117 protein-coding genes and 5 pseudogenes (1 of these 122 running past the window's edge) are annotated in these 114,883 nt (G+C 38.0%); 63 read left to right on the top strand and 59 right to left on the bottom strand.

What is annotated here, in order from left to right; translation table 11 throughout:
• From sufB to sufD, 4 genes are all read left to right on the top strand, one after another.
• Nucleotides 1-895, top strand: the 3' portion of a protein-coding gene (sufB, locus tag MUW56_RS11105; protein ID WP_292013258.1) for a Fe-S cluster assembly protein SufB. Its footprint begins 554 nt before the window's first position; only the last 895 of its 1,449 coding nucleotides appear in the window; the start codon falls outside the window, past its left edge; it ends in the stop codon at nt 893-895.
• A 6-nt stretch (nt 896-901) separates the two neighbouring features.
• Nucleotides 902-1,408, top strand: a complete 507-nt coding sequence (locus MUW56_RS11100; RefSeq protein ID WP_292013257.1) for a GNAT family N-acetyltransferase — start codon at nt 902-904, stop codon at nt 1,406-1,408.
• Nucleotides 1,409-1,426: 18 nt separating this feature from the next.
• Nucleotides 1,427-2,170 carry a Fe-S cluster assembly ATPase SufC gene (sufC, locus tag MUW56_RS11095; RefSeq protein ID WP_292013256.1) on the top strand — a complete coding sequence of 248 codons (744 nt, stop codon included), beginning with the start codon at nt 1,427-1,429 and terminating at the stop codon, nt 2,168-2,170.
• Nucleotides 2,171-2,273: 103 nt separating this feature from the next.
• Nucleotides 2,274-3,581 carry a Fe-S cluster assembly protein SufD gene (sufD, locus tag MUW56_RS11090; protein ID WP_292013255.1) on the top strand — a complete coding sequence of 436 codons (1,308 nt, stop codon included), beginning with the start codon at nt 2,274-2,276 and terminating at the stop codon, nt 3,579-3,581.
• 69 nt (nt 3,582-3,650) lie between these two features.
• Here sufD and MUW56_RS11085 read toward each other — a convergent pair whose 3' ends face one another.
• Both MUW56_RS11085 and MUW56_RS11080 read right to left on the bottom strand, forming a co-directional pair.
• On the bottom strand, nt 3,651-4,574 hold the full coding sequence (locus tag MUW56_RS11085) for a DUF3078 domain-containing protein (RefSeq protein ID WP_292013254.1): 924 nt from the start codon (nt 4,572-4,574) through the stop codon (nt 3,651-3,653).
• A gap of 240 nt (nt 4,575-4,814) precedes the next feature.
• Nucleotides 4,815-5,741 (bottom strand): DUF3078 domain-containing protein, encoded by a 927-nt coding sequence (locus tag MUW56_RS11080; RefSeq protein ID WP_292013253.1) that lies wholly within the window; start codon nt 5,739-5,741, stop codon nt 4,815-4,817.
• Between the two features lie 248 nt (nt 5,742-5,989).
• On the opposite strand from MUW56_RS11080, the gene MUW56_RS11075 reads away from it, so the two are divergent.
• The 4 genes from MUW56_RS11075 (at nt 5,990) to MUW56_RS11060 (ending at nt 10,143) form a co-directional block, all read left to right on the top strand.
• Nucleotides 5,990-6,757, top strand: coding sequence for a rhomboid family intramembrane serine protease (locus tag MUW56_RS11075; protein WP_292013252.1), 768 nt, complete (start codon nt 5,990-5,992; stop codon nt 6,755-6,757).
• 231 nt (nt 6,758-6,988) lie between these two features.
• The gene (dprA, locus tag MUW56_RS11070; protein ID WP_292013251.1) at nt 6,989-8,098 is read left to right on the top strand and encodes a DNA-processing protein DprA; all 1,110 of its coding nucleotides are present in this window, start codon (nt 6,989-6,991) and stop codon (nt 8,096-8,098) included.
• Between the two features lie 190 nt (nt 8,099-8,288).
• Complete coding sequence (gene gdhA / locus MUW56_RS11065; RefSeq protein ID WP_292013250.1) at nt 8,289-9,647, top strand: NADP-specific glutamate dehydrogenase; 1,359 nt, start codon at nt 8,289-8,291, stop codon at nt 9,645-9,647.
• 100 nt (nt 9,648-9,747) lie between these two features.
• Entirely contained in the window at nt 9,748-10,143 is a 396-nt protein-coding gene (locus MUW56_RS11060) for an iron chaperone (RefSeq protein WP_367118510.1), read from the top strand.
• A gap of 50 nt (nt 10,144-10,193) precedes the next feature.
• On the opposite strand, the gene MUW56_RS11055 is transcribed toward MUW56_RS11060, so the two are convergent.
• The 3 genes from MUW56_RS11055 to MUW56_RS11045 all read right to left on the bottom strand — a co-directional run bounded on the left by MUW56_RS11055 (nt 10,194) and on the right by MUW56_RS11045 (nt 12,307).
• The gene (locus tag MUW56_RS11055; RefSeq protein WP_292013249.1) at nt 10,194-10,505 is read right to left on the bottom strand and encodes a hypothetical protein; all 312 of its coding nucleotides are present in this window, start codon (nt 10,503-10,505) and stop codon (nt 10,194-10,196) included.
• 245 nt (nt 10,506-10,750) lie between these two features.
• Nucleotides 10,751-11,239 (bottom strand): YkgJ family cysteine cluster protein, encoded by a 489-nt coding sequence (locus MUW56_RS11050; protein ID WP_292013248.1) that lies wholly within the window; start codon nt 11,237-11,239, stop codon nt 10,751-10,753.
• Nucleotides 11,240-12,307 (bottom strand): ion channel, encoded by a 1,068-nt coding sequence (locus MUW56_RS11045; protein ID WP_367118509.1) that lies wholly within the window; start codon nt 12,305-12,307, stop codon nt 11,240-11,242.
• 57 nt (nt 12,308-12,364) lie between these two features.
• Here MUW56_RS11045 and MUW56_RS11040 point away from each other — a divergent pair, with 57 nt between their 5' ends.
• Nucleotides 12,365-12,745 carry a group III truncated hemoglobin gene (locus tag MUW56_RS11040; protein ID WP_292013247.1) on the top strand — a complete coding sequence of 127 codons (381 nt, stop codon included), beginning with the start codon at nt 12,365-12,367 and terminating at the stop codon, nt 12,743-12,745.
• Nucleotides 12,746-13,221: 476 nt separating this feature from the next.
• Nucleotides 13,222-13,635 carry a hypothetical protein gene (locus MUW56_RS11035; protein WP_292013246.1) on the top strand — a complete coding sequence of 138 codons (414 nt, stop codon included), beginning with the start codon at nt 13,222-13,224 and terminating at the stop codon, nt 13,633-13,635.
• Between the two features lie 134 nt (nt 13,636-13,769).
• On the opposite strand, the gene MUW56_RS11030 is transcribed toward MUW56_RS11035, so the two are convergent.
• From MUW56_RS11030 to hflX, 9 genes are all read right to left on the bottom strand, one after another.
• On the bottom strand, nt 13,770-14,840 hold the full coding sequence (locus MUW56_RS11030) for an ionic transporter y4hA (RefSeq protein WP_292013245.1): 1,071 nt from the start codon (nt 14,838-14,840) through the stop codon (nt 13,770-13,772).
• A gap of 66 nt (nt 14,841-14,906) precedes the next feature.
• On the bottom strand, nt 14,907-15,245 hold the full coding sequence (locus tag MUW56_RS11025) for a DUF6122 family protein (protein ID WP_292013244.1): 339 nt from the start codon (nt 15,243-15,245) through the stop codon (nt 14,907-14,909).
• Nucleotides 15,246-15,277: 32 nt separating this feature from the next.
• Nucleotides 15,278-16,516 (bottom strand): hypothetical protein, encoded by a 1,239-nt coding sequence (locus MUW56_RS11020; protein ID WP_292013243.1) that lies wholly within the window; start codon nt 16,514-16,516, stop codon nt 15,278-15,280.
• On the bottom strand, nt 16,517-18,526 hold the full coding sequence (locus MUW56_RS11015) for a hypothetical protein (protein ID WP_292013242.1): 2,010 nt from the start codon (nt 18,524-18,526) through the stop codon (nt 16,517-16,519).
• A 17-nt stretch (nt 18,527-18,543) separates the two neighbouring features.
• The gene (locus tag MUW56_RS11010) at nt 18,544-19,212 is read right to left on the bottom strand and encodes a hypothetical protein (RefSeq protein ID WP_292013241.1); all 669 of its coding nucleotides are present in this window, start codon (nt 19,210-19,212) and stop codon (nt 18,544-18,546) included.
• Between the two features lie 99 nt (nt 19,213-19,311).
• The gene (locus MUW56_RS11005) at nt 19,312-20,031 is read right to left on the bottom strand and encodes a DNA alkylation repair protein (RefSeq protein WP_292013240.1); all 720 of its coding nucleotides are present in this window, start codon (nt 20,029-20,031) and stop codon (nt 19,312-19,314) included.
• 47 nt (nt 20,032-20,078) lie between these two features.
• Complete coding sequence (locus MUW56_RS11000; protein WP_292013239.1) at nt 20,079-21,365, bottom strand: sodium:proton antiporter; 1,287 nt, start codon at nt 21,363-21,365, stop codon at nt 20,079-20,081.
• Nucleotides 21,366-21,384: 19 nt separating this feature from the next.
• Complete coding sequence (locus tag MUW56_RS10995; protein ID WP_292013238.1) at nt 21,385-22,014, bottom strand: DUF4919 domain-containing protein; 630 nt, start codon at nt 22,012-22,014, stop codon at nt 21,385-21,387.
• A complete protein-coding gene (gene hflX / locus MUW56_RS10990) occupies nt 22,014-23,237 on the bottom strand; it encodes a GTPase HflX (RefSeq protein WP_292013237.1) in 1,224 nt (407 codons plus the stop codon). The genes MUW56_RS10995 and hflX overlap by 1 nt, the downstream gene beginning before the upstream one ends.
• Before the next feature lie 190 nt (nt 23,238-23,427).
• Here hflX and MUW56_RS10985 point away from each other — a divergent pair, with 190 nt between their 5' ends.
• From MUW56_RS10985 to MUW56_RS10970, 4 genes are all read left to right on the top strand, one after another.
• The gene (locus tag MUW56_RS10985; RefSeq protein ID WP_292013236.1) at nt 23,428-24,135 is read left to right on the top strand and encodes a LytTR family DNA-binding domain-containing protein; all 708 of its coding nucleotides are present in this window, start codon (nt 23,428-23,430) and stop codon (nt 24,133-24,135) included.
• A gap of 149 nt (nt 24,136-24,284) precedes the next feature.
• A complete protein-coding gene (locus MUW56_RS10980; protein WP_292013235.1) occupies nt 24,285-24,761 on the top strand; it encodes a T9SS type A sorting domain-containing protein in 477 nt (158 codons plus the stop codon).
• A gap of 5 nt (nt 24,762-24,766) precedes the next feature.
• Nucleotides 24,767-27,289, top strand: coding sequence for a collagen-like protein (locus tag MUW56_RS10975; RefSeq protein ID WP_292013234.1), 2,523 nt, complete (start codon nt 24,767-24,769; stop codon nt 27,287-27,289).
• A 6-nt stretch (nt 27,290-27,295) separates the two neighbouring features.
• On the top strand, nt 27,296-27,712 hold the full coding sequence (locus MUW56_RS10970; protein WP_292013233.1) for a hypothetical protein: 417 nt from the start codon (nt 27,296-27,298) through the stop codon (nt 27,710-27,712).
• Nucleotides 27,713-27,802: 90 nt separating this feature from the next.
• On the opposite strand, the gene MUW56_RS10965 is transcribed toward MUW56_RS10970, so the two are convergent.
• On the bottom strand, nt 27,803-28,237 hold the full coding sequence (locus tag MUW56_RS10965) for an META domain-containing protein (protein ID WP_292013232.1): 435 nt from the start codon (nt 28,235-28,237) through the stop codon (nt 27,803-27,805).
• A gap of 85 nt (nt 28,238-28,322) precedes the next feature.
• Between MUW56_RS10965 and MUW56_RS10960 the strand changes: the two genes are divergently transcribed.
• The 3 genes and pseudogenes from MUW56_RS10960 to MUW56_RS22820 all read left to right on the top strand — a co-directional run bounded on the left by MUW56_RS10960 (nt 28,323) and on the right by MUW56_RS22820 (nt 31,082).
• Nucleotides 28,323-30,530 (top strand): S46 family peptidase, encoded by a 2,208-nt coding sequence (locus tag MUW56_RS10960; RefSeq protein ID WP_292013231.1) that lies wholly within the window; start codon nt 28,323-28,325, stop codon nt 30,528-30,530.
• A gap of 77 nt (nt 30,531-30,607) precedes the next feature.
• A pseudogene (locus MUW56_RS22825) lies at nt 30,608-30,808 on the top strand (DUF1905 domain-containing protein); the annotation flags it as partial.
• 160 nt (nt 30,809-30,968) lie between these two features.
• Entirely contained in the window at nt 30,969-31,082 is a 114-nt protein-coding gene (locus MUW56_RS22820; protein ID WP_367118564.1) for a YdeI/OmpD-associated family protein, read from the top strand.
• Nucleotides 31,083-31,100: 18 nt separating this feature from the next.
• On the opposite strand, the gene MUW56_RS10950 is transcribed toward MUW56_RS22820, so the two are convergent.
• Together MUW56_RS10950 and MUW56_RS10945 are read right to left on the bottom strand one after the other, a co-directional pair.
• Nucleotides 31,101-31,394, bottom strand: coding sequence for a hypothetical protein (locus MUW56_RS10950; protein ID WP_292013229.1), 294 nt, complete (start codon nt 31,392-31,394; stop codon nt 31,101-31,103).
• Nucleotides 31,395-31,733: 339 nt separating this feature from the next.
• Nucleotides 31,734-32,567 carry an AMP-binding protein gene (locus MUW56_RS10945; protein ID WP_292013228.1) on the bottom strand — a complete coding sequence of 278 codons (834 nt, stop codon included), beginning with the start codon at nt 32,565-32,567 and terminating at the stop codon, nt 31,734-31,736.
• A 509-nt stretch (nt 32,568-33,076) separates the two neighbouring features.
• Between MUW56_RS10945 and MUW56_RS10940 the strand changes: the two genes are divergently transcribed.
• Nucleotides 33,077-34,039 (top strand): MBL fold metallo-hydrolase, encoded by a 963-nt coding sequence (locus MUW56_RS10940; RefSeq protein WP_292013227.1) that lies wholly within the window; start codon nt 33,077-33,079, stop codon nt 34,037-34,039.
• Between the two features lie 31 nt (nt 34,040-34,070).
• Here MUW56_RS10940 and MUW56_RS10935 read toward each other — a convergent pair whose 3' ends face one another.
• Nucleotides 34,071-35,606, bottom strand: coding sequence for a YifB family Mg chelatase-like AAA ATPase (locus MUW56_RS10935; protein WP_292013226.1), 1,536 nt, complete (start codon nt 35,604-35,606; stop codon nt 34,071-34,073).
• Between the two features lie 413 nt (nt 35,607-36,019).
• On the opposite strand from MUW56_RS10935, the gene MUW56_RS10930 reads away from it, so the two are divergent.
• Genes MUW56_RS10930 through MUW56_RS10915 form a run of 4 tightly spaced genes read left to right on the top strand, consistent with a single transcriptional unit; the run spans nt 36,020 to nt 38,668 of the window.
• On the top strand, nt 36,020-36,817 hold the full coding sequence (locus MUW56_RS10930; RefSeq protein WP_292013225.1) for a hypothetical protein: 798 nt from the start codon (nt 36,020-36,022) through the stop codon (nt 36,815-36,817).
• 8 nt (nt 36,818-36,825) lie between these two features.
• Entirely contained in the window at nt 36,826-37,356 is a 531-nt protein-coding gene (locus MUW56_RS10925; protein ID WP_292013224.1) for an SdpA family antimicrobial peptide system protein, read from the top strand.
• On the top strand, nt 37,356-38,243 hold the full coding sequence (locus MUW56_RS10920; protein ID WP_292013223.1) for a sporulation-delaying protein SdpB family protein: 888 nt from the start codon (nt 37,356-37,358) through the stop codon (nt 38,241-38,243). Before MUW56_RS10925 ends, MUW56_RS10920 begins: the two co-directional genes overlap by 1 nt.
• Nucleotides 38,192-38,668: a hypothetical protein gene (locus tag MUW56_RS10915; protein ID WP_292013222.1), complete on the top strand. Its 477-nt coding sequence runs from the start codon at nt 38,192-38,194 to the stop codon at nt 38,666-38,668. The genes MUW56_RS10920 and MUW56_RS10915 overlap by 52 nt, the downstream gene beginning before the upstream one ends.
• Before the next feature lie 77 nt (nt 38,669-38,745).
• On the opposite strand, the gene MUW56_RS10910 is transcribed toward MUW56_RS10915, so the two are convergent.
• The 9 genes from MUW56_RS10910 to MUW56_RS10870 all read right to left on the bottom strand — a co-directional run bounded on the left by MUW56_RS10910 (nt 38,746) and on the right by MUW56_RS10870 (nt 50,498).
• A complete protein-coding gene (locus MUW56_RS10910; protein WP_292013221.1) occupies nt 38,746-39,708 on the bottom strand; it encodes a T9SS type A sorting domain-containing protein in 963 nt (320 codons plus the stop codon).
• A 42-nt stretch (nt 39,709-39,750) separates the two neighbouring features.
• On the bottom strand, nt 39,751-41,106 hold the full coding sequence (locus MUW56_RS10905; protein WP_292013220.1) for an outer membrane beta-barrel protein: 1,356 nt from the start codon (nt 41,104-41,106) through the stop codon (nt 39,751-39,753).
• Nucleotides 41,099-41,665 carry a sigma-70 family RNA polymerase sigma factor gene (locus MUW56_RS10900; RefSeq protein ID WP_292013219.1) on the bottom strand — a complete coding sequence of 189 codons (567 nt, stop codon included), beginning with the start codon at nt 41,663-41,665 and terminating at the stop codon, nt 41,099-41,101. The genes MUW56_RS10905 and MUW56_RS10900 overlap by 8 nt, the downstream gene beginning before the upstream one ends.
• A gap of 95 nt (nt 41,666-41,760) precedes the next feature.
• A complete protein-coding gene (locus tag MUW56_RS10895) occupies nt 41,761-42,342 on the bottom strand; it encodes a DUF4840 domain-containing protein (protein ID WP_292013218.1) in 582 nt (193 codons plus the stop codon).
• A 232-nt stretch (nt 42,343-42,574) separates the two neighbouring features.
• The gene (locus MUW56_RS10890) at nt 42,575-43,990 is read right to left on the bottom strand and encodes an efflux transporter outer membrane subunit (RefSeq protein WP_292013217.1); all 1,416 of its coding nucleotides are present in this window, start codon (nt 43,988-43,990) and stop codon (nt 42,575-42,577) included.
• Between the two features lie 77 nt (nt 43,991-44,067).
• Nucleotides 44,068-47,220, bottom strand: coding sequence for an efflux RND transporter permease subunit (locus MUW56_RS10885; protein WP_292013216.1), 3,153 nt, complete (start codon nt 47,218-47,220; stop codon nt 44,068-44,070).
• Nucleotides 47,221-47,248: 28 nt separating this feature from the next.
• Nucleotides 47,249-48,367 carry an efflux RND transporter periplasmic adaptor subunit gene (locus MUW56_RS10880; RefSeq protein ID WP_292013215.1) on the bottom strand — a complete coding sequence of 373 codons (1,119 nt, stop codon included), beginning with the start codon at nt 48,365-48,367 and terminating at the stop codon, nt 47,249-47,251.
• A 311-nt stretch (nt 48,368-48,678) separates the two neighbouring features.
• Complete coding sequence (locus MUW56_RS10875; RefSeq protein ID WP_292013214.1) at nt 48,679-49,443, bottom strand: LytTR family DNA-binding domain-containing protein; 765 nt, start codon at nt 49,441-49,443, stop codon at nt 48,679-48,681.
• Entirely contained in the window at nt 49,440-50,498 is a 1,059-nt protein-coding gene (locus MUW56_RS10870; protein ID WP_292013213.1) for a sensor histidine kinase, read from the bottom strand. Before MUW56_RS10870 ends, MUW56_RS10875 begins: the two co-directional genes overlap by 4 nt.
• A 289-nt stretch (nt 50,499-50,787) precedes the next feature.
• Here MUW56_RS10870 and MUW56_RS10865 point away from each other — a divergent pair, with 289 nt between their 5' ends.
• A complete protein-coding gene (locus tag MUW56_RS10865) occupies nt 50,788-51,612 on the top strand; it encodes a universal stress protein (protein ID WP_292013212.1) in 825 nt (274 codons plus the stop codon).
• Nucleotides 51,613-51,721: 109 nt separating this feature from the next.
• Here the strand turns inward: MUW56_RS10865 and MUW56_RS10860 are convergent, their stop codons facing one another.
• Nucleotides 51,722-52,669, bottom strand: a complete 948-nt coding sequence (locus MUW56_RS10860; RefSeq protein ID WP_292013211.1) for an NADP-dependent oxidoreductase — start codon at nt 52,667-52,669, stop codon at nt 51,722-51,724.
• A gap of 129 nt (nt 52,670-52,798) precedes the next feature.
• Here MUW56_RS10860 and MUW56_RS10855 point away from each other — a divergent pair, with 129 nt between their 5' ends.
• Complete coding sequence (locus MUW56_RS10855; RefSeq protein WP_292013210.1) at nt 52,799-53,140, top strand: helix-turn-helix domain-containing protein; 342 nt, start codon at nt 52,799-52,801, stop codon at nt 53,138-53,140.
• Nucleotides 53,141-53,181: 41 nt separating this feature from the next.
• Here the strand turns inward: MUW56_RS10855 and MUW56_RS10850 are convergent, their stop codons facing one another.
• On the bottom strand, nt 53,182-53,655 hold the full coding sequence (locus MUW56_RS10850) for a hypothetical protein (RefSeq protein WP_292015404.1): 474 nt from the start codon (nt 53,653-53,655) through the stop codon (nt 53,182-53,184).
• A gap of 71 nt (nt 53,656-53,726) precedes the next feature.
• Nucleotides 53,727-54,056, bottom strand: coding sequence for a hypothetical protein (locus MUW56_RS10845; RefSeq protein WP_292013209.1), 330 nt, complete (start codon nt 54,054-54,056; stop codon nt 53,727-53,729).
• 252 nt (nt 54,057-54,308) lie between these two features.
• On the opposite strand from MUW56_RS10845, the gene MUW56_RS10840 reads away from it, so the two are divergent.
• The 7 genes and pseudogenes from MUW56_RS10840 to MUW56_RS10810 all read left to right on the top strand — a co-directional run bounded on the left by MUW56_RS10840 (nt 54,309) and on the right by MUW56_RS10810 (nt 59,970).
• Nucleotides 54,309-54,851, top strand: coding sequence for a hypothetical protein (locus MUW56_RS10840; RefSeq protein WP_292013208.1), 543 nt, complete (start codon nt 54,309-54,311; stop codon nt 54,849-54,851).
• A gap of 11 nt (nt 54,852-54,862) precedes the next feature.
• Nucleotides 54,863-55,507: a hypothetical protein gene (locus tag MUW56_RS10835; RefSeq protein ID WP_292013207.1), complete on the top strand. Its 645-nt coding sequence runs from the start codon at nt 54,863-54,865 to the stop codon at nt 55,505-55,507.
• Nucleotides 55,508-55,519: 12 nt separating this feature from the next.
• Entirely contained in the window at nt 55,520-56,290 is a 771-nt protein-coding gene (locus tag MUW56_RS10830; RefSeq protein WP_292013206.1) for an ATP-binding protein, read from the top strand.
• Nucleotides 56,287-56,931, top strand: coding sequence for a response regulator transcription factor (locus MUW56_RS10825; RefSeq protein ID WP_292013205.1), 645 nt, complete (start codon nt 56,287-56,289; stop codon nt 56,929-56,931). The genes MUW56_RS10830 and MUW56_RS10825 overlap by 4 nt, the downstream gene beginning before the upstream one ends.
• A 270-nt stretch (nt 56,932-57,201) precedes the next feature.
• Nucleotides 57,202-58,047, top strand: a complete 846-nt coding sequence (locus tag MUW56_RS10820; protein ID WP_292013204.1) for a caspase family protein — start codon at nt 57,202-57,204, stop codon at nt 58,045-58,047.
• A 73-nt stretch (nt 58,048-58,120) separates the two neighbouring features.
• A complete protein-coding gene (locus MUW56_RS10815; protein WP_292013203.1) occupies nt 58,121-59,131 on the top strand; it encodes a trypsin-like peptidase domain-containing protein in 1,011 nt (336 codons plus the stop codon).
• Nucleotides 59,132-59,287: 156 nt separating this feature from the next.
• A pseudogene (locus MUW56_RS10810) lies at nt 59,288-59,970 on the top strand (recombinase family protein).
• 277 nt (nt 59,971-60,247) lie between these two features.
• Here the strand turns inward: MUW56_RS10810 and MUW56_RS10805 are convergent.
• The 9 genes and pseudogenes from MUW56_RS10805 to MUW56_RS10765 form a co-directional block, all read right to left on the bottom strand.
• Nucleotides 60,248-60,394 carry a hypothetical protein gene (locus tag MUW56_RS10805; RefSeq protein ID WP_292015471.1) on the bottom strand — a complete coding sequence of 49 codons (147 nt, stop codon included), beginning with the start codon at nt 60,392-60,394 and terminating at the stop codon, nt 60,248-60,250.
• Nucleotides 60,378-60,527, bottom strand: a pseudogene (locus tag MUW56_RS10800) (helix-turn-helix domain-containing protein); the annotation flags it as partial. The gene MUW56_RS10805 and the pseudogene MUW56_RS10800, both read right to left, overlap by 17 nt.
• Before the next feature lie 59 nt (nt 60,528-60,586).
• Nucleotides 60,587-60,826, bottom strand: coding sequence for a hypothetical protein (locus MUW56_RS10795; RefSeq protein WP_292013202.1), 240 nt, complete (start codon nt 60,824-60,826; stop codon nt 60,587-60,589).
• 94 nt (nt 60,827-60,920) lie between these two features.
• Nucleotides 60,921-61,235 carry a hypothetical protein gene (locus tag MUW56_RS10790; protein WP_292013201.1) on the bottom strand — a complete coding sequence of 105 codons (315 nt, stop codon included), beginning with the start codon at nt 61,233-61,235 and terminating at the stop codon, nt 60,921-60,923.
• Nucleotides 61,219-64,665, bottom strand: coding sequence for a DUF6443 domain-containing protein (locus MUW56_RS10785; RefSeq protein ID WP_292013200.1), 3,447 nt, complete (start codon nt 64,663-64,665; stop codon nt 61,219-61,221). Before MUW56_RS10785 ends, MUW56_RS10790 begins: the two co-directional genes overlap by 17 nt.
• Nucleotides 64,666-64,676: 11 nt before the next feature.
• Complete coding sequence (locus tag MUW56_RS10780) at nt 64,677-66,881, bottom strand: DUF5977 domain-containing protein (RefSeq protein WP_292013199.1); 2,205 nt, start codon at nt 66,879-66,881, stop codon at nt 64,677-64,679.
• A 20-nt stretch (nt 66,882-66,901) separates the two neighbouring features.
• The gene (locus MUW56_RS10775; protein WP_292013198.1) at nt 66,902-67,465 is read right to left on the bottom strand and encodes a hypothetical protein; all 564 of its coding nucleotides are present in this window, start codon (nt 67,463-67,465) and stop codon (nt 66,902-66,904) included.
• A 9-nt stretch (nt 67,466-67,474) separates the two neighbouring features.
• Nucleotides 67,475-68,626, bottom strand: coding sequence for a hypothetical protein (locus MUW56_RS10770; RefSeq protein WP_292013197.1), 1,152 nt, complete (start codon nt 68,624-68,626; stop codon nt 67,475-67,477).
• The gene (locus MUW56_RS10765; protein WP_292013196.1) at nt 68,626-70,227 is read right to left on the bottom strand and encodes a T9SS type A sorting domain-containing protein; all 1,602 of its coding nucleotides are present in this window, start codon (nt 70,225-70,227) and stop codon (nt 68,626-68,628) included. Before MUW56_RS10765 ends, MUW56_RS10770 begins: the two co-directional genes overlap by 1 nt.
• A gap of 613 nt (nt 70,228-70,840) precedes the next feature.
• Here MUW56_RS10765 and MUW56_RS10760 point away from each other — a divergent pair.
• Together MUW56_RS10760 and MUW56_RS10755 are read left to right on the top strand one after the other, a co-directional pair.
• Entirely contained in the window at nt 70,841-71,350 is a 510-nt protein-coding gene (locus MUW56_RS10760) for a hypothetical protein (protein ID WP_292013195.1), read from the top strand.
• Entirely contained in the window at nt 71,347-71,694 is a 348-nt protein-coding gene (locus MUW56_RS10755) for a tRNA-binding protein (RefSeq protein WP_292013194.1), read from the top strand. Before MUW56_RS10760 ends, MUW56_RS10755 begins: the two co-directional genes overlap by 4 nt.
• A gap of 70 nt (nt 71,695-71,764) precedes the next feature.
• On the opposite strand, the gene MUW56_RS10750 is transcribed toward MUW56_RS10755, so the two are convergent.
• On the bottom strand, nt 71,765-72,541 hold the full coding sequence (locus MUW56_RS10750; protein ID WP_292013193.1) for a DUF4382 domain-containing protein: 777 nt from the start codon (nt 72,539-72,541) through the stop codon (nt 71,765-71,767).
• A gap of 83 nt (nt 72,542-72,624) precedes the next feature.
• On the opposite strand from MUW56_RS10750, the gene MUW56_RS10745 reads away from it, so the two are divergent.
• Both MUW56_RS10745 and MUW56_RS10740 read left to right on the top strand, forming a co-directional pair.
• Nucleotides 72,625-73,326: a 3'-5' exonuclease gene (locus MUW56_RS10745; protein ID WP_292013192.1), complete on the top strand. Its 702-nt coding sequence runs from the start codon at nt 72,625-72,627 to the stop codon at nt 73,324-73,326.
• 3 nt (nt 73,327-73,329) lie between these two features.
• Nucleotides 73,330-73,656 (top strand): SUF system Fe-S cluster assembly protein, encoded by a 327-nt coding sequence (locus MUW56_RS10740; RefSeq protein WP_292013191.1) that lies wholly within the window; start codon nt 73,330-73,332, stop codon nt 73,654-73,656.
• A gap of 204 nt (nt 73,657-73,860) precedes the next feature.
• Here MUW56_RS10740 and MUW56_RS10735 read toward each other — a convergent pair whose 3' ends face one another.
• The 3 genes and pseudogenes from MUW56_RS10735 to MUW56_RS10725 all read right to left on the bottom strand — a co-directional run bounded on the left by MUW56_RS10735 (nt 73,861) and on the right by MUW56_RS10725 (nt 76,580).
• The gene (locus tag MUW56_RS10735) at nt 73,861-74,703 is read right to left on the bottom strand and encodes a sulfurtransferase (RefSeq protein ID WP_292013190.1); all 843 of its coding nucleotides are present in this window, start codon (nt 74,701-74,703) and stop codon (nt 73,861-73,863) included.
• A gap of 42 nt (nt 74,704-74,745) precedes the next feature.
• Entirely contained in the window at nt 74,746-75,729 is a 984-nt protein-coding gene (locus tag MUW56_RS10730; RefSeq protein ID WP_292013189.1) for a tetratricopeptide repeat protein, read from the bottom strand.
• 3 nt (nt 75,730-75,732) lie between these two features.
• Nucleotides 75,733-76,580: pseudogene (locus tag MUW56_RS10725) on the bottom strand (hydroxymethylglutaryl-CoA lyase).
• Between the two features lie 189 nt (nt 76,581-76,769).
• Here MUW56_RS10725 and pepT point away from each other — a divergent pair.
• From pepT to MUW56_RS10695, 6 genes are all read left to right on the top strand, one after another.
• Complete coding sequence (gene pepT, locus MUW56_RS10720) at nt 76,770-78,017, top strand: peptidase T (RefSeq protein WP_292013188.1); 1,248 nt, start codon at nt 76,770-76,772, stop codon at nt 78,015-78,017.
• A gap of 6 nt (nt 78,018-78,023) precedes the next feature.
• The gene (locus MUW56_RS10715; protein WP_292013187.1) at nt 78,024-78,590 is read left to right on the top strand and encodes an energy transducer TonB; all 567 of its coding nucleotides are present in this window, start codon (nt 78,024-78,026) and stop codon (nt 78,588-78,590) included.
• A 198-nt stretch (nt 78,591-78,788) separates the two neighbouring features.
• Nucleotides 78,789-79,019, top strand: a complete 231-nt coding sequence (locus MUW56_RS10710; RefSeq protein WP_292013186.1) for a hypothetical protein — start codon at nt 78,789-78,791, stop codon at nt 79,017-79,019.
• Nucleotides 79,020-79,194: 175 nt separating this feature from the next.
• Nucleotides 79,195-79,791 carry a porin family protein gene (locus MUW56_RS10705; RefSeq protein ID WP_292013185.1) on the top strand — a complete coding sequence of 199 codons (597 nt, stop codon included), beginning with the start codon at nt 79,195-79,197 and terminating at the stop codon, nt 79,789-79,791.
• Between the two features lie 77 nt (nt 79,792-79,868).
• Nucleotides 79,869-80,924, top strand: a complete 1,056-nt coding sequence (locus MUW56_RS10700; RefSeq protein WP_292013184.1) for a sensor histidine kinase — start codon at nt 79,869-79,871, stop codon at nt 80,922-80,924.
• Nucleotides 80,917-81,651 (top strand): LytTR family DNA-binding domain-containing protein, encoded by a 735-nt coding sequence (locus MUW56_RS10695; protein WP_292013183.1) that lies wholly within the window; start codon nt 80,917-80,919, stop codon nt 81,649-81,651. Before MUW56_RS10700 ends, MUW56_RS10695 begins: the two co-directional genes overlap by 8 nt.
• A gap of 137 nt (nt 81,652-81,788) precedes the next feature.
• Here the strand turns inward: MUW56_RS10695 and MUW56_RS10690 are convergent, their stop codons facing one another.
• Together MUW56_RS10690 and MUW56_RS10685 are read right to left on the bottom strand one after the other, a co-directional pair.
• Nucleotides 81,789-82,697, bottom strand: a complete 909-nt coding sequence (locus MUW56_RS10690; RefSeq protein ID WP_292013182.1) for a DUF6268 family outer membrane beta-barrel protein — start codon at nt 82,695-82,697, stop codon at nt 81,789-81,791.
• A 112-nt stretch (nt 82,698-82,809) separates the two neighbouring features.
• Nucleotides 82,810-83,226, bottom strand: a complete 417-nt coding sequence (locus MUW56_RS10685) for a hypothetical protein (protein ID WP_292013181.1) — start codon at nt 83,224-83,226, stop codon at nt 82,810-82,812.
• Between the two features lie 157 nt (nt 83,227-83,383).
• Here MUW56_RS10685 and MUW56_RS10680 point away from each other — a divergent pair, with 157 nt between their 5' ends.
• Entirely contained in the window at nt 83,384-85,210 is a 1,827-nt protein-coding gene (locus MUW56_RS10680) for an acyltransferase family protein (RefSeq protein WP_292013180.1), read from the top strand.
• Between the two features lie 17 nt (nt 85,211-85,227).
• Here MUW56_RS10680 and MUW56_RS10675 read toward each other — a convergent pair whose 3' ends face one another.
• The 4 genes from MUW56_RS10675 to MUW56_RS10660 form a co-directional block, all read right to left on the bottom strand.
• Nucleotides 85,228-86,418: a multidrug effflux MFS transporter gene (locus MUW56_RS10675; RefSeq protein WP_292013179.1), complete on the bottom strand. Its 1,191-nt coding sequence runs from the start codon at nt 86,416-86,418 to the stop codon at nt 85,228-85,230.
• A gap of 171 nt (nt 86,419-86,589) precedes the next feature.
• Complete coding sequence (locus tag MUW56_RS10670; protein ID WP_292013178.1) at nt 86,590-87,408, bottom strand: AraC family transcriptional regulator; 819 nt, start codon at nt 87,406-87,408, stop codon at nt 86,590-86,592.
• A gap of 86 nt (nt 87,409-87,494) precedes the next feature.
• On the bottom strand, nt 87,495-88,559 hold the full coding sequence (gene thiL / locus MUW56_RS10665) for a thiamine-phosphate kinase (RefSeq protein WP_292013177.1): 1,065 nt from the start codon (nt 88,557-88,559) through the stop codon (nt 87,495-87,497).
• A gap of 71 nt (nt 88,560-88,630) precedes the next feature.
• Nucleotides 88,631-89,125, bottom strand: a complete 495-nt coding sequence (locus tag MUW56_RS10660) for a thioesterase family protein (RefSeq protein WP_292015403.1) — start codon at nt 89,123-89,125, stop codon at nt 88,631-88,633.
• A 123-nt stretch (nt 89,126-89,248) separates the two neighbouring features.
• Here MUW56_RS10660 and MUW56_RS10655 point away from each other — a divergent pair.
• From MUW56_RS10655 to MUW56_RS10640, 4 genes and pseudogenes are all read left to right on the top strand, one after another.
• A pseudogene (locus MUW56_RS10655) lies at nt 89,249-90,450 on the top strand (NAD(P)/FAD-dependent oxidoreductase).
• 21 nt (nt 90,451-90,471) lie between these two features.
• The gene (locus MUW56_RS10650) at nt 90,472-90,882 is read left to right on the top strand and encodes a hypothetical protein (RefSeq protein WP_292013176.1); all 411 of its coding nucleotides are present in this window, start codon (nt 90,472-90,474) and stop codon (nt 90,880-90,882) included.
• An 84-nt stretch (nt 90,883-90,966) separates the two neighbouring features.
• Complete coding sequence (locus tag MUW56_RS10645) at nt 90,967-91,527, top strand: DUF2306 domain-containing protein (protein WP_292013175.1); 561 nt, start codon at nt 90,967-90,969, stop codon at nt 91,525-91,527.
• Nucleotides 91,524-92,444, top strand: a complete 921-nt coding sequence (locus MUW56_RS10640) for a YARHG domain-containing protein (protein ID WP_292013174.1) — start codon at nt 91,524-91,526, stop codon at nt 92,442-92,444. Before MUW56_RS10645 ends, MUW56_RS10640 begins: the two co-directional genes overlap by 4 nt.
• Nucleotides 92,445-92,453: 9 nt before the next feature.
• Here the strand turns inward: MUW56_RS10640 and MUW56_RS10635 are convergent, their stop codons facing one another.
• From MUW56_RS10635 to MUW56_RS10625, 3 genes are all read right to left on the bottom strand, one after another.
• Nucleotides 92,454-92,855: a DUF2809 domain-containing protein gene (locus MUW56_RS10635; protein ID WP_292013173.1), complete on the bottom strand. Its 402-nt coding sequence runs from the start codon at nt 92,853-92,855 to the stop codon at nt 92,454-92,456.
• Nucleotides 92,856-92,926: 71 nt separating this feature from the next.
• Entirely contained in the window at nt 92,927-93,583 is a 657-nt protein-coding gene (locus tag MUW56_RS10630; protein ID WP_292013172.1) for a thioredoxin family protein, read from the bottom strand.
• 11 nt (nt 93,584-93,594) lie between these two features.
• On the bottom strand, nt 93,595-94,083 hold the full coding sequence (locus MUW56_RS10625; RefSeq protein ID WP_292013171.1) for a TlpA disulfide reductase family protein: 489 nt from the start codon (nt 94,081-94,083) through the stop codon (nt 93,595-93,597).
• A gap of 148 nt (nt 94,084-94,231) precedes the next feature.
• On the opposite strand from MUW56_RS10625, the gene MUW56_RS10620 reads away from it, so the two are divergent.
• Both MUW56_RS10620 and MUW56_RS10615 read left to right on the top strand, forming a co-directional pair.
• On the top strand, nt 94,232-94,393 hold the full coding sequence (locus tag MUW56_RS10620; RefSeq protein ID WP_292013170.1) for a hypothetical protein: 162 nt from the start codon (nt 94,232-94,234) through the stop codon (nt 94,391-94,393).
• Nucleotides 94,394-94,432: 39 nt separating this feature from the next.
• Nucleotides 94,433-94,591 carry a hypothetical protein gene (locus MUW56_RS10615; RefSeq protein ID WP_292013169.1) on the top strand — a complete coding sequence of 53 codons (159 nt, stop codon included), beginning with the start codon at nt 94,433-94,435 and terminating at the stop codon, nt 94,589-94,591.
• A 37-nt stretch (nt 94,592-94,628) separates the two neighbouring features.
• Here MUW56_RS10615 and mutS read toward each other — a convergent pair whose 3' ends face one another.
• Nucleotides 94,629-97,217 carry a DNA mismatch repair protein MutS gene (mutS, locus tag MUW56_RS10610; protein ID WP_292013168.1) on the bottom strand — a complete coding sequence of 863 codons (2,589 nt, stop codon included), beginning with the start codon at nt 97,215-97,217 and terminating at the stop codon, nt 94,629-94,631.
• A 124-nt stretch (nt 97,218-97,341) separates the two neighbouring features.
• On the opposite strand from mutS, the gene MUW56_RS10605 reads away from it, so the two are divergent.
• Entirely contained in the window at nt 97,342-97,872 is a 531-nt protein-coding gene (locus MUW56_RS10605) for a GNAT family protein (RefSeq protein ID WP_292013167.1), read from the top strand.
• 135 nt (nt 97,873-98,007) lie between these two features.
• Here the strand turns inward: MUW56_RS10605 and MUW56_RS10600 are convergent, their stop codons facing one another.
• On the bottom strand, nt 98,008-98,886 hold the full coding sequence (locus MUW56_RS10600) for a cupin-like domain-containing protein (protein WP_292013166.1): 879 nt from the start codon (nt 98,884-98,886) through the stop codon (nt 98,008-98,010).
• A gap of 246 nt (nt 98,887-99,132) precedes the next feature.
• Between MUW56_RS10600 and MUW56_RS10595 the strand changes: the two genes are divergently transcribed.
• From MUW56_RS10595 to MUW56_RS10545, 11 genes are all read left to right on the top strand, one after another.
• Entirely contained in the window at nt 99,133-100,029 is an 897-nt protein-coding gene (locus MUW56_RS10595) for a bestrophin family protein (protein ID WP_292013165.1), read from the top strand.
• Nucleotides 100,030-100,436: 407 nt separating this feature from the next.
• Nucleotides 100,437-100,607 carry a hypothetical protein gene (locus MUW56_RS10590; protein ID WP_292013164.1) on the top strand — a complete coding sequence of 57 codons (171 nt, stop codon included), beginning with the start codon at nt 100,437-100,439 and terminating at the stop codon, nt 100,605-100,607.
• Complete coding sequence (locus MUW56_RS10585; RefSeq protein WP_292013163.1) at nt 100,588-100,821, top strand: hypothetical protein; 234 nt, start codon at nt 100,588-100,590, stop codon at nt 100,819-100,821. The genes MUW56_RS10590 and MUW56_RS10585 overlap by 20 nt, the downstream gene beginning before the upstream one ends.
• 80 nt (nt 100,822-100,901) lie before the next feature.
• Nucleotides 100,902-101,432, top strand: coding sequence for an RNA methyltransferase (locus tag MUW56_RS10580; protein WP_292013162.1), 531 nt, complete (start codon nt 100,902-100,904; stop codon nt 101,430-101,432).
• Between the two features lie 187 nt (nt 101,433-101,619).
• Nucleotides 101,620-102,273 carry a CBS domain-containing protein gene (locus MUW56_RS10575; protein ID WP_292013161.1) on the top strand — a complete coding sequence of 218 codons (654 nt, stop codon included), beginning with the start codon at nt 101,620-101,622 and terminating at the stop codon, nt 102,271-102,273.
• Between the two features lies 1 nt (nt 102,274).
• On the top strand, nt 102,275-103,141 hold the full coding sequence (locus tag MUW56_RS10570; RefSeq protein ID WP_292013160.1) for an NAD kinase: 867 nt from the start codon (nt 102,275-102,277) through the stop codon (nt 103,139-103,141).
• Nucleotides 103,142-103,212: 71 nt separating this feature from the next.
• Complete coding sequence (gene fbaA / locus MUW56_RS10565; protein ID WP_292013159.1) at nt 103,213-104,283, top strand: class II fructose-bisphosphate aldolase; 1,071 nt, start codon at nt 103,213-103,215, stop codon at nt 104,281-104,283.
• 97 nt (nt 104,284-104,380) lie between these two features.
• Nucleotides 104,381-105,235 carry an acetyl-CoA carboxylase, carboxyltransferase subunit beta gene (accD, locus tag MUW56_RS10560; RefSeq protein ID WP_292013158.1) on the top strand — a complete coding sequence of 285 codons (855 nt, stop codon included), beginning with the start codon at nt 104,381-104,383 and terminating at the stop codon, nt 105,233-105,235.
• A 54-nt stretch (nt 105,236-105,289) separates the two neighbouring features.
• A complete protein-coding gene (locus tag MUW56_RS10555; RefSeq protein ID WP_292013157.1) occupies nt 105,290-105,799 on the top strand; it encodes a hypothetical protein in 510 nt (169 codons plus the stop codon).
• A gap of 239 nt (nt 105,800-106,038) precedes the next feature.
• Nucleotides 106,039-107,442, top strand: a complete 1,404-nt coding sequence (locus MUW56_RS10550; protein ID WP_292013156.1) for a nucleoside recognition domain-containing protein — start codon at nt 106,039-106,041, stop codon at nt 107,440-107,442.
• Nucleotides 107,443-107,875: 433 nt separating this feature from the next.
• Nucleotides 107,876-108,268: a hypothetical protein gene (locus tag MUW56_RS10545; protein ID WP_292013155.1), complete on the top strand. Its 393-nt coding sequence runs from the start codon at nt 107,876-107,878 to the stop codon at nt 108,266-108,268.
• Between the two features lie 15 nt (nt 108,269-108,283).
• On the opposite strand, the gene MUW56_RS10540 is transcribed toward MUW56_RS10545, so the two are convergent.
• The 4 genes from MUW56_RS10540 to MUW56_RS10525 all read right to left on the bottom strand — a co-directional run bounded on the left by MUW56_RS10540 (nt 108,284) and on the right by MUW56_RS10525 (nt 111,034).
• On the bottom strand, nt 108,284-109,165 hold the full coding sequence (locus MUW56_RS10540; RefSeq protein WP_292013154.1) for a ferric siderophore ABC transporter substrate-binding protein: 882 nt from the start codon (nt 109,163-109,165) through the stop codon (nt 108,284-108,286).
• A gap of 34 nt (nt 109,166-109,199) precedes the next feature.
• Entirely contained in the window at nt 109,200-109,598 is a 399-nt protein-coding gene (locus MUW56_RS10535; RefSeq protein WP_292013153.1) for a biopolymer transporter ExbD, read from the bottom strand.
• 95 nt (nt 109,599-109,693) lie between these two features.
• Nucleotides 109,694-110,398, bottom strand: a complete 705-nt coding sequence (locus MUW56_RS10530; RefSeq protein ID WP_292013152.1) for a MotA/TolQ/ExbB proton channel family protein — start codon at nt 110,396-110,398, stop codon at nt 109,694-109,696.
• Between the two features lie 174 nt (nt 110,399-110,572).
• Complete coding sequence (locus MUW56_RS10525; RefSeq protein WP_292013151.1) at nt 110,573-111,034, bottom strand: hypothetical protein; 462 nt, start codon at nt 111,032-111,034, stop codon at nt 110,573-110,575.
• A 168-nt stretch (nt 111,035-111,202) separates the two neighbouring features.
• Between MUW56_RS10525 and MUW56_RS10520 the strand changes: the two genes are divergently transcribed.
• The gene (locus MUW56_RS10520) at nt 111,203-112,999 is read left to right on the top strand and encodes a DUF885 family protein (RefSeq protein WP_292013150.1); all 1,797 of its coding nucleotides are present in this window, start codon (nt 111,203-111,205) and stop codon (nt 112,997-112,999) included.
• Between the two features lie 102 nt (nt 113,000-113,101).
• Nucleotides 113,102-113,548: a DUF1572 family protein gene (locus MUW56_RS10515; RefSeq protein ID WP_292013149.1), complete on the top strand. Its 447-nt coding sequence runs from the start codon at nt 113,102-113,104 to the stop codon at nt 113,546-113,548.
• Between the two features lie 206 nt (nt 113,549-113,754).
• On the opposite strand, the gene nth is transcribed toward MUW56_RS10515, so the two are convergent.
• Nucleotides 113,755-114,375, bottom strand: coding sequence for an endonuclease III (gene nth, locus MUW56_RS10510; protein ID WP_292013148.1), 621 nt, complete (start codon nt 114,373-114,375; stop codon nt 113,755-113,757).
• A gap of 33 nt (nt 114,376-114,408) precedes the next feature.
• On the opposite strand from nth, the gene bcp reads away from it, so the two are divergent.
• Nucleotides 114,409-114,858, top strand: coding sequence for a thioredoxin-dependent thiol peroxidase (gene bcp, locus MUW56_RS10505; protein WP_292013147.1), 450 nt, complete (start codon nt 114,409-114,411; stop codon nt 114,856-114,858).
• The last annotated feature ends 25 nt before the right edge of the window (nt 114,859-114,883 follow it).

Genomic DNA, 114,883 nt, shown 5'->3' with positions numbered 1-114,883 from the left:
GAATTCCGCAGTATTCTCTGACGGAAGTTTCTGCTATATTCCCAAGGGAGTAAGATGTCCAATGGAGCTTTCTACGTATTTCCGTATCAACCAGGCAGGAACAGGACAGTTTGAAAGAACTCTTGTTATTGCCGATGAAGGAAGTTATGTATCTTATCTTGAGGGATGTACAGCACCTTCAAGAGATGAAAACCAGCTTCACGCTGCAGTAGTGGAACTGATTGCATTAGACCATGCAGAAATTAAATATTCAACCGTTCAAAACTGGTATCCCGGTAATGAAGAAGGAAAAGGAGGGGTTTTCAATTTTGTAACCAAAAGAGGTCTTTGCGAGAAAAACGCAAAAATTTCCTGGACACAGGTTGAAACAGGATCTGCGGTAACGTGGAAATATCCTTCCTGTATTTTGAAAGGTGACGGAGCCATCGGAGAATTCTACTCTATCGCGGTTACCAATAATCACCAGTATGCAGATACCGGTACAAAAATGATCCACATTGGCAAGAATACCAAGTCAACGATTATTTCAAAAGGTATTTCAGCAGGAAAATCTCAAAATTCTTACAGAGGATTAGTAAAAGTAATGCCTTCTGCAAAAGGAGCCAGAAACTTCTCCCAGTGTGACTCTCTTTTGATGGGTAATGAATGTGGAGCTCATACTTTCCCTTATATTGAAATTAAAGATCCTACGGCACAGTTAGAGCACGAGGCCACCACTTCAAAAATCGGTGAAGATCAGATTTTCTACTGTAACCAGAGAGGTATTGATACTGAAAGAGCAATTGCTCTGATTGTGAATGGTTTCAGTAAAGAAGTTTTGAACAAGCTTCCAATGGAATTTGCTATTGAAGCACAAAAACTATTGGAAATTTCATTAGAAGGTTCAGTAGGATAAGAAAATATGATAGCTACAGAAAGATTAATTTTAAGAAAACCTACAAAAGAAGATTTTGAAAGATTCTTTGAAATTAATCATGATCCTCAAACCAATATTCATAATCCAAGCGGACCAATGAGTTTTGAAAAAGCAGAAAGCACATTTACAAGAATGCTTGATCATTGGGAAAAATATAGTTTTGGAGGCTGGGTGATTGTTGAAAAGGATGATCCAGAAAATATAATAGGTTTTGGAGGACTGAGCTATAAACTCTACGGAGAAGAAGAAAAATTGAATTTAGGCTATCGTTTTGCTTCCGAGGCATGGGGGAAAGGATACGCCACAGAATTCACAAGGAAAGCTATAGATTTTGGGTTAAACGAAGACAATAAAGAAGAAATATTCGCCATTGTCCGTCCCAGTAATATAGCTTCTGTTAAAGTATTGGAAAAGGCAGGTATGATACAAATTGGGACGCTGAATGATGTCCCTGGTCAACCTGAAAGTTTAGTATATAAAATTCAAAAATAATTTGTTTAAGCAAATAAAATGTTAGAAATTAAAAACCTTCACGCCAAAATTGAAGATGGCGCAGAAATATTAAAGGGTATTAATCTTGAAATAAAGCCGGGTGAAGTTCACGCTATCATGGGGCCGAACGGAGCTGGTAAATCCACTCTTTCTTCTGTAATCGCTGGTAAAGAAGATTACGAAGTGACCAGTGGAGAGATTCTTTTCCAGGGAGAAGATATCGTTGAAGACGCTCCTGAAGATAGAGCCCACAAAGGAATTTTCCTTTCTTTCCAGTATCCAGTGGAAATCCCGGGAGTTTCTGTAACGAACTTTATCAAAGCTGCTTTGAACGAAACAAGAAAAGCCAACGGACTGGAAGAAATGCCGGCAAAAGAAATGCTTGCCTTGATTCGTGAAAAATCTGAAAAATTGGGAATTAAAAAAGATTTCCTTTCAAGATCATTAAATGAAGGATTCTCCGGAGGTGAAAAGAAAAGAAACGAGATCTTCCAGATGATGATGCTTAATCCTAAATTGGCGATCCTTGATGAAACCGATTCAGGATTAGATATTGATGCATTAAGAATCGTAGCAGACGGGGTAAATCATTTTAAAAATGAAGGAAATGCAGTTCTTTTGATTACGCACTATCAGAGATTGCTTAATTATATTCAACCTGACTTCGTTCACGTTTTAGCAGATGGAAAAATCATCAAAACCGGTGATAAATCCTTAGCTTTAGAATTGGAAGAAAAAGGGTACGATTGGCTTTTAAATTAATTGAAAGATTAAAAGCATTTAAAAATTAAAAAAATCAACGCAATCTTTGTCATTCCGTAAGAATCTACAGTTCTTATATCATGGCAGAATAAACGTTCAAAAAATGAGTTTAAACGAACAAATTTTAAATAATCATAACGAATTTCTAAGCACACTTCGTCACCGTTTTTTGGATGAAAGGAGAGTTCAGGCTTTAGGAAAGTTTGCAGAAACAGGTTTTCCAACAAAAAAAGACGAAGAATATAAATATACCAATCTAAAGGAGATCACGGAGAAAGATTACAACTTCTTTCCGAAAGAACACCATAACATCACTAAAGAGCAGTTTGACCAACTGCATTTGGGAGAGGAAAATTTTGACTGGATCGTATTTGTAAACGGCATACTTCATAAGGAGCTTTCAAAAGTTTCTATTGAAAATGTAGAATTCCTTTCATTCAATTATGCATTAAATGATGATAAGCATAAAGAAATCTTTGATCAGTACTTTAACGGTATTGCTTCTCAGGATTCAGCTTTTACCAACTTAAACCTTGCGTACTGCAAGTATGGATTCTTTTTAAAAGTGCCTAAAAATGTAGTCATTGAAAAGCCGATCCACGTTTTCTATATTTCTCAAAATCAGGATGAAAATACATTTTACAACACAAGAAACTTACTGATTGTAGAAGAGGGCGCAAAAGTAGAGGTTATTGAAAGTCACCATAACTTTGACAGCACGTATGTGCTGACCAACTCTGTGACAGAGATTTTCACTTATCCAAATGCAAAAGCGGATTGGCATAAGCTTCAGAACGATAACAATACCTCTTACCTGATTGACAGTACTTTTGCAAAGCAGGAGAAAGATAGTTTAACCACTGTAAATACATTCTCTTTCGGAGGTAAACTGGTAAGAAATAACCTGGATTTTATTCATAATGGGCAAAATATCAATTCATTTATGAACGGGATCACCATTATCGGAAAAGATCAGCTGGTAGACCACCATACGGCAGTTCACCACAACTATCCGAATTGTGAAAGCTACCAGAATTACAAAGGTATTTTCGACGGTAATGCACACGGTGTTTTCAATGGGAAAGTTTTTGTTGATAAAATTGCTCAGAAAACGAATGCATACCAGCAGAACAACAATGTCCTGCTAAGTGAAGGGGCAAGCATCGATACAAAACCTCAATTGGAGATCTTTGCAGACGATGTAAAATGCTCTCACGGTTGTACGGTAGGCCAGCTGAATGAGGATGCCCTATTCTATCTGAGAGCAAGAGGAATCTCTAAAAAAGAGGCACAGGCACTTCTTTTATATGCTTTCGCTAATGATGCAATGCAGAATGTCGATATTGAACCGCTGAAAGAAAAAATTTCGAAGCTATTGGCTGAAAAATTAGAAGTAGATATAGAATTTTAAAAGTTATATATATTGATACATAAAAAGCACTTCAGATTGAAGTGCCTTTTATTTTTACATGCGTAAGAATTACTTCTTGAGCCAACTCTGGTTATCTTTGTTTTCAGAACGTTTCTTCCCGTTATCAATATTATAAGCAAAACCTACCCCTAAAGTCTGTTTCAGCTGGGTTTTCTGTATCTGGTTGTGATCATATAACAGATCCAGGGTAACATTGGTAGAAATATACTTATTGATCTTCATATTTAAGACTCCGCTATATCCCAGAACCAGTCTTTCGGGATGGTCCAAATAGTTTGAAAAAACAGTCCCGGTATTCACCAGGCTGATATTTTCCATGATTTTTACTTTATAAATAGCTGTTCCTAGAAACCCGAACTGGAAAAGAGAGGAATCCCCGTCATTTTTAAGTCCGTAGGTTCCTGCCTTCTGAAGATCTTTATCCAGGACAAAAGTCCATCTGGCATTGGCCGGACGTAGTGTCATGGTAAAATTATCATTAGGCCGGTAAGTGACTCCCGCTCCTAAATTTAAATATCCTGGAGCAAAGAAATTTGAGATTTTTTTGGCATCAGGATTATTACCGTCTTCATATCCCGGAGCAAACTGAGTCTGAAGGCTTACCCCCATCGAATAATACCAGTTTTTAGCAAACTCTCTCCCATAATTTGTAGAAAGGTTGATAACGTCCTGGGTCTTTCTTACTCCGGTACCTTGGGTATTGTTCTGCCCATATCCCAGGATAATAATATTTTCCCAAAGATCTTTCCCTTTTTCATACGTAAGGTTGTAATTGACACCGGCAAGCCATCCTACATTGTTGGCTCCTCCACCTACCCAATTTGAAAAGGCTGCCTGGTTAAGCATTAATGTATTTTGTCCCTGGATAGACCATGCTTTAACGGTATCTGTCGCAGGAACTTCAGCTTTTTTTTCCTGAGCTGTGGCAATAGCTCCCAGAGAAACGGAAGCGATCAATAAAAGTTTTTTCATAATTAACGATTTTCCTTACAAATGTATAAATAATAATTTACGCCCCGTTAAAATTCACTTTAACTTGAATTTTATGACTCTACAACTCTCTCTCCAACAGACTACAAATAAGACATTTAAATCTGTCCTATTTTATAAAAATCCTATCTCAACTTAAAAAAACTTAAATCTGTCTTCTGGTCATTAAAAACAAAAGGCACCTCAAAATTGAAGTGCCTTTTTACCTATTTTTATTTTAACTTATTTCTTAATCCACCATTGGCTGTCTTTACGTTCGGAGCGCTTTACCCCATTATCCAGTGTATAGGCAAAACCGATACCGAGAGTTTGTTTTAACTGTGTTTTCTCTATCTGGTTATGATCATACAGCAGATCTATAGTGATATTGGACGAAATGTACTTGTTAACTTTTAGATTCAAAATGGCTCCATACGCAAGAACCAACCTGTCAGGACGGTCAAGATAATTCGAAAAGACAGACGCCGTGTTCGTTAAATTGACATCTTCCATGATTTTCAGTTTGTACGCTGCCGTTCCCAGAAAACCGAACTGTAGTAATGAAGAATCACCATCACTTTTCAAACCATATGTCCCTGCCACCTGGAGATCTTTATCAAAAACAAAAGTCCATCTGGCGTTGGTAGGCCGTAAAGTGACGGTCAGGTCATCATTTGGTCTGTAGGTGATACCCATACCGACATTCAGGTAACCTGGTGCCATAAAATTTGAAATTTTCTTTGCTTCAGGATTATTGCCGTCTTCATACCCCGCAGCAAACTGAGACTGCAGCCCTGCCCCTAAAGAGAAATACCAGCTTTTCGAAAACTTACGTCCATAATTTGTAGAAACATTGATAACATCCTGGGTTTTTCTTATCCCCAGTCCTTTGGTGTCATTCTGCCCGTATCCCAGAACAATAATATTTTCCCAAAGATCTTTATCTTTTTCATACGTCATATTATAATTGATGCCGGCAAGCCATCCTACGTTGTTTCCTCCGCCACCTACCCAATTTGAAAAGGCAGCCTGATTAATCATTAACGTATTTTTTCCTAAAACCGACCAGTATTTGACCGTGTCAACGACTGCGGAATCTTTTTTTAATTCTTCTTGTGCACTTGCAGAAACCCCTACAAAAAAGGAAAGAATCAATAAAAACTTCTTCATTGCTCTAAATAATTTTCATTGCAAAAATATTAATATAATTTTTTTTAAAGGTAAATTAAGCCTTAAAGAATCTCTTTTCATCAGATTTTAGTTTTAATAATAAAGTATATTAATAAATTCAATGCCAAAATAAATAAGTATAAAATTAAATTTAATACCTTTTGTCTTAAAACCAGCTCAATAGCAACGGATTCATCGACAAATTTTCCGAAATTTATCCTTGGCTTTTGATTTGACGTAAAATCCTCATGTTAAAAAATGTAATTTCCAAAAGAGCAATTATATACCCTTTGCTGATGCTTTCCGCAATGTGGTTCGGGTACTTTTTACAAATGCATGGCTTTTTTGAAAGTTGCTTTGGAGCGATTATCCCTTTATTACCGGAAGGCCTTTTAGGAGTGATCACTTCTCCTCTTTTGCATGGAAATATAGATCATATTATAGGAAATTCCATTCCGATAGCCGTTCTGATGTTTCTGCTGTACCAGTTCTACCCGCTGGTTGCCAATAAAGTTTTTATTACAGGCTGGCTGGCTACAGGGTTATTGGTCTGGCTGCTCCCGCCTATTGACATTCTTACAGGAGAATATATGTACACCTGTACCATTGGGGCTAGTGGTGTAGTATATGTTCTGGCTTTTTTCCTGTTTTTCAGCGGGGTATTCAAGTGGAATACCAAGCTGCTTACCATTTCAATGCTGGTGGTATTGTATTATGGAAGTTTGGTGTGGGGAATGCTTCCGGAAGAACTGTTTTATAATATGCAGGAGCCAAGCAAAATTTCCTGGCAGGCCCACCTTTCAGGCGCTGTAGTAGGAAGTATTATAGCTTTTGCATTTAAAAATGTAGGTGAAAAAAAGAAAAAATACATTTGGGAATTTCCTAATTATTATAATGAAAAGGATGATAAATTATGGCAGGAATATAAAGAAAATCACCCTGAAGACTTTTTAGAACTCCCTTATAAAAAAAGAGACGATATCTGGGATCATCTGGAAGAATTAAGAAGGAAGTAAAACTTAAGATAAAGGGGCTGAAAGATAGAAGAAAGAGGTTGGAAGTGACTATCAATCTTTGATTTCTGAAAGTTATCAAAAGTTCTGATGAGTCATCTTAAAAGTAATAAAACCCTGCCTATAGCTATTTATTAAGGGATCTGTAACTTCCCTCTTCCGGCTTCAGGCTTCCTGACAATATTGTGTTATTCCGGACTCGGGTTATTTTATTACATTTGAAAAAAAACACATATGATCTCCGAAGAATACTTTTATGCCGTTGCACTGCGCGAATGCAGCCAGATTGGCGATATTAATTTCCATAAACTTATCAGGACTTTTGGCAGTGCAGCAGAAACCTGGAAGAGAGCCGGAAAGGAATATAAAAAGCTGGAAGGAATAGGACAGAAAACAGTTGCCGACATTGGAAATGAAGAGCATTTGAAATTTGCAGAAAAAGAACTGAAATTTTGCGAAAAGAATAATATCCGGATCCGGTTGAAACATCGGAATGAAACACCCCGGCTTCTTGCTGAATGTCCCGACTCCCCTGCAATACTCTATCAAAAGGGATGCATTGATGATGCTTTGCCAAAAGTAAGCATTGTAGGAACCCGGAATATGACCACTTATGGCCGCCAGTTTATTCATGATTTCTTTGAAGCTACACAATCCTCTTCCTATGTATCCGTAAGCGGGTTAGCATTAGGAGCTGACAAAGAAGTCCACGAGCAGTCCATTCAGCATCAAAAGCCTACAGTAGCTGTTCTAGCTCATGGTTTTGAATTCCTGTATCCTTCCAAAAACAAAAAACTTTCAGAGAGAATTCTTCAGGAAGGAGGAGCCCTATTGACCGAGTTTGGCTCATCAAGAAAACCGGACCGGGAAAATTTCATCCAAAGAAATAGGGTCGTTGCAGGAATTTCCCCTTCTACGATCGTCGTGGAGACTGGATTCGGAGGCGGATCTGTTAGCACCGCTACTTTTGCCAACGACTATAACAGGGAAGTTTTTGCACTCCCGGGAAAAATTACTGATGTATACAGCCAGGGATGTAATCAGTTGATTTTCCATAATAAAGCAACAGCTATTTCTACCCTAAAAGACCTTATCATTCTCCTGGGATTTAACAATCCTCAGGAGAAAACCGAAGAGCTGTTCCCCTACAGCGAATCCGCCATACAACTCACTGATAATCAAAACACAATATATCAATTCATAAAACAGAATCCGCAGATATCTTTAGATGATATGGTACAGGAAATTGCAATTTCTTCGCATAAAATCTTACCTGTAATTTTAGAATTGGAGCTTTTGGGGAAAGTAAAATCATTTTCCGGGAGGCAATTTATTGCAATTTAAGAATTAACGATTTCTTAATATTGCATTATTTCACAAATAACATTTCATTATTAATAATATTCAATCATAAATTATCAATTTAATAATATTACAGAACATTATTATTTAATTTTTAGCAATTTTAAAATATGGTGTTGTGAATCTTGAAAAAAAAATTAAATTTGTTGACAATAATATTCAACCTTAATATATGGAACAATATAATATTGACCAGAAAATCCAAGAGTTTATTGCAAAAATTGAAGCAAAAAATCCTAACGAACCGGAATTTTTACAGGCTGTAAAAGAAGTTGCCGTAACCGTAATTCCATTCATTGCTACTAAAAAAGAATATACCGGAATGAAGCTGCTTGAAAGAATGGCTGAAGCTGAAAGAATTATTATTTTCAGAGTTCCATGGGTTGATGATAAAGGAGAGATTCAGGTTAACAGAGGGTTCAGAATTCAGATGAACTCTGCTATTGGCCCATACAAAGGAGGAATCCGTTTCCACCCTACTGTAAATTTATCAGTTCTTAAGTTCCTTGCATTTGAACAGGTATTCAAAAACTCTTTAACAACCCTTCCAATGGGCGGTGGTAAAGGAGGTTCTGATTTCGATCCACAAGGAAAATCCGATATGGAAGTAATGCGTTTCTGCCAGGCTTTCATGACAGAATTATGCAAGCACATCGGTCCTGAGACAGATGTCCCTGCAGGAGATATCGGTGTGGGAGCAAGAGAAATCGGATACCTATTCGGACAATACAAGAAAATCAGAAACGAATTCACAGGAGTTCTTACAGGAAAAGGTCTTGCTTACGGAGGTTCATTGATCCGTCCTGAAGCTACAGGATATGGTGTTGTATACTTTGCAGAGCAGATGCTTAAAACCATCGGACAAGATTTCAAAGGTAAGACAGTAAGTGTTTCAGGGTTCGGAAACGTAGCCTGGGGAGTGATCAAAAAAGCGACTGAGCTGGGTGCTAAGGTAGTAACCATCTCTGGTCCTGACGGATATATCTATGACAAAGACGGTATCAGCGGAGAAAAGATCGATTATTTATTAGAATTAAGATCTTCCGGAAACAACAGAGCTGAGGATTATGCTAAAAAGTATCCTTCTGCTGAATTCCACGCAGGAAAACGTCCTTGGGAAGTAAAATGTGATGTAGCATTCCCATCTGCTACCCAAAACGAACTGGATCTGGATGATGCAAAAAGATTAGTTGAGAACGGATGTATTTGTGTAACTGAAGCGGCTAACATGCCTTCTACACTGGATGCAATCAACTATTTCTTAGACAGTAAGGTATTATTCTCTCCTGGTAAGGCATCCAACGCCGGAGGTGTAGCCACATCAGGATTAGAAATGACCCAGAACTCTATCCGTCTTAACTGGACTTCTGAAGAAGTTGACGCAAGATTAAAGGAAATCATGATCGGTATCCACAAAGCTTGTAGAGATTACGGAAAAGACGAAGACGGCTATGTAAACTACGTAAAAGGGGCCAATATTGCAGGCTTCGTAAAAGTTGCAGAAGCTATGCTGGCTCAAGGAGTTGTGTAAATAAAACAAAGGTTGGGAAAAATTCCCGACCTTTTTTGATATAGCCTGTTCCCGGGAAAATGGGAAAAAAGTAAAAAGTGAAAGGAGAAAGCGCTGCTATATGCAGTGCTTTTTTTATTTTTATATGATGAAAAACACCTTCAAAAATATTGATGAATACCTCCTTTTGTTTCCAGAAGAAATTCGGAAAAAGCTTGAGCAGCTCAGAAAGGCTGTACATATGCAGATACCCGATCTGGAAGAGTATATCGGCTATCAAATGCCTGCTTTCAAATATAAAGGTAAACCATTGGTCTATTTCGCAGCGTATAAGAATCATATTGGTTTTTATCCCGGCGCTGAAGGAATAAAGTCCTTTGAGGAGGATTTTAAAGAAGGAAATTATAAGTTTTCGAAAGGAGCAGTGCAGTTTCCCGTTGCAAAGGATTTACCCCTTGATTTAGTCCAAAGGATAGTAGCATCCAGAATCAGAGAAATTGATCAAAAAAAATCCTGAAATACTAGATTTCAGGATTCTTTCTGGTGTTTACTAAAATGTTTTTACTTTTACTTTTTCTTTTTACTTTTCTTCTCTTCTTTAGTGGCTTCTGCAGGCTTGGTGGCTTCTGCCGTGCTTCCTGTACTTACTGTTGCATCAGCGGCAGGAGTAGCAGTCGAAGCATCTGCTGTTGTATTTTGTTTTTGCCCGCTGGTTGTTGAGGAAGTACTCCAGTCAGTGGTAGTCTGTGAGCTCTGCTGTGTCTGAGTGGTTGCTGGATTATTAGTAGAATTTTCGGCCGGTTTCTGAGTTTGCGTTTGGGCCGATACTGCGATTACTCCGACAAATGTAAGCGCTGCCGTTAAAAATAACTTTTTCATAATGTAATATTTTAAATGGTTGTTTAACTTAAACGACACATTCATTACAAAATTATCTGTAATTATCTTATTTAACGTACTTTATAATTATTTAAGAGGATTTTACGAAAAAATATCCTACTTACAATAAAACCCTAAATGCCTAAAAAATGGAACTTATGCTGAGGTTAAAAAGCTAATAAATTACAATCCGGCATTTAACGTTACTGAAGCTTCGGTGTCTTTGCGATACAGCAGTTCAATGTTTATTTTGTCACATTCTTCATCATTTTTTCTACAAATTCAAAGGCTGCGGGGCAGATCACTGTGTTTTTAAGCATCAGATGATTGATCTGATAAATTTTTTTCCGGTCAGTATGCGGATATTCACGGCATGCTTTCGGCCTTACTTCATAGATGGAACAGGTATTATCACTATTGAGGAAAAAACAGGGAAGATGCTGTAATACTTTATCATGGTCCTCGTCTACCCTCAAAAACTTTGATTCGAAATCTGCCGATTTCATACGAAGGTGTTTCGCAATACGCTCAATATCTTTTTCGGTGTACAAAGGTCCTGTTGTTTTACAGCAGTTCGCGCACTGTAAGCAATCTATCTCTTCAAAAACTTCGTCATGGGTTTCCTGCACAATATAATCGAGATTCTTAGGCGGTTTCTTCTTTAATCCGTCTAAAAACTTTTTATGTTCCTTCTGTTTTTGTAAAGCCTGTTTTTTATAAAAATCTAAATCCATTTATTCTTTGTTTCTTGCCGAAGACGGAAGCTCTTCCTTTTGGTATTCATTGATCTTATCCAGATCCAGGACCGTCGCAAGATGATCTTTATTCGGATAATACATCGGAACAAATCGGGCTCCGTAAACAATTTCTCCTGTTACATAAGAAGACCTTTGAACGACCGTATTTGAGAAAACTTCATCAAATGCACGTACCTGAACAATCAGTTCAATATCCGTTGTTTTAAAATCCTCTTCTGAGAAGCCATAAAATGGCGAATTTTCATCTATTTTATGAACCACGGTCCAGTTGAGCGCCAATGTATTGATTTTACTCAATTGTGTCTCTAATCTATAAAAATTGCTTTTGGGTATCCCGTCTTCAATCACTTCTATTGCTGCCGATAGAATGACATCGGCATCCGTCAGCGCATTATTTTTATAAGGAGCTAGTCTGAACATCAGTGCCGCCGCATCCTGAAAAGCAGCAATCACCGCAATATCAGAAAATCTCAGATAAGCTCTCGGCCTTGAGAATCTTCCGTAAAAAAGCCCGGTTGCAATGGCAAAGGTAAGCAATCCCAAAAAAGCTTCAAAAGTAGCCACCAGGCTCGCTAAAAAACCCACAGGAGCAATTCTTCCGTACCCTACCGTAGTAAATGTCTGTGAGCTGAAAAAGAAAACATCAATAAACTCATTGAGCGGATCGCTTTTATCAATTCCCGTAAGGTGCTCTACTCCAATCATATAATAAATCATTGCAAACACCAGATTAATAAGAATATAAGCAACTACCAGATAGGAAATAAAACGAAAAGAGGATAGATTCAGCATCGTATGATACCAACTCAATCTATTGAATACATTCACTCCCGTTCTCCGAACATTCGGAAGACCATCTTTATTGATAAACCTTCCCGATGCATTGCTTCCGAAACCACTGTTTTCAGTATTTTTCTGCCGGATTATTTTTCTGAACCCTCTGGTCATTGATCTTATTTTTTGATTAAAGAACAACAGGAATTGATGAAACACCCATTTTCTATTCCTTTTTTCTTCGATACAAAGATAAAAGATTGTTTTCATGAAATTTATCAATCCTGCAATGAGATTTTTAATTTGATTTTGATGTACATTTGAAAGATGAAAAAGCTTGAATCAAGAGAAGATATTGAACATCTTGTTAACTCATTTTACAGCAAAGTCATTAAGGATGAAACCATTGGATTCTTTTTCAGTGATATTGCAAAAGTGAACTGGGACCTGCATCTTCCGAAAATGTATTCTTTTTGGGAATCAATTCTTTTTGGGCAAATGACTTACAAAGGAAATCCTATGGGAGTCCATTTTCCAATCAACGAGATCCAGGCTATGGAGCAGCAACACTTCGACCGATGGCTGGAACTCTGGCGAACGACAATAGAGGAAAATTTTGTAGGAGAAAATGCAGATATGGCGGTCTACAAATCAGAAAACATTGCCAGACTGATGGCATTCAAAATGGAACTGGCCCGAAGACTGTAACAGGTTTCAAGGTTCGCTATCCGGGAGTGAAGATTAGAAAATGTATTTTACGCCGGTTTGCAGATGCTCCTTTTACTTTTAAGGAGCAGTACCGTAACGATATTATTCCTAAATTCATCAGCTTCCCCATTCTGCAAAAAAATTTCCCTTCCTAAATTTACCTGGAATCAAATTCATCTATCCCATTATTTTTACTTTTCCAACTACCGATCTAACCCTGTTTTTTGATGACCAAACACAGGCTCACCTTGATTACCAAGGTATACCAGCATATGAGGAATAAGAAAAATAAAATATTTCACAATTGCGTCACTTTTGTAAATATCTGATTTTTAAGTATTTCTACTGATTCGAAATGTTTTTTTTATCTCTAGCTTTACTCTATCAAAATTACTACAGACGTCTTAAAAATTAAATTTTGACTGCGGTATCCGAAAAGCAACTAGAGTAGGAAATCAAAAAAAAACTTAGAAATCATGGAATTAACTCAAGAAAACGTAAAAATAGCTAAAGTAATATTATTACAAGCTCAAGGAAAAGAAAAAGGAAAATTCTTAAGCCACGGAAATGCAGATGTTTTTCTTCAAAATGGCATTAAAGGATTAGGTGAAGTCTTCATTCTTGAAGAATTATCCCATAATAGAGTTGCATTAAAATGCATTAGTAGAGAAAACGGATTATACTTAAGCCATGCCTTCGATAAATTATGGTTACAGAAAGGCATCCAAGGAGAAGGAGAAGAGTGGGAAATGAAAGTACACAGTCCCAATAAAGTTTCTTTCAATTGTTATGGCAAAGAAGCCGGTAAGACCCTTAGCCATGCTTTTGATAAAATGTGGTTACAAAATGGCTATCAAGGAGAAGGAGAGCTATGGGAAATGCAAGATTAATCGATATAAACATTAATAAAATGGCAACAATCTTCGGAGATTGTTGTCATTTTTTATAAGCTGTTTAATGTTCAAAGGTCGAAAGACATCACCGGTTAATCCTGCGAAGACAGTAGATAAGAAAACGTTAGTGGTTAAGGAACAATCACCGTAAATATATATGCTGCAAGATTCACTAAAAGAACTGTTCCGTAAAGGACATTGGTCTTTCCCCGGCTCAGTGAAAGCATAACAATAAATACGGATAAAGAAAGCAGAATAACATCTTTTTTATCCAATCCCAACACCAGTGGAATATCGTACATGATACATACTGCTGAAACGGCCGGAATTGTCAATCCTATACTGGCCAGCGCTGAACCCAATGCCAGATTCAGACTGGACTGGATCTGATTGGCCCTTGCCGCACGAATGGCCGCTACCCCTTCCGGAAGAAGAACTACAGCAGCAATAATCACTCCGACCAACGACTTGGGAGCTCCTAAACTTTGTACCATATTTTCAATGGTATCGGATAATCCTTTTGCCATGAGCACAACAATCGCCAGACAAACGACCAGAAAGACAAAACTTATCACTGTTTTCGTCAGTGAAGGAATATAATGTTCTTCAGGATGCTCATCAGGTACTATAAAATAACTCCTGTGCCGTACGGTCTGCACCATGAGAAAAACGCCATATATGGCCAGGCAGGCAATGGAAATAAAGATAAGCTGAGCTTCATTATAGAAAGGTCCGTTGACACTTGAAGTAAAATTTGGAAGAACAAGGGTAAGCACCAAAATTGAAACGATACTTACCAGGTAAGTTGTGGCAGAAGTTCTTGCAAAGAACTGTTCGTGGTATTTAACGCCACCTACCAGAATACAGATTCCCAAAATTCCATTAAGAATAAGCATTACGGCAGCAAAAACGGTATCTCTGGCCAGCGTGATCGCCTGATCTCCGCCGGCAACCATCAGTGAGATGATCAACGCCACTTCAATAATTGTGATACAGAGGGCCAGGATAATGGTTCCAAAAGGCTCGCCTACTTTATGGGCTACCACTTCAGCATGGTGTACCGCCGACAGCACACTCCCGATCAATAAAATTCCGGCAATAATATCATAGATAACCCCTTCTCCTATCATTCCGGAAAAGTAGTACCCTACCGCAAGAACAGGAAAAATATAAGTATAATGTAAAAGTTCTTTAAGTCTCATAAAGTGACTACAAAATACAAAAAATCTATAACTTTTGAAATATTAAAAGGAAATATTAATGATATTTTAATGAGACCACAGGGTAAAGTCCTGAAAATCTGTCAGCATATGAAACAACAGCCCGACTGCAATAATTCTGATATTCCCTTTAAAAAACAGCATCAGAAAATACACCGCAATCGCATAATAGGAATGTAAAAAATGAAACCCAATACTATTTCTTGAAGGATCAAAAACAGGATTGGCAAAAAGGTGATCCACATCTACAAGCATTGTAGCCAGCATAATAAGGTAAGCCTTTTTCCAGTTTTTGCGAAAAAAAATCAAGGCAATAAACACCGGGAAAACCAGATGCAAAAAATAATGCGTAATTGATTTGAGCAGTAAAATTTCTGTTGAGGCCATTACTTGAGAGTCTTTTTTAGGGATGGAATGATTTACCTCCTCAAAATTAAGGGTAATTTTCCATTCCTGGTCTTTACTTTGACCCAATAATTCTGAGCTTTATTTCCATACAATATATACTCTATATCAGAAATGAGTCTTTTCTCTGTTTCACTTAAAGCGCTTAAAGAAGAAGATAACATAGGAATATTCCTTATGAAAATATAGTTTTCGTTTTGTTTAGCAGATAAAGGTATTGGTTTTCTGATTGACTTTATCACAATTCCACCGGCACTTAGGCTGATCGTATTGGGCTGGAACGGAATCGCGGTGAACTGATTCCGGGTATTAATCCATTTCTTAGCCTGAAAATAATCCCAGGTTTTTCCGGGGGCCCGGCTTTGAAGATCAATGATATAGTTGGGCTGAATAATTTTTTGAACGGTCTTTTTTTCAATTTCATTAAAATCATCGTCATAACCGTAGCTGACAATGGTATCACTCACCTGCTCAAGATCAGCTGTGGCCCGGAAATAATTGATTTGTGATAAGTCTGCCCTGCTTTTGCTAAAAAAAAGACCCGCGTTCTTTATATTTTCAGCATCTAATTCCATTTCTAAAAAATGACTCCCCTGCTGCAGCTTTAAGGCCAGGGAATTCAAGTTTTCTGATTTTGAATGGTTGCTGATCTCGATGCCGTCATCTTTCAGTTCAACAGAAAAATTTTGAATTTTCTGCCCGGAAATAAAGGAAATACTTCCGTCCGTCCCCTGAATGAACCGGTCTGCATGAAAGGTGTTTTTTTCTGAAGCCTGAAGAAGCTGCTGACGGATTGTTGTAAAGGCCGAATTTGAAGTTCCGAAAATACAGTGCCCGTCTTCTATGATAAGATAAACCTGGTCCTTTTGAAAGAGATTTTTCCCTTTGCTGATAAATTGGTGCTTCTTTAAAAAAGTAATCAGCTTTTTTTGATCCTTCAGCTCCAAAACCGTATACCACTCTGAGAATTTGCTGCCTTTAAGATGAAAAACCTGTAAGAAATCCGGAATTTTAATCCCGGAATCTTTTAGGGAAGCAGAGCCTTTCCTTTTTGTTTTGTAGAAAGTCCATGCTGAAGGATGAACAGCCAAAGTATAGAGATACTTCCCCGTTAATTTCTTTACATCGACCAAAACAACTGCATCTGCATTTTTAGGAACAAACTTCAGTGTCTTGTCCTTATAAAAAAATACAAAATAAATTGTTGCAGCCAGTAATACAATGAACGGAGCACTATATTTCTTTTTAATCATCTATAATATTTGCGGCTTTTTTTCTGAATCTTTACTCTTAAAAAAATCATCAAACAGATCAAAGAAATACATTAAGCTGTTTTCAGAAGAATCTTTGATGTTATAATCCATTTCAGTCTGTATACTTTCTCCTTTTACCTCTGTTTTATAATACATTTCCCCTACATTTTTTCTGAAAAGATCAAATATTTTCCTTTCTGAAGAACTTTTGAATTCTTTATCCAGCCCAATTAACAATCTCTTCAGATCCAATCTTCCGGATAAAGGATATTTGTATGAATCTTTTGCCCACTTTTTGGAAACTTCAGATTGAGTATTTGAAATAATATTCTCTTTTGAGCTTACCAGGTAAACAATCCCGTCTTTTACCGTAAAGAACATCTGGTCGAGATATCCTCCGTTTTTATCATCTTTAAACGTATAAAAATTGCCACTTTTCGAGAAATTCTTAGCCAGCTTTTTGTTCGTTGCCAATACATTAAAAATACGGTTCCAATAGCCTTCATTCTCTGTAGCAAAGGCAAAAGTAAAATTAGGAACAGCCACCTCTTTGGTTTTCTTTACTTCTTTTTCATTGTAATCATTATCATATTCATAATCGGTATACTCTACTTGTTTGGATTTCAGTTCGTTTAAAACAAAAATTCCGTTTCCCGGGGCAATTTTAGTGATTGCCTCTTCATCCAACACAATTTTCATGGTTTCCATCATCAGCTCCATTTCCTTTTTATATTCACCGTCTCCTGTTTCCTGAAGAAGGCTGTACATGAGATCAAAGCACTTTCCGCCGTTTACATTGATCATATAATAACCAATACTTTTTTCATTGATAAGTGCTGACAGCTTTTTATTTTTCTTCCCTTTATAAATGGAGGCAAAGTTTTTCTGGATTTCAGCATTTTTATGCTGATAATTATTAACCAGTCTTACTTTGTCTTTGTCAAAATAAAGATTGTAGGCATAATCTGAATTGTACATATTTTGAAAGGCTCTGGCAAAATCGTAGCTTTTCATTATTTTCCCATAAATTCCTTCATTCACGATTCTTCCATAATCGGTGTAGACAAAAACATCCGAATGGGGATCTTTGAAAGTAAGCATTTCCCTGGGCGCTTCAACCTCCATATTTGAATTGAAATATTGATCAAATCGCCCTTCAGCCAATTTTTTTACAATTTTGAAATTTTCTCTGTTGATAGAGTCAAGTTCTTTTTGATACGCCTTATCAGCTTCATCATCTTCTTTAGGAAGAGCTTCTTCTTCATTTTCAGAATGCTCAGCTTCTTCTTTATCCGGAGGATATTGATGATGTTTTTCCAGGTATTTAATATCTTTTTGAATCCGGGCAATTTCCAGGTTATTTTCCTTGATATTGTCTTTCAGGTATTTAATATCGTCCTTCAGATACTTTATTTCTTCTTTATAATCAAAAGGTTTTTCCGGTTCTTCAGCATAGATGCTGTCAGTCATAGCCTCAGTACTGTCAACAGCAACGGCTGTACTGTCTGCTACAGCAGCATCTTCCCAAAGATCTTTAGAAGGTTTCGTATAGCTTACCATACTAAGAACCGCATGTCCCCCATTCCATGCCACAAAGATATCATCATCGATATCGACATAAGAATAGTTCGTTTTCTTATATACTTCCAATCCCTTTTTCTTGATGGAATTGATAAATTCCTGGAATTTCTCTTTGTTATCTATGATAAAGTGGGTATTGTAAGTCTTTATAGAGTCATTAAAACCCGCATAATGATATTGAATTCCGTCGTATTTAATCCCGGTTTTGGAATAATCATTCCATGAAGGTTTTTCCTTGCTCTTTTTACTTAATTCGTGTAACAAAGGGTTTAGCTTATTCCAATTGATTTTATTGTTAAGCTGTTTTCCGTTGATCTCCATATAAAATACGGCATCACCGGGAATTTTCATACTGTTTTGTGCAAAAGCAGCCGCAAAGCCAAAAAGTAAAAAAATAATTTTTTGTGTTTTTAATAATATGGATTTCATGGCTAAATATTAGAAATTTATTGAAATAGAATCGTATTGTGTATTTGTTTTTTTTGAAGAATTAAATCCAGAATATATGCCTCGAGTTTTATGGCTTTCTTATTGGGTGAAAGCAGATAGGAGCTGTTTGTCTGAGATTTTACGGTATTTTCAAACTGCATGACGGAAGTATATCGGGCATCGTTAAAGACCTCTTTGTCTGCCTTACTCATCTTATCGTAGTCTGCTTTGAATGTATTTACTTTGTTTCTTACCAATGATTTTTTCTCAAGATTCTGACTGTAAATCTGGGTCGGAATCATTTTTCCCACTATATTCTGAGCTTTAAGTTTTTCTAATCCCGCATTGATATTTTCAATCTTTTTGAAGCTGCAGCTCAGTTTGATGATATAGTTATCAAAATCCATCGATGTTTTTACATTGGTGATTCCCGGTGTACCCTTGAAAATTTTAGCGGCTTCATTGATTTTATTTTCAATTTCTTGTTTTTTGGGAACTTTTTTTCCATTAATGCTTTCCATTTTAGAAATTGAAGCCAGCCTTGTTTTGCTTTTACTGGCATTAAGAATAATCGTATATTCTCCTGTTCCGTCAGCTTTTACATGAACCTTGTCTAAAATATCAAAACAACTGGTCAGAAAAAATACAGGTAAAAACAGAATATATAATTTGAGATTTTTTTTCATGATTGAGTTTAAAAACACAAAATTACTCAATTCTACATTAAATCTCTTACCTCCTTGTTTTTATTTTGGAGGTCTTCTGTCCGGATAAGGCCAATTGCTTTATATCCTTCCTTTCAGATAATCCTGTCGAAGGTCTTCATCCAGTTTTTCAATGGCATATCTGAGGCAGGTTCTGGGCATTTCTTTGTAGTATTGGTTCAGATAGCTTATTAACTCCGTTTCATTTTTCTGTCCCATTTCCCGGAGCAGCCATCCGTTGGCCTTATGCATCAGGTCATGCGGATGTTTTAAGTTTCTTGTTACCAATTCTCTGGTAAGTTCAAATACTCCTTTTTTCACATAATGCATGGTACCTACTACAGCAATTCTTTTATGCCACATCTCTTCAGACTCCGAAAGGTCTCTGAGCAGATTTTCTTTCTGGTTTTCAAAAGCATATCTGCCCAATATTTTGTAGCAGCTTGAATCTACCAGGTCCCAATTATTGACATACGGTAAATGATTAAGATAAAAGGCTACCACCTCCTCTTTTACGGCCTGATCTTTTGTTTTTTCAAATTTTGAGATCAGCATGAAAAGAGCCGTCAGCCTATGTTCGTGGTATTTTGAAGAAAGCAGTTCACTCAGTTCTTTTACATTAATTTTTGAATAGTATTCTTTGGCTACAGACCTCTGGTCCGGAACTTTTACACCCAAAAACAAATCTCCTTCCCCATATTCTCCTTTTCCTGTCTTGAAAAACCTTGGAAAAAATTCTGCTTTTTCGGGAATGGATAAAAGAGCCAATGCTTCTTGTATTTCTTTAACCATACTACTCATAGTAAACCGGCAGCTAATTTTTGATTTATATTTCCCACCCCATTACATCAGGGATTTTCATCCAGGACCACATTCTCCTGCTCTTCATCTTCTTCAGCAATTTGCTTGGGATTGGCCACTTTTGCAATAGTAAGCCCCTGTACAATAATAGAGAACACAACTACACAATAGGTAATACTTAAAATAATTTCACTGTATTCACTTTTTGGGATAGACATTGCCAATGCAATGGAAACTCCCCCGCGGATTCCTCCCCAGACAAGAACTTTTACGGTTTGCGGGCTAAAACTCCTTCTCAGAGAGGTAAACTTGGTAGGACCCCAGATGGAAATAAATCTGGCCAACAGAACCACAACAATTGCCAGTAATCCCGGAATCATAAAGTGCTTCAGATCTTTAATCATCAAAAGTTCAAATCCGATAAACAGGAATAATACAGCATTCAGAATTTCATCGATCAGTTCCCAGAATTTGATCAGATAATCCTGAGTGATGGACTTCATTTTGAAACTCCTATTAAAGTTCCCCATAAATAATCCGGCCGCCACCATTGTCAGCGGACCCGATATATGCATCTGTCGTGCAATAAGATATCCTCCCATCACTACTGAAAGTGTTACCAGCACAGAGATAATATAATCATCCACTTCACGCATCAATCTGGAAGTAATCCATCCTAACAGTCCGCCCAGCAAGATTCCTCCTCCGGCTTCTCTCAATAATAGCAATCCGATACTTTCAACCCCAAGATCTACTTCTTTTCCGACAGCAAGCTGTAAGACCACTGTAAAGACCACAACCGCCATACCATCATTGAAAAGGGATTCTCCCGCTACTTTTGTCTCCAGTGATTTTGAAACATTGGCCTGCTTCAGGACACTTAAAACGGCTACCGGATCAGTAGGCGAAATCAAAGCACCAAAAACAAGGCAGTAAATAAAAGGAAGCTGAACTCCCACTAAAGGCAACAGATAAAACATTCCGAAACCTACCACAAAAGTGGAAATAACCACTCCTACGGTGGAAAATATCAGTACAGGTCTGAACTGTTCCTTAAGATCGTTAATGTTAATATGAATTCCTCCTGCAAAAAGAAGGAAATTAAGCATAGCCCCCATCAAAACTTCTGTAAAATCAATACTGTTCATCAGGTTATTAAGATGTCCGAAAGTCCTTGGAAGTATCGTTTCTCCAAACATTACCAGGAAAATAGACACCACTATGGCGATCACCATGATTCCGATGGTACTTGGAAGTTTTAAAAACCTGTAGTTAAGGTATGCAAATATAGATGCTAATACGATTAATGCTGAAAATGAATAATATAATTCCACTAAGTGTTTTTTTAATTAATTATGAGTCAAAATAAAGTACTTTGATATAGGTTTTACTCCCATCTTTTTCCCAGATATCAAACATTCCGTCTTTCGCGGGTTTTGAACCTCTTGTATAATCCTGTCCAATATTCAGAATGTTCAGCAGAATGTATTCATCCCCTACAGAGTTGACCAGATAAGCGGTCTTTTCAGACTTTCCATCTCCGGAGCTCTTTATTCCGTCTGCCAATGAACGGAACTGGCTGAGGTGGTACATAAAATTGTTCCCGTCTTTTAAAGAGTCAAATGCTCTGAGAAGGATCAGAAGGATATCCAAATTGGTAGGATCCTTATCATATAAGGCTTTTCCCTGTTTTATACATGCTTCGAAATTATTTTGCTTAAAAGCTTCTGCCAGACTTTTAAAGCGGTTATCCGTAGTATTGATCCTATCATTCCTAAAATTTCTTCCGTAGTAAAGATATTGTGACTCTATGCTGTCTAAAGATCTGGGAAACCCTTTATATTTGAAAACAAGTTTGTCATAATTATACGGAGAATCAGTGCTTTTGAGACCTTTCTCAATAGCTCTGAAATCTATTTTTGATTTCTGGCTGAATCCAAAAACCGAAAACAGAAGGAACAGGAGGAAAAAGTAATATTTCATTAATTGGTATTTTCTTCGTCTTCGTCATCGAAATATTCGAAAAGGAAATCATTATAAGGGAATCTGGAAATATGGATCTTCATGACCTCGTCATAAATGAGCCTTTTCATTTCCGGGAAATTTTCCTTAGTCAAAGCTGAGATGAAAACTGTCGGATACTTGGATTTTGCCATCCATGTTTTTTTCCATTCGTCCAAAGACACATTCTTTCGTGTTGACGGGGTCAGGTCATCTTCATCCTTTTTCTCATAGCTGAAATCATCAATCTTGTTGAAAACCATGATCATAGGTTTCTGATGAGCGTTGATTTCCATTAAAATATGATTCACAGATTCTATATGATCTTCAAAACTTTCATGGGAAATATCAACCACGTGAATCAAAAGATCTGCTTCACGCACCTCATCCAAAGTAGATTTAAACGATTCTACCAATTGAGTAGGCAACTTCCTGATGAATCCTACCGTATCGGTAAGCAAAAACGGCAGATTTCCAATCACTACCTTTCTTACTGTCGTATCCAGTGTGGCAAACAATTTGTTTTCCGCAAAAACTTCAGATTTTGAAAGGGAGTTCATCAAGGTAGACTTTCCTACATTGGTATATCCTACCAAAGCGGCACGAACAACTTTTCCACGATTGTTACGCTGCGTTGCCATCTGCTTGTCTATTGTCTTTAACTTATCTTTCAACAAAGTGATCCTGTCACGAATAATACGGCGGTCAGTTTCAATTTCTGTTTCACCGGGACCTCTCATCCCAATACCCCCTTTCTGGCGTTCCAAGTGAGTCCACATTCTTGTTAGTCGTGGCAAAAGATATTGATATTGTGCCAATTCCACCTGAGTTCTTGCATAGGAAGTTTGAGCCCTCTGAGCAAAAATATCGAGAATAAGATTGGTTCTGTCTAAAATTTTAACTTCCATTTCTCTTTCCAGGTTTTTAAGCTGTGAAGGAGAAAGTTCATCATCAAAAATTACAGTTCCTATCTCGTTTTCTTTTACATATTCTTTTATCTCAAGTGCTTTTCCACTTCCGATAAACGTTTTGGAATCAGGCTGCGTTAATTTTTGAGTGAAACGTTTTTGTACGGTTGCTCCTGCTGTGAAAGCCAAAAACTCCAACTCATCCATATACTCCATCAGTTTTTCTTCATCTTGATTTTGAGTAATAATCCCCACCAAGACCGCTTTCTCATAGTTATGTTCTTTCTTTTCTAACATTAAGTTCTGTCTATGTTTATGATTTTTACAAGTTAATATTTTTCAGAAAAAAAACAAAATCAAATTGTACTTAAGGATAATTTTTAATATAATTTTAAGTTCAATATCCTTTTTTTGATAAAAATCAATAACTTTATAATAATTTTTTGATTTAAATCATTATATATTAAAAACTAACATCCAGAGGATCATGATTACACCTATCACGTGTATGATTATTGATGCTGATGAACTGGACAGGCTGGTTCTTCAGCATTACATAAGACAGTATGAAAACATAGAAATAATCGCTGCTCTGGATTCGGCAGAGAAAGCGATTCCTTATCTTGAACGCCCTGTAGACCTTCTGCTCACTGAAACCAGTTTAAAAGGAATGAACGGACTGGAATTCAGAAAAATAGCCCATAAAATTCCCGCCTGTATCTTTGTAAGCTCCCGTCCGGAACTAGCCGCTTCCGTTTTTGAAATCGACACTTTAGACTTTATTACAAAACCTCTGACTTCGGAACGGTTTCATTATTCTATGCAGAAACTTTTTGATTTTTTTAAAGTAAGAGAAAAATGTGATTGCTATGATGCCCTTTTTGGGGAAAATTTTATTAAAATAAAAGAAGGCGGCAGTATTTTTCAGATCAGGAAAACCGATATTCTGTATCTCGAAGCTTTAAAGGATTATACCCGGATCATCACTCTTGAAAAAAACCATTGTATCCTGGATTCTTTAGGAAACCTCCTTCATAAAGACTTTTTTGATTCTTTTGTAAGGATACACCGGAGCTATGCGATACCCCGTCATCTCATCCGTGGAAAAAGCTGTCATGAAATAGAATTAACCCATCAGATCAAGCTTCCTATAGGCAGAACCTACAAAGATAACCTCTCCTTTTTTGAGCCTTAAAAATACGTTCCAATTTCAATAATAATTTGCAAAATGCCATTGGTCGATTATTTCTTCCGTTGGTCTATTTTTCTGTCATCAGATTCTGATAGGCAGTAATTTAGTCTTCCCAAATTTCCTTTCTGTTTATTAACCTAAAACTGTTATTTATGAAAAAAAAAATTATTTATTGCCTCCCCTTGTCTGTATTTTCAATAGTTATCTTTCATGCCCAGTCAGCAGTTCTGGCTACGGGAACGGATGCATCAGCAGGCAATGGATCTGTTTCTTACAGCATAGGCCAGACGGCTTACCTAAATAAAGGTACTCCTGCTCAACTATTGGAAGGAGTGCAGCTGGGTTATGAAATCACGACCCTGTCAACCCACGAAATTTCATCAGATCAGAAGGATATCTTACTCTACCCCAATCCTTTTAAAGATTATTTGTATTTAGATTTTACAACCAACACTTATAAGGGTTCGGAGTACCAATTATTTGATGCACAAGGCAAACTGATCAAAAAAGACAAAATTTTACAATCAAAATCCGAACTGAACTTCTCCTCCTTACCCTCTGCCCTGTATATCATCAGAATCAGCCAAAACGGAACCCCTGTTAAAACGTTTAAAATCCTCAAAAAATAAATACCATGAAAAGAATATTATTATTGTCCTGGATTCTGCTGGGTCTCTTTATGGGGCTCTCGCAGGCACCGGAAAAAATGAGCTACCAGGCTGTTATAAGAAACGGATCTGGACAACTTTTAAGCAATCAAAGTATTGGAGTAAGGGCAAGCATATTACAGGGATCCCCTGCCGGAGCTGCCGTCTACTCTGAAAGACTTACAGGAAGTACCAATTCCAATGGGCTTATCAGTTTGGAAATAGGAACAGGAACTGTTCTTTCGGGAACGTTCGCTACGATAGACTGGCCTTCAGGAAACTATTATTTAAAAACAGAAACTGACCCTACCGGAGGAACGACTTATACCATAACAGGAACCAGCCAGCTGCTCAGTGTACCTTACGCTATGTATGCCAAATCTGCAGGAGGCACCGGCGGCAGCTTTGCTATTCCTTATACCAGCACCGTCAACAACGCTTCTACATTGTTTTCATTAACGAATGATGGAGATGGAACTTCGCTAGAAGGCATTAACAGCACGGTTACCTCCAGTATTGCCGCAGTGAGAGGAATTGTGAGCAACACGGCCCCGGGAGGATTTTCTTCAGCAGTACGGGGGATCAATAACGGGACCGGCGGATTGGGTGTAGGAGTGTACGGAAGCCAGAATGGAAGCGGATGGGGAGTATATGGCGTTACCCCCAATGGCTTAGGTGTATATGGAAATGCCAGCGGAAACGGATACGGGGTATATGCCAACAGTAATACAGGAACGGGTCTGAATGCGACCAGCAATAACGGAATTGCAGCCAATATCGCAATTTTTAATAATTCCAATAACAATAATGTCCTTAATGCCTCCACTGTAGGTAACGGTACCGTCGTAAATATCACCACTTCAGGTAGCGGAGCCGGGATATTAAGTTCTACAGGCAGCGGATTTGGAGTACATGGTATTACCTCCGCCCAGACTTCTGCAGGTATCGTGGGAGATAACAATGGAAATGGGGAGGCTATAGTAGGAAGAACCACCAGTGACATTGCCGGTGCTGTGGTAGGCAGGAATGATGGCGGAGGATATGGAGTGAGAGGATTTGTTTCTACCAACACTTCAGGAACCGGTATTGGTGTATACGGACAGGTAGGGTTAAATAACAGTACGGGACGCGCAGGAAGATTTGAAAATTTTAACCAAACCAATACTGCCAAAAATACTTTTGAAGTAGAAACTAATGGAAACGGGAATATTCCTGACAACACCCAGGGGAATGCTTCTTCTTTTCTTGTCAACAACACCAATAGTGTAGGTGCTGCCGTAAGAGGGGAAGTGAAAACAATTTTTGGAAACTTTGGAGCGGCAGGTATTTTTGGAGTTTCTTCGGGAACCGGCGGCTTCGCCGGACTATTCCACGCGTCCAATCCTTCAGGTAACGGCCCTGCCTTGGTAGCCATCACCGATGGAAATGGAAATGCAATCACAGCCAATGCAAGCAAAAACGGCAATGGTGTAGAGACTAATATTGATGGTGCAGGAAATGCTCTTTATGCCTGGGTTCCCACCTTCGCCACCGGGCGTGCCGGACGATTTAACATCTTTAATGAATCCAATACCAGCGATGTAATAACAGTAACTACTGTAGGGAATGGTACCGCGGGAAACTTTAAAGTAGACCGGGTAACAGGAACTTCTGCAGCGGTAAGAGGAGAAGTAAACTCTCAGTTTTCTAATTTCGGAACAGCAGGTATTTATGGCATATCTTCGGGAACCGGAGGTTTTGCAGGATTGTTCCATGCCAGCAATCCTGCCGGAAACAGCCCTGCACTGATCGCTATTGCAGACGGAAACGGAAACGGTATCACGGCTAATGCATCGAATACCGGAGATGGTGTTGAAACAACAGCAGACGGCTCTGGAAGCGCCATCTATGCGTGGGTTCCTAACTTCGGGACAGGACGCGCAGCAAGATTCGTCAATTATAATACCGCCAATACCAACCCTCCGCTGACAGCAGAAACCCGTAGTACCGGTTCTATCGCTATATTCAGATCTGGAAATCCAACAGCAGTAAATGTAGCCCGTATAGACAATACCGGAAAAGGATTTTTTAATGGAGGCACGCAAAACAGCGGTGCTGACGTTGCCGAAGCATTTGATGTGGAAGGAAATATTTCAGAATATGAAAGCGGTGACATCCTGGTTATTTCAACACATTCAGACAGAACAGTAGAAAAATCTTCAAAACCCTATTCTAACCTTGTTGCCGGCGTATATGCTACCAAACCGGGGGTACTTCTCACCGAAGAGCATATTGATACAGATATTTCAGGTAAAGTTCCCATGGGGGTCATTGGGGTTATCCCCACCAAAGTATGCCTCGAAAACGGAAAAATAAAAAGAGGGGATCTTCTTGTTACCTCTTCAATCCCGGGAGTAGCCATGAAAGCTAATCTTAAAAAGGTTAAAATAGGCCAGGTCATCGGAAAATCGCTTCAGGATTATGATCAAAAGGAGACCGGAAAAATTCAAGTATTAGTCAACATAAAATAAATCATCATGAAAACAGTATTTATTGCCTCATTCTTATTTTTAAGCTCCATGATCTATGCTCAGGAAAATAAACAGGTAACTCCAGTGGATGATCAGACCCAAGTTGTAAAACAGGCCAAAGAACAGGAAGCAAAACTGCTGAAAGAAGCCCGGGAAAACGCGGAGAAGAAAAAAGCACAAACAGGGCTGGTTTCTGATCAGGGGCTGGAAGTTAAAAAACAGGAAACAAAACCCAAAATATCCACTGATAATACAGGAAAGCTGCTCCCCAACACGGCGAGTCTTGAAGAAATAAAGAAAACAATCCCTAACAGACAGGCATCTCGTAATACAGATAATTCTAGGAACACAAATCATATGACTGCCGGATTGCCCAATACGGCTACACTGGAAGAAATAAAAAAAACAATCCCAAAAAACTGATAACCCAAAAAACTAATAGCCAATCTAGATTTTTCAAACAAAAGAAGTCCGCTGAACAGCGGACTTTTGTATTTGGTAAATATATTTTTATTAATCCCAATCAGCAGCAACAAACTTCATTGAATTTCCATGCTCATCAGACAGCGTAAGAAAATGTCCTTCCACTGAATATTTCGTCATCGAGTCAAAATTCTTCTGAAAAGCCGCTTCCAGCTCCATATTCTCGCAGGCTTTTGCTGTACTTGCCCCATTTGAAATTTTTACCTTTCCTCCTTTTTTAAACTCAGAAGTAAAAGACATTCTGTTGCAGCCCATGTAGGCACTTCCCTGTATTTTGCCGTTTTCTAACCTGGATTTCAGATCGATTTCAGCTTTATGATCAATCAATTGATCTTTGGTGAACCCGTTAAAAGAGACCAGCATCCACTGTCTCTGCAGAGACGGATTTTTATCCGGTACAGCGGAACAATTGAAGACTGCTCCTAAAAGCAAAACTGTAAAAAGTGATAATAGTATTTTTTTCATGCGCATTATCATCCCATTTTCATACCAATCCGGGACTGAATCTCGTAAAAATTAGTAAATTAGCGACACAAAAATTTTTTATAAAATGAAAAGACTATTTCTACTATTCACTTTCTTATTGAGCTTTGCTCAAATGAGGGCGGATGAGGGGATGTGGCTGCTAATGCTCATCAAAAGACTCAACGGCGTTGACATGCAAAAAGAGGGTCTACACCTTACGCCTGAAGAAATTTATTCAGTAAACAATTCAAGTTTAAAAGATGCGATCGTAAGCTTTGGAGGTTTCTGTACTGGTGAAATTGTTTCTGACAAAGGACTGATATTTACCAACCACCACTGCGGTTACGGCGCTGTTGCGGCTGCCTCTACACCAGAAAAAGACTATCTGAAGAATGGTTTCTGGGCAATGAAACAAAAAGACGAATTCAACGCAAAAGATCTGTATGTAAGATTTTTAGTGAGAATGGATGATGCTACCCAAAGAATCACGTCTAAGCTAAACAACAATATGACCGGAGCGGAGAGAAAAGCGGTTATCGATGCTGAAACCAAAGCCATCCAAACTGAAAACTCTGAAAACGGAAAATATACTGTAATGGTAAAAGATTTCTTCAATGGAAATGAATTTTACTATTTTGTATACCAGGATTATAAAGATATCAGATTAGTAGGAGCTCCACCTTCTTCATTAGGAAAATTTGGAGGTGATACCGATAACTGGGAGTGGCCGAGACATACTGCAGACTTCACGGTTTTCAGAGTTTATGCTGATGCTGCAGGAAACCCTGCTGAATATTCTCCAAGCAACACTCCTTTGAAGCCTAAGCACTTTCTTCCGGTTTCTCTTAAAGGAATTAAGCCTGGTGATTTCTCTATGATCTTAGGATATCCTGGTAGAACAAACCGTTACCTGACTTCTTACGGAATTCAGCAAATGGTAAACAAAGATTACCCGGCATGGGTAGAAGCTTCTAAAGTGGCGATGGATGTTATGAAAAAGTATATGGATAAGGATAAAGCAACTCAGCTTAACTATGCTTCTCAATATGCTTCTGTAGCCAACTACTGGAAAAACAGACAGGGAACAATTGATGCGGTAAATAAAAACGGAACGATTTCCGACAAGCAGAAAATTGAGGATACTTACAGAAAATGGTCTGCAATGCCAGGAAATGATGCTTATGATGGCATTTTGGAAGATATTGATGCTTACTACAGACAGGTTTCAGACAGAAATGTTGAAAGAAACTATGCTTCCCAGTTTTCAAGAAATGTAAAATATATGACCCTTGCTCTACAGGTAGGATCTGCCCTTAAAGCTTATGCTGCTCAGGATATGCAGGGAAGACTGGCCATGAAAGCTAAAACAGAAGCAGCTATTAAAGCGGCTTATGAAAACTTCAATCCGTCTTTGGAAGGAGAAATGCTTGCTGCGATGACAAGCCTTTACCAGGCAAGAGTGAAAAACACGGAAGTGGCTTCTGCTACCATTCTGGGATTAGATGCTAAAACCGTTTCAAACCTTGCTTATTCTTCAATTTTTGCGAACAAAACTTCTGCAACCAACTTCTTATTGAATCCTGATGCATTAAAACTGGATGCTGATCCACTTTGGAAAACAGCAAACGGAATTGTTGCTGATATCAAGATGAGCAATGAAAGATATGTGAAGGTAGATGACAATTTTGCGAAAAACAACCGTCTGTTCTTGGCAGGACTAGTAAAGGCTATGCCTGAGAAAAAATTCTATCCGGATGCTAACTCTACAATGAGGTTAACTTATGGTACTGTAGACAAACTTCCTATCAGAAATGACAGAAACTATTTTGGAATTACAGATAATTACTATACTGATATGACTGGTCTTGTAGGCAAGTACAAGAAAGGTGATGAAGAGTTCGATCTTCCTCAAAGAGTGATCGACCTTTATAACCTTAAAGATTTCGGACAGTATGCTGATGCTGCCGGTTATATGCCAGTCAACTTCCTTTCTAACAATGATATTACCGGTGGGAACTCTGGTTCTCCTGTAATTGATGGGGACGGAAACCTTATTGGGATTGCTTTTGACGGAAACAGCGAAGCATTAAGCGGTGATATCGTATTTGAACCTGAATGGCAAAAAACCATCAACGTAGACGTTCGTTTTGTTCTTTGGACTATTGATAAGTTTGCGGGTGCAAGAAGATTAGTTGATGAATTAAAGCTTGTAAGAAGTGAAAACACTCCGGCTGATACAAAAACTAAAAACTCAGGAACTACAACAACTCCTAAGAAAACAAAGAAAAAATAATCTTTTTTGATCAATTTTTGAAACCGTGGAATTTACTTTCACGGTTTTTTTATTTTTGAATATTGAAATATCCCATCATGAGCCTTTCCCCTATAGAATTTACAGCCATTATAAAACAGCATGGAGCAATGAATGCCGCTTTCATAGAATTTCCTTTTTCTACGGGAGACCTTTTCAATACTAAAGGAAGGGTAAAGATCAAAGCCGTTTTTGACAATAAGGCGGAATACCGGGGAAGTCTTGTCAAAATGAAAACCGACTGTCATATTCTAGGCTTGACCCAGGAGATTAGAAGACAGCTAGGCAAAACTTTTGGAGATGAGGTTTCAGTTTCCCTTACTGAAGATAAAGAAGAAAGAACTGTAGAAATTGCAGATGATATTGCCTTAGTCTTTAAGGAAAATCCAAATGCCAAATGCCTATTTGACAAAATGAGCTATACTCATAAAAGAATATATACGCTGGATCGAAGAGGCCAAAAAGCCGGAAACACGGGAAAACAGAAAGACTAAAATGATTCAGGTGATCCTGGACGGTAAAAAGGGAATTTAAAATCCTCTTTTTATACTTTTAAATCTTTACTTCTCCTTTCAGATATTGCACTCCTCCCCCATTGGTAACCGTGATGAAACCATCATAATGAGCTATTTTTACCCCTAATTCATTGGCGACTTCTTTGAAATATCCTGCTTTCTCCGTACTATCAGGGATCGGGTTTTTCTGCCATAAAAATGTTGCGGACTGCCCGGATTTATTTTGAAATACCAATGACCCCAACGTACTTCCAAATCCGAACGGCTTAATATCTACTACTGCGCTTTCATTAGCTACAAAATGTTTAGCCAATACAATAAAATTATTCATTTACTATTCTTTATCGTTTATTTTAAACAAAATACGGTATGGATTTCTCCCTTTTGTCTCAGGCAAAGATCTTTGGGCGTTGCGACAAAACTCGACGTATTATTTACCCGGTACAATTACTTTTTATTTGAAACAAAGCTGAGATACTCTTATCAGTCCGCAAAAATCCTCCAAATAAAGCAGGGCTTTTCCTGCCATCTGGAAACTTCCTCTTTCTTGAATCCGGACAAAAAATAAAATGATTACCGGATGCTTTCATATTAATTCTTTATTATCAGAATATTGTCTTAAAAAATCCGGACAGCTCCGCTGTCCGGATTTTAGATTCAAACAAAATAGTTATGAAATCGGTATTCCCAGATACTTCAAATAGGAATCCAGCATGTTTTTATCAAATACAGGTTCCTTGATCCCTGATCCTTCCAGGAACTGAATAACATTGGAACAGTCCCACACATAGGTATTCTGGTGAAGCTCCACGGTAGACAATCCTTCATGCATATTATCTTTGAAAAGGCTGGTCAGCGGATACAGGCGGTTTTTGCTGTCATCCTCCCATTGTTTTCTCCATTCTTTGTAAGGAAGCCCTTTCAAGGTGAACGGATAGTATTTTTTCATGAGTCCAAAGAATGCTTCAAGGGTAAGATTGGTTTCCGGGCGGGCAATCAAGTTGAATTTTTTACCTATTGCTTCTTTATTTTTTGTGATATGAGCCATGGCTTTGGTCATATAGTCTACTGTGATAAGACCCTCTCTGAGCTCTGTTAATGCAGGGTAAGATTTGAATTCCACACAATTTTTTACCAGTCCGGACCACCACTGATAAGGCGCGCTTGCCCCTGTGAGAATTGCCACTGCCCATTCTAACGAACGGTCCAGCCATACCGGAATATACATTCCTTCTTTTATCCCTTTCTCCAATAGCTGGTTGGCCAGCTGATTGCTTCTTTTATCAAGTTCTTTATACGTTACTGACTGCCCCCGGCATACCACTGCGGTATGTTCAGGATGAAGGTCAGCCTGTTTCCGGAAAAGAGACACCAGCGTTTCCTCTTCCAGGTAATCCCATCCGGTTTTATTAAATCTATGTAAAAGTTTTTCCCTGTCCTCGGCAGACAGCAAAACGGCAGAACCTACTGAAGATCCTTCCAGTGTGGGTGTTGTGTTTGACATTATAATACAGTAAATTGGTTAAAAGTTTTTGGCATTTGCCCTTTCATCCGTAATGTCATATTTAAAGCTACAGAAATGGCTTTACCAAACAGATTCAAACGGGCATGGAAAATAGACACAGTTTATAGACTAAATGTGTTTCCTGATAATTTATATCAGAGACTTGGCATTCCTGACTCAGGGTCTTACAGGCGTTTGGAGTAATTATTATTAAAATACAGCAAACACCTTTTAACCGCTAATATTTTATTTTATAGACAATAAAAATCAAGAACTATCCGAAGATGTTATTTTCATAATGTTATATTTTTGATAATATGGTAATCAAACTTAACATAATAATTTAAACCATGCGTTACATAATTACTATCATGTACCCCATTCCGGAATTGATATTCTAAAAGATGCAACAATAAAAAGTGAATGACAACATATTGCACATTTAAAAAGCAAAATTCTTCTGCACACCCCTGTAATGACATCAATGTATTGAAATATTCTCTAAATTTGTGAAAAACAAAACACCCTTCATTATTAATATGGATCAAAAACTGAAGAGAGACCATGGATTCATACATATTCCATGCAATGAACTGGATATTTTTATACTTTCTGACGGATATTTTGGCATTGGATATCACCAGCCTATTTTAGCCCCCGGCATCCCTCAAAACCTTGTAAAAAATGAACTTCGCAGTCTTTATTTATCCGAGGCTTATTATGAAGCTCCTATCAATGTGATGATTGTTAAAACGGATGATCGTACTATTTTAGTAGACACCGGAGAGGGGTTTTATGATGATGAAAATGCAGGAAAACTATTACATAGCATTAGTGCTGCGGGATTTACTCCAGATTCGATCACTGATATTCTGATTACACATGCTCACAGAGACCATATCGGTGGGATCCTTTCTAAAAATGATGATTTTGTATTTCCGAATGCGCATTATTATATTTCCAACCCGGAATTTGAATTCTGGACAGATGATGAACCGGATTTTCAAAAAAGCAAAAACCCTGAAGGAGGAAAGCCAAGCATTCCTTTGGTTAGGAAAGTCTTTTCAGCCATAGATGCCCGACTTACAAAATTTGAAATGGGAGATAGGCTGTTCTCATGCATCCAAACAGAGGCGGCTCCGGGACATACTCCAGGTCATATTATTTATACAGTGAATGACGGAAATATATCAATCACCAACGTGGTAGATATTTTTCACTCTCCTCTGCTTATTGCAAAACCGGACTGGGGCACCCAATGGGATATTGACTTTGAAACAGGAGTTGAAACCCGTAAGAAAGTTCTTGAAAATTGTTATAAAAACAGAACACTTATCTGCTCTGCCCATCTTCCATGGCCCGGCATAGGATATATTAATAAGGTGAATGATCAGTTTCAGTGGGTTCCCAAAGTATACAACGATCCTTTTTCGATCAATCTTAAAATAGATCTGGAAGTAGGCACGGTATAAAATTTTTCTCAGAAAAAGATGTCCGGATCCGTTATCCATTCCAGAATTCCCGGTCCAGACTTCTGTATTGTATCGCTTCGGAAATATGATAAGACAGAATATTCTCAGATTCTTCAAGGTCAGCTATCGTCCTGGCGACTTTCAATATCCTATCATATGCCCTGGCAGAAAGATTGAGCTTTTCCATGGCGCGTTTGATAAGGCTGAAAGAGGCAGTATCCAATTCACAGTACACCTCAATTTCTCTGGGGCCTATTTGGGCGTTGCAGCTGATATTAAGATGCTGATACCGCTCATTCTGAATATCCCTGGCTCTTAAAACCCGCTCCCTTATCTCTTTGCTTTTCTCGCCTTTTCTTTTCTCTGAAAGCTGCTCAAATTCAACCTTCTGAACTTCTATATGAATATCAATCCGGTCCAGGAGAGGTCCGGAAAGTTTGTTCATATACCGCTGCATTTCGTATACAGAGGACGTGTTATTGGGATCATCCGGAAAAAAACCGCTGGGACTGGGGTTCATGGAGGCGACCAACATAAAGCTCGCAGGATAGTTTACGGTAAATCTTGCTCTTGAAATAGTTACCTCCCGATCTTCCAAAGGCTGTCTCATTACTTCAAGAACAGTCCTTTTAAACTCCGGCATTTCATCCAGGAACAAGACTCCATTGTGGGCAAGGGAAATTTCTCCCGGCTGGGGGTAGCTTCCCCCTCCTACTAATGCCACATCTGAAATCGTATGATGAGGTGATCTAAACGGACGAACGGTCATTAAAGAAGCTTCTGATCCAATTTTTCCTGCTACCGAATGTATTTTTGTTGTTTCCAAAGCTTCTTTCAATGTCAGTGGAGGTAAAATACTGGGGACTCTTTTGGCCAGCATTGTTTTTCCGCTTCCGGGAGGTCCTATGAGAATAATATTATGCCCTCCGGCTGCAGCGACTTCCATTGCTCTTTTGGCCGTCTCCTGCCCTTTCACTTCAGAGAAATCGAAGGGAAAATCATTGATCTTTTCATGAAACTCTTTCCTGATGTCCAATATTACTTTTCCGAGTGGCTTTCCTTCATTAAAAAAGTCGATGACTTCTTTGATGTTCTCTACTCCGTATACATCAAGTCCGCTTACAATAGCTGCCTCACGGGCGTTCTGAAGCGGAAGGATAATTCCTTTAAACCCTTCTTCACGGGCCTGAATGGCAATCGGGAGGACTCCTTTAATAGGCTGTAAACTTCCATCCAGAGAAAGCTCACCCATAATGATATAGTGATGAATTTCTTCTGCCTGAATCTGGTCTGAAGCAGCCAAAATGCCTATGGCTATACTCAGATCATAAGCAGAACCTTCTTTCCTGAGGTCTGCAGGGGCCATATTAATGGTAATTTTTTTTCCCGGAATTTTATATCCTACATTTTTAAGGGCTGCAGAGATCCTGTAGCAGCTTTCTTTGATAGCATTATCAGGAAGTCCTACCAAATGATATCCGACTCCTCCCGTATCTACATTTACTTCAATAGTAATTGTTTGAGCAGCAACTCCATGAATTGCGCTTCCATAAATTTTGATCAGCATAGGCGTGTTTTTTGTAAATATAAGACAATTTTATTCACGATTAAATGATAATTCAGCACCAATAACACACTTATAATCAGCCTCTTTTTTTTAATAATCAGGATAAAGAAAGAATAAATACAACCTATTTGGTTAAAAAATAGGTAGAGAAAAACCGAAAATTCTACAGAAATTTCCCAATTTTTAGAACAGACGAAATAATTTTTAACCGGAACAATTAATCACGCTGGAAAGACTTAAATCCGCTCTGCAAAAGGATTTGAAGGATTATCAATATGTCTAAATAATAAGTATATTTTTAATCAAAACATAATTTATTTAGTATTATTTTATTATTTATTTGTTATTTTAAGATATTTTATTATTTTTGAGTAAAGACTAATTAACATTTTTAAACACCAAAACTTTTTAACATGGAAAACAAAATCTTTAGATTTTTGATTGCGTATGCAGTCTTTGGCCTTTTTTTAAACTGTGCCAGTAGTGAAATAGAAGATGGTTTGAGAGATCAGTCTTCTAATGGATCCGTTAAGAGCTCATCAACAGCTTCAAAGTTCGTTGACTACTCCGGAGAAGAATATTACAGGGGAATATTCCTCTTTGAGGGAAAAGTGGCTGACGAAGTTCCGCACTTTAGTGATATTAAAAAACAAGTGGCAACCATGCCTTTAGCTGCACAAAAAGGGCAGCTTGAGTTCAACAATGATATCATTGAAGGGATCAAGGCATTGAATCCTGGTTATTTTGATCAACTGAAAAAAGCTGTAGAAAGCAAGAATTTAACTGATATTGATAATATTATGGATGTTGGGGCTACCCTGGCTGAAGCAGCCATCATCAGTTCTCCTAAATATCAGGCAGCAATTAATCAAATCAATGATGTACAGCAAAAAATAGATATTACCAAATATAATCTGGATACCACAGACGGTCTCAATGAATATCTTAAAGATGTAGGAAATCTGGTTACCAATTCCAACAAGGTGGATCTAAGCTCAAAAAATATGTGTATTTGGCTAGCTGCCGTGGTAGCTGTAGCCATCTGGGACGGAGTTGCCATCGTTAATTACGGTGTGATCGTTAATGCTGCAGCGGTTGCAATGGCTTATGCTGCGGTATATGCTAAAGTAAAATTCTGGGGTCCTAAGAAATCTTCTTTCAGCCAGACCATCAGAGAGCAGGTCGTTTTAGAAATTTCAAATATTAATTAAGGATACCGATGCGAGTTATACTGATAAAATCAATTGTAGTAGTATTTATAGGGTTTCTGCTTGTATTTACATTTGTTAGCAGCCTATCAGGACAAACTTGCATATCTATAAGTCCTGGAATAGAGCAGACATTCAGGACTTTACTGCCTGAAGGATGGTCATTCTTCACAAGAAACCCTAGAGAAGATATGGTGACCATCTACAAGGTAGTAAACAATACCCCAATAAGAGTAAGTTCACTCAATTCTGAGACAGATAATTTATGTGGACTTTCCAGAAAAAGTAGAAAGCTTGGATATGATGTATCTACCATGCTTTCTACTCTTCCAAAAAACAACTGGGTAAAAACGAATTCTTTGAATAAGCTTGAAATTAAAAAGCAAAATTTCAATAAAGTCAACAAAAAAAACCTGCAGATCAATACTCTTGACAAAGGGCAATATATGATTGTTACCCAGCCTACGATACCATGGGCATGGTCCAAATATCCTTCCCGGGTCAATAAAGAATATACTGTTTGTTTTACTGAAATTATATAATGATGAATCATAAAAGCACTCCTTTTTCCCCGGTGTTAGGCATGGGAAGATCATTAATTGCATTGGGAACTCTTACCAACTTTCTTTTCAACAATCCTGATAATCTTTTTTTGCAGAGGACATTTAAGGCAGAAGATATGGGGAACAGCTTTAATTTATTCCATTTATTCGGTTACGACAATCTGAATTGGTCTATTTCATTGTCTATAGTGATACTGCTTCTTACGATAAGCGGCTATTGTATCAGAATAACCGGAATACTCCACTGGTGGGTTACCTTTAGTTTTTTAAATTCAGCCATTATTGTTGATGGCGGAGACCAGATAAGTTCTATAATCGCGCTGCTTCTTATTCCGGTAACCGTTCTTGACAACCGCAAAAACCACTGGCTGTATCAGATTAAAGAATCTTCAGAAATAAAAAACTTTATCGGTAAATCTTTTTTTTTCGTGATTAAAGTTCAGGTTGCGGTCCTCTATTTCAATGCGGCCGTAGGAAAATTCCCCGTTGAAGAATGGTGGGATGGAACCGCTATGTACTACTGGATCAATCATAGTAGTTTTGGAGCTCCAGGTTATTTGAAAACCATACTCTTACCTCTTGTAGAAAATAAATATACCGTATTTGTATTAACCTGGGGGTCAATGATTCTCGAGCTTTTTTTAAGCATTGCCGTGTTTTTGAGGAAAGAAGCCAGAATATTGGCATGCGGGCTCGGCATTTTATTTCATTTTCTTATTTTTATAGTATTAGGTTTGGGCAGCTTCTTTTTTGCAATGTCCGGAGCTTTGATCCTTTATTTAATTCCTTATAACTTTAATATGAGCTCATTAAGATGGAATACCATGAAAAACAATACTTTACTCAGGGCTGGATTAAAATCATAGCTTTTATTGTTCTCTTAACCGGCATTGGTACGTCTTTATTGTTCATTGTCAAAGAATCTGATTACGGGCTTGCCTCTGTCACATTTATTTTTTGTTTTCTAATCTTTCTTTTATTTTATGTTGCTTATTTGGATGTATCGGTCTCAAATACAGTTATAAAATACAAATTCTATCCTTTCCAGCTCAGGTACAGGGAAATTTCCGTTCATGACGGCATAGACCTGGAAGTTGTTGAATACAACCCCATTGCTGATTTTGGAGGATGGGGCATCAGAAAGAACAGCCATGCCACCTGCTATTCAACGGGAGGTAATTTTGCGCTAAAAATAAAAGAAAAAGGAAAAAAGGATATATATATTGGTACTTTACATCCTGACAAGTTAAAAGACTACCTATCAGCCCGGACATCATCAGCCCATTCATAAAAAAAGACCGGCACAAATCAACTTTGCACCGATCTAACCACTATTAAAACTAACAAAAAGATTAATTATTTAATCGTTTATTTCTTTATCATTTTATTTCTGTAAACACTTCCATCTGAACCTTTGGAAATAATAATGTAATTCCCCGGAACCAGCCTGCTTATATCGATCGCCTGGTTATATTGATGGTCACTTTTCTGCAAAACAAGTTTTCCGGACATATCGATGATGGAAACTTCTTTATAGACCTTATCAGACTCTCTCCCGATGTAAAGGAACTGTGCTGTAGGATTGGGATATATTTTCAGATTGTTATCTTTAAGTTTTGCTTCTCCTGTTCCTAAATTTTCACAGAAATCCCAGTTCCCGAAATTCAGTTTAACAAATGCAAACGGAGCTAACAGATGACACTGGTCCGGACAATATTCCGTACAGGCATAAAAGCCATATTCACCTGATTCTGTTGCGATATAAGAATCTCCGGAGGCACCGGGAATTATACAAGGATCACCCGCTGACGGAGGGTTGGTGGCCGGAACACATTTTAGCCAGGTATGAGTTCCATATACCAAAGGGAATATATCATCAAATTGTACGGAAGCTCCATTGCATACATTGACCTCTCCGCCGCCTACCTGTTCATAAGTTCCCGGTGTATAGGTAGACATCATCGCAGGAAGGCCATAGACAAACCCGTCTGCCATGATAGCTGGACTTTCCGCAGTACAATCACCCAAAGCCACGGCTACTTTAAAATAATACAGCTGATCATTGCCATTAATCGTTAGCTGCTGTGATGTTGCTCCCGGAATGAGTTCCCAGGGATTGTTATTGGGAGTCTGCCAGGTCCACTGCTGTTTATACCACTGATAGCTCCCGAACGCCTGTGTAGAAAGTATTTCATCTTCCGTATCACAGAATAAGATCTTATCCGGATATTTTAATCCAAGTCTCGGGCTGGTAATCGTGGGATTACACTGCGCTTTGATATTCAGCATACTGAAGAATAAAAAAGTAAAAAAAATGAGTTTTGCTTTCATATTTAAATATTTATGGTTGATTTAGTTTTAGGTGGTCCACATTCAATCAAGCAGCAGTCTGATCCCGAATTTCATATTAAATTGTAAAGGTTTCTCTTTATAGGCGGTATTAAGAGAATTATTATCCTTGAAATGATAGCCAATTCCCGGTTCTGCATACACCCCCAGCCGGTCAATGACTTTCAACTGAAGCCCCACAGCTGTATTGACTGAAAACTGCAGCGATTGGGTATCCAGTTTCTCTCTTGAGCTTTCCTTCACTTCATCGTTCACCACATAGGAAGTGGTAAGGTTTCCTGCAACAGGTTTTTCAACCAGCCCTCCTCCTGTTATATATCCTGTAAACCGGCCCTTCTGAACTACATTATAATTAACCTGGACAGGAATTCCCACATAATGAATGGTCTGCTCTCCTTTGATATAATTGGCAGCACTTCCTGAGTGCAGCTCTGAAGCCAGTTTTGTATAGTTAAGCCCTGTTCCTATTCCCCATCTTTTCCCTAAATTATAATACAGGGATAATCCCAGCGTTACAGGAACTTTATGTCTGATCCTCGCTTCCACCGGCTGGCTTTGGTTGGCCAGTAATACTTGTGTTAAAGGATTCTCATCATAAGTGGATGTACTCCATACTTCCCCAATATTCATGGGTTTACCGCTCATAGAAGCATAACCGGGAAACTGCTGTTCTGCCCCATTCGGGGAGGCATTGCCCGTGAGCATGCTCAGCATCCAGGATTCTGCAGATTTAGATTTTCTGTGGTCAGCATATTTTTCCGGCTGCTTTTCTGGTGCAGAAAGAACCTCATCTGCTCCTTTCTCCTGAGCCGGAAGGCTTATCAGCTCTTTAGCGGAAGGCAACTGCTGAAAACCCAGCGGTTTCTGATGAAACAACAGGTCTGCTCTGTTAAGCTCTAAAATACGCTGGATGCTTTTTTCATTACTTTCTTCATTCAATAACAGCTTGCTATGTTTATCTTTTAAAAATTTTGTTGTTGGCTCTGTTAAAGAGAGCCCGGATGCAAAACCGGTTTCAACAGTGTGACTGGACTGGATTACTGATTTTTCTGCTGCCGGGTTCACCTTATTTCTTTCTTTACCATTTTTCTTTGAAAAAATCTTCTCATTTTCTGTATCAGGCAGAATCTTCATCATAACAAAGAACAGTACAGCCGCCGCTGCTGCTGCTCCAATACGGTAAAACAAACGTCTGGAACCTCTTCCTACAGTATCTTTTCCCGTTATCTCCTGCTCTTCAGGAACAATAGCCGGGATCACATGATCCAGGTCTTTTTCAGAGAACAATTCGTCTCTGATGTCATCCCACAATTCCTCCGGAACATTTTCTTCATGGTCTTCCATTCTGCTACGCAGGCTATTTAACCACTCATTATTCATATTGTGCTTTTTTTGACATTGTAAACTCTTTTATTTTCTGAACAAGCAGTCCTTTTGCCCGATGAAACTGTGAGGCAGAAGAATTCTCTGCAATTCCTAAAAGCCGGGCAATCTCTTTATGACTTTTTTTCTCAAATACATACAGATTAAAAACCGTTCTATACCCGTCAGGAAGAGCTCTGATCATTTTCATAATAACCGCCTGCGGAATTTCTTCAAAATCCGGCTCCTCTTCATGGGGAAGATCAGGAAGATCATCAACTTCAACTGTTGATTTAAAATCTGCTCTTTGTTGAATGTGCTTCAAAGATTCATTCACTGTAATCCGGGTCATCCATGCCTTCAGGGAACCGCTTCCCCTGTATTCAAAAGATTCTATGGAACGAAACATTTTGATAAAGCTGTTCTGGAGTACGTCATGTACATCTTCTTTCTCAGTCATGTAGCGCGAACAGATATAAGCCAGATTACCGGAATAAGCCCCAAAAAGCTCTTTCCAGGCAGTTTCTTCCTTCAAAAGAAGGTGCTTTACCAAAATCTGTTCTTTATTTTCCTCCATGTACTGCTGCAGTATCCTGACTGAATATTGATTAAAATTCCAAGCAAAAATAGATTGCATCTTACAAAATGCAATCCATTTTATGATTATATCTATTATTTAGCTTTTACGCAAAATGGAAAATTATAACTGATCGTTTCAAAAGGACTCAGTACTACGCCATCTACCGTAATCTTTTCTGCTTCCACAGCAAATCTTAATGACTGATCCATGCCCACAAAATATCCTTTCTGTTTAGCAGCCAGCTGAACTGTAGTATTTTTAACGGCTCCATCTACAGGAATTTTTAGCTCCAAAATTTTAGGGGTAAAAATCAATTCCACTACATTATTATAGGTATTAACCATTGCTGCATATTTAAGATCATATTTTATTTTTCCCATTTCTTTAATTGCCAATTCTGTCTTTACCGGATCTTTAACCACAGAGGCCACAATTTCTTTAACCGGAAATTCTGCAAACACAATGGTATCTGTTTTCACTTTAAAATCTATGGTTTTCTCTGTTCTGGTTCCACCTTGAACCGTAATAAGCCTGCCCTTATAATTTCCTTTAAGATCCTCCAGCTTTACAGGCGGGATATCCGGTCCGTCCGTATTAAGGCATGAAAATAAACTGAGGCCGGCCAATAGTAGTGCAACAGCCATAAAAATTCTGGGTACTTTAAATTTCTTCATTACATTATTTTTTACATTAAACATTACTTATTTTCGAGTACTCATGTATATAAATCCTGTTTTTTGAAAATCTTGCATTCATTTTGAAAAAAAGAACAAACATTTTCATAAACAACTGATTTACAATATAAAAAATTTAAGCCTAGTGAACGAGAAAATGAATAATGGTCCGGTTATATATAAAAATAAAAGGAAGCGACCTGCTTCCTTTTTCATTTCTCTTTTAATGATACTATTCTATACCTCCGCCTAATGCTCTGTACAGGTCAACCTCAGCATTTAATTTTTCAAGACTAACATTGATCGCCTCAAGGTCATTCTGAAGTTTATTATTCTGGGCCGTGATCACTTCAAGGTAAGTAGCCATTCCGCTTTTATACAGTTTAAGCGCATCATTGATTCCTTTATCTAAAATAGCTGTTCTCTGCTCCAAAAGCTGCAGTCTTTCGGAAGCACCTTTAGATTGGGCCATTGCATCTGAGACTTCACCTACAGCAGTCATAACTGACTGCTTAAAGTTGATCGCCGCTTTTTCCTGTTCTATCAGGGCTGTTTCATACGCTGTTTTCAGCTGTTTTTTTTGAAAGATCGGGGCTGCCAGATTAGCGGCTATCGTCTTCGTAACCGATCCCGGAATATCAAACCATGTATTCAACTTATTGGAGTTCACTCCTATCTGTGGTGATAAACTGATACTCGGATACATGGCTGCTTTTGCCAGCCCTGTTTTTGAATTCAGGCTGACCACATTGAATTCTGCAGCCTTCAGATCCGGTCTTCGGCTCAGCAACTGGGCAGGAACTCCTTCGGACAGTTTATTTTCAGGAATCATGGTTTTAAGATTTCCCGTTCTTTCAATGGTATTGGGATATTCACCGCAAAGAATACTCAGTGCATTTTCCTGGACCGCAATATTCTGCTTGGCAAGAGGAATCAGCAACTCTGCTGTTTTCTTTTGTGCTTCTGACTGCTGAACAGCTAATGAGTTGATTTGCCCTGCTTTAAACTGAAGCTCCATCATTTTAAGGGTACTGTTGCTCAATTCAATATTCTGTTCAGCAATCTTCAGCTGCTCATCGAGGCTGATTAAATTATAGTAAGCCTGTGCCACCTGAACGACAATTCTGCTTTTTATAGCATACAGGTTTTCCTTCTGTCCAAAATATTCCGCAGCGGCAGATTCTTTCTGCATTTTGGATTTTCCCCAGATATCCACTTCCCATGAAAGCTGAAGGGTTGCCGTAAAATCATCGATGTATTTAGTTCCCAGAAACTGCTCATTCAGGGATCCGTTCAGACTGTTCTTAGAAGCCCAGCTTCTATTGGCTCCCGCATTGAAATCGAGGGTGGGCAGCAGCGACAGCTTGGCTTGTTTGTAAATAAGATCCAGCTGTTCTATATTTTTTAATGCGATATTGATTTCGTTATTTCTGGACAGCGCTTTATCAACCAGCCTTATTAATGTTGGATCCTTGAAGAAGGTCTTCCAAGGAAGGACTACCGTATCACCGGTTACCTGTACAGATTCTTTGTAGCTCTCCGGTACCTGAAGGTCCGTCCTTGTATAAGGTTTTCCTACGGTACAGGACACCACCAGCAATACCACTGCACCGGAAGCGACAAAACTTTTTATATTAAATATTCTCATTTTTCAATTGATTTTCTTCCGAATTTTTTTATTGATTCTTTTGATCGTCAGCTGCTTATGACTCTCATATTGCCGTATCATTTTTGAATCATAGCGGTTTCTATGGTACTGTATTTCTTTTTGGATGAAAATTTTTCATCCAGATACTGAAAGAACATATACAGCACAGGAATTATAAAAACCCCTAAAGCAACTCCACTCAACATTCCTATCGCAGCACTTACACTGATCGATTTGTTCCCTGAAGCCATTCCTCCGGTAGAAATCATCAGAGGAATCATCCCCACAATGAAGGCTAGCGATGTCATAATGATCGGGCGCAGCCTCGCTTTAGCGCCTTCCAATGCGGAATCCAGAATAGACAGCCCTGCTTTTCTCCGCTGCACGGCAAATTCCACAATAAGGATTGCATTTTTGGCAAGGAGCCCAATAAGCATGATCAATCCTACCTGAACATAAATATTATTATCAAATCCAATCGCTTTTATTCCTAAGAATGCTCCTACTACTCCTGTCGGAATAGAAAGCATTACGGCTAAAGGAAGAATGTAACTTTCATACTGAGCGGCAAGAAGCAGGTATACGAAAAGTAAACACAATCCGAGGATGACAGCCGTTTGGCTTCCTGCTGACTTTTCTTCCAGGCTCAACCCGGTCCATTCATAACTATAATCAGACGGCAGTTTCTCTAATGTTTTTTCTATTTTTCCCATCAGTTCTCCGTTACTGACCCCTGGTTTTGGAACTATATTAATGTTCAGCGAGTTATAAAGATTGTACCGGTTTACAGATTCCGGGCCATATACTTTTTTCAAAGTGATCAGTGTACTTGCAGGAACCATTTCACCTTTGCTGTTCTTCACAAAAATATCATTAAACGCCTGCTCGTCCATTCTGAAGATCCCATCTGCTTTGATATTCACTCTGTAGAACTTTCCAAATCTTGAGAAATTCTGAGACTGATCCCCGGAGAAATAAGTCTGTACCGTTCCTAATAGATTAGAAATACTCACTCCCAGCTGTTTTGCCTTATCTTCATTGACTTCCAGTTCTAACTGAGGATAATCTGCCCTGAACATGGTATAGGCATAGGCTACTTCCGGAGTCTGCATCAGCTGCCCGATAAGATCATCTGCCTTAGCCTTCAGCACCTGTGGATCCCTGCCCATACGGTCCTGAAGTACAATCTCCGCATCATTGGTCACTCCATATCCTTCTACCGGAGGCATTCTGAAGCTCATTACGGTTCCTTCTTTAATGACCGCCAGTTTTCCGTTCACGATGTTCATGATCTCATCAATGTCCTGAACGGCTCCTCTTTCTTTTTTAGGTTTTAATTTGACAAACCCCATGGCATAGGCAGGACCTGCACTATTGCTTAAGAGGTTGTATCCCGTGATGGATGTATTTTCCTGAACGGCATCTATACTTTTTAAAAGAGCATTCATCTTATTGGAAACCTCGGTTGTTTTTGTGAGTCCGGTTCCCGGAGGCATACTTAATGAATACATAAAGAAACCATCATCTTCCATTGGGACAAAACTCTTAGGAGTACTGGACAAGAGCCATGCTGAAAGCCCTATAATTCCGGCAACCCATCCTGCTGCGATCCATTTGCGGCCTATTAAGAACTTCACCCCCTTTGCATAGCGGTCTGTCATATTGTTGAATCCTGCATTAAATGCTACAGCAAATCTTTGTCCGAATCCTTTGGGTTTTCCTCCTTCTCCTGCATGGCTGTTTTTCAGAAATACAGCACATAAAGCCGGGGTCAATGTAAGTGCATTCACTGCTGAAATAATAATGGCAATTGCCAATGTATAAGCAAACTGCTTATAGAATACCCCTGCAGAACCGGACATAAAGCCTATGGGAATAAACACTGCAGACATCACCAGCGTAATCGAAATTACAGCCCCCGTAATTTCATTCATTGCTTTATGAGTAGCATCCCTTCCTGAAAGATCAGTCCCTTCCATATTACTGTGAACGGCTTCCACCACGACAATAGCGTCGTCTACTACAATACCGATTGCCAGTACAAGAGCAAAAAGAGTCAGTACATTGATGGTAAACCCTAATACCAGAAGGAAAAAGAAAGTACCGATAATCGCTACAGGAACGGCAATAGCAGGAATGACCGTAGATCTGAAATCCTGTAAAAAGACAAACACGACAATAAATACAAGGATAAATGCTTCTATCAATGTAGATTTTACCTGCCCTGTTGCTTCATCCAACCTTTCTTTGGTACTCATTACCTTCGTGTATTTTATTCCCGGAGGAAATGATTTTGACAGTTGATCAATTGCTTTATTGACCCCTATCTCAATTTCATTGGCGTTGGAGCCTGTGGTCTGCATGATTGCCACGGTAACCGCATTTTTCCCATTGGAAAGATTATCTCCACTGTTGGAAATCGATCCGAATTCCACGCGGGCTACATCTTTAAGCCGGACAACCTGGGTTCCTTCATTTTTAACAATAATATTCTCATATTGCTCCGGTTTATTCTTTTTCCCTTTATACCGGATGACATATTCAAGCGCCGCATCGGATTCTTCTCCTAATTTACCGGGGGCAGATTCTAAACTGTGATCTGCAATAGCACTGGAAATATCAGAAGGTTCCAGCCCGTAAGAAGACATTTTCTGCGGGTTAAGCCATATTCTCATGGAATAGTCTTTGATCCCGAAGATCTGGGCCTGCCCTACCCCCTTTACCCTTTTGACCTGCGGAATAAGATTGATATTGGCATAGTTTTGCAGAAACGTTTCATCATATTTTTTGTTGTCATCGGTATAAATATTAAAGATCAACACCATGCTATTTTGCTGCTTGGATGTTGTCAGTCCCATTCTGATGACTTCCTGAGGAAGTATCGGCGTGGCCTGTTGTACCCTGTTCTGTACGTTTACTGCCGCCTGATCCGCATTGACTCCCTGTTTAAATATGACCGAAATCGTAAATGTACCATCATTACTTGCCGTAGATTTCATGTACTGCATATCTTCCACCCCATTGATCTGCTCTTCCAGAGGAGTCACTACGGAACGGATCACCGTTTCACTGTTTCCTCCCGGATAAGAACCCGAAACAGTAATGGTAGGTGGGGAAATATCCGGAAATCTGGTCACCGCCAGCTGGTTTAATCCTATGATCCCTAATATGACAATAATAAGGGAGATTACCGTCGCCAGTACCGGACGGTCTATTATCTTTTTTAACATTTCGAATTTTCTAAGAATAATTATATAACTATTTCGAAGGAGTCACTTTAGCAACAACCGATGCCCCGTCTGTAAGGGCATCAATCCTGTTGACTGCTATTTTATCTCCTGCATTCACGCCCTCTTTTACAAAGTAATCCTGGGTGTTTCCTCCTGAAATTTCAATCTGGGTCATTTTCACCTTATCCTTACCTTCCAGTTTATACACAAAGAATTTATCCTGAATATCTTTTACAGAGGTTTTGGGAAGGGTAATCACTCCATCCAGAGCATTATGAATCATTACTCTTGCCGTTCCTCCTGATCTCAATAGCCGATCAGGATTCTGGAAAACAGCTTTCATCTGGATGCTTCCTGTGTTTCTGTCAAAATTTCCGCTGGCACTTTCCAGTCTCCCTTTATAAGGATAGGTAGAACCGTCTGCCAAAATAAGCTCCACATTTTCCGGATCCTGTCCTGATGCAGCGGCACGGCTGTGGCCTATAAAATCAGCTTCGTTCATGGCGAAGTAAACATTCACGCTTGTTATATTAGAAAGAGTGGTAAGCGGTAACGCATCGGAAGGGCTGATAAGATTTCCCACCCTGTTCGGAATTCTTCCTATGTATCCGCTCACAGGTGCTTTGATATAAGTAAAATTGGCATTGATCTTTGAAGACCCCAGCGAAGACTGGGCCTGGGCCACCTGTGCTGAGGCTGATTTATAGCTGGCCTGAGCTGTTTTCAGCTGCATATCGGAAACGACTTTCCCTTCTACAAGAGGTTTTAATTTTTCAACCTCCAGCCTTGCTGTTTCCTGAGCAGCCAATGCCGCTTTTAAGGCGGCTTCATTAGTATTCACCTGTTCGTTGTACACCGCAGGATTAATTCTGAACAATGTCTGCCCTTTACTCACATACTGTCCTTCTTTCACATATACAGCCTCCAGGTATCCTGTCACCTGGGCTTTAATCTCCACATTATCCTGCCCTTCTATACTTCCCGGATATCCGGTAGAGATATCTTCATTCCCTGTTTTTACCTGGATAAAATCTGTAGGGAGCGCCTGTACCTGCTGAGCATTCTCCTGCCCATTTCCTGAGCCGCATGAGTACAATACTGCTGCGGCTGTGAGTGAAAGCACCAGATATCCTTTTCTGTAATTCATAACCTTCGTTTTTAAATTTTACAGAGGCAAAATAAGCTCATACAATAAGGAGATTCATTCAGAAATCTGGTGAAACGTAATTAATCGCAGGTGAAGCGTATGATACTAAAAATGAAAGGAAAGCCCCGTATTTTACTTATATAAAGGTAATTTCACCCTGATTCTCAAAATATGGCTTTCATTCAAATGCGTCCGGTTCCATTACATCGGAAACGTTGTATGGCAGCAGAACATTACCGCTAAAATAATGACCCATAAAAAAGGTTGCCTCACCATAAAAGCAACCTCATAACAATATAATAATCAAGGAACTAATAATCCATCCAGGATTTAAATACGGAAGCCTTTTCCCGGCTTACAATCACTTCCATATCCGGGTGCTTTCTCAGTTCCAGTTTAAGCTTACCGTTAAAATGGTTAAGAATCTGCTTTACGGAGTCTACATGAATAATAAACTGTCTGTTGGCCCGGAAAAAAAACTTGGGATCAAGCTGTTTTTCAAGTTCTTCAAGGGTCTGAGGGACGTTTTCTACAGTCCCGGTATTCAGCATGGCCTTACTGATTCCCAGTTCTGTATAAAAATACAGGATATCTTCAGCCAAAACCGTTTTATAGCCATCCCGGTGAGGAATAAGAAAACGTTTTCTGTAGTCTTTAGGCTGCATATAATTAATTAACCCCTCAATAGCCGTTCCTATAAAAGGGACTGTTTCTATAAAGGTCTCATACCGTCTCAAAGCAAGGTCCAGCTCTTCTTCCTCAATAGGTTTCAGGAGATAATCTATGCTGTTGTATTTAAATGCCTGCACTGCATATTCATCATAAGCAGTTGTAAAAATCACCGGACTTCTTATGTCAAACTGGTTAAATATCTCAAAACTCAATCCGTCTGCCAAACGTACATCCATCATAATCATATCCGGAGCGGCATTGTTTTCAAGCCAGTTTACTGATGAGATAATCGAATCTTCTACAGCGGCTATTTCCACATGGGGTCTTAGCTTAAGCAAAAGCCTTTTCAGCCGGTCAGCATTGGGCTTTTCATCTTCTATTATTAAAATTTTATTAATCTTCATATCAAGGGAAGTTTTACCATAAATTTATCTTCAGTTTTTTCTATGACCGGTTTTGTATATCCCAGAATCTCATATCTTGCACTGATATTGGTAAGCCCCACTCCTGAAGAGTCCGGCTTATTGATCAAAGGCAAAACGGTATTAGACACCACCAGCTCTCCGGATGGAGTGGTATAAATCTCTATTTCCAGAGGGTGGGCTTTTGAAGTCTGGTTATGTTTAATCGCATTTTCAACCAGCAGCTGAACGGATAGCGGAAGGGTATACATCGCCCTGTATTCTTCCTGAATCTCAATTTTAAAGATGACCCCTTGGCCTATTCTCTTTTCTATTAAAAAAATATAGGAGTCTAAAAACCTCAGCTCTTCTTCCAGAACAATGATATCTTTTTTTGAATTGACAAGCAGATACCTGTATACCCTGGCAAACTTCTCTGAATATTCATAACCCAGCTGCTGATCTTCGAGAATAAGCTCTGACAGCACGCTCAGGTTATTAAAAATGAAATGGGGATCGATCTGCAATTTAAGGGCCTGAAGTTCCGCGGCCATCGCGGCCTGTTTATGCTTGGAAGCTCTCAGTTTATGCTGGGCTGCCTCCTCCGCTGTTTTTTTCCAGTTTTCAAGCAGATAATCAACGGTATTAAAAGCACTGATGATAAGGGATATTACAATATTGGTGGCTACCCACTGCCCCAGTAAAGTGTATTCTTTTCGGGCATCCATATCGGGTATGCTGTCGGAAGTACTCTCAATAATGAAGTTGATCACGATCACAATAAGTATACTTCCCACAATCTGGAGCCCTCCCTGAATCAATAACCGCTTTACGGTTCTGTTTTTCCAGGGGAGCAGCTTATTCAGGATCCGGTCTATAAATAGGCTGACTTCTGAAATGATCACCGAGAAAAAGAAAACCCACAAAAGATCTTCAATGATCATTTTCAATGGAGTGTCTAAATAGCCTTCCCAGGCAGGATCAAACGGATTGATCAGATAGGAAAAAATGCAAAAAGTAATGATCGCCATCAGCCAGATGATCAGCCTTCTTTTCATGGCAGAAAAGATTTTTTTACTCCGTACGATGTTTTTTCTAATCTTAGAAATCCTATTCATATGCTGTACTTGTACATGTAAAGATAAAAATACATTTTACAAGAATCTTTTCTATTTTCAATGAGACTGCCAAAACGGGACCTGAAGTGTTCAATAAGAGACTTAAAATGAAGGCTAACGTTTCATCACCTGAAAAATACATTTCAGAGTCGTTTTATGCAATGTCACCCTGTTTTTAATAGTATACGAGATCTTTCCTCTATAGTTTTGCAGGATCAATTTGGGTACAATGAAAACAATAATTGTCAGCACAGATTTCTCCCGGGAAGCAGAAAATGCCACTCATTATGCAGCGTCTCTGGCCAAAGAAAATAATTATAAAATGGTTCTGTTCAATTTGCAGACGGTCTCCATTCATGCCTTACATGCGCAGGCTTCCGCTGATTTCTTTTATGAACAAACCCTTAAAAATCAAAAAAAGATCTCCGATAAAGCTTCTGAAATAAGTTCTTTATATGCTGTAGAAACCGCGCATCATCTTGCTTCCGGAAATTTTATCGAAGAACTGGAAAACTGCATACAGATCCACAACGGGGATTGTATTGTGATGGGTATGGCAGAAAAGACCCTTGAACAAAGACTTTTGGGAAATACCGTAATCAAGGCTATCCACCGGATCAAAAAACCGATCTTGATCATTCCGGCCCACATAGAATATACCGGGGTCCGAAAGATTCTTTTTGCATATGACGCCCACCGAAACATGACCTGGTCAGCGATGAATGATATCTACTCTTTTATCCATGAATTCAATGCAGAAGTTGAAGTCTTCAATGTGAATGAACGCCTGGAAGATTTTACGGAAGTCATCCATGATGCCGATCTTAATTCCGGATATGACCCGGATGATATCAAATACAGCTTTAAAATGATCCAGTCCTTTGAAGTGATAAAAGCCATTGAAGAAGAAATCAAACGGGCCCATATTGATCTTCTCACGATGGTTCCCCACCAATACAATCTACTGGAATCTCTTTTCCACAGAAGCAAAACAGCCATAATGGCTTATAAAAACAAAATCCCTTTATTGTCAATTCCCCTAAACATAAATTAAGAATCAATAAAAATCTGTACACATTTGAATTATCCTTTTTACCTTAAAGGCTAAATTTTACACTTAATCTTGTTTAACAGGTCCGGAGTATTTTTCCGGACCTGTTTTTTTAAATATTGACCACTACTTTCCCCACCACACGGTTGGTTTCAACCTCTGAATGTGCCTTTTTTATGTCCTCGAATGAAAACATTTTATAGATCGAAGATTGTAAAACCCCCTCGCTCAATAAATCTGCGATCGCATGTATGGTCACCGCCTGCGAGGCAACCATCATAAACTCTATATTCACTTTCCTTTGCTCCGCTTTTTCCGTGACCTCTGCTGGAATTTCCGGAGACGGAAGTGTTATAATGATTCCGTTCTGGCGGACCACTTCTACAGAATCCAATAAGGTCTGCCCCTGAATCGTATCGATTACAATATCTATATCCTGAAGTTTTTCGCTAAAGTTTTCTGCTGTATAATCAATGTGTTCATCAGCTCCCAATGACCGTACAAAGTCTCTGTTTTTAGCGGATGACACTCCTATGACATAGGCTCCGAAATGTTTCGCAATCTGAACGGCAAAATGCCCGACTCCTCCTGAAGCCGCATGGATCAGCACTTTATTCCCTTTTTTTATTTTAGCGACATCTACCAGAGCCTGATAAGCTGTAGAAGCAGCCATCGATGCCGCCGCGGCTTGCGGATGGGTTATATTTTGCGGTTTTAATGCAAGATGAGCGGCCGGAGCAGCTACATACTCTGCATAGGCCTGTCCATTTCCAAAAAAGTTCACCATTCCGAATACTTCATCACCGGCTTTGAACCGGGTTACATCTTTTCCGGCTTCCACTACTTCCCCTGAGATATCCCATCCCAAAATAACAGGTCTCTTATCCCCAAAGATCCAGCTTAAGACTCCTTCATAAGCTCTTGCTTTCACATCAACAGGGTTAATACTTATGGACACTACTTTTACCAAAACCTCATCTTTAGAAATTGTTGGCTTCTCCATTTCTGTGAATTGAAGTTTTTCTATACTTCCTGCTTCGTTTATAATAACAGCTTTCATTTTTTTTTATTTAAAATTATAAAGCAAATGTAGTCTCAACGTATCTTTGTCGCAAGTATGTACTTTTTTGTATCCTACATACTTAATTTATACTATTATTGATTATCAATACATTAAAAAAGTGTTAAAATGAAAAAAAAGCTCTTGAACGAACCTTCCTGCCCGGTTGATTATGCTTTTAAGCGGATCGGAGGAAAATATAAAGGCCGGATTTTATGGTACCTGCATATGAATCCGGTGATGCGTTATGGAGAATTGCGAAAAACCCTGTCAGATATCACTCCCAAAATGCTTACACAGACAGTACGCGAACTGGAAGACGACGGGCTTGTCCATAGAAAAATCTATCATGAAGTTCCTCCCAAGGTAGAATATTCTTTAACGGATATCGGTGCTGAGCTGATTCCTTTTATTGATCATTTAAGACAGTGGGGAGAGCATCAGATTGAAAAAGAGAGGGCTAAAATCTGAGTCATCAAAATATCCAGGACACGAAACAGCCATATAACAGTCTACAAATCAACCATTAAACCCATCAAAGCCTGATAGTAATTTCCAAGGAAATCACGGTTTCCATCCAGGAACAAATAAGGCTCTATCAGTTCCAGCTCCATTAAACTAAATAAATTATTAATGAGCACACCATCCACTCTTGCATACAGCGTTGGCTGGGGTAAACTTTTCAGATAGGTTCCGGCCTGTTCTATATGTTTGGAATCTGGCGTTGGATAGCTGATGCTTCCGCCATGGTAATGCTGCACCCGGAAGTCTCCCTGTTTAGGTGTTTTTAACGAACAATGGCTGTATTTTCCATTAAAAAAGATAAATGACCATTCTCCATTTTTGATTTCTTCTACAAAAGGCTGCACCATATAATCCTGCACTTTCAGGAGGTTTTCAATTTCTACAGAACGTTCGTTGAAATCATCTCTGCCAACAGCGACTGTATTTTGTGCTCCTGCACTTACACAAGGCTTTACTACCAGTTTCCCGGTATTGAAATAATCAAAGAAATGATTGTCAAATCCGGAACCTTTTTCAAGGTATTCAGCGGGAATTACCGGAAGACCTTATCTGCAATATCTTTCAGATAATGTTTATCACTGTTCCATTTGATCACCTCAACAGGATTCAGAACTTTGACCCCCTGTTTTTCAAGGCTGCCCAGCCAGTTCAGAAATTCATTTAAATGGTTGTAATAATCCCAGGGAGATTTGATAACAGCGACATCGAAACTGCTCCAATCAACATTTTTATCATTCCAGATTGTTGGAACGATGTCTAAGCCTTTGTTTATTAAAAAACTGATCAGTTCCGTATCTTCATCATTGGCCACTCCCTGCGAGAGTCTTTCCTCTTTTTTATAGCCCACTATTGTGATTTTCATGCTTCTTGTTTTTGAATTTTATTTCAGACTCAATGTCGGGAGACCTTATGAATAAACAGAGACACAGATTTTTTTATTTCGAGGGGTACAATTGGAATAATTTTTTGAAAAGGAAAACAAACATGATGATTCATATCCATCTGAATATCAAAAAGTCGTACATTTAGTAAAGGATAAAAAACAGTGTTTTCACCCTTTTTTATAGTTGACCCATTAGCTAATTTTGCTAGATAAAAATTAAAAACCATAAAAATGAAAACTTCCTTTTTAACTCAAACCTTAAGTCTGCTTTGTGCAGCTCTTATTCTGGCTTTTTGTTTGCTAAGCTGTACTCGCTGCTCCGAACCCGTGAATGACAGTTATAAAAAGAAACTGATCAGCTACCGCGAAGGGCGGGTCCTTTTTGATGAATATTCCAGAACCAATAACGTGATTCTCACTAAATACCGGAACGGTGAACCGGATTCACGATGGTATTGGTTTTCTCTGGAAGAGATGGAAGGATATATCAAATATGTAAAAGAAAATGCCAAAAAACAGAAATTAAAAAAGGTAGGAATCCGGATCTACATGGGAAAATATCCAATGAACCATCCTAAAAACAGAATGGCAAAACCTGAATATGCAGGCTATCAAACGATATTTTTAGTTCCCACTTCACAAAAAAGAAAAAAAGACAATGCAATGTCCAGAACGGACACTTCAGAGGAAAATACAGATGTATCTTCTATAGAATCTATGAACATGACCAATCTGGCACCTCCGCCAAAAGCGTCGTCAGTATCGATGCCATAAAAAACAGCACTATGAACTGGAATATTGAAATAGGGAAACAGATATCTATGATCCTGTCCATTGTCGTGATGATTTTAATGATTATAAAATATAGAAAAACCGGAAAGGAGAATTTATTTTTTATCATAGGATATCTGCTGTTCTCCCTGATTGATATTTTTTGTTATTTCTATTACAAGCTGACGAGCCAGCCTACGGACCTATTTTATGTAATTGGCTTTTTAATGATTGTATTTTTTTTGTATTTACTTTATTATTACCAATTATTGTATGTTCCTCTGCTCAAAAAGATCCAGGCCGGCATCCTGGTTCTTTTTGTCCTCAATATTGCTGTAATGTTTTACACAGAAGATCACCTGCTCCATCATTTTTCTTTTAACATGCTTTATGTAGATATCCTCCTGTTGTTATTTTCAATTATTTTGTTCCTGTATCAAACCTTTAATTCGGATAAGATATTGGAAATTAACAATTATCTGCCGTTCTGGATTTCAGTGGCTTTACTGATCTTATTTATTGGAAGTATTCCCATTCTCTTTTTCAGAGCTACTGTTTCGGAGAGTATTTATTTCCTGATTTTATTTATGTTGAATCTGACCAGCAACAGTATACTCATACTAGGTTTAATTTGGAACAAACAGGACAGAATCATATAAATGCTTCTAGATATGGAAGAGAATAATTTGGTCATCATCTTTACAGTTACTTTATTCATCGTTGTTTTGACAATGATCTTCATTTATGTGGTTTTCATCAAGAAAAAAACAACGCTGCTGATCGCGCAAAAAGAAAAAGATTTGCGGTTTGAAAAGGAACTGGCCACATCGCAAGTAGAAATGAAGGAGCAGACACTCAATTATATCGGGCAGGAATTACATGACGATCTGGGACAAAAGCTTTCTGTTGTCCGGTTACGGCAAAACCAGCTTATCACCAAGTTAAAAAATGCAGAAAAAGAAGAATTGAATGAGCTGAATGAATTATTGGGCGAATGCATACAGGACATAAGAAACCTGTCCAAAACGCTGATCACTGAACAGATCATTCATTTCGGACTGGCGGACTCCATAGAAAGAGAAGTTCATAGGATAAAAAAATTGAAATTATTAAAAATAGAATTCATCACCCAGAAGCAGGATATTGATATTTCCCCTAAACACGGTCTGATCCTTTTCAGAATCGTCCAGGAAAGCATCAACAACATCCTGAAACATTCCAAAGCCAAAAATGTATCCATACAAATGGAAGATAACTGTGAAATGCTGCACATCAGTATTTCTGACAACGGAAAAGGCTTTGATACCAGCAGTATTCAGGACGGTTCAGGATTGAAAAATATGGAACTGAGAGCCAAACTGATTCATGCAGAGCTGTCTATACAGTCAGAATTGAATAAAGGAACACAAACTTTGATAACCTATCACAAAAATTTATTATGAAAACCATTCCCATAGCCATTGTCGATGATCATACGTTAATCTCCAAAGCATTGGAGAATATGATTGCAGAAAACACTCAATATAGGGTAATTATGAATCATCCTAATGGAGAAGATTTCATTGCCGGTATAGAAAAAGCTTCCGAATTACCGGCCGTAGTACTGATGGATGTTAATATGCCTTATAAAAATGGTATAGAAACTACAGAGTGGCTTACCGAGCATTATCCCGACATCAAAGTCATTGCACTGACAATGGATGATGATGAAAAAGTTCTCATCAGAATGCTAAAAGCGGGAGCTAAAGGATATTTGCTGAAAGACATGCAGCCTTCTATCCTCTTTCAGGCCATAGACACCGTATTTGAAAAAGGGAGTTTTTATACTGATTTTGTGGCTCAGAAATTATTAAAAGTAAAAACGGAAGAAATAAAAAATGCATCCCTTCTTTCAGAGCTGAAAGACAGAGAGAAAGAGTTTATAAAGTGGGCATGCAGTGAACTTACTTATAAGGAAATTGCCGATAGGATGTGCCTTAGCCCCAAAACAATAGACGGCTATAGAGACTCTGTTTTTGTAAAACTGGATATAAAAAACAGGGCAGGTCTGGTACTCTTTGCCTTAAAACACGATCTATGTTGATTTATTATCCCAATTGTTAATCTTATTCCTTATCTAAAAAAACAAATATCTTTACATTATACTTACCCATCCGGCAGCTTTTCAAGCTGCCGGATTTTTATTTCATAACATTCTCATATACAATTAAAAAAGTGTTTTTCCTTTTTCAAAATACGGTTTTCTCCTCTGTTTTCGTCCTTTAGAATGACGGAATTTTGTCATAGAAAAAATACAGGAAGGCCGAACCCGAAAAGCCGAAACAGAGTAGGGATTATTTTAAAAACTAATACAATGAAAAAAGCACTTATCGTAGGAATCAATGATTATGCACCCATCGGATACGGAGGACCAGACCTCAATGGTTGTGTAAATGACGCAAGAGATATGGCAAATACATTGGTGATCTGTGGTTTTAGTCCGGCAAAGATTAAAATCCTGACCAATCAAAATGCCACAAGAGCCAATATACTGAACTATCTGAAATCTCTGATCAGCACAAGTGTAAATGGAGATTCTCTTGTTTTTTATTATTCAGGACACGGAACCAGAGTGGCCAATATCGGGTCAGATCTTGAACTGGACGGTCTGGACGAAGCCATTTGTCCGCATGATTACGCAAGTGCCGGTGTCATTCGGGATGATGATTTTAAAGCGGTTCTTAGTAAGCTAAAAGCCGGAGTCAATATGGAAGTCATCTTCGACTGCTGTTATTCCGGAACAGGAACCAGAAAAATGGACCTGGGACTGGAAGCGGACCTCCTTAATGAAACCGCCCGTTTTATTCCCCCAATGCTCGAGGATGAATTTTATCTGACCTATGCCAGTGAAATAGAATCTTCTAAAAATGCTAAAAAAACAACGGCCCTCACTAAGGCTCTTATTCCTGTTGCCGGAATGAATCATACTTTATGGGCTGCAGCCAAAGACAATCAGGTATCTATGGAAGGAAGTATCAGCGGGCAGATACGAGGGTATTTCACTTATCACTTCTGTAAAATATTGCGCGCTACCAACGGCAATATCATCAGAAAAACACTTGACAAGCAGACCGCTATTGCATTAGCGGCTATGGGAGCTGCTCAGATCAACCAGACGGAAAGCATCACCGCAGAATTTTCTCAAAAAATATTTAGTTAATCCCATCCTAATACCGGCGGAATCCGAAAAGCCATTAAAAGAGTAGGAATATAATAGATTAAAATTAATAATCATGTCTAACATCGAAAACAACAACCCAATGACAGCAGAAGAAGTTTCAAGACTTAGAACTGTTAAAGCAAAATCAACTGAAAAACCTGCAGCTATTGAAAAATTATCCAGCCAGGCTCCTGCCATGGAAACCATTAACGGAAGATCTTTTCCTAAAGGGATGAAAACAATAGGAATGCCTATGGATGAAAAAACAACGGAGAACCGATCTCTTGAAACCGATCATTTTTATCCTGCCCATTCAGATTTTGAATACAACCCAAAACTGGAACCTAAAAAAGACCGTAAACCCAAATTCATTGACAGAGACTCTTTTCTGACTCCGGAAAATGCAAGAACGATATTCAGTCCCGATCAAAGAAAGGTATATAATTCTACTGCCTATCCATGGCGATGTGTGGGCAGAGTGGAAAGTTCTTTAGGCACAGGAAGCGGTGTCATGATCGGACCAAGACACCTTCTTACCTGCTCCCATATTGTAGACTGGCAGCCTAATAATACAACGGGATGGCTGAAGTTCACTCCTATGTATTATAACGGAAGCGCTCCTTACGGAACAGCCTGGGGTACACTCACATATTACAAGTATAAAGTAGCAGGTCCTACCATCGACTCTACGGAAATACAATACGATTATGTAGTGATTGTATTAGACAGACCCATCGGAAACAGCACAGGCTGGCTAGGCTCAAAATCATATTCCGATTCGTGGGATGGAGGTGCTTACTGGACTCACGCAGGGTATCCGGGAGATCTTACCGGAACCCAAAGACCCACTTATCAAACCGGGATCTCTCTGGACGGCGACTTCTGGAGTGCCGATGATAATGAAAGCATGAGCCATAAGGCAGATATATGGCCTGGACAGAGCGGTGGTCCTTTCTGGGGATATTGGGCCGGCGCTCCTTATGCTGTAGCCACTCAAAGTGCCCATAATCCAAGTAATAATTTTGCAAGCGGCGGCTCAGATCTGGTGAATCTGGTCATCAGAGCAAGAAATGAACATCCTTAATTTTTTTAGTTTAATAAAAAGTCTGCCTTTCGGGGTGGGCTTTTTTAATGTTCGTTTTACAAGACTAAATAGAGTTTTCAAATTTTGAAGCCAAAATGGTTTCATTTTCCGTTTTATTTAATAGTTTTACAAATAAGCCTTTTATAAGACAAGATTATGACCGTAGGATATGCTAGGGTTTCGAATTCAGATCAAAATATCTACACTCAAGTTAAAATGCTAAAAGAAAATGGATGTGAGAAAGCTTTCACAGATATCGCAAGTGGTGTTCGCGAAGATAGAGATGGTTTAAGTGAAATGCTTTCATACTTACGAAAGAATGATATAATAATGGTCTACAAAACTGATCATTTTTTAAAACAAAAAATTATGACTGTAGGTTATGCCAGAGTTTCAACTTCCGAGCAGAATATTTCTACGCAAATAGAAATGCTAAAAGAAAATGGATGTGAAAAAATTTTTACAGATATAGCTAGTGGTGTTCGCGAGGATAGAACTGGTCTAAATGAAATGCTTTCCTATTTAAGAAAGGATGATATAATTATGGTTTACAAAACAGATCGTACTCACTAAAAAACATGATTGATCTAATTGAGAAGTTTAATGAGAAAGGAGTTCTTTTTAAAAGTATAACAGAACCAGCGTTTGATACAACTTCAGCTAATGGTAAATTTATTATTCAAATTTTCGGAGCCGTTGCTGAGTTTGAAAGAAATTTAATCAGTGAGAGAACAAAGTTTGGATTAGAAGGAGCACGGAAAAGAAAAAAGCTATTGGGAACACCAACGGGATCAAGTCCCACAAGTATAGAAAAATATCAATATGCAAAACATCTATAAGATAATAAAAATATTCCAATAGATAAAGCAGGTAAACAGGCAGGTATTAGTAAGGCTACTTTTTATCGTATTGATAAAAGCCACTAGTTATAATATAAGTATATTCTGACTTTTTTAAATTAGAAAAGCCGGGCTATAAAAAATGGCTAAACGTTTTGAACATTCACATTTATATAAAGAACTATTTATTAATGAGACATAACTTATATTATTAAGAGTATTAAGCTGTAATAGCCACGACTTGATCTGACAGTTAGGGGTTAAAAATAATTGTCAGTTATCCAATATTGTCCTTACTTCCAAAAGTGAGGATTTTTTGTTCCTCTGCAAGAGTTTCCAATAATTTCTCTTTTGCAATAGGTTTACTATCCAAAAATGTCTGCATCGGAGTTTTACCATAACACAAGTTCTCCGCCTTGTTCATATAGTTCTTTGAATCTATAAAAACTATCTCGGGAATATCCCATTACCTTACAAGCTTTGGATACGTTGCCCAAATGTTGTGCTAATTCAAGTACACCTAACTTGTTTTTGATGATTTTTTGCTGTGTAGTCATAATACTTAATCTCTTTTAAAGTTATTTAATTTGATTATAACTGTCAGATTAAGTATTGACTAATTCACCTTTTGTTTGCTCCCTGTTCCAAGCAGGGAGTTTTCCTTTATCTTTTTTTGTACATATTGTATACAAAATAGGTTACTATAAATGATATATATTGTCTGGTATTTTTCATATAAAATTTTCCTTTCACTAGCACTCCGATCAAGCTCTTTTCTTACATCTTTTCCTTTATAAACAACAATTTCTCTTTTTCCTGGTGTGTGGATTATTTGTTCTAACTCTGCTACTGTCATATAATTTGAATTTGTCTTCAAATATACAACCAACTAATTATTTCTCCGGAGAATATCAAAAAAGCTGTCCTTTTAAGACAGCCTTTTTGTCAATTCACAGAACCAACATCATTATTAAATTTAAAACAAGAGAAAATACCACTAAAAAATATAATTCTCTTATAAAGTTGCCCTTTTTTTTATAGATATAGTCTAATCCAAAAGATAGCCCCAAAAACAATAATCCTATAACTATTAAAAAAATAGTCCTTGTAATAAGAGCAGGAATAAATTCATCTTTAACGATTTCATCCCAGTTTTCTTCTGTACCAATCCAAATATTTGACAAGAATATTAAACTTACAAATCCAATTGAGTAGATTATAATTTTTAAAAAGATATATGTCTTATTTTTATTTATTTGTTCCATTTTGGTTATATATTATATCATCATCAATTCTCATAAAACTGGTCTTATTTGGCGTTGATGCACTATCTTGCGAAGTCCAACTTTTAGTCTTTCCATTTACAGTTCCTATATTTTTCACTGTTTTCACCGTTTTTAAATCCTGAACCTGTTTAAAAACTCCTTTTGTTCTTGTACTTCCATGAACATATATTGCTCCAAGCCCAGAATCAACTACTCCAAATTTATCTACACCTTTAATTTTTTTATTTCCCGTCAGCACATCACCATCGTAAACGAGTTGATATGTTTCAGGTTCTTTTGGTGTGGTAAATTCATCTCCTTCATCTGAAGAAAGATGTACTATACTACTTACTTTATAACCTTTATCCAAAAGATACCTTGCCACTCCAGCTCCATAAGCCGATCCTTCGCTATGTGTTACTATTTTAAATGTCTCTCCTTTTGCCATATTGGAAGTAAGCTCATCAATATGATCCTTAGCATATTTATACCCGGCATCATACCTGTCTTGCCCACTCATATCTCCTCCTATGAATGAAGATCCATTAATAAAGTTTGAAGCTTTTATCTCTGCAAAATCATCAAAGAAAACCTTAGCTTGGAAAGGGAACCCATTTCCCCAATAATCTTCTCCTGATTTATCTGATCCTAAAATGTATCTTCCCACATAGGTACGTTGATAATGACCATTAACAAATAATATTTTCTTTCCATCTGGATCAATAGCATTTACAGGGTTATTAGCTACATATGAATAAGGTGAAATTGTCTCATATTTATTCATCAAAGGGTCAAGTACACCCCATCTTCCTAAGTCAGGCATATACATTCTCGCATCATAATCATACATTCCTGTTTCCTGAAGTTCTTTTCCGTTATATTTATTATTATAAGGTATATCGAAGTCTTTAAGATTATCAAAATCATTGTATCCCTGATGTGATGATCCGAAAGGATAATAATTATTTTCTTTTAAATAGAACCATCCTCCACCATCAGCAGCACCAAATGTAAGCCTAATATTTCCTAAATGATCTCTATGGTCATATAAATACTGTTCTCTCTCTATGCTATAGGTACCTTCTGTTGTTCGGATTAATTTTAAAACACCATTTTCATATTGAAAGCCATCCAAATATTCCGTTGTTTTATTCCCGTAAACTTTTTTTAGCTTAGTTCCATCGGCTCTATAAAAATAAGATGTATTTCCTTGTCCTGCTATAATTTGTTTGGGCAAATTCAAATAATTATATGTTATAGATGAAATACCTTTATCTTTTTGGCTTGTCATATTACCATTGATATCATAGTCAATAATATTCCCTCCAATAGGGTATCCAGAAGAGTTATTTCTATTATCCGTAACCTTCATTAACTTATTTGATAAGTTAGGCACCTCGTAGTCATAAACAAGCTCATCAATTTGCATCGCTGTGGAAGATCCAGGAGGAGGAGCTTGAAATCTATTTAAAGTTTTAATATTTCCGTTAAGATCATAACTTACCTCCTCATCATAAAAATGATTCTGAGTATTGGATGCCAGATAAGGCGTTAAAAAAGTTCCCTTTGTAAGTCTGTTAAGGGGATCATAAGTATAAGAATATCTTCTATGTATCTTATCCTTTGCTGTTTTCCAATCGGCCTCAGATATAGTTCCATTGTACTTGGCAATCCCGTATTGAGCATCTTGAGGATTTTGATATTTTAATTGCATTGCAAAAAAATCATCACCTAAATTTTCAGGGTCATTAATACTTGTCAACCAACCTCTTATATTATACTTATAATCAACGGATTGCAAAGGCTTATAACTATCTGCATCATATTGTCCAATTTTTTTATTAGCCAGCTGCCCTAATTCGTTGTAGTTGAGAATTGCCAAATGTTCCTCGCTATAATAATTATTGACGTTATGCATATGTGAAACCAATCTATTTTGATCATCATATTCAAATACTTCTCTGATCTTGGTTTCTTGATCACTTGCTATTCTTTTGTGATAGACATATGATTCTTTAACATTACCTGTAAAGTCTAGTAATGCCTCCTTTTTAGTAAATCCTCCTAAATGATTTATAGAGTGAGAACCAATTTTCCGTCCTTTGGAATCATACCACACATAATTCTTTGTCCAGTTATCATCATCAATGTTTTTTACATACGATGCTACGGCCATAGATTTAGTATTTATTAAGGAGTTTTGCGCATCTGTAATAACATTTTGTCCTAATATATTAGATGGAATAGTAGGAGTTCCTGTTGGATAAGTGTCATAATAGTTTACACTGAGTATCGTCATACTCCCTGTTGGAAATGCACTCTTCGTATAATAAATATCTAAACTATTCTGAGAAAAAGGAGTGATACTTCTGGATTCATTATTTCCCGGGTTGGCAGCCATATTATCCATAGCAGTTTGCATGACAGCTCTGGTTGCTGTATTTGCAAAAAAACCTGTATAAACAATTCTGCCTTGTTGATCATATTTTGTAAAAAGCCATCCTTTCTTATTAAGGTTATTGTTTACAGTTCCTAAAGCAGGATCTTGTTTTAGTACAATCCGATCCTGTTTATCATAAACCATAAATTCCCATCCTCTCCCTGGGTTTTTCCTTTCTACCATACGATTTTTATCATCGTATTTAAACTGGTAACAAAATTGATCCACTATTGCCGGAGAAAAAGTAGTGGCCGATGCATTCGGTGGAATAATATAAGCAAGATGATCATATTCATTATACACATAATAGGTATCAGCACTTTCTGAATCACTAATTATCCTTTTAACCAAAATAATTTGCCCCTGAGCATTTTTAAATTCAATGGTCTTATTGTTATCCTCGTCAGTAATTATGTTCTTATACAATTGGTTTGCGCCATAGTATCCAGATAAAACAATAGTTGAATGAAAAGTAGAATATTCAAAAGATGCGGTATATCTTTTTACTTCACCATCTGTATTTGTACTATATCCATATTTTACAGGTTTTGATGCCCACGCAGCTCCTGTCTGAGTTTCTTCTAAAACCCTATTTAAAGGAGAATTTTCAAATTTTTTCCCGGAGAAAATTTTCTCATTTGCATAAATATTAGGATTTGTGGCATTATTTAAAGGGTTTGGATGAATATCCCCATTAAGCGTTACCTGCTGAGGAACAGGCAGATAGCTTATCGACTGATTCCCAAAACTATCATATTCAATATGAGCAACAACATCTTTACTGCTTGGGGTTGCTTTTACGCTTACAATCTGTTTAGGTCTACCTAATGCATCAAAATACTGAACCTCATGAATTTGTCGGGCACTATGATTAGTAGAAGAAACTGGCTCAAGGTAAGTTCTTGTCTGTACATAAGCTTCTCCCGAAGTTTGTGCATAGGTCAGACATGAAGTAAATAGAAAATATATTGAGATTACATTTTTTCTCATAATTATTTTTATTATCTAGAAAATTTAAAGTTTAAAGGATTATATGAATTACTACCTACTGATCCTGATTTTAAGAAAGCATAAATATTTCCGTTGGGATTAATGAAAATTTCCCACGTACGATTAGCCGGAACAGGGCTACCTACAAACATTCCCCCTGGTACTTCTTCATATATAAAATAATCATCTTTCGGAATACACCCTGAAACATGTCCTATAACGATAGATTTCTTCCAATAGTCAGCATTAATTGGATATCCTGAAAATGAAAAATTATAATATAGTTTATCAGAGTTAGGCAGTTTATATACTTCTGGCGTTGAAGGATTGGATCTACGGATAAAATTATTATCAAAAGAAAATGTGCATATTGTTCTAGGAACACACGGCATACTAGCATTTGCTTGACTTTGACCTATTGTCTTAATATCATTTTCGGCTTGCTGATCCGCATCCTCCTGGCTAATAAGAGATGAATACTTAAGTTCAGGAACAACATAAGTATATTCCCCTCCATCCTCTGTATAAGGTGTACAGGTATTACGAGATAAGGTCTTGATTATTTTACGATTATAGAATTTAATAGGAGCGTTACCATATTTAATTTCCTTGATAATATTATTATCTTTATCCAGAATACGTTCCAACCTGCCAGCAGGGTCATACTTATAATACTCCCGAATTCCTGAAGGAAGTGTCATTGAAGTGACACCAACTCCGTGATCATAGGTGTAAGTAGTAATTTCATAGTTTTTAAGCTGAGCATTATTTCTAAATTCATCCAAAGCCGATATAAGTATATTTTCTGTATTAGCATCGAGATCAAGATCCGATTTTTTTATTATATCAAGCTTTAAAAAATCTTCATAATTAGAAGGATCAAGATTGAAAGCCTGTAAGACCTGATTATAAGTTGCTCCTTTTATTTTGGCTATTGGGAAAGCCTGGTAATACCCGTATATTGTAGTTTCTGGAACAGTATTTATCTCAGTTTCTACTATATTTCCATACTCTCCTAATTTATTAATCTTAACACCATCGTTAAAAGTAGTACCGTTAATAGATTTCTGCGTTACATAAGGCAAATTTTCTAAAATAGTGCCATAATAAACATTAAAATTCCCCATAACTCCCGATTCAATAAATAACTTCGGAACACTTAGGTTTTTATAAAGGTATTTAATTATCGTAGACCTATTATTTTTAGTTTCCTTTTCCTCACATATTTCTGAAAGCCTGTTCAATGTTGTAAATGAATTATCTGTTTCGTAGCAATATTTCAGTTCTTTGGAAAAAACATCCGTATCAGGAAGGACAGTTGATATTTTTTTCAGTTGATTGAATGAATTATATGTATTTGTAGTATTAGTTACTACAGCATTATTATTAAAATAATCTCTATTTAAAGTATTCTGTAATAAATAATCATACTTTCTTAATTTATACATAGATCCTGCCGGCTGCCATCCGCTGTTATCATCCTTTAAAAACTTATATTCCTGTACTTTAAGATCGTAGGTGTAATTATTTTCTTTTAGGAGTGTATTATTACTGTCATACACCTTCTCATTCAATAAGTATCCGTTGATTTCAGAAAAATCTTCTTTTTCATTGAAAGGATAATAATCTTTCGTATTATGGTTGTAATAAACCATATTCTGATTTTTAGAATGACTATATATCAAACTGTAACTTGAAAAAATATTTGATTTGTAAAATACATTTCCTAGCTGAAAGCCTGTATGAGCATTATTATCCTTAAATAAGCTATACTTTGATATGGTATATCCTTTGGAATTTCCATTTTCATCTCTATTTACCTTCTTTATCTCATCATAATAAGTGATAGAAGATACTTCATCTAAAAAGTTAAGCTTAATAAAGTCACTAAAACTAGGAGAGTTTACTCCAAATCTTGTGGTGTTATCAGGATTATAATTCAGTCTGTTAATACCATTGTTCATATAAACATGCCCAATACCATTATCATTCTGACCGTAGTAAAAATCAGTAATATTTTTTTTACCTGACTCTATATTTTCAATTGATTTAATACGGATTCCCCCCGAAGGTCTTTTATCTGCATAATACTGAATGTAATTGGGTTCGTAATAAAAGTTGGTTAGCCCTCCCATACTTGTCAAAATACTCTTCAGAGAACCGATACTTGTATTATTAAAATCAGGTGTCTTATCTCCAAAATAAACTGGCTTCAAAGGATAATTTGAATAATAATTCAGAATAGAAACCTCTGGACCATTAAAATTTTTCTTGGGTATAGAGAGATAGGACCTAAGTCAATATTATCCCTTCCATCTTCAGGATAATAATATAGCTTGTGAAAGAAATTTAATTCAGGATTTTCTTTATAATAGTTCCATAAATCTCTTTTTGTACTCTGTTTATTTGGCAAGTCATTTATATCTCCATTATATGCCAGATAATATTTAATAATACCTACTCCTCCTGCCTTTTGAGTAATAGAATTCAAGAATAATCTTTTATTGGCGTAGGCAACTTTAGGACTACTACTACCATCTTTTGAAAATGAATACAAATAATCAAATTCGAAGGTCTGTATTTTTCTAAAATTAGCAGGGATGGAGTTTGGAGTATACGTTAGATAGTAATCAAGGCCCACAAATGTGTTTCCTGTATTATGAAACCAAATATCTATACTTTTAATTTCTTTATATTGAGTATATGCATTATTGAATATATCTTCCCTTAAATTTCCCTCGTTCAAATAGATGGTTTTATCTTTAGTCCCTACAGCCTTAAGAATCGGAGTTGTTGTCACTAAAGCACTTTAAGATACAGGATAGTACCCACCTAGTATACCACTCTGCCAAATTATATAACCATAATCATCATTATTAGGGTAAATTATATAATCAGAGGTGTAAGGTTTATTTCCATAAGCTGGGCTAACAGAATATAGTTCTAAATTTTTATAATTGAATCCTATAGTTTCTGATTTAGTATTTGTAATTAAATCCAAATACCAGGATTTGGTATAGTGCTTTTTAAAATTATTAACATGTTCCTGATTATATCCAGCACATAAACTATTTAAAACAGGAGGCGTTTCAACAGAATTTGAAATGTCTTTATTTTCTAAAATTCCAGCACTTTCAAATTCAGTCTTTAAATTACTTAATTTACGTTTTTCTTTATTACTGAATTTGAATTTTGTCCCATTTTTATCTATAACTTCAAATGAAGCAATCTCCCCCTCCTGCTCTATATGAGAGATTTTATAATTATCATCTGAAGTGATAACAATTTTCTTATCAAGATCAAAGAAAAACTTGAAGGGTTTATAACCTGGAATTATAACTGTAAAAATATCAGGTTCATAGTCTTTAAGAAGGCCAGGATCGTCAGCGGGAGGGGTAAAGAATCTAGGTGATTTAAAAAAATGAGAAGATAACCCATTCATAGTAAGATCAGCTGATATCGATAATGGAATATTGGGATATCCAGCCTCATAGGCAGGAAGAAAGTTTTTGACTCTGTCTCTATTATAAAAATAGCCTACATTCTCCATCTGACTGAGTTTAATACATCCTCCTAAATTACTTTCTAAAATAACCATTTGAGGTAGCTCATCAGGCAGCCCCTTAATTTCTCTTGTAATAAGTCCTACAGCATTAATATCCCAATTTACTCCGAAAAGGTCAGCATCTCTATTTACTTTTACTCCAGTAGAGTTATGTTTCAACTTAACATCTAAGCTAAAATTTTCGATGGAAAGGTTTGTAATTGGGATTGAAATGTCCACACTTCCTGTGTTTCCTGTTGAAAAACTTGAAGCGTCCAAAACTGATTGAGTAATCTGACTATTAGTATTAAATTGGTCTTGCCCTTTATAAGAATTTGATAAACACAATACTGGAATAAATAGATAAGCGCTCAATTTATTTCGCAGACTTGCCAGATTGATCTTTTCCTTCTTCATTACTTTTTAATAATTTTAGAATTTGCAGTTTTATTTGTATTGGTTTTTACAGTTACCAGATAAGCTCCCTGTACCAAAGCTTGAGTGTTTACCTTCGTCACTCTGTTCTTGGTTTTAAAGTTCTGAAGCTGTCTTCCGCTCATATCATACAGCATAATATCAGCCTCTTTAAAGTCAAAACCGATTTCTACATAAGCATAATCTGATACAGGATTCGGATAAATCTTGATATCATATTTTGCAATCAGGTCATTCACCTGTTTATCACCCAGCTTTACAATCTTCCAGTTCTCTTTTCCAAGTTCTTTAGCACTGGTTCCGGCTAGAATAATTGAACCATCCCTGTTTAACTTCAGATCTGAAAGTCTTTCTTCTTTCTGCCTGGATTCTCCTGCTACATGTTTTCGCCATTGTTCATTTCCGTTGCCATCTAAATACAACATCCAGAAGGTTTCATCATCTTTTTCTATTCTTCCTTCGGCTTGGGTGTAACCCCCCAATAAAATTCCTTTGGAAGTTTTGTCATCTGCGGAATGAATAACGCTCATTCCCATTAAAATATCCCGATTTTTGAAATTGTAAGATTTTTGCCACTGTTCATCACCTCTTTCATTAAGTGCAATTAACCAAAGGTCTGTTCCTTCTTGGGTACAGACTGTTTTGTTTCCTGATCTTTCGGATCTGGATTCTCCACCAATGATGTAGCCATTTGCGATTAAAGCCAAAGTTCTGATATGATCATCTGCTTTACCACCATAGTTCTTTTCCCATTCTACTTTCCCGTTTTTATCCAGTTTAATGATCCAATAATCACCTTCACCGAAATTTTCTGTAGATTTTGCAGTGCTGGATGCAGAAGTTGAAGAAGTTTCACGAGGATTATTCCCGGATCCTGAAACACGAACCTCGGAACTCCTGGAATAAATCCCTAATAATGCTCCGCCATCTTTCGTTGGAATCATTTTCTCTACGTCATCTAAACCTTCTCCGCCTAATACCAGTTGGGACAATTCTTTTCCGTCTTTATCCAGTCTGATGATCCAGACATCTTTAGAACCATAGCCTTTAGAAGAGTTCTGTACATTTCCAGCTACAAAAAAGCCTAGGTCTGTACTTTGAATCACTGCTTTAGCTTCTTCATCATAGGAGTTTCCTAAAGTCTTCTGCCAGAGCTCATCGCCAAATTCATTGATTCTGATCAGCCAAATATCAGATCCGCCTTTAGAATCTTCTTTTTTATCCAATCCTTTTCCGGAATAGGATGTTCCTCCTAATAGAAATCCTCCGTCCTGAGTGCTTACTATTGCCGACAAATAATCATGATTGTACCCTGAGAAATACTTTTCCCAAGCTTCTTCTCCTTGTTGGTTGAGTTTTACCACATGGAAATCGTAGCCGTTGTTCTGTTTATTACCTAAAGTTTGCTGTTTGTCGCTCCGAATAGAGCTTCCTGTGATGAGATACTGCTGATCGATAGTGGTGGTCACCTGACTTAGGAAATCCTGAGTAGAGGATTTGATGTCCTTTTGCCAAACCACTTCCTGAGCAGACACACCTAAAACTGTGCATAATGTATATGCACCGAGATAAAGTTTCTTCATTCCCGTGTTGTTTTTGAGTTAATGTTATTAAAATGGCTGCAAAAGTATTCTTTTTAGTTCACGACTAAAAGATTTATTAAAAGAAGTGATATGAGTTTTATCATACTAAAAACACTCATAATTAGAATATCCTATATAAAAAGTGTAGGAAAGTTAATTATCGTTTATCTAATCCAATAAATTGGTGATGGTGAGAACGGTAGAAAAATGTTGATCATTTGCAATTTTGCTTTTAAAGACAAAGAAAAGTTGGGGAAAGTTGTTAGAATGGGAGCAGGAGATGGAAAGTTTTTAATATAACTCCATTATGACGGATCTTTACGCTTTTTTTTAAATAATTTATCTTTTAAATTACAAGTCCTATTTTAAAAATACCATGAATCTTAAAAGTCTAAAAATAATTATTGTCTACTTTGCAAATATTATCGTTTACTTTGCGAATTATCATTTACTTTGCAAATATACAAAATCCCCACTAATCGTTAATTCAAAAACCGTATGATGAGGCGAACTGAAAGGTCAAAACAATCATTTTTTCCCCCTGTACTTTCGAATAATTAAAATATATCATAATTCTCAATATTTTAATACATTTGTTATTCAACCTATTCAGATGAATTTCGAGCAGATCCATTTACACCTTGATGCTTATAAAGAACATGACCAGATTTTGGATGCGGCTAGGTATCTGATCCATTCTTTTAATCTGGAACATGAAAACTTTGCAGGGTTTGGATTCAGACAGGAACTTTCCCCTACTTCAATGCTTCTTACGGCTGAAGGGGAATTGGGACGCCCGCAAACAGTAATGATCCCGAAAAATTTATTTGATTTTGATCTGAATCTGGTATTGAATATGATTGCCCATGAAATGCTCCATGTGAGGCAGAAAGCTCCGGGGCAGGTGATAGAGGATAAAAATGAAAGAGAATTTCAGGCCTATTATGAAATGCTTTTTCACAAAGTCTTTCCGCAGATACCGGAAGTTTCAGATTTTCATAAAAAATTCTTCGGAGGGAAAGCCTTGGAATATTACAAAAGAATGGGTGAAGGCTCAGTATTACAGCAAAAATATGCAGAACAGAAAACAGAAGTAGAACTTTTAATCAACACATTACCATGAACTTAAAACCAGACATCACCTGGGCAGATTTTGAAAAGATAGATATCCGGTGCGGAACCATCCTTTCAGTCAATGATTTTGAAAAAGCAAGAAATCCATCCTATCAACTGGAAATAGATTTTGGAGATTTAGGAATCAGAAAATCATCCGCACAGATCACCTCATTGTATCAGAAAGAAGAATTGGTGGGAAAACAGATTCTGGCGGTTGTTAATTTCCCTAAAAAACAGATTGCCAACTTCTTCAGCGAGTGCCTTGTCCTGGGATTATACGGCGAAGATAAAAAAGAGGTTACCCTTTTAACACCTTCCCTGCCTACGAAAAACGGAATGCAGGTAGGATAAGCTGAACACACAATAAGCCCTTATAGAATTTAGGTTCTATAAGGGGTATAAATTTTTACATGGACTGATATTACTGATGCAGTGTTTTGGTTCCAAGATCACTAACCTTTCCAAAAGTCACAGAGACATTATTTGTACTTTCATCCACATAACCTGTATTTCCTGCTGCATCGTAGGAAACGGTATAATTTCCCTGGGGAAGTCCCGACAGCATAAAAAAACCATCAGGATTAGGGATTGCAGTTGCAATAGTATCTGACGCCATAATGGCGTGAACGGAGGCTTTTGCAGCCTGAGGCAGTACATATCCTTTTATCTGTCCGTTTGTCAATTCGGAGAAAGCCCTGATGACAGGCTTCAAAATATAAGAGTTGTTACCCATCGCGACCACAGATCTTCCGGCATCAAAATCTATCCATACGGTATAGGCTCCATTGGCTGATAACGTTTGGTTCCAGTTAAACTTCAAACCGCTCTGCAGAGCAGATGGAGTCTGTAAGGGATAGGTTGTCCCATTGACCACTATGCTGTTATTGGAACCAAGCACCATTCTCATTTGAGAAACCTTGCCTTCCGGAAGCTCCGCCTGTCCCAAAATCACATCTGTTCCATTTTTAAAGTTCAGAAGGTTGTAGACTCCCGGTTTGGGAAAATTCAACGTAGTCCATCCGCCATTCGTATTAATTTCAATTTTCTGAATATCAATATTAACGGCAGTATATGCTGCAGGGCCATCTGTAAGCCTTACATTCACTGTTGCATTAGAACCAGAGTTTTCATCTGAACTATTGCATGAAGTCATTAATAGTAAGCTCATACTGCCTCCTATAAGAAATAGATTCTTCATAAGAATATAATTTATCTCCTTTTAAAACGTTTTGGATTATTCATTTATTATGTCATATATTTCAACTTAGAAAAAAACAAGAGATGATACAAAATATACCATTAGAAAAAATTTTATTTCTTGATATTGAAACCGTTCCGCAAGCCGGGTCCTGGGATGAATTATCCGAAACCGAGCAGTACCTGTGGGATAAAAAAACAAAATTCCAGAGAAAAGAAGATATTTCCGCAGAGCAGTTTTATGAAAGGGCCGGCATTATGGCTGAATTTGGAAAAATTATCTGCATTACCATCGGAATGCTCGAAAAAAATGAAACGTTAAAAATAAAAAGCTTTTCTGGCCACGATGAGAAGAAAATGCTTCTGGAGTTTGGAGAGATTTTCAACAGTCCCAGACTTCGTGATGTTATTCTATGTGCCCACAACGGAAAGGAGTTTGATTTTCCCTGGATCGCAAGGCGGTATTTAATCAACGGGATGCAGCCTCCGTCCCCGTTTCAGATGTATGGAAAAAAACCCTGGGAAATCCCTCATCTGGATACGATGGAACTATGGAAATTCGGGGATTATAAAAGTTTTATATCCCTTGAGCTGCTGGCTCATGTCTTTGGTATTCCTACTCCAAAGGACGATATTGACGGCTCAATGGTTTCATCAATCTACTACATAGAAAAAGACTTGCAGCGAATTGTTGACTATTGTGAAAAAGATGTCTTAACTTTGGCAAATATTTTCCGGCGCATGCGTCAGGAAGATTTGTTGAAAAGGAATATCAATCTAGATTAAAAAATGAAATTTACAGACGATCAAATTGCTGACATTGGTGAAGAAATCATCAAGGTACTGAAAACCGTATATGACCCTGAAATTCCAGTGGATATTTACGAATTAGGGCTGATTTATGATGTACAGATCTCCGATGATGCAGACGTAAAAATTGTAATGACACTTACGACTCCCAATTGTCCTGTTGCCGAAACTCTTCCTCAGGAAGTAAAAGATAAGGTAGCAGAAGTGGAAAATGTAAAAAGTGTTGATTTAGAGCTTACATTCGAGCCGAGCTGGAATAAGGATATGATGAGCGAAGAAGCTAAGTTTGAATTAGGAATGCTGTAAAGCTGGAAGTCAGAATAATGAAGCTGGAAGTTATATGATTATTTAATTCCTTGCTATGATTTAGTGGAAATGATACTCTAAAATTAAGCTTCAATTCTTCTATGGGCTTCAAGAACTTCCCTTCTTCCAATCCAGCTTCCTCTCAAAACAATGGAATATCTCCAATAAAATATAAACCCCAGACGATATCCGGGGTTTTATTCTTTAAATTTCTTTTGCGATCTCTTTTCCTTCTCTCCGGCTCCATTCACTCCATGAACCTACATAAAGATTCGGGATGGTAAGCCCGGCATAGTCCAGTGCCAAAATAGTGTGGCATGCTGTAACTCCGGAACCGCAATGAATAATCAGGGATTCGGGTTTGTTTTTTAAAAGTTGGGTATATTTTTCCTTTAAAACATCCGGCTTCAGGAAGTTTCCATTTTCATCAAGGTTTTCAGAAAAAGGAATATTAATCGCTCCCGGGATATGTCCGGCAACCCAATCAATCGGTTCGGATTCTCCCCTGTATCGGTAGGCATCTCTTACATCCACTACAGTAGAAGAATTGTTTTTCAGTTCATTTTCAACCGCTTCAAGAGTTGACACGGGAAGACCCCAGGATTCTTTTTTAATTCGAGAAGCTTTTTCAGCGGTCTCTTCCCCTGATGAAAATGCAGCCCCCTCTCTTTCAGCAGCCTGTATCCCTCCATCAAGGACCTGTACCTTTTCCAGCCCGAATGCTCTCAGCATCCACCACGCTCTTGCTGCCGCGTTTGCTCCACTCTTATCATCATACACCACGATCTGGGAATCATTTGCTATTCCCAGATCAGAAAGTATTTCAGCAAATTTCTCAACTGGCGGAAGCGGATGTCTTCCTCCAAAAGCAGCATTCTCCCCTATCTCCGCCATATGAGTCTCCAGACTGATAAAGCGGGCTCCTTTGAGGTGTTTTTCAAGATAAGCCTGCTCAGCATCTTTTCCTGCTCTTGCATCAAGGATGATGAGGTTTTCTGTTGGAAGTTTTTTTAATTCGGATACTGAAATTATTGGGGTCGTTGTCATTATTACAATAGCTTATTTAAATTTTACTGAACCTGCCGCCTTCTATGCATTATCTAAAACTTTAACAATTTCACGCCTTAAACTTTCGAGAGTGAAACGATCATCTTTAAATCCAATTGGATAAGTGGTATGCCCATCTTTTATTTCTTCACAAATAACAAATTCAGGATCTGTTTTCCCAAGTTGAAGGGTCTTTTCAATTTTAAACTTACGTTCTACTTTTTCTCCTTTTTTATCAATAAGATAAAGGATATATAAACCCTCCAGCGTATTCTTAGGCTTTACAAAGTATTTATGGACATTTATCCACTGATTCTTCCATTCAAACTCATCTACAGCCAAATTTTTAAACTTCATTTCATCCTCAGAAAGTTCTTTATTTTCATAAAACACTTTCATTTTATCAAAATAAATGTCAGCTTCAGAAAACTTATTCTGAGCGTTTAGGGCCTTGATAAGTTTTGTATACAATTCATATTCTTTTGGAAATTCTGCAATTCCGTCCCGATATATTGTCTCAGATTTTGCGAAATCTTTTCTGGTATAATAAAAGTTTCCTGCTGCCATTACCATTTCAACATACCATTTGTCTTTCTTCACAGATTTGTTTAATGCCTCTAAAAATGTTTTTTCAGCATTTATATAATCCTCCCGTGTATACAGTATACGATATTTTTCATAGTAAAACTCGGCTAATGGGGCTGCTTCAATGGCTTTGCTGATATTTTTAAGTGCTTCGTCATATTTTTTAAGATACATTTCCGAAAGCCCTTTCTGAAAAAAAACAATGGGATTATCAAATCCTTTTTTCAGCGCTTTATCATAATATTCAATCGCTTTATCATCATTTTCTGCTCTGAAAAAAGCAAATCCCAGCTGGTACAGCTCTTGTCCGGAAAAGTTTGGACTTTCATGTTCTAAGGCAATAATATCTGTAAACCTCTCTTCACTGAACAGTTTATCCACTTTTTGGGATAAAAATAAGGAAGAACACAGCATCAATGTAATAATATACAATGATTTCATCCGCTAAAAATGAAAAATATCCTTAGCCTTATTATAAGAGCTTTCAAAATTCAGAAGGTTCAGTTTATGATCCACTTTCTCTACGCTCATAAAATTGATCACCTGCTCTGTAGGCATATTTCCCACCAGGTCATCTTTAGCCATAGGGCATCCGCCGATTCCCTTGATAGCACTGTCGAACCTCCGGCATCCCTGATCGTAAGCCGCTTTTAATTTTGAATAAGAATCTTCATACCGGTTATGGAAATGACCTCCAAAGTTAATTTCAGGATATTTTGAAGGTATTTTTTCAAATAAAAGAGCAATGGATTCAGGAGTTGCTACTCCTGTTGTATCAGAAAGCAGGATATCTTTCACTCCTATTTCTGAAAATCGTTGGGCCCAGTGGTCCACATCTTCCCATTTCCACATTTCTCCATACGGGTTTCCAAAAGCCATCGAGAAATAGATATTAAGCTGTTTTCCTTCTCTTCCGACCAATTCAAGCATTTTAATAATTTCACTAAAAGCCTCTTCCTGGCCTTGTTGGTATTTCTGTGCTGAAACGTCTCAGAAATAGAGAAAGGAAACCCAAGAATATCCACAGACTGATGCTTCAGCGCTTTTTCAGCGCCTCTATAGTTTCCAATAATGGCAGAGACTTTAGTCTTCGAACGGGATTTATCAATATTTTCCGCAACCTCATCAGAGTCAGCCATTTGTGGAATTGCTTTCGGAGAAACAAAACTCAGACTATCCAAAACATCAAAACCAACATCCATCAAGGAGTTGATATAATCTATTTTTTTATGGGTAGGGATAAACTCTCCCCATCCCTGCATTGCATCTCTAGGACATTCGGTAAGAAACATTTTTACTTTTTGATTTTCTCAAATATAATAAAACTAAACAATTTTATATCCGGTACATACAAATCTAACACTATTTTGATTTCCAGAGGTTTATATCCGATTTAAAATTTCGATAATTCATATTCAGCCGCAAATAATGCGTTCTGAGCTTCAAATTTGCTAACTTTGTTAAAATTTATGATAAATCTGATGAGTACAATAGAATTCAACCCCTTGTGGAAAGAGAAATTACTGAACCGTTTTCTGAGCTATGTAAAAATATATTCAACCAGTGATGCTGAAAGTGAAGCTACACCTTCTACTTCCAGACAGTGGGATATTGCGAATTATATTGCTGAAGAGTTGAAAACCATCGGTTTAGATAATGTATCCATTGATGATAACGGATATATTATGGGCTATGTTCCTTCTAACCTGGAAAATGATGACAGACCTACGATCGGGTTTATTTCACATTATGATACATCGCCGGATTTCAGCGGAGAAAATGTAAACCCTCAGGTTTGGAAAAACTACGATGGGAATGATCTTCTTTTGAACCAGGCAACAGGTTTCACTTTATCTCCTTCAAAATTTGAAAGCTTAAAAAAATATATCGGCCAGACATTAATTACCACAGACGGAAACACACTTCTGGGTGCTGATGACAAAGCAGGCTGCGCAGAGATTGTAACCGCTGCGGAATATCTGATTGCACATCCGGAAATCAAACACGGAAGAATTGCTGTAGGATTTACTCCTGATGAAGAAATCGGAAGAGGGGCCCACAAGTTTGATGTTGCTAAATTCGGTGCTGAATGGGCATATACGATGGATGGCGGAGAAGTTGGAGAACTGGAATATGAAAATTTCAATGCGGCAGGAGCGGTAGTAAAAATCCACGGATTGAGCGTACACCCTGGTTATGCCTATGGAAAAATGGTAAATGCGGCACTGTTGGCTGCTGAATTTGCCCAAAGTCTTCCCGCTCATGAAACGCCTTCTACCACGAAAGGTTTTGATGGGTTCTATCACTTGATGGATATCAACGCTGATGTTTCTGAGGGTAAACTTCAATATATCATTCGTGATCACGATGCTGACAAATTTGAAGCAAGAAAGAAATTCATGGAAGAAAAAGTGGCTGAATTCAATCAGAAACATGGTGAAGGAACGGCTGAAGTGGAAATCAAGGAACAGTACAGAAACATGAAGCAGCAGTTTGAAGGGAAAATGCATATTGTGGATCTTGCTGCAAAAGCAATGACAGAAGCCGGTATTGAGCCAAAGATCAAAGCGATCAGAGGAGGTACAGACGGTGCACAGCTTTCTTATATGGGACTTCCTTGCCCGAATATCTTCGCGGGAGGGATCAACTTCCACGGCCCTTACGAATATGTAGCTTTAGAAAGCATGGAAAAAGCAACTGAAGTAATCATTAATATTGTAAAAGCTTAATCAGTCATGAAAAAACTCTTAGCATTAGTATTCATGGTCTCTTTTGTTTTCAGCAATGCCCAAATCTCTGAATTTGAAAAAGCTGACTCACGCTATGAAAGAAAGAAAACGGCTCTGTATAAAAAATATCCTAAGCCTAATGATTTAAAAACTAAGCAGGAGTGGCTTCTTACAGAAGACAAAATAACGTCCTACAAAGAGGCTTTGGATAAGATCTCCACGGAGGAAAAGAAAATGATTGCATTGGACCCGCCGACAAAAGGCATGGTCACCCATGAAGCCGACTATGATAAAGGAAAAGCTTCTTTTCAAAAACTCCTATATGAAGCTGTTGATCTCGCTTTTTTAAATTATGCTTCGGATTCTTATAAAGCAACAATCAGTTTTGTAGTGGACTCTAAGGGAAATCCCCTGGATGCCCAGGTAAAAGGAAATAATGAAGATGTAAATGCATTCATTGAGGCCGCTTTTTATCGCATTAAAGATAAAGGTAAATGGAAACCAGCAGAAAACAACGGAAAACCGGTATCTTCTACCGTCTCCATTCCCCTGGTCCTTACATTTAAAAAATAAATATAGTAAACCCGCTGTGTAGCGGGTTTATTTTTTTTGCATTGCTCCGGCAGAAGCAGCATTCTTTCACCCGACATTCTCAGCATCACACTTATTAACAGACACTTAAAAAGTGAACAGATGTAATTTTTAATTATATTTACGGCTGCATATATCGTAAACTATTAACTTTTAACATCAAATTGCATCATGAAAAAAATGAAAAAACTTTTAAGAAAAGAGCTGTCAGGCATTGTGGGGAGCGGAATAATAGATACCTGCCATATGGGTGGGGATTCTGCTTACTGCTGGACAGATTGTGAATGTACCTTTGGAAAAGTCTGCCAACTGGATGATGACGGAACCCCCGGAAGATGTGTTGGCGGAGGCGGGAATCCCGGCGGCGGAGGCTGCAGCCCGGCTGTAAATTGTGAAGAACAGCCTTACTAATCATTTAAATCGGAAGAGAGATCTTTCGATTTTTTTTATCATTAAAATATTGTGCTCATCGCTATTTCCTTCTTAAAAAGAGACTTATCCCAAGATTTCTACCGTTCATCAAATAAAATTTCACGTCCCTTTCCAGAGTTGTTGTTTTGCATCAGATTTTAAAAATAATTAAATTATGAAACAACAGTTTTTAGCTTTAAGCTCATTGTTACTGTGCATTACCTGTTCGATAGACGTACAGGCACAACAGACCCCGGCTTTTCATATTGGAGTAAAAGGAGGAACCAATTTTACCAAAACAACAACGGAATCCTCTTCCTTGGACGGAAAATATGGATTCGGCTATCAGGCAGGTATTATGACAAGAATGGATATCGGGAGCCTGTATGTGCAGGGAGAGGCCCTATTCAACAAAAGAAAAACATCTTACGAAGCAAAAGACGGAAGTTCTGCAAAACTGACATGGAGCGCCATTGATGTTCCTGTGGTGGTAGGATACAAACTGGTTAAAACAGATGATTTTAACGTAAGGGTATTTGCAGGAGGGGTCTACAGCTATGCTTTTAAAAACAATGTATCCACTTCTCAGGCTTTGCAGGAAGGTTTTAAAAAGTTTGACAAATCCAATATCGGACTCACAGGAGGTATAGGAATGGATTATAAAAATTTCACGGTAGATGTCAGATATGAAAATGGACTTTCCAGTGTCAGCAGTGCATTTAAATCCAAGCCTCACAGCTTTAGTCTCGGGATAGGTTATTTTCTATTCTAAAAACTTAAATTATCTTTACCTGTTAGAAACTGTTTCCCACGGTTTCTAATTTTTTATAACCCTACTTCAGCCCACCTATGACAAAATCTTTTGTAGTAAGAGAATATGTTTTCACTTTTATTTTCTGGCTTGTTTTTGCCATAGTATTATGGTGTAACTTCCAGATTGCCACCGGAAAATACCTGGCCATGATCCAAGCTGTTATCATCACCATAAGTTCTTTTACATTCACCCATTTTTTAACGAATAAACTTCTTCCGAAAGCTTTACGGCTGAAAAAAATGAAACGGTTCCTGATACAGGCTACCATGGTTATCTTTCTTCTGAGCCTGGTGTACTCTGTTATTTTCACCTACCTTGAAGTAGCTCCTAAAACGTCTCTTCCTCCTCATATAATAGATCATCTGCCTATTTTATGGCAGGGATTTTATATGGCTCTTCCAGCTTCTTTTCTGATCAATGGATCGGCCTGCGGAATTAAGTTTTATAAAGAACACGGAAGAATAGAGCGGGATCATATCCTTCTTCAGCAGGCCCATTTGGAAAATCAGCTTAAATTACTACAAGACCAGATCAATCCTCATGTGGTATTCAATATACTGAACCACATTCATATCCTGATGAAAACCGATACCCGGCTTGCTGATTTTTTACTGATGAAATTTTCAGATATCCTGAGATACCAGCTCTATCACTGCAACCAGAACATTGTTCCATTGGATAAAGAAATTGAATATCTGCAAAACCTGGTTGAGGTAGAAAAGTTAAGATGGGGAAACGAACTGGATGTAAAAGCCTGTTGGAACATCAACAATAAAAAGTCGTTCATTGCTCCTTTGCTATTGGTTCCCTTTATTGAAAATGCATTTAAATATGTCTGCAGACTTCCCGGGCATAACGGCTATGTAAAGATTGACTGTAAAGAAGAAAACAACCTACTCTCCTTTTATGTTGAAAATTCATATTCCGAAAGGATGAATTACAAAAAGAAAGACGGAACAGGAGGAATCGGTCTCCAAAATGTACAAAAACGTTTAAAACTACAATATCCGGATGCCCATGCGCTGAGCATTGAATCTGACGGCCTGGTCTATCAAATCACTTTAACCTTAAAATTATCTGAAAATGAGTAATATTATTCCTAAAATGAAGTGCCTGATTGTAGATGATGAGCCGCTGGCCAGATTCCACCTTAAAGAATTGGCAGACCAGATTGATTTTTTATCGGTAGAAGGTACCTGCGCCTCAGCGCTGGAAGCGGATGCCAAAGTGAAGGAAAGCGAAATAGATCTCCTCTTTCTGGATATCAATATGCCTTACCTGAGTGGTCTTGAATTTCTGGAACAGCTTGAAAATCCGCCGTTATGTATTCTTACCACCGCCTATTCTGAGTATGCCCTTGAAGGATTCCGCCTGCAGGTGGCAGATTATCTTTTAAAGCCTATTGCTTTTAATCGTTTTTACCAGGCTGTAAACCGGGCACAGCAGCAGTTTATTCTCAGTGAAAGGCTTAAAAAGAACAGTCTTTTGGAAGATCCTTTTCTGTATGTAAGGCAGTCTGACAGCTTCATTAAAGTGTCCTGGGTTGACATTTTATACATCGAAAGTATGCAGAATTACACCAAGCTTCATTTTAAGGATAAATCCCTGGTCATCCATCAAACGATGAAAGCAATTGAAGAATCGCTGCCCTCCGAACATTTCTTCAGGATTCATAAATCCTTCCTGATCAATATTACCCACATTGATATGATCTCCGGAGGACGCCTGTTCATCAATACAACAGAGCTTCCTATTTCCCGTACCCGAAAAGAAGAATTACTTAATCAGGTGGTGTATAAGAAGCTTATCAGTAAATAAGAAAAAAACTAAGCTGGAAGAAGGAAGCTATTATCGCTGAATAATAATGAAATACGACTACCTTGATATTTAGATTTTCCTATAGAATGGCAGGGAATAGATCATAAATGGGTATTAACTTCCAGCTTTCCGCTTTCTTATGGCAGATTCCAGCGCAGAGATAAAGCGATATAGAAAGTACTTGCAAATTTAGGATCAGCCACTTTTTTATCTTTAAAAATACTTTTTATTTTACGGTCACTCTCGCTAAAGCTTCTTAATAACGCCGTTCCTCCTGTAACGCTGAGTTTCAGTTTATCATTAAGTTTTATTTCAGGCCTTAGCCCTGCTGTGATCTGCTGGTATCCCAGCAGCATAGATTTCCCGTCTTTATTTCTTTCTACGGACATTCCGCTGAGATTGACCGCTGCTTTCAGAGTAAATGCATCGGAAAACTGATAACCGGCCTCCATTCCTTCCGGAAAATTGATGTTAAATTTGATCTTTCCATTCGTCTTCCAGTCAAAGTAAATCCAGGGAAGAATCATAGGAACCCCAAAAGCCGTTGTCAAAACCGGACCTCCGCCCAATGCAAGATTCGGATTAAAATGCCTGATAAATAATATTCCACCCTGCCCCAGCACATCATCAAAATCTATTTTTTCCATATCGGTATAGACTCCTGCCGTAGCCGTTATCATCATGTTCCACTTCTTTCCTAATGGCCGCATATGCAGAACTCCCACCTGAGCATTCAGCATCTGATTGGGAAACAGCTGATTTTCATAGTCCTTGTGGGACATCTTCGCATAAGATCCTCCCAGCAGCATTGACCACATTTTTACTCTTCCTGCACTGTCTTTCTTTACAGACAAAGGAATACTCAGCTTCAGGTCAGCTCTTTTAAAATCACTTTTTGAATTGGTTTTTGTACTGTCTTCCGGACGGATATAGCTGGAATAAGGAATATATTCTGTTTTGAGTTCTCCGGAAATCCCGGACTGTGCACTCACCCAATATCCTAATGGCAGCAGACAGCAGAAAGCTGTCAAAAGATTTCTCTTCATATTTTAAATTTTATGCAAAGAGAATCTATCGCCTGCTTCTTACAAAAATTACTTGACTAAGTGCTGGTTTGTTTTGATAAAGAGAGAGAATGAAACGATATGAATTCAGATCTTATTGATATTCAAAGGATGTAAAGGTATAAGCATTCCTGACAAGGTATAATGATTTATCTTCCTGATCCTCCAAAATATCTTTCATCATATTTTTATAGATAGAGGTCGATTCGGGAGATATTCCTGCTGTATAGACCATAAGAACAGGATTTTTTTTCAGTAATGAATAAGTAACCGTCAAAAGTTTCTCAAAGGCCTCTTTTTCAGACCATAAAAGAGCTGCTTCTTCTGAAAACCCGGCTAAATTCTGAATCTCAGACTGAATATGCTGCTTTTCTTTATTTCTTATTTTATCGTAATACTGATTGATCTTAACCGCTTTTTTAACGGGAAAATTAATCAGCAGGAATCTCTCATCCACGACCATTCTGCTTTCGTCCTCGGTAATTTCAACCAGGCCTTTTTTTATTTCCATACCCTACGTTTTACAGATGAAGTTCAAATTTAAATCCAAACTCATTTTGTAACCCAAATCTTTTATATCCGTTCTTTTCCGACGGTCTTTCTTACTACAATAAAGATGAGGAACCGGACAGTTTATTCTGTTATATTTGTCTCCATAAAATCATCGGATGCAGTTTAGAAATGATATACAGGGAATAAGGGCTCTGGCTTTCTTTTTGGTCTTTCTTTTTCATTTGAATTACACCTGGCTACAGGGTGGATTTATTGGAGTGGATGTTTTCTTTGTCATATCCGGTTATTTAATGACTTCTATTATTGTTGATCAGAAAGACAGGAATAGCTTCAGCTTTTTTGATTTTTACTGGAAAAGGCTGAAAAGAATATTTCCGGCATACCTCTTTCTTATCATAGCGGCTACACTGGCGGGGTCCTTTGTTTATCTCGGCAGGGATATCTGGACGCTTCAGAAATCAGCCATAGCCTCCATAATCTTTCTTTCCAACCTGCTATTTTCCAGAGGCGACTCTTATTTTGGAGCCCAGCTGAACGAAAATCCTTTTCTCCACACCTGGTCTTTAGCGATCGAAATGCAGTTTTACCTTTTGTTACCCTTGCTCCTGATCTGGATAAAAAAGAAATTTCTATCTCAGGTTATTTTGCTGGTTATTGTCATCCTGACTGCTTACACCAGCATTTCAATGCATATTGACCAGCGTAATGGTTCAGCATATTTCTCATTGCTTTCGAGGATTCCCGAGTTTCTGGTGGGTGCTTTTTACAGCCTTAAATTCAAAAACAGGATCAATTTCAACAGAGTGTACAATAGTATTTTTGCTTCGCTGAACCTGGTCATTTTAGTACTGTCAGCTTTCTTGATCGGTAAAGATTCTTTTTTTCCGGGTTTCTTGGCATTAATTCCAACAATAGCCACTGCCAATCTCCTGGTGACAGACAATAATTTTATCTCTGATTTTTTTGCAAAAAAGGGTCCGGTTTATTTAGGAGAACTTTCCTATTCTCTGTACCTGTGGCACTGGCCCGTGATTGCCTTTATACGGTATTATCATGATGCCTATTTTTTAAGTCCCGGCGAACTGATCCTGACCTGCATTCTGACCTTTATGTTGGCATGGCTTTCTTACCGTTTTATTGAAAATTTCTTCAGGAAAAAGAGCAATACCCTGTTGATACGCTACTCGGTTGCGGGTAGCATTATATGGGCCGCTATTGCTTTTTTTGTTCCCAAAATCACAGCCGGATATCAGATTCCTGAAGCATATACTTCTCCCACATTTGGATTTCGCTCTCACAATGAGAAAGTCATTGAAGTTTTCGGAGACAAAACAGCTGAAAACAGCAATATTTTACTGATTGGCGACAGTCATGCTTTTACCATTAAGCCCTATTTAGATTATATCGGAAAACGGAATCATTTTTCCTTTTCTACAGTAACCACTGATGGTGTCCCTGCTTTACAGGGAATAAAAAGAGAGGATTACCGGGCTAATGAAGTCAAGTTTTACGACTCCACCCAAAAACTGGTAGCATTTACGCAGCAAAATATCAAAAAAAACAGGATCATCATGATCAACTGCTCTTCATTTATAGAGCCTCCATCGGTTTATAGCGCACTGGAAAAACTGGCCGCATCCTTAAGACCAGACCAAAAACTCGTTGTATTCAGTACATTCCCGTCCCTCGACAGGGATCCTGTAAAAGTCAACCGGGACTATATAAAAAGAACCTCTGCATCATTTAAAATCATCAGTAAGGAAAAAAATAAAATAGCCCTGGAAAAACTGGCTGCAGCTCACAAAAATGTTTTTTTATATGATCTTTCTAAAGGAAATGTATTAAAAAACGTACCCTTTTACAAGGATACGCTGATGTATTACAATGCTTCCCACCTCAACACTTACGGTTCTGTTTCATTGGGTAAAGAACAGGAAAAAGATTTTATGTCTTTCTTCAGACCTATCATGAGCGGAAAATAAATGGTGTACACAATCTTTTAAACGGGTACTGTTCGAGTCTTAAAAATGCGGTAGCCAAACCAGACCGCGATCAAGGCCATTCCTGCGCGGGCCACAACCATCGGGATGATGGAGTCTGCTTCTAAAAAGCCAATCAGCGCGGACATTAAAAATGTAATGATCAGCTGGGTAAATCCAAGCAATGCAGCGGCAGTTCCACGCCCTTCTTTAAAGGGGGATAAGGCATGGGCTGAGGTAATAGGAAATAAAATCCCTATCGCCAATAATGACAGGTACAACATTGCAATTTCCAGCGCTACAGCAATATTTCCAGCCGCAATAAGAATATGGAGGGCACAGACAATCAGCAAAACAATAGTAGCTGTGAATAAAAGAGTTGAATTGTTTATTCTTTTGATTAATTTAGGCGTAATATAGGCTGCCGTAATCAATGCTAATGAATTGAAAGCAAATATAAAACTGAAAACCCCGCTCGAAAATCCATGAAGCTCCATAAATAAAAACGGAGCGCTTGAAATATAAATGATAAGAGAGGCAAAAGCAATACTTCCCACCATTGTACTGTTGATAAAATCCCTATTGGTGATGATCATTTTCAGTTGGTCTTTTAATCCTCTTTCATTCTCTGCATCAGTGGAAAGATCAGTTTTCACATGGGTTTCAGGAACATATTTGTAGACCATAAAAAAAGTGATAAGCCCCATGATGCATAAAAAGGCAAACGAACTGTTCCATCCCCAGAATTTAAGGAATACACTCCCCAATAGCGGAGCAATGATGGGAGCAATACCGCTGATCTGGGATTGTTGGGAAAAAATGGCAATAGATTTCTGTTTATCATAAAGATCAATCACAATTGCTCTTCCGACAACAATGCCGGCACTTCCTCCGAAAGCCTGCAGAAAACGCATTGCCCATAAAACATAAATATTGGACGTAAAAAATATGGCTGTTGCTCCTGTAATAAAAAGCAGTAAGCCGCAATATAAAATGGGTTTACGCCCTTTTCTGTCTGATAACGGGCCCCATAGCAGCTGTCCAAAAGCAAATCCGGCAAAGAAAACAGAAATGGAGATCTGGATATGCCCGATATCGGTTTTAAAAATTTGGGCCATACTTGGGAAAGCAGGAAGGTAAAGATCTATACTCAGGGACTCCAACGTGTTGAGTAGCGCCAGAATAAACACTACCAAATTCAAATTCTTCATAAATAACAATAAGCCTTCACAGGCGATTTTTTATGCCTGCAAAATTGCGGTAAAAACTAAAAGCTTTCAATAAAAGAACTGAAGGAAGGACAGCACAAACTGAGGATCATAATCTGCAAACTATATCCGTTATGATTATTTTAAGCCAAATCCAAAGGAACATTCTGAGGATTACCCATTCCCAGACTTAAATCCATCGGGACTCTGGCCTGTATGTTTTTTAAAAAATCGGGAAAAATAGGAAGCATCACTAAACCCTAATTTAAAAGCAACTTCTTTCACTGTTAAAGCGCCAAAGCTAAGTTCTCGTTTGGCCTCAAGCAAAAGCCGCTGTGCAATCATTTTCTTAACAGTGGTCGCTCTGGAAAGCCGGACAATATCATTAAGGTGATGGGAACTGATTTTTATTTTATCTGCATAAAAATCCGTATCCTTATGAATGGTATAATACTCTTCTATCAGGATTATCAGCTCCTGGATACGCTGCCTGTCTTTTTGTAAAGAGTCCTGCAGATTGATCTGCTCTGCAATGATGATACAAAAAGCTCTTAAGTAGGTTTTCAGCAGATCAAGTCTTAAAGGCCCATGATATTCCTGCTCAATAAGCGAAATAATAGACTTACAGGTCTTTTCACTTTCACTGTCTAAAGAAAAAGGTATCGTTCCGCCGGTAAGTATAGATTCTATAGCACAGGCTTCTTTAAATATCTCTCTTGTCACGGCCATTACATAGCCTTTCTCTCCCCGAAGTTTCATGTTGAATACCTGCCCGGGGGCAATAATGCAGATCTGCCCGTTCCGGAGTTTGTGGCTTTCAAAATCCAGTTCCAGGCTGCTGTTTTCCTGAACTTCACCAAACCAGATGATTTCAAAAAAATTGTGCCGGTGAATGTCATTAAAATTCTCCGGATGCCCTGTTTGCAGCGTGCTAAGCTGAAATTCTTCTGAAGTAAGGTGATGAACGGGAATATTTTTTTCTGGTAAATTCATCCATTGATAGGTAAAAAGGTTAGTAAATAGTAAACAGAAACCACAGCCCAAGAGCTGCGGTTCCCTACAATATTTAAAATTAAATTTTATCCGTTTTGCCGGCTTCCTAAAAAAGCATCCCAGCCCTGGGCCGTAAGGGCTACCAGCTGGTTGGATCCTCTTGCTACCATAAAGTTTCCGTCTTCTTTTTCTACAGAATGCCCTATAATGGTAAAATCAGGGTGATTTTTTATCTTATCAAAATCATTCGGAGAGATGGTAAACAGCAGCTCATAGTCTTCACCACCGCTTAATGCGGTCATTACTGGGTTAAGATTCATTTCATCCGCAGTAGAAATGGTAAGACTGTCCATTGGGATTTTTTCTTCATATAATCTGAATCCTACTTTTGACTGGTCAGAAAGGTGCAGGATCTCAGAAGCTAAACCATCAGAGATATCAATCATAGAAGTTGGTTTAATGTCCAGTTCCTCCAAAATCGTTTTAACGTCGGTTCTTGCTTCAGGTTTCAGCTGTCTTTCCAGGATATAATCATACCCTTCCATTTCTGGCTGCATATTCGGGTTGGCAAGATAAACAGCATGCTCTCTCTCCAGAATCTGCAATCCCATATACGCTCCACCCAGGTCGCCACTCACCACAAGGAGATCATTCGGTTTTGCTCCGCTTCTTTTTACGATATTCTCATCATTTTCAATTCCTACAGCAGTAATACTCATCACCAACCCTGAATTGGAGCTTGTAGTATCTCCTCCAATCAAATCAACTTTATATCTTGTACAAGCGGCCTGAATCCCGGAATAGATTTCTTCTAAAGCTTCCACCGGAAAACGGTTGGAAACCGCAAGAGAAACCAATATCTGGGTAGGAACAGCATTCATAGCGGCAATATCGCTGAGGTTCACCACCACTGCTTTATATCCCAAATGCTTTAAAGGCACATACCCCAGATTAAAGTGCACTCCTTCTGCCAGCACATCTGTTGTAAGAACTACTTTTTTGTTATCAGGATTAATAACCGCTGCATCATCTCCTACTCCAAGCTCCGAAGACTCATTGGATAGCGGAAAATGCGCTGTCAAATGCTTAATAAGACCGAATTCCCCTAATTTCGAAATGGGCGTCAGCTCCTGTGATTTATCTTCAAACATGATTTTTTTGTATTAATGTCCAATGTAAAAAAGTCTTTTGAAGCTTTAAACTTTGAACTTTGAATTTTGAATTATTTAGTAAATTCTGCCGGGTCAATATTGTTTGGATGGAAAGGAAGCTTTTTAAAATCTTCTTTCGATAATACCACCGTTTCCGGGCTCTTATATTTATTCATTGCTTCCACTACATCATCTGGCGGAGTGGTCATTTTTCTAAGCATCATATCAATCCATACACCTGTAGCTTCCGAGGTTGCACAGTGTACACCATCCGGTGTATAGAATTTGTGCAGGAAACGGTAGATGGAAGAATCTTCCGAGCATCCGTCTATTTCCACACTTACAATTACTGTCTGATCAGCATAGATCTCTTTGAAGAAAGAATATCTTTCGTGCAGGATCACCGGACCGATTCCCCATCTGCTTAACTGGGTTACTCCCATTTTCTCTTTCGTCATAAAAGCCATTCTGGCTTGGGCACAGTATTGTACATAAGATGAATTGGCTAAATGCTTATTGGCATCAAGATCGCTCCATCGCACTTCAAATTTATGGTAGAAAATCATTTGAAAATCGTTTTTGGTCTCATTAAAATTATAATCTTCAAAAATACTCAAATAAGATGGTTTATAAAAATTCTTATTTGAGTATTTTTGAAAAAATAATCTTCCGCATAGGATTACATATACATGAAACAGATCATTATTATCGGAGGCGGTGCTGCAGGCTTTTTCTGTGCATCCAATCTTGACGAAAAGAAATATACAATTACGATTTTGGAACAAAACTCTGATGTCCTTCAGAAGGTTAAAATTTCCGGAGGCGGGCGCTGTAATGTCACCCACGCCTGCTTTGATCCGAGAGAGCTTGTTCAGTTTTATCCTCGTGGAAATAAAGAATTGTTAAGTGTTTTCACCAAATTTCAGCCAGGTGACACCATGGAATGGTTTGATCAGCGTAATGTCCCGTTGAAAATTGAAAACGATAACAGGACTTTCCCTGAAAGCAATTCTTCCCAAACCATCATCAATACTTTTCTGAACGAAACCCAAAAGAAAAAAGTCTCTGTAAAAACAAAATGTACGGTAAAAGAGATTGAAAAGCAGGATGAAAAATATATCGTAAAAACCAATTCAGGAGACTTTGAGGCAGATTATATTGTATATGCCACCGGAAGTTCTCCAAAGTCGCTGAAAATTGTTGAAAATCTGGGTCATAAGATTGTAGATCTTGTCCCTTCCCTCTTTACTTTTAACATCAAAGATGAACTGCTGAAAGATCTTCCGGGAACAAGTTTCGAAAACGCAGGAATTTCGATTCCGAAGCTGAAAACCGAGGAAAGCGGGCCGCTGCTTATTACCCACTGGGGACTTTCAGGACCTGCCGTTTTGAAAATTTCTGCATGGGAAGCCATAAGCCTTGCCAAGCTTAAATATAACTTTGAAATTGAAGTTAATTTTATTTCGATAGAAATGGATGAAGCTGAGGAAATCTTCCATAATTTCAAACAAAATAATCCCAGAAAGACGATCGGACAATCCAAGATCTTTGATATTACCAACAGATTCTGGCAGAAGATGTTAGAGATTTCAAAAATTGACCTCAACAAACAGGTTGCTAATATTTCCGGAAAGGAAATGCTGAAAATTCTTGAAAACCTTTGCCAAAAAAGTTTCAGGTAACCGGAAAATCTACTTTTAAAGATGAATTCGTAACGGCTGGAGGTATTGATTTAAAGGAAATTAACTTTAAAAACATGTCCTCAAAACTCCTTCCTAATTTTTATATTGCCGGAGAAGTGTTGAATATAGATGCCGTAACGGGAGGTTTCAATTTCCAGGCATGCTGGAGCGAAGGATGGCTGATTGCGCAGGATCTCAATAACTTGTAAAAAACACTAAAAACTAAACACATGAAAAAAACATTAGTATTCATTTTATGCCTTGGATTTGGGCTTGCATTTGCTCAAGCAGAAGAAAATAAAATACAACCTGTGGAGGACCATTCCAAAGATCAGCATAATGCTGCAAACACCAAACACGCTGAATATCCCGGAGGCCTGATGGCACTTCGAAAAGATATTGCTGACAAAATAAGGACGAAAAAAATAAAAGGGGAAGGAATAATCACTGCGAGAGCAAAGTTTATAGTTAATATCAAAGGTAAAATAGACGACATCATAGTAACCGGAGATAATGCCGATTTCAATAAAGAAACAGAAAGAGCTATAAAATCGTTGAAAGCCCAATGGAAACCAGCAGAATCCAATGGTGTGATTGTCCGCAGCTATTATACTTTTCCTCTTACTATAAGCTTTGATTAACGGACAATGCTCTCTGCTAAAAGAAATACAAATACTCTTTTTAAAATCCTTCTCATCATAGGATTTATATATTTCTTTTGGCTGATGCTGAAAATCACCATAGAATATATTCCTTTTAATCCTGAAGTCAGTTTTCTCATGATCAAACAGACAGAAGTTGTAGAAAGACCGGAGTATCTTACGTTTTTCTATACTCATGTTTATACCGGTATTTTTGTGCTTCTTTCAGGATTTCTGGCCATTCTCAGAAAGGATTTTGGATTAAAAAACGTCCACCGGAATATGGGAAAAGTATATATTTTTCTCATCCTGGTCCTGGCTGCCCCTTCAGGAATTTATATGGGGATATTTGCCAACGGAGGTATTTTATCTAAAGTTTCGTTTGTTATTTTAGGCTTTTTATGGTGGTTTTCAACGTTTAAAGCGTATCAGCAGGCAAGACAGAAAAAGTTTAAAGAACACAAGCAGTGGATGTGGAGGAGTTTTGCTTTTACATTATCTGCCATTACGCTGAGAATGTGGAAAGTTATTATCGTATATTTATTTCATCCCAATCCTATGGATGTCTATCAGATCATTGCATGGCTGGGCTGGATCCCCAATATCCTTATTATTGAATTTTTAATCACAAAAAAACAGATATGAAAATTTTAAATTACACTCTTATTTCTTTACTGGCTGTTTGTTTGGCAAGCTGCAAAAAAGACGGAAAGATTAATGAATCGGGGAAAGATTCCCTTACAGCAAAAAAAGACTCCGTGGCCGTTCCTGAAGTTCATAAAGAATATTACGGAATCTATACCGGTGAATTTGCCGGAATGGAAAAGGTAGTGGACGAAACGGACGGCTCGGAATATGATGTCAATAACTATAAAAGAATTTCTTTAAAGATCAACAGAATTACAAAGGACAGCGTTTACGGACAAAGTATCGTTAATGGGAACCAGCGCCCGTTCAGAGGAGTTTTCAATGAGGCTTCAGCATCTTTTGTACTGGATGAACCCGGAAATGATAAAACAGACGGAAGATTTGAGGTAAAACTGAAAGGTGACAGCTTAACCGGAAAGTGGAATGCCTTTAATAAAACATCAGTAAAAGCCCCTTCAAAAACACTTAAACTGACTAAAAAAGAGTTTGTTTACAATCCCAACTTTATGCTGGATAAGGATTCTGACCTGGTAGACTGGTCAGATTCTAAAGAGTTTACTGAAAAATATACGGATGAGGAAACCGGAAAGACAGAAAGGTATAAAACAACTAAAAACCGTGTAGCCTCTGAAGCGATATTCAAACTGAATGCATCCAAGCAGAAATTAACGGAAAAAGATCTTAAAAACTTAAGAAAGCTGGATCTTGAGATCATCAAAAATTCAGTATTTGCAAGACACGGCTATTCCTTTAAAAAAGAAACCTACAGAAACTTCTTTGAGCAGACGGATTGGTACATTCCGGTTTCCGGCAATGTGGACCAAGATCTGTCTCCTATGGAAAAAGAAAATGTGGCATTACTGAACCGTTTTATCAAGTATGCGGAAGATCAATACGACAGCTTTGGAAGATAGCCGGCTGGATTAGGGATGAGAAGCTGCGGTTACATTTTTCGGTACGGTCATCCTTACAAAGAGATACAGCAATAAGCATCCGGCGGCATAACATAGAATATCAATCCAAGAAAAAGAATTTCCGATCACGATATACATCAGGCTTCCAGGCCGGAAGCCTAGTTTTTCTGCAATATTGAAATATTGGGCGGATTCAATAAAACAGGAGAAAATCAGGATTCCTCCGATCAGTTTCCGATCATTTATCTCAATAAAGGTCTTTACAAACGTATAGAGAAGCATCACGACAATGACATCACCGAGATAAGCTCTTACAAAGAAAATACCGCTGAGCTTAGTGGCAATTAATACTTCCACCAGCAAAATAAGCAGGGTCAGAAGAAGATATTTCAGGCTGAATTTAAATTTCATTTCAATTTTGGTTAAGGCATAAAAAATCGGCATTCCAGGAACGCCGATCTCATTTTATGTAAGCAAATATATTATTTCTTTACTTTGATCGTACATCCAATGGCAACTGTTTTGGTCATTTTCACCGGCTCACCCTTGATCAGGGCATTCACGGCATCCTGAACATAATATTCCGATACCTCTTTCGGGTTGTCATAATTATTGTCAATAGCTCCAATATATTTTACGATATTTTTCCCATTCTCTTTCTGCAATACAAAAACATGAGGAGTCTTCGTTGCTCCATATTGCGGATAAATTCTCTGTCCTTCATCCACCAGATACGGGAAGGTAAAGCCTCTCTGCTTTGCTCTGCCGACCATTTGCTTATATCCGTCTTCAGGCTGTACATTCGGGTCGTTAGGATTTATAGCAATCACCGGATACCCCTGGTCCTTAAATTTTTTATCCAACTCAATGATCCTGTCTTCATATTTCTTTGCATACGGGCAGTGGTTGCACGTGAATACGACAATAAACCCTTTTGAGCTTTTAAAATCACTTAAAGAAACCATGTTTCCGTCAACATTTTTAAGCTTAAAATCTACGGCTTCATCTCCTATTTCATATCCCTTTACGGAAGCCGTCTTTTCTTTCCTGGGTACATTTTTATCATGGCCAGCTGTTGTAAAGCTTAACAGCCCAAAGCCAACAATACCTATGGCTACTAACATTTTCAGATTTTTCATATATATATTGTTTATTGTACATTTTCTGTAATTATTTTTTCAAGCTCCTCTTTGCTCATTTCGCCGTCATTAAAATAGGCTTTCTCTCCGTTTTTATAAAAAATGGTAACAGGAATATTCCCGTCCCAGTCTTTTTCAAATTTCGGAATCCAGGTATTCATCCTTTTAATATCATCAAGCAGAACCACCTCAGCAGTAATATTTTTGTTTTTGATGAATCTTAAAACCCTTTCTTTATCTACCAGCCTGTCCAGAGAAACAAGGAGCATTTTAAATTTCGGATTTCCGGTATGTTTATTATTGACCTCCATAAAATAAGGGAGTTCCTTTACACAAGGCGCACACGTAGTTGCCCAAAAGTTTACGGCAAGAAGTTTATCATTTTCCTGGTGAATACGTTTTTCAAGATCTTCATATTTCATCACCTGAACTTCTTTCTGTTGAGCTTTAAAAATTGTGCAGCACAGAAATACAGCTAATACTGATGTCAAATTTTTCATACTCAAAATTAGCAATCCATTCTTTCTCTATGAATATCAAACTGTTAAACTTTGTTAATAATTTTAATTATTATTCGTTTTTTGATTCACGAAGCATTGAATTATGTAAAATAAAATGTAAATTAGCCTGATACCAAATTAAATTATCATGAAAAAATCAAATCTTCAAAAAAGAAAACTTACGAAAAAAGAAATGAAAGACATCAGTGGAGCAAGACCGTTTTGTCCGTTGGTATTGAGTTGTTTTGACCCGAATACCGGCGAGGAAATGTATGGTGTTCACGGTATCCAGGATGGACCTTGCTGTTAATACCATTTAATCAAAACCTGCAAATTAATCCGGATCATTATGAAAAATTCCAGTATTCAAAAGAGAAGGCTCACCAAACATGAGCTAAGCGAGATTAACGGCGGAAGCACTGCCTGTACAGAGGGTCTTTGTAAACTGCGAGGGGTAAGTCATTTTCTTATCATTGGCCCGAGAGGTAAAGACGGATATTGTTGCTAAGCGGCAATAAGATCAGTTACAATAAAAAATGATTGGATTAACCTCCAATCATTTTTTTTATGGCATTGAGCTTCATTAAAGCTTCAATCGGTGTCAAAGTATTGATATCTATCTTGGTCAGTTCTTCCCGGATATTCTCTAAAACCGGATCATCCAGCTGGAAGAAAGAGAGCTGCATGTTTTCTTCCGTCACTCTTTTGATGCTTTCAGAGGTTCCCGCGCCCTGGGTTCTGCTTGCTTCAAGTGTTTTAAGGATCTCATTGGCCCTGTTTACCACTTTTGCCGGCATTCCGGCCAGCTTTGCCACATGAATACCGAAGCTGTGTTCACTGCCTCCGGGAATCAGCTTTCTGAGGAAAATAATGTTTCCTTTGTTTTCCTGGATAGAGACGTGGAAATTTTTCACGCGTTCAAAATTCACTGTCATTTCATTCAGCTCATGGTAATGGGTCGCGAATAAGGTTTTGGCCTGCGAAGGATGCTGATGAAGATATTCCGCAATAGCCCATGCAATAGAAACTCCGTCATAAGTGGAAGTTCCGCGGCCGATCTCGTCCAGCAGGATAAGGCTACGCTCCGAAATATTATTCAGAATATTGGCGGCCTCATTCATTTCTACCATAAAAGTAGATTCTCCTGCAGAGATATTATCCGTGGCTCCTACCCTGGTAAAGATCTTATCCAGCAATCCGATTTCAGCATGTTTTGCCGGGACAAAGCTTCCGATCTGGGCCAGCAGGCATACAATAGCCGTCTGACGCAGAATGGCTGATTTACCGGCCATGTTAGGCCCTGTAACCATAATGATCTGCTGGGAATCCTTATCTAAAAAGATATCGTTCGGAATATATTTTTCTCCTAACGGAAGGGCATTTTCAATAATCGGGTGTCTTGCTTCTTTCAGATCAATGGCATAGCCGTCATTCAGAATAGGTTTTGTATAACTTTCAGAAACTGCCAGTTCCGACAATCCTACAGCAACGTCAAGCTGAGCAATGATATTGGAATTTCCCTGAATCTGGTCTATATAAACCATCGTTTCAGCACATACATTTCTGTAAAGTTCATTTTCAAGAACCCCTATCTTCTCTTCCGCTCCCAGAATCTGATTTTCATACTCTTTTAATTCTTCTGTAATATAGCGTTCCGCATTTACCAATGTCTGTTTTCTGAGCCAGTCACCGGGAACTTTATCTTTATGTGTATTTCTGACTTCAATATAATATCCGAAAACATTATTAAAATCGATTTTAAGGCTTGAGATTCCTGTTCTTTCAATCTCTCTCTGGCACATTTCATCAAGGAAACCACGGCCTTTGCTTTGAAGCCCTCTTAATCGGTCCAGCTCTTCGGAAACTCCTTCTTTGATAACATTTCCTTTGGCCAGGCTTACCGGAAGCTCTTCATTTAAATTGTTCTGTAAAAACGTAATCAGTTCTTCCAGGTCATATAAAGGCTCCAGCCACACCAATACCTCAGCATGGGGATGTAAAAGCCCTTTTATTTTATGAATATTCACTAAACTCTGACGCAGATATCCCAATTCTTTAGGTGAAATTTTTTCTGCTGCCAGTTTTCCCATTAACCGGTCCAAATCTGAAATCGACTTTAATAACTGGCAGATTTCATATTTCAGACTGTCATTTTCGTTTAAGAAATCAATCAGGGAAAGCCGTCTCATAATCTCATCCACAGATTTTAAAGGAAGGATGATTCTCCTTCTCAATAATCTTCCTCCCATGGGAGTGGATGTTTTATCAATAATGTCCAGCAGTGATTTTCCCTGTGGGTTGCTCGAATATACAATTTCCAGGTTTCTTAACGTAAAGTTGTCCATCATCAGGTAATCCTCCTGCGGGATGATCTGGAGTTTTGTAATATGGGACAATAAATTGTGATGGGTATCTTCTACCAGATAGGCAAAAATGGCTCCTGCTGCCGTAATGGCCAATGGCAGGTTTTCTACTCCAAATCCTTTTAAAGAAGTGGTCTTAAAGTGACCGGTTAGTTTTTCGTAGGCAAAATTATACTGAAAAGCCCAGTCTTCAAGTTTAAACGCATTTTTATTTTTAATCTGCCCGGGAATCTGTACGCTTCTCTGGAAGACAATTTCACTCGGATCAAAAGTATTGATGATATGCAGCAGCTTATCCAGATTTCCTTCACTCACCAGAAACTCTCCTGTAGAGATGTCTACAAGAGCAATTCCGTATTTCTCCTTTTCTTTGTGTAAAGAAAGCAGGAAGTTGTTCTTTTTGGAATTTAAGACCTGATCATTGAATGTAACTCCGGGAGTCACCAGTTCCGTTACTCCTCTTTTTACAATCCCTTTAACCATTTTAGGATCTTCAAGCTGATCACAGATCGCCACTCTCATTCCCGCTCTTACCAATTTCGGGAGATAGGAATCTACCGAATGATGGGGAAACCCAGCCAGTTCTATACTGCCTTCCCCGTTTGCTCTTTTGGTTAGAACAATTCCCAGAATCTGGGATGTTTTCACGGCATCCTGCCCAAAAGTTTCATAAAAATCCCCTACTCTGAAAAGTAAAAGCGCATCAGGGTATTTAGCCTTGATGGTATTGTACTGAGTCATTAATGGAGTTTCCTTCTTCGATTTTGCCATAGTAAAAAATGAGCCCCAAATTTAGAAAAATAAATCCATGGTTTTCGAATTGTTTAGTCCTTAATCTTGGAATCCTCTTTTCCTTATCCATAAATAATTGTATTTTCACCATAAAATATAATCCATGGAATTTCCTGTTTTAGAAACTGAAAGACTTCTTTTGCGGCAACTGACGGCTGATGACTCCCAAGATCTGTTTGAATATTTCTCTCAGGATGAAGTCATGGAATACTATGATCTGGAAACCTTCAAAACGGAGGAAGATGCCCGGCAAATTATTCGGCATTTCAATACTGCATTTGAAAAGGGAAAAGGATTCCGATGGGCATTGGAATTAAAATCCGAAAAAAAAGTAATCGGCACCTGTGGGTATCACAACTGGTACCGTGAGCATTTCAAAGCAGAAATCGGATACGAACTCAACCCGCTATACTGGAGGCAGTCTTATATGAAAGAAGCCATTCTTCCTATCCTGACATTTGGTTTTGAAACCATGAGGCTCCACCGGGTAGATGCTTTTATAGACCCCTCCAATATTTCTTCTGAAAAGCTGTTAACGTCTCTGAATTTCTGCAAAGAAGGAACGTTGAAAGATTATTTTTTCGAAAAAGGGAAATTCGTAGATGCAACAATCTTCGGATTGATTAATAAATAAGCGGGAAGCACGAAGATGGGAGATGGAAGTTTCTATTGGTCGTTTAAGTAATGGTTATCATTAAAATGAAATGAAATCCAGTAATACTAAGCTGTAAAGAGCCTTCCCTCTTCCTGCTTCCTTCTCCCTTTCCCTTTATCTTTCTGATTTCAGATGTTTTTCTAATGCTTCCGAGCTTTTTTCATGGGCCCACTTCTGCTTGTAATTCACCCACTTGGCCTTAAATAATTTACGAAGGAGCTTATCTGTATACCTCATAATAAAAACATGGTAGAGCATATTGGCAAAAACTTTAGGCCTATTGGGCAGCGCTCTTAATGATAATGAAAATCCAGGCTCCAAATACCGGTTGAAATGCCAGAATGCCCCGGGAATAAAAAGAGCATCACCGTGTTCCATAAAAATTTCATACCCTTTGGCGTACTGCAAAGCCGGAAACTTTTCATAATCAGGGTTTTCATAATCCAAATCGTAGATGGTATGAACGGATAACGGGACTTTATATAAGAAAGCCGACTGTTTCTGATCAAACAGCAGTATTCTTTTTTTGCCTTCAAAATGAATATGCATAAAATCTCCCAAATCCACATCATAATGCATCAGGACATGAGCCTCACTTCCTCCGAAAAATAAGGTAGGAAGCCTTTTAAAAAACTTCATCCCCAAATCAGGATAAGTAAAATTTTTAAGCAGCTCCGGAAGCCGGTCTGTAATGATGTAAAAAAAGATTCGAAGATCTGAAGGCTTGGATTTGATGGTATCAATATAATCCTTCATTTTCATATGCGCCACAGGAGCATCTGAGCTTTTGGCCGCATCAGCCGGCTTATTATCATACAAAGGGACTTCCTGGTCGCCTGCTTTTTCCCGGATATACGCAAGATTCCACTTATCAAAAGCATCCCAACGGCTTGCAAAATTCCTGATCAAAAGAGGTTTTTGCTTTTTGAAATAATTATTCTGAAAATCTTCTTTACTGATATCATCTACTATATCTACGTTTTCGAGGATCATTTATTTTGGTATTTAAGGTGAAATAAAAATAGTGTTTTTTTGAAACTTGAGAAAATTAAGATTAAAAGGGCTGGAAGCTGGAAGAGGGATGCTGGCAGTTAAGATTTGTCTGCAAACATCTATACATCATTCCATAAAAATCTTTTTATGGAAACTTAGACCTCTTCTTCGGCTTCAATAACCTCCCTCTTCCAGCTTCAGACTTCCTTACTTTATTAGCAGAGCTCAGATGAAAAATTTATATTTGTGGTAATAAGTGAATTTATGAGAGCCTACAATACCAAACATTTCCTTAAAATCCTTTTCAGTTTACACAAAAGCGATACGCTAAAAATACTTTTTCCAAGCATGATCCTTGTAGGACTTTATTCCTGGGGCATACAATATCTGGAAGTGGAATATTTTCATCTCACTTCAAAATCAGGAATCAGTAATGTGGGCATGATACATTCATTATTAGGCTTTGTGTTGTCCCTGTTATTGGTTTTCAGGACCAATACAGCCTACGACAGATGGTGGGAAGGCAGAAAGCTCTGGGGGAAACTGGTCAATGACACCCGTAATTTTGCGATAAAAATCAACACTTTACTTGAGGATAACAGACAGGATGCTGAACAAATCTCAAGGTATTTAAAGTTTTTTCCGCACTTCTTAGCCAAGCATCTCTCTAAAGAATCAACAAGACTTGCCCTGGATGAAGATTATTCTGAAATTGAAAAATCATTGAAAAATCATGGCCCAAGCGAAATTATTATCCTCTTAAGCCATAAATTGAATCAGCTGAAAAAAGAAGGCAAAATTTCAGAGGTTGAAATGCTTTATTTGGAGACCCAGTTATCAGGTTTTCTGGAAGTATGCGGAGGATGTGAAAGAATTAAAAATACCCCGATCCCCTATTCTTATTCATCATTTATTAAGAAATTTATAATCCTGTATGTATTTGCCCTTCCTATTGCCTATGTAATTACGATCGGCCTTTTCATGATACCGCTCACGGTTTTTGTATACTACGTTCTGATGAGCCTTGAGCTTATCGCTGAAGAGATAGAAGATCCGTTTAATAATGATGAGAATGATATTCCTATGGAAACATTGGCACAGAATATTGAGAAAAATGTACATCAGATCATGAACAGAAAATAAAAAATCAACCTTTTAAAGATTGATCTCTTTTAATCCGCCGTCCTGTTTGATCTCTACAAATTTGTTTTCCCTGTTCCCTGCCGAGTATCCGTAAAAGAAGGTCTGGTATATCGTGAGTGGAACACAGATACCCAATTACTTTTTTGTTTTGTGGAAGCAACGCTTCAATCGTAGAATTTCCGAATGCCTACATATAAAGTGAATAATTTTTTCATAGTCTATTTTTGAGCTAAATATAAGTATTTTACTATTTTTGAAATAAAAACAGCGATGAAGTCCCTTTCCCTATTATTGGTCACCACATCTGCTCTTGCTTTTGCACAAAAGCCCTGTGGATATAAAGAAGGGTTACCAAAAAGGAACTGCAAAGAATTTTATGACAACGGACAGGTAAAAAATATCGTGGAATGGAAAAAGGGAAAAGAGACGGTGATGCTATTTTTTATCATGACAATGGAAAAGTAAATGCAAAAGGAGAATACAAAAAGGATTTCAAGGCAAAGGAATGGTCTTATGATGACAAAAATGGTACGCTAACCTTAAGGGAAACCTTTACAAATGGGAAAAAACATCTATGACAACGGCTTTACGGGAACTTTTTACTATCCTTCAGGCAAAGTAGAAGAAATTTTCCATTATAAATTGGCTAAATTACACGGGGAAACCAAAGTATTTCATGAAGACGGAAAATCGATAAAACAGATTGGTTATTATGGAAACGGTCTTGCCGCCGGAAAATGGAAAACATTTTATCCTTCCGGGAAGTTACAGCGTGAAACGGAATGGCAATAGAATCCGTTACCGTGAAGACAAAGCATTGAAAAAACAGAGGTCTATAAAGACGGAAAATTAATCTCAACAAAATAATACAATTGGTACAGAAATTAAAACTCGAAGAACTTAACAGAATTGATGTAGAAACATTCAAAAAGGTTGAAAAAATTCCGCTGGTTATCATTTTAGATAATATCCGAAGCATGCACAATGTGGGTGCAGCATTCAGAACAGCAGATGCCTTTTTGATTGAAAAAATAATGCTTTGCGGAATCACTCCGCAGCCACCCCACCGTGAGATCCATAAAGCGGCATTAGGCGCAACGGAAAGTGTAGACTGGGCCCATGAAGAATACACCAATACGGCGATTGCTGACCTGAAAAGCAGAGGCTATGAAGTGATAGGAATCGAACAGACCACCAACAGCCAGATCATTACTGATTTTACAATAGACAAATCAAAAAAATATGCATTGGTATTAGGGAATGAAGTAGAAGGAATCAGTGATGAAGTATTGCCTAATATTGACCTCTTTCTGGAAATTCCGCAGCTTGGAACAAAGCATTCTCTCAATGTAAGCGTATGCGGTGGAATTGTAATGTGGGAGTTTGCAAAGGCGCTAAAATAAAAAAACTGCATATGTCATTAATAGACAGTGCAGTTTGAAATAAATCTAATAAAAAGTAAAAATGAAAGGCGACAAAGGTACTTTTTTTTTCATTACAAACAAATTTTGAAGACACTTTTTTGATTTGAGCCTAAAAAAAGTCGTCTTTTCAGAAAAAGTTTCATTTAATTTTTTATAAATTAGCACAATGTTTATCAAGGACTACATCTCAAAAGACTACCCGTGTTTTAGCCTGTCAGATTCAATAGAGTCGGCCAGAAATACGTTGGAGGATTTTGGATATTCCCATGTTTTCATCAAAAAATCCCATCACTTTTATGGTGCCATCGCCCAGGACTTTCTTTATGAGGAAGATGGCGGTACGTTAAAGGATCTTGAACATCAGATTGAGCGGTTTGCTATCCTGGAAGATAACAATATCATGGACAGTATCCGTCTGTTTTATACTTTCAGTTCCAACGTCATTCCGGTGATCAATAAAAGTGAAAAGTATCTGGGATATATCACCTGTGAAGATATTTTTCAGGACTTTTCCCGGTATCCTTTATTTTCAGAATCCGGAGCCATTCTCACCATAGAGACTCCTGCCAGAAAATATTCCATGACGGAGATTGCCAATATAATAGAAAGCAATAATTCAAAATTTTATGGAGGATTTATAAGCTTTATGTCTGATGAGGTCATCCACATCACCATAAAGATCAGCAATGAAAACCTGGCCTCGATAGACTCAACCTTTGAACGGTATGATTACAGAATCGTTGAAAAATATTATTCTGACGAGAAGACCGATCTGTTTAAAGACCGATTTGGTTTTTTCCAAAAATTCATAGAAATATAACATGAAGGCAGCTATATATTCTCAGAAAAAAGATCTTGATACTTTTTTATATTTAAGCAAGTTTATCTCTGAGCTGGAAAGCAGAGGGGTAAAATCCATTCTGTATGATGAAATGGCTGAAGCACTTCAATTTTCGAAAATTTTCGAGACTTTCAACAGCAAACAGGATCTTCTGGATAAAGAAGTTGATCTTTTCTTTACTTTCGGTGGAGATGGGACTATAGTCAATTCTTTAACGTTCATTGAAGATCTTGAGATCCCTGTCGTAGGTGTAAATACCGGAAGACTGGGGTTTTTAGCTTTTTTCACCAAAGAAGAGGCTTTCAAAGAATTGGATTCTATTTTAAAAGGAGATGTAAAAACAAGCCGCCGTTCCGTTATAGAAGTGGTTTCTCCCGGGCTCGAAGGCTTTTTCCCTTATGCCCTGAATGATGTTACCGTTTCCAGAAAAGAAACGACATCCATGATTACGGTAGATTCTTACATCAATAATGAATTTTTGAATGTATTCTGGGGAGATGGAGTCATCATTTCAACTCCAACAGGTTCTACGGCCTACTCATTAAGCTGTGGCGGCCCTATCATTTCTCCGAATAACGAAAATTTCGTCATCACTCCGATCGCTCCGCACAACCTGAATGTAAGGCCTTTAGTAGTGAATGACAAAGTAGAAATCAAATTCAGAGTGGAAAGCCGGGTGCCGCAATACTCCCTTTCCTTAGACTCCAGACTGATACACATCGAAACCGATAAGGAAATTATCATTAAGAAGGCCAGCTTTCAGCTTCTTCTGGTACAGCCTAATAACTTAAGTTTCTACGAAACCATTCGCCAGAAGCTGCTTTGGGGAAGGGACAAAAGAAATTAGTAATTTCCTAAAAATGATTACCTTTACAGGAATTTAAAAACACCTAATAAATTTATAATAAAAAGTAAAACATGAGCAGAATTTTTCCGGCAGGAGTTGCCACAGGTCAGTTAGTTACTGATATCTTTCAGTATGCTAAAGAGAACAAGTTTGCATTACCTGCAGTAAACGTAATTGGATCAAGCAACGTAAACGCTGTGATGGAAACTGCAGCGAAGTTAAATTCTCCTGTCATTATCCAGTTTTCAAATGGTGGAGCTGCTTTCAATGCAGGAAAAGGATTAAGCAATGACGGACAGAAGTCTGCAATCTTAGGAGCAATCGCCGGAGCAAAGCATATTCATACTCTTGCTGAAGCGTACGGAGCTACTGTAATTCTACACACAGACCACTGTGCAAAGAAATTACTTCCTTGGATCGACGGATTAATGGATGCTAATGAAGAATTCTTCAGGCAGACAGGAAAATCTCTTTATTCTTCCCATATGTTGGATCTCTCTGAAGAACCGTTAGAAGAAAACCTTGAGATTTCCGCTCAATATTTTGAAAGAATGGCTAAACTTCAGATGACTCTTGAAGTAGAAATCGGAGTTACAGGTGGTGAAGAGGACGGTGTTGACAATTCAGACGTTGACAACTCTAAATTATATACTCAGCCTGAAGATGTAGCCTACACCTATGAAAAATTAAGAGCTATTTCTGACAACTTTACAATCGCTGCCGCATTCGGTAATGTACATGGCGTTTATAAGCCAGGAAATGTAGTTCTTACTCCAAAGATCCTTGACAATTCTCAGAAATATGTTCAGGAGAAATTCGGAACTGCAGCAAAACCGGTTAACTTTGTATTCCACGGAGGTTCAGGATCTACTTTAGAGGAGATCAGAGAAGCGATCGAATACGGAGTGATCAAAATGAATATCGATACTGACCTTCAGTTTGCATATACAGAAGGGGTAAGAGATTATATGGTAAACAATATTGATTATTTAAGAACTCAAATCGGAAACCCTGAAGGAGAAGAAAAACCGAACAAGAAATTCTATGATCCAAGAGTTTGGGTAAGAAAAGGTGAGGAAACATTCTCTGCAAGATTGGTGAAAGCATTTGAAGATTTAAATAACGTAAATACTTTAAAATAAAATGTGTAAAAGTAAAATGTATACAGCACAAGGTAATCTGTAACACTTTGTTTTTATACATTTTACATTCTACACTGTACATTAATACAATTAAAAAATGGCATTCGACTGGTTTAAAAGAAAAGCAAAAAACATTACCACCTCTACTGATGAAAAAAAGGACGTTCCCAAAGGCCTCTGGCATCAGACTCCATCTGGAAAAGTTGTGGAACACGATGAACTAAAGAGAAATAATTACGTTTCTCCTGAAGACGGATTTCATGTAAGAATAGGAAGTGCGGAATTTTTTGACATCCTTTTTGACAACGGTAAATTTACCGAACTGGATGCCAATGTTGAAAGTATTGATATCTTAAACTTCAAAGATACAAAGCCTTATAAAGACCGTTTAAAAGAAGTAAAAGCGAAGACCAAGCTTACCGATTCCATCAGAAATGCTGTAGGAACCATAAAAGGAACTGAAATGGTAGTGTCTTGTATGGACTTTGCTTTTATCGGTGGATCTCTAGGTTCTGTAATGGGTGAAAAGATCAGAAGAGCAATAGACTACTGTATCCAGCACAAACTTCCTTATATGATCATTTGTCAGTCTGGTGGGGCCAGAATGCAGGAAGCGACCTATTCTTTGATGCAGCTGGCAAAAGTACAGGCTAAACTTGCTCAGCTTTCAGAAGCAGGGCTTTTGTATATCGCTTACCTTTGCGACCCTACTTTTGGAGGGATTACAGCTTCTTTCGCGATGACCGCTGATATCATTATGGCTGAACCGGGAGCTCTTATTGGTTTTGCAGGACCAAGGGTAATCCGTGAAACCATCGGAAGAGACCTGCCGGAAGGATTCCAGACATCAGAATTCTTACAGGAAAAAGGATTTGTAGATTTCATTGTAAAAAGAACTGAAATTCAGGATACTGTTGCTAAAACCGTTAATTTATTAGCCGTAAAAGCATAATATCTGTAACAAAAACAATACAATCTCTCTCTAATTAGGGAGAGATTTTTATTTATGAGGACTTTTAAAATATTCTTTAACACAATCCGGAGTATGAGCTTTAAAAAGATTATGCGTCTTTTATCGCTTCTCCTTCCCCATCCTCTTTTTGCCCTACTGAGCTTTTATGCTACCGTTCAGGCCTTTACTATCGCACAGAAAAAATTTCCTGAAACCGCTTCTAATAACGGCATAGGAAATGCCTTCAGACATGCTCTTTGGTGCTGTTTCATTATAGCCTATTGCTGTAAGGTATCTTCGCCCAAAAAAGCGCTTGATTTCTGCAAAAGAATGACCGATATGCATGAAGAGCTGTTTCCCAACAAACCTTTGGAAACAAAAATGGATCTCCATAACAATAAGATCGGAATGGACTACTTCATGGAACTTCTTCCCGGAATCCACCGCCAGTTTTTTGAAAAAAGCTTCTTTATTGATGGATTAATTAAGAAAATGGATGATGCTAAAGTCCTGAGAAGCCTGGATGACGATTTCGAAGGGCATCTGGTGTACCTTGAAGAATAAGTAATTTGTGTTATTTGCCCCCAAAACTTTTGCTTCAAATAATACTTTAGAGCACTTAAATAAGATTAAAAAATGACCTTGCATAAAAGTCCACATCCCATGAAAATCAAAGATTTTCAAAAACTTAAGTGCCTTTCTATGCATTATGGTATAAACTTTATAAAACTTAAGTGTTTAAATCTTTTGTGTCTTTGTGGTTTAAAGTATTTTTGATAAGTTTAAACAATTAATTAAATCGGATGGTTCTCAGCAGAATTTGGTCGGCTTTCATTATCATTGCCATAGCCATTGCAAGTATAAAATACATTTCGTCAGGCCACTATAAAACCATTTTCAATGATATGGTGGTAGGAAAAGGCGGTGATACGGTACAGATCGCGTCGCAACCTATGAATGTTCTCTCACCGGTTGTGAAAGACAGTCTGATGAAGAAAAATGATTTTGCAGACAGCAGAATTCACTATAAAACGGATTCTTTAAAACAAAATGTAAAAGTGTACCGGGTTCAGGAAGCCGACGGTGTCATCGGCACCTCCGAAACCGCTGTAAAGATCTGTCTTGGACTGATTGGGATCATGACCCTGTTCATGGGATTCATGAGTATTGCTGAAAAAGCAGGCGGAATCAACCTTTTAAGCCGGTTTATTCAGCCGTTTTTCTCTAAGCTCTTCCCCGATATTCCTAAAAACCATCCGGCTTTCGGACATATGCTGATGAATTTCAGTGCCAATCTTCTCGGACTTGACAATGCTGCGACCCCGTTTGGTTTAAAAGCCATGGAAAGTCTTCAAAGCCTAAACCCCACTAAAGAAACAGCCAGCAATTCACAGATCATGTTTCTATGCCTTCACGCGGGCGGAATGACCCTGATTCCGGTCTCCATTATTGCGATCAGAGCTTCAATGGGTTCAAAAACCCCTACTGATATATTCCTGCCATGTATGATCGCTACTTTTGCCGCAACGCTTGCCGCGATGATCATTGTTTCTATATATCAGAAAATAAACCTGCTCCGCCCTGTAGTCATTGCTTACGTAGGCGGAATTTCAGCGGTTATTGCTTTACTGGTTCTGTACCTGGTACAATTAAGCAAAGATGAGCTGGATGATTTCAGTAAAGTCCTGAGTAACGGACTTATCCTCTTTATTTTCCTTGCCATCGTATTGGGAGCGGTTTACAAAAAGATCAACGTTTTTGATGCCTTTATCGAGGGAGCCAAAGAAGGGTTTACAACCTGTGTAAAGATCATCCCGTATTTGGTGGGAATGTTGATCGCCATTTCACTGTTAAGAACATCCGGTGTTTTTGATGTTATTATTGACGGTATGAAATGGGTGGCCAATATCGCAAATCTGGACCCCCGCTTTGTGGATGGGCTTCCAACAGCACTGATCAAACCTTTATCCGGTTCGGGAGCAAGAGGAATGATGGTAGATACTATGAGTACATTTGGCCCGGACAGTTTCCAGGGACAGCTTGCCGCCGTTCTTCAGGGGAGCTCAGATACGACGTTTTATGTAATTGCAGTTTATTTTGGAGCCGTAGCCGTAAAGAATACAAGATACACGGTAATTGCCATGCTTCTGGCCGATTTGGTGGGTGTTATTACTGCTATTGGGCTGGCGTATTTATTTTTTGCTTAATAAATATATTTATGGTTTTATTGGCATTAACTTTAAACATTAATCGTAAAAAAGATATTAATGAGCTACGAAAAACTTGACATTTACAATATTGCTTTTGAGTTGTTTATTGAAACACATAAATTATCGCTCAAACTACCCAACTATGAATTATATGAACTGGGTAGCCAATTTTCTCACCTACTCTCAGGCAAGTTGTGACGAAACGATATGTCATCTATCAAAAATAACCAGGCTTTATCCGGAATTACACTCAGACTTTAAAGAAAAATCAGAACAATACAAACTCTTAGGAGGAAAAATCAATAATTTTATAAAATACGTCCAATTAAACTGGCGAACCTAACCTAACCTAACCTAACCAGCAACTAGCAACTAGCAACTAGCAACTAGCAACTAGCAACTAGCAACTAGCAACAAAATTACATCCATAATGATTACAGATAAAGAATTTACTTTAAGACTCATCCGTCAATTAACCCAGGCATTGGAAAAACTGATTCTGGACAAACCCGAAGAAAGTTTAATGCAAAAAGAGTTAGATTTTGATACTCTGATGAGAGACATCTTCAAGATGAGCTTCACAGAGGTTGCTTCTAAAACCAAGGAAGAAATGATCGCCATTGTCAATGAAAGGCAGGAGAGAGACCACAAAGATTATTATGAAATGCTGGGAAACCTGTTCTACTTTAACAGCAGACATGACCATAACAAAGACTTCCAGGATAAAGCAAAGACTTTCTATGAGCTGTATCTTCAGACCAGCGGTATTTTTGCCCTTCCGGTTATCAACAGAATTAATGAATTAAAAAAAGCACTTGAGTAAAGTGCCTTTGTAATTTTAGAATGTAATTTTATAAGTCCCGGTTGAAGAAGTCCCGGCTTTTTCGGCCTTTACATATTTCTTAACCCAAGCTACAGATGTTGAGGATACACAGGGATCTGAAATTCCTCCGGATCTTCTTGCAGAAACTACATTTCCGGCTTTATCCACGGTGTAGGCAATGGTAATAGATCCGCTTGCTGTACAGCTATGAGAAGGCTGTGCTCCTCCTCTTCCCATCGTTCCCGGAATATACCCGATCAGTTTTCTGTCTACTCCTACTTTACTGTCACCATTTCCATCACCTCCTAAAGGATCTCCGGCATTACCAATACCATCGCCTGTTCCCTGGCTTCCTGCTTTGGTTCCTCTTCCCTTGATCAGATTCCCTATCGCTGCATTTCCTTTACCATCCCCATTTCCAGTCTTTGAATTGGCGGCAGCAGCTCCTGACTTTTTAGTGTTTTTTGAGGTACTGGTACTTGTAGCTTCTTTCTTTTCGGCTTTTTTTGATTCTTCTTTTTTAGGAACCGAAGTTTTTGAATTATTTCCGGTAATGATCTTTTCCTTAGCTTCCACTTTTTTAGGTTCCGGTGCCGGCTCGGGCTTTACCACAGTTTTAGTTTCGGGTATCGGTGTTTCTGCCGGCTCAGGAGTAACTTCTTCTGTAGCAGCTAAACTTCCCGGCTGCTCGGCAGGCTCTTCAATACCTTTCCCGTTTCTGTTATCACCAAAGTTCACAAGCATGGTGGTCACCACTTCGGGTTCTTTATCCAGTTCAGGTTTCAATTTATATAAAAAAACAAAAAGCAAAACGGCGGACCAGATAAGAGCAGAAAGTAAAGCACTCTTTACTCTATCCTTATTTTCTTCGTTTTTGTTTGCAGTATAGCTTCTCATCTTAAAAATGATTCTTTCCGGTGATCCCGGATTGTTATTTATCTTTAACGGTTGCAATGGCAATGTTAAACTTATGTCTTTCAGCAATTTCCATGACAAAAACCACGTCTTTATGCAGGGTATTTTCGTCTGCTCTGATCGTGAAAGACCTATTCGTCTGATCGGTCAGCTTATCCACGATAATCTGCTCCAGTTCTCCTCTATTCACAGGATTATCATCTACAAAGAATGAACCATCCGGCCTGATGCTTACCGTCAGAGGATTCGGAATATTATCTTCAGTAGCTCCCGCTTTTGGAAGGTTTACATCTATAGCACTTTGGTTCGCCGCAGAAGACGTTATCATAAAGAAAATCAGCATCAACAGGATGACATCTGTCATCGCCGCTAAACTGAATTCCGGATTCGCTTTATTTCTTCTCTGAATTTTCATCTGTTTATTCTAATATTTTTAATGGTCAGATGGAATCGCTCAATTAATAATTCTCTAAAAAGGATTTTTTCTGACAGCGATTTCATAAGAAAGATTTATAAAGGTTTATTGATAAGATCTAAGAATTCTCCTGACATATTCTGAGCTTTCAATACAAATTTGTCGATCCTTGTCAAAAGGATGTTGTAACAAAAGTTAGCAGGAATAGCTACCGCCAAACCTACAGCTGTCTGCCCTAAAGCGGTATAGATCCCTTCTGAAAGAGTTTTTGGAGAAAAAGATCCTGTTGCATGGGATAAATTGAAGAAGGCAATGATCATCCCGATTACCGTTCCTAAAAGTCCCAGCATCGGAGCAATACTCGGAACAACAGCCAAAAGGTTAAGGTTTTTCTCCATATTGGCAACTTCTACCTGGGCCTGGGCCTCCATCGCGCTTACAATATCAGAAACAGGACGTCCCAGTCTTGAAATTCCTTTTTCCAGAATTCTTCCTTCCGGAGAGTTTTGCGTTTTACAATAATCGGCGGCAGCTTCAATCTTTCCTTCCTTAATGAAGTCTTCAATATTATTCATAAAATTGGAATCCGTCTTTGAGGTCAGTCTTTTAATAAAGAAAAACCTTTCAAAAAACAGGTATAATGAAAACACTCCCAACAGCAATACTGTTACCATCACTATTTTAGCGAAAGCTCCTCCGTGGAACATGATCTTCCAAAATGAAAATTCTAAATTGTCTGTAGCAACCGCAGGTGCAGCGATTTGTGCAAATAAAATCTGAGTAAGTTCCGTTAACAGCATTAATGTGTATTTTTATAAAAGTTTTAACGACAAATGTAGTGGAATATTATGAATTGAACTCTTAAAAATTGCTTAAAAACAACTTAAAATTTGTTATCAAATATAAACAGCAAATTTCTTTCCAAAAGAAATTTTGAAAGAAATTTGATATAAAAAAGAATGAGAAACGACTTTTTAGTCTTCGTCTACCTCAATATCATCCTGTCTGAATTCGCATTTTAACCGGAAAGGAATCGGAGTATCTGATCCTGTGTAGAAATCATCAATGGTTCCCTTCCAGATGACCTGCAGCTCACCTTCTTCGTTTTTCTCAAAAAGAAGCTCATTGTCGTAAATATAGGCATCTTCATCATCGAACAGGTCTACTTCCGTATAAGTTTCCTCATCAGAGTCGTTGATTTTGATCGTTTGGCCTTCTATTTCTGTCGAATCTATAGGGAAATCGACAATTTCCAGTGAAAGCTGCGGAAAGTTGTACTGTAATGAATCATCATCTACATGATCCAAACTGTCATCCGTTATAATTTCAACCTCTAAAAAATGTTGCTGGTTGCTGTAGACGGCTTTACAATAAGTATTTCTGATATTGTATTTTAATGTCTCGTCCGGATGGTAAATTTTTAAAATCCCTTTCATTTTTCCTTAAAAAAGAACTGTAATAATATGATTGTTAAACGTTTTAGACAAAGATAAAAAATTGATTTAAAGTTAAAAGGATTTTGAAAATAAATTTTTAAAATCAAGGATACGGATGGGTTTGAATCTCCTAATAATACTTACTTTTGCTTCATAAAGATTCTGAAAATGAAAAACATTGTATCAAAAAGTATTTTAGGACTGGGATTGATCATAAGTCTTGCTTCATGCAGAAAGACAGATTCTCCCCTTACGAAAGTTACCCCTACCAATCTGGATTCCATTGCGTCCAATTATTATGAGCAGTATCTTAAATTATACCCTTTAGATGCTACTTCCCAGGGAGATACAAGGTACAATGACCAGCTTCCGATTACTATAGACAAAGATTTTATCTCAGGAGAAATTGCTTTCTACAATTCGGTACAGAAGCAACTGGAAAATGTAGACTACAAAAGTCTTTCTGATGAGAATAAGGTTGTATATGATGTACTGGATTACACGTTAAAAGATAAAATAGAAGCGTATGCCTACCATCCCGAATATATTCCTTTTACCCAATTCGGAGGTCTTCCACTGACTTTTCCGCTGTACGGAAGCGGTGAGGGAAGCCAGCCTTTCAAAACGGAAAAAGATTACAGCGACTGGCTCAAAAGAATGGAAAAATTCCCGGAATGGATGAATGCTGCAGCAGACAACTTCCGTGAAGGAATCAACAATAAGATTGTTCTTCCTAAAAAACTGGTGATCAAAATGATCCCTCAGATGAATGCTCAGGAAATCACCAGCACGGATATGGACAAAAATATCTTCTACGGCCCAGTCAAAAAATTCCCAAAAAATTTCACCCAGGCCCAAAAAGATAAATTTTCAGAACTTTACAAAGATGCCATTACCAAAAAGATCATTCCTGCGTACACTAAGATGGGTACCTTCTTAGAAAAAGAATATCTTCCGAAAGCAAGAGATACCGACGGCTACAACAATCTTCCGAATGGAAATGAGATTTATGGATACTATGTAAAAAGCTGGACCACTACCAAAAAATCGCCTGAAGAGATCAATAAGATCGGGCTGCAGCAGGTGGCAATGCTCCGTGCAGAAATGGAAAAAGTAAAACAGCAGGTAGGTTTTACCGGAACACTAGAAGAATTCATCACTTTTGTTAAAACTGACCCCAAAGCAATGCCTTATAAAACAACAAAGGATGTTTTAAACGGCTTCAACAGTATCTTAACTAAAATTACCCCTAAGCTGAAAACGATGTTTAACGTAACTCCGAAAACAAAGTTCGAGATCAGGCAGACGGAGAAATTCAGAGAGGCCAGTGCCAGTGCAGAATATATTCCGGGAACTCCGGACGGGAAAAGACCGGGAATTTTCTATGTTCCCCTTCCCGACCCTACCCAATTCAATGTCACTTCAGGAATGGAGTCTCTTTTCCTGCACGAAGCAATTCCGGGGCATCATTACCAGGTTTCTCTTCAGCAGGAAAATACAAGCCTCCCAAAATTCATGAGATTTGGATGGTTTGGAGCGTATGGTGAGGGATGGGCACATTATTGTGAGACCTTAGGCCCTGAATTTGGATTATATACAGACCCTTATCAGAAAATGGGATATTTAAGCGATCAAATGCTGAGAGCAGTACGACTTGTTGTGGATACAGGCCTACATACGGGAAAAATGAGCAGAGAAGAAGCTATTAAATACTTCTTAAGCAATATTTCTTATGATGAAGGAGCGGCTACAGCAGAGGTAGAACGATATATGGCGATGCCGGGACAAGCTCTCGGATATAAAATAGGATCCTTAAGAATCCGTGAGCTGAGAGAAAAGTATCAAAAAGAACTTGGAAACAAGTTTAATCTGGCAAGCTTCCATGATGAAGTCTTAAGCCAGGGATGCCTTCCTTTGGACGTGCTGAACAGAAAAATGGACCTTTGGGCCCACAAACAAAAATAATTTCTTTATTGAGAAGGAAAGCTAAAGGATACTGTTTTGATTCAGTATCCTTTTTTAGGATCTTCATTTCAGAAAATTTGAATAATTTTAAAAATAAAAATCATGATCACAGCAAGCCTCAGATCTCTTTACAGCAGAGATTTAAATAAACTAAAAACAGAAATCGAATCGTATCAAAACGAGGGATCTATCTGGAAAACAGACCAAAACATCGCCAATTCTGCAGGAAACCTGTGTCTTCATCTGGTAGGAAACCTGAATCATTTTGTAGGAACGGTACTTGGAAACACAGGATACGTAAGGAAAAGGGATCTGGAATTTTCATTGAAAGATATTCCAAGGGCGGAACTTATTGAGAAAGTACAGGCTACGGCAATAACAGTTGATACGGTGCTTAGCCGATTATCTGAGGATGATCTTAAAAAGGAATATCCGCTGGTTGTTTTTGAAAGTACGATGACCACCGATTATTTTCTGATCCATCTGATTGCTCATTTGGACTATCATTTGGGACAGATCAACTACCACAGAAGGTTATTAGATATTTAATTTCCATGAATCAATCCAGCTGCAACCTACTATTCAAAAATTAAAATAAACGCAACGATCATAAAGACGTATCCGTTGCGTTTTATTTTCTGTTCGCAGGACGTTCCGCTCAGCTAAGAAGCTATTGTCTTAGCTCAACGAAGTGCCTTTGCAGCCTATTTCAATATAATGCTACAAGATCTTTGCGGGCCTTGCGCTATAATGAGTTATTTTTCAAACATCATTTTAGTAATAAAATCCTTTTCTCCTTTTCCTCTTGCGGGAGAATACTCTCTTCCATAGAAAATAATCTGAAGATGAAGTTTGTTCCAGACTTCTTCAGGAAATAGTTTTTTGGCATCACGTTCCGTCTCCACTACATTTTTCCCTGAGGTCAGCTTCCACTGTGTCATCAGACGGTGAATATGGGTATCCACCGGAAAAGCCGGAAATCCGAATCCCTGGCTCATGACGACAGAAGCCGTCTTGTGTCCTACGCCGGGAAGCGCCTCCAGTTCTTCATAAGTTTGGGGAACGATACCATTATGTCTTTCCAGTAGCAATTCTGCCATTTTCTTCAGGTTTTTGGCTTTGGTATTGGAAAGCCCGATTTCTTTAATCAGTTCTTTGATCTGGTATTCTTCCAGCTTGGCCATCCTTTGCGGAGTTCCGGCAACCTCGAAAAGATTCGGGGTTACTTGATTCACTTTTTTATCTGTAGTCTGTGCTGAAAGTGCTACCGCAACCATTAATGTATACGGATCAGTATGATCTAGCGGAATCGGTGTCGTAGGATATAATTTATCCAGTTCTCTCTGAACGAGCTCAGCTCTTTGTTTTTTTGTCATGTAACCCTTAAATTTGAACAAAATTAAATTATTATGCTGAAAGTTGGAGACAAATTACCTGAATTTGAAGGACTCAATCAAGACGAAAAAACAGTAACCTCATCAAAATTAATTGGAAAAAAGCTAATTGTTTTCTTTTATCCGCAAGCGAATACTCCAACCTGCACCGTGGAAGCCTGCAATCTGAGTGATAACTATTCCCAGCTTAAAAAAGCCGGGTTTCAACTCCTGGGAATAAGCGGTGACTCTGTCAAGAAACAGAAAAATTTCCACAGCAAATTTGCTTTTCCCTATGACCTTATCGCCGATGAAAAACATAATATCATTGAGAAATTCGGGGTTTGGCAGGAAAAAAAGACATTTGGAAAAACCTATATGGGAATCGTAAGAACGACCTTTATTTTTGACGAGAACGGAATCTGTACAAGAGTGATCGAAAAGGTAACCTCGAAAACTGCCGCTGAGCAGATTTTAGAAGAATAATTGATATTCCCCCATGGCACGGATA

The organism is Chryseobacterium sp. (assembly GCF_022869225.1).
Classification (GTDB): domain Bacteria; phylum Bacteroidota; class Bacteroidia; order Flavobacteriales; family Weeksellaceae; genus Chryseobacterium.
The sequence above is the reverse complement of the archived record's forward strand: the minus strand, read 5'-3'. Positions and strand labels throughout refer to the sequence as shown.

Bases quoted from the DNA above. Each gene is read 5' to 3' on its own strand.
- MUW56_RS11080 (WP_292013253.1), bottom strand. From the start codon at position 5,741: ATGAAGAAGTTTTTATTGATTCTTTCCTTTTTTGTAGGGGTTTCTGCA.
- MUW56_RS10685 (WP_292013181.1), bottom strand. From the start codon at position 83,226: ATGGAAATAAAAAAAGGCCTGGTTGAAATTACCGAGGACGAAAGCAGA.
- MUW56_RS11025 (WP_292013244.1), bottom strand. From the start codon at position 15,245: ATGGCCTCAACAGAAATTTTACTGCTCAAATCAATTACGCATTATTTT.
- MUW56_RS10835 (WP_292013207.1), top strand. From the start codon at position 54,863: ATGAACTGGAATATTGAAATAGGGAAACAGATATCTATGATCCTGTCC.
- MUW56_RS10900 (WP_292013219.1), bottom strand. From the start codon at position 41,665: ATGGAGGAAAATAAAGAACAGATTTTGGTAAAGCACCTTCTTTTGAAG.
- MUW56_RS10735 (WP_292013190.1), bottom strand. From the start codon at position 74,703: ATGACAACGACCCCAATAATTTCAGTATCCGAATTAAAAAAACTTCCA.
- pepT (WP_292013188.1), top strand. From the start codon at position 76,770: ATGAGTACAATAGAATTCAACCCCTTGTGGAAAGAGAAATTACTGAAC.
- MUW56_RS10705 (WP_292013185.1), top strand. From the start codon at position 79,195: ATGAAACAACAGTTTTTAGCTTTAAGCTCATTGTTACTGTGCATTACC.
- MUW56_RS10975 (WP_292013234.1), top strand. From the start codon at position 24,767: ATGAAAAGAATATTATTATTGTCCTGGATTCTGCTGGGTCTCTTTATG.
- MUW56_RS10630 (WP_292013172.1), bottom strand. From the start codon at position 93,583: ATGAAAAATCTGAAAATGTTAGTAGCCATAGGTATTGTTGGCTTTGGG.
- MUW56_RS10965 (WP_292013232.1), bottom strand. From the start codon at position 28,237: ATGAAAAAAATACTATTATCACTTTTTACAGTTTTGCTTTTAGGAGCA.
- MUW56_RS11055 (WP_292013249.1), bottom strand. From the start codon at position 10,505: ATGAAAAAGTTATTTTTAACGGCAGCGCTTACATTTGTCGGAGTAATC.
- MUW56_RS10790 (WP_292013201.1), bottom strand. From the start codon at position 61,235: ATGGAACAAATAAATAAAAATAAGACATATATCTTTTTAAAAATTATA.
- MUW56_RS10540 (WP_292013154.1), bottom strand. From the start codon at position 109,165: ATGAGAAGCTATACTGCAAACAAAAACGAAGAAAATAAGGATAGAGTA.
- MUW56_RS10880 (WP_292013215.1), bottom strand. From the start codon at position 48,367: ATGAATTACAGAAAAGGATATCTGGTGCTTTCACTCACAGCCGCAGCA.
- MUW56_RS10600 (WP_292013166.1), bottom strand. From the start codon at position 98,886: ATGATCCTCGAAAACGTAGATATAGTAGATGATATCAGTAAAGAAGAT.
- MUW56_RS10605 (WP_292013167.1), top strand. From the start codon at position 97,342: ATGGAATTTCCTGTTTTAGAAACTGAAAGACTTCTTTTGCGGCAACTG.
- MUW56_RS11050 (WP_292013248.1), bottom strand. From the start codon at position 11,239: ATGGATTTAGATTTTTATAAAAAACAGGCTTTACAAAAACAGAAGGAA.
- MUW56_RS11020 (WP_292013243.1), bottom strand. From the start codon at position 16,516: ATGATTAAAAAGAAATATAGTGCTCCGTTCATTGTATTACTGGCTGCA.
- MUW56_RS10875 (WP_292013214.1), bottom strand. From the start codon at position 49,443: ATGAAGATTAATAAAATTTTAATAATAGAAGATGAAAAGCCCAATGCT.
- MUW56_RS10830 (WP_292013206.1), top strand. From the start codon at position 55,520: ATGGAAGAGAATAATTTGGTCATCATCTTTACAGTTACTTTATTCATC.
- nth (WP_292013148.1), bottom strand. From the start codon at position 114,375: ATGACAAAAAAACAAAGAGCTGAGCTCGTTCAGAGAGAACTGGATAAA.
- MUW56_RS10785 (WP_292013200.1), bottom strand. From the start codon at position 64,665: ATGAGAAAAAATGTAATCTCAATATATTTTCTATTTACTTCATGTCTG.
- MUW56_RS10555 (WP_292013157.1), top strand. From the start codon at position 105,290: ATGAGGACTTTTAAAATATTCTTTAACACAATCCGGAGTATGAGCTTT.
- MUW56_RS10950 (WP_292013229.1), bottom strand. From the start codon at position 31,394: ATGAATAATTTTATTGTATTGGCTAAACATTTTGTAGCTAATGAAAGC.
- MUW56_RS11030 (WP_292013245.1), bottom strand. From the start codon at position 14,840: ATGAGACTTAAAGAACTTTTACATTATACTTATATTTTTCCTGTTCTT.
- MUW56_RS10905 (WP_292013220.1), bottom strand. From the start codon at position 41,106: ATGAATAATGAGTGGTTAAATAGCCTGCGTAGCAGAATGGAAGACCAT.
- MUW56_RS11040 (WP_292013247.1), top strand. From the start codon at position 12,365: ATGAAAAAGCTTGAATCAAGAGAAGATATTGAACATCTTGTTAACTCA.
- MUW56_RS10670 (WP_292013178.1), bottom strand. From the start codon at position 87,408: ATGAATTTACCAGAAAAAAATATTCCCGTTCATCACCTTACTTCAGAA.
- MUW56_RS10920 (WP_292013223.1), top strand. From the start codon at position 37,356: ATGATGAATCATAAAAGCACTCCTTTTTCCCCGGTGTTAGGCATGGGA.
- MUW56_RS10615 (WP_292013169.1), top strand. From the start codon at position 94,433: ATGAAAAATTCCAGTATTCAAAAGAGAAGGCTCACCAAACATGAGCTA.
- mutS (WP_292013168.1), bottom strand. From the start codon at position 97,217: ATGGCAAAATCGAAGAAGGAAACTCCATTAATGACTCAGTACAATACC.
- MUW56_RS10750 (WP_292013193.1), bottom strand. From the start codon at position 72,541: ATGAAGAATCTATTTCTTATAGGAGGCAGTATGAGCTTACTATTAATG.
- MUW56_RS10770 (WP_292013197.1), bottom strand. From the start codon at position 68,626: ATGAAGAAGGAAAAGATCAATCTGGCAAGTCTGCGAAATAAATTGAGC.
- MUW56_RS10730 (WP_292013189.1), bottom strand. From the start codon at position 75,729: ATGAAATCATTGTATATTATTACATTGATGCTGTGTTCTTCCTTATTT.
- MUW56_RS10930 (WP_292013225.1), top strand. From the start codon at position 36,020: ATGGAAAACAAAATCTTTAGATTTTTGATTGCGTATGCAGTCTTTGGC.
- MUW56_RS11005 (WP_292013240.1), bottom strand. From the start codon at position 20,031: ATGAGTAGTATGGTTAAAGAAATACAAGAAGCATTGGCTCTTTTATCC.
- MUW56_RS10700 (WP_292013184.1), top strand. From the start codon at position 79,869: ATGACAAAATCTTTTGTAGTAAGAGAATATGTTTTCACTTTTATTTTC.
- MUW56_RS10515 (WP_292013149.1), top strand. From the start codon at position 113,102: ATGATCACAGCAAGCCTCAGATCTCTTTACAGCAGAGATTTAAATAAA.
- MUW56_RS10845 (WP_292013209.1), bottom strand. From the start codon at position 54,056: ATGAAAATCACAATAGTGGGCTATAAAAAAGAGGAAAGACTCTCGCAG.
- MUW56_RS10945 (WP_292013228.1), bottom strand. From the start codon at position 32,567: ATGTCAAACACAACACCCACACTGGAAGGATCTTCAGTAGGTTCTGCC.
- MUW56_RS11045 (WP_367118509.1), bottom strand. From the start codon at position 12,307: ATGAAAACAATCTTTTATCTTTGTATCGAAGAAAAAAGGAATAGAAAA.
- bcp (WP_292013147.1), top strand. From the start codon at position 114,409: ATGCTGAAAGTTGGAGACAAATTACCTGAATTTGAAGGACTCAATCAA.
- MUW56_RS11100 (WP_292013257.1), top strand. From the start codon at position 902: ATGATAGCTACAGAAAGATTAATTTTAAGAAAACCTACAAAAGAAGAT.
- MUW56_RS10995 (WP_292013238.1), bottom strand. From the start codon at position 22,014: ATGAAATATTACTTTTTCCTCCTGTTCCTTCTGTTTTCGGTTTTTGGA.
- MUW56_RS11085 (WP_292013254.1), bottom strand. From the start codon at position 4,574: ATGAAAAAACTTTTATTGATCGCTTCCGTTTCTCTGGGAGCTATTGCC.
- gdhA (WP_292013250.1), top strand. From the start codon at position 8,289: ATGGAACAATATAATATTGACCAGAAAATCCAAGAGTTTATTGCAAAA.
- MUW56_RS10520 (WP_292013150.1), top strand. From the start codon at position 111,203: ATGAAAAACATTGTATCAAAAAGTATTTTAGGACTGGGATTGATCATA.
- MUW56_RS10535 (WP_292013153.1), bottom strand. From the start codon at position 109,598: ATGAAAATTCAGAGAAGAAATAAAGCGAATCCGGAATTCAGTTTAGCG.
- MUW56_RS10570 (WP_292013160.1), top strand. From the start codon at position 102,275: ATGAAGGCAGCTATATATTCTCAGAAAAAAGATCTTGATACTTTTTTA.
- MUW56_RS10825 (WP_292013205.1), top strand. From the start codon at position 56,287: ATGAAAACCATTCCCATAGCCATTGTCGATGATCATACGTTAATCTCC.
- MUW56_RS10645 (WP_292013175.1), top strand. From the start codon at position 90,967: ATGCTGAAAATCACCATAGAATATATTCCTTTTAATCCTGAAGTCAGT.
- MUW56_RS10575 (WP_292013161.1), top strand. From the start codon at position 101,620: ATGTTTATCAAGGACTACATCTCAAAAGACTACCCGTGTTTTAGCCTG.
- MUW56_RS10660 (WP_292015403.1), bottom strand. From the start codon at position 89,125: ATGATTTTCTACCATAAATTTGAAGTGCGATGGAGCGATCTTGATGCC.
- MUW56_RS10650 (WP_292013176.1), top strand. From the start codon at position 90,472: ATGAAAAAAACATTAGTATTCATTTTATGCCTTGGATTTGGGCTTGCA.
- dprA (WP_292013251.1), top strand. From the start codon at position 6,989: ATGATCTCCGAAGAATACTTTTATGCCGTTGCACTGCGCGAATGCAGC.
- hflX (WP_292013237.1), bottom strand. From the start codon at position 23,237: ATGTTAGAAAAGAAAGAACATAACTATGAGAAAGCGGTCTTGGTGGGG.
- MUW56_RS10815 (WP_292013203.1), top strand. From the start codon at position 58,121: ATGTCTAACATCGAAAACAACAACCCAATGACAGCAGAAGAAGTTTCA.
- MUW56_RS10860 (WP_292013211.1), bottom strand. From the start codon at position 52,669: ATGAAAGCTGTTATTATAAACGAAGCAGGAAGTATAGAAAAACTTCAA.
- MUW56_RS11035 (WP_292013246.1), top strand. From the start codon at position 13,222: ATGGAATTAACTCAAGAAAACGTAAAAATAGCTAAAGTAATATTATTA.
- MUW56_RS10855 (WP_292013210.1), top strand. From the start codon at position 52,799: ATGAAAAAAAAGCTCTTGAACGAACCTTCCTGCCCGGTTGATTATGCT.
- MUW56_RS10550 (WP_292013156.1), top strand. From the start codon at position 106,039: ATGGTTCTCAGCAGAATTTGGTCGGCTTTCATTATCATTGCCATAGCC.
- MUW56_RS10985 (WP_292013236.1), top strand. From the start codon at position 23,428: ATGATTACACCTATCACGTGTATGATTATTGATGCTGATGAACTGGAC.
- MUW56_RS10625 (WP_292013171.1), bottom strand. From the start codon at position 94,083: ATGAAAAATTTGACATCAGTATTAGCTGTATTTCTGTGCTGCACAATT.
- MUW56_RS10640 (WP_292013174.1), top strand. From the start codon at position 91,524: ATGAAAATTTTAAATTACACTCTTATTTCTTTACTGGCTGTTTGTTTG.
- MUW56_RS10890 (WP_292013217.1), bottom strand. From the start codon at position 43,990: ATGAGAATATTTAATATAAAAAGTTTTGTCGCTTCCGGTGCAGTGGTA.
- MUW56_RS10925 (WP_292013224.1), top strand. From the start codon at position 36,826: ATGCGAGTTATACTGATAAAATCAATTGTAGTAGTATTTATAGGGTTT.
- MUW56_RS10695 (WP_292013183.1), top strand. From the start codon at position 80,917: ATGAGTAATATTATTCCTAAAATGAAGTGCCTGATTGTAGATGATGAG.
- MUW56_RS10545 (WP_292013155.1), top strand. From the start codon at position 107,876: ATGATTACAGATAAAGAATTTACTTTAAGACTCATCCGTCAATTAACC.
- MUW56_RS10840 (WP_292013208.1), top strand. From the start codon at position 54,309: ATGAAAACTTCCTTTTTAACTCAAACCTTAAGTCTGCTTTGTGCAGCT.
- MUW56_RS11075 (WP_292013252.1), top strand. From the start codon at position 5,990: ATGTTAAAAAATGTAATTTCCAAAAGAGCAATTATATACCCTTTGCTG.
- MUW56_RS11015 (WP_292013242.1), bottom strand. From the start codon at position 18,526: ATGAAATCCATATTATTAAAAACACAAAAAATTATTTTTTTACTTTTT.
- accD (WP_292013158.1), top strand. From the start codon at position 104,381: ATGGCATTCGACTGGTTTAAAAGAAAAGCAAAAAACATTACCACCTCT.
- MUW56_RS10960 (WP_292013231.1), top strand. From the start codon at position 28,323: ATGAAAAGACTATTTCTACTATTCACTTTCTTATTGAGCTTTGCTCAA.
- MUW56_RS10915 (WP_292013222.1), top strand. From the start codon at position 38,192: ATGGAATACCATGAAAAACAATACTTTACTCAGGGCTGGATTAAAATC.
- MUW56_RS10690 (WP_292013182.1), bottom strand. From the start codon at position 82,697: ATGAAGAGAAATCTTTTGACAGCTTTCTGCTGTCTGCTGCCATTAGGA.
- MUW56_RS10530 (WP_292013152.1), bottom strand. From the start codon at position 110,398: ATGCTGTTAACGGAACTTACTCAGATTTTATTTGCACAAATCGCTGCA.
- MUW56_RS10740 (WP_292013191.1), top strand. From the start codon at position 73,330: ATGAAATTTACAGACGATCAAATTGCTGACATTGGTGAAGAAATCATC.
- MUW56_RS10980 (WP_292013235.1), top strand. From the start codon at position 24,285: ATGAAAAAAAAAATTATTTATTGCCTCCCCTTGTCTGTATTTTCAATA.
- sufC (WP_292013256.1), top strand. From the start codon at position 1,427: ATGTTAGAAATTAAAAACCTTCACGCCAAAATTGAAGATGGCGCAGAA.
- MUW56_RS10935 (WP_292013226.1), bottom strand. From the start codon at position 35,606: ATGCTGATCAAAATTTATGGAAGCGCAATTCATGGAGTTGCTGCTCAA.
- MUW56_RS10710 (WP_292013186.1), top strand. From the start codon at position 78,789: ATGAAAAAACTTTTAAGAAAAGAGCTGTCAGGCATTGTGGGGAGCGGA.
- MUW56_RS10910 (WP_292013221.1), bottom strand. From the start codon at position 39,708: ATGAAAGCAAAACTCATTTTTTTTACTTTTTTATTCTTCAGTATGCTG.
- MUW56_RS10620 (WP_292013170.1), top strand. From the start codon at position 94,232: ATGAAAAAATCAAATCTTCAAAAAAGAAAACTTACGAAAAAAGAAATG.
- MUW56_RS10590 (WP_292013164.1), top strand. From the start codon at position 100,437: ATGGAAAAAGGGAAAAGAGACGGTGATGCTATTTTTTATCATGACAAT.
- MUW56_RS10585 (WP_292013163.1), top strand. From the start codon at position 100,588: ATGGGAAAAAACATCTATGACAACGGCTTTACGGGAACTTTTTACTAT.
- MUW56_RS10755 (WP_292013194.1), top strand. From the start codon at position 71,347: ATGAACTTAAAACCAGACATCACCTGGGCAGATTTTGAAAAGATAGAT.
- sufD (WP_292013255.1), top strand. From the start codon at position 2,274: ATGAGTTTAAACGAACAAATTTTAAATAATCATAACGAATTTCTAAGC.
- MUW56_RS10870 (WP_292013213.1), bottom strand. From the start codon at position 50,498: ATGAAAAGAAGGCTGATCATCTGGCTGATGGCGATCATTACTTTTTGC.
- MUW56_RS11010 (WP_292013241.1), bottom strand. From the start codon at position 19,212: ATGAAAAAAAATCTCAAATTATATATTCTGTTTTTACCTGTATTTTTT.
- MUW56_RS10745 (WP_292013192.1), top strand. From the start codon at position 72,625: ATGATACAAAATATACCATTAGAAAAAATTTTATTTCTTGATATTGAA.
- MUW56_RS10970 (WP_292013233.1), top strand. From the start codon at position 27,296: ATGAAAACAGTATTTATTGCCTCATTCTTATTTTTAAGCTCCATGATC.
- MUW56_RS10885 (WP_292013216.1), bottom strand. From the start codon at position 47,220: ATGTTAAAAAAGATAATAGACCGTCCGGTACTGGCGACGGTAATCTCC.
- MUW56_RS10680 (WP_292013180.1), top strand. From the start codon at position 83,384: ATGCAGTTTAGAAATGATATACAGGGAATAAGGGCTCTGGCTTTCTTT.
- MUW56_RS10525 (WP_292013151.1), bottom strand. From the start codon at position 111,034: ATGAAAGGGATTTTAAAAATTTACCATCCGGACGAGACATTAAAATAC.
- MUW56_RS10805 (WP_292015471.1), bottom strand. From the start codon at position 60,394: ATGAACAAGGCGGAGAACTTGTGTTATGGTAAAACTCCGATGCAGACA.
- MUW56_RS10715 (WP_292013187.1), top strand. From the start codon at position 78,024: ATGAAAAAACTCTTAGCATTAGTATTCATGGTCTCTTTTGTTTTCAGC.
- MUW56_RS10820 (WP_292013204.1), top strand. From the start codon at position 57,202: ATGAAAAAAGCACTTATCGTAGGAATCAATGATTATGCACCCATCGGA.
- MUW56_RS10895 (WP_292013218.1), bottom strand. From the start codon at position 42,342: ATGAAGAAATTTAAAGTACCCAGAATTTTTATGGCTGTTGCACTACTA.
- MUW56_RS10675 (WP_292013179.1), bottom strand. From the start codon at position 86,418: ATGAAGAATTTGAATTTGGTAGTGTTTATTCTGGCGCTACTCAACACG.
- MUW56_RS10765 (WP_292013196.1), bottom strand. From the start codon at position 70,227: ATGAAGAAACTTTATCTCGGTGCATATACATTATGCACAGTTTTAGGT.
- thiL (WP_292013177.1), bottom strand. From the start codon at position 88,559: ATGTTTGAAGATAAATCACAGGAGCTGACGCCCATTTCGAAATTAGGG.
- MUW56_RS10635 (WP_292013173.1), bottom strand. From the start codon at position 92,855: ATGAAATTTAAATTCAGCCTGAAATATCTTCTTCTGACCCTGCTTATT.
- MUW56_RS10760 (WP_292013195.1), top strand. From the start codon at position 70,841: ATGAATTTCGAGCAGATCCATTTACACCTTGATGCTTATAAAGAACAT.
- MUW56_RS10865 (WP_292013212.1), top strand. From the start codon at position 50,788: ATGAAAACAATAATTGTCAGCACAGATTTCTCCCGGGAAGCAGAAAAT.
- MUW56_RS10795 (WP_292013202.1), bottom strand. From the start codon at position 60,826: ATGACAGTAGCAGAGTTAGAACAAATAATCCACACACCAGGAAAAAGA.
- fbaA (WP_292013159.1), top strand. From the start codon at position 103,213: ATGAGCAGAATTTTTCCGGCAGGAGTTGCCACAGGTCAGTTAGTTACT.
- MUW56_RS11060 (WP_367118510.1), top strand. From the start codon at position 9,748: ATGCAGTGCTTTTTTTATTTTTATATGATGAAAAACACCTTCAAAAAT.